General features: G+C 57.0%; 106 protein-coding genes, 1 tRNA gene and 9 pseudogenes (2 of these 116 cut by a window edge). 42 read left to right on the forward strand and 74 right to left on the reverse strand.

What is annotated here, in order from left to right:
• From GS605_RS09485 to GS605_RS09515, 7 genes are all read right to left on the reverse strand, one after another.
• Positions 1-582, reverse strand: partial view of a S41 family peptidase gene (locus GS605_RS09485; protein ID WP_171119151.1) — the beginning only. Its footprint begins 759 nt before the window's first position; the window shows 582 of its 1,341 coding nt (coding positions 1-582); it begins with the start codon at positions 580-582; its stop codon lies beyond the left edge, outside the window.
• A gap of 6 nt (positions 583-588) precedes the next feature.
• Positions 589-1,719 carry a murein hydrolase activator EnvC gene (locus tag GS605_RS09490; protein ID WP_171636221.1) on the reverse strand — a complete coding sequence of 377 codons (1,131 nt, stop codon included), beginning with the start codon at positions 1,717-1,719 and terminating at the stop codon, positions 589-591.
• Positions 1,716-3,233 (reverse strand): 2,3-bisphosphoglycerate-independent phosphoglycerate mutase, encoded by a 1,518-nt coding sequence (gpmI, locus tag GS605_RS09495; protein WP_171723825.1) that lies wholly within the window; start codon positions 3,231-3,233, stop codon positions 1,716-1,718. Before gpmI ends, GS605_RS09490 begins: the two co-directional genes overlap by 4 nt.
• 193 nt (positions 3,234-3,426) lie before the next feature.
• Entirely contained in the window at positions 3,427-5,097 is a 1,671-nt protein-coding gene (locus GS605_RS09500; protein WP_171723826.1) for a sulfatase-like hydrolase/transferase, read from the reverse strand.
• A 71-nt stretch (positions 5,098-5,168) separates the two neighbouring features.
• Entirely contained in the window at positions 5,169-5,405 is a 237-nt protein-coding gene (gene nqrM / locus GS605_RS09505) for a (Na+)-NQR maturation NqrM (RefSeq protein WP_152460192.1), read from the reverse strand.
• 15 nt (positions 5,406-5,420) lie between these two features.
• Positions 5,421-6,446 carry an FAD:protein FMN transferase gene (locus GS605_RS09510; RefSeq protein ID WP_171723827.1) on the reverse strand — a complete coding sequence of 342 codons (1,026 nt, stop codon included), beginning with the start codon at positions 6,444-6,446 and terminating at the stop codon, positions 5,421-5,423.
• Between the two features lie 65 nt (positions 6,447-6,511).
• Complete coding sequence (locus GS605_RS09515) at positions 6,512-6,697, reverse strand: hypothetical protein (RefSeq protein ID WP_170345279.1); 186 nt, start codon at positions 6,695-6,697, stop codon at positions 6,512-6,514.
• A 122-nt stretch (positions 6,698-6,819) separates the two neighbouring features.
• On the opposite strand from GS605_RS09515, the gene GS605_RS09520 reads away from it, so the two are divergent.
• Complete coding sequence (locus GS605_RS09520) at positions 6,820-7,344, forward strand: CBS domain-containing protein (RefSeq protein ID WP_171723828.1); 525 nt, start codon at positions 6,820-6,822, stop codon at positions 7,342-7,344.
• An 11-nt stretch (positions 7,345-7,355) separates the two neighbouring features.
• On the opposite strand, the gene GS605_RS09525 is transcribed toward GS605_RS09520, so the two are convergent.
• Positions 7,356-8,120: a metallophosphoesterase family protein gene (locus GS605_RS09525; protein WP_171723829.1), complete on the reverse strand. Its 765-nt coding sequence runs from the start codon at positions 8,118-8,120 to the stop codon at positions 7,356-7,358.
• A gap of 184 nt (positions 8,121-8,304) precedes the next feature.
• On the opposite strand from GS605_RS09525, the gene GS605_RS09530 reads away from it, so the two are divergent.
• Positions 8,305-9,318, forward strand: a complete 1,014-nt coding sequence (locus GS605_RS09530; RefSeq protein WP_171723830.1) for an NAD-dependent epimerase/dehydratase family protein — start codon at positions 8,305-8,307, stop codon at positions 9,316-9,318.
• A 59-nt stretch (positions 9,319-9,377) separates the two neighbouring features.
• Here GS605_RS09530 and nqrF read toward each other — a convergent pair whose 3' ends face one another.
• From nqrF to GS605_RS09560, 6 genes are read right to left on the reverse strand one after another with little or no spacing between them, the layout of a single operon-like run.
• Complete coding sequence (gene nqrF / locus GS605_RS09535) at positions 9,378-10,601, reverse strand: NADH:ubiquinone reductase (Na(+)-transporting) subunit F (RefSeq protein WP_171636236.1); 1,224 nt, start codon at positions 10,599-10,601, stop codon at positions 9,378-9,380.
• Positions 10,602-10,611: 10 nt separating this feature from the next.
• Positions 10,612-11,220, reverse strand: coding sequence for an NADH:ubiquinone reductase (Na(+)-transporting) subunit E (nqrE, locus tag GS605_RS09540; protein WP_050603817.1), 609 nt, complete (start codon positions 11,218-11,220; stop codon positions 10,612-10,614).
• Positions 11,220-11,873, reverse strand: a complete 654-nt coding sequence (locus tag GS605_RS09545; RefSeq protein WP_152460184.1) for an NADH:ubiquinone reductase (Na(+)-transporting) subunit D — start codon at positions 11,871-11,873, stop codon at positions 11,220-11,222. Before GS605_RS09545 ends, nqrE begins: the two co-directional genes overlap by 1 nt.
• Positions 11,873-12,700, reverse strand: a complete 828-nt coding sequence (locus tag GS605_RS09550) for a Na(+)-translocating NADH-quinone reductase subunit C (RefSeq protein ID WP_171636238.1) — start codon at positions 12,698-12,700, stop codon at positions 11,873-11,875. Before GS605_RS09550 ends, GS605_RS09545 begins: the two co-directional genes overlap by 1 nt.
• Positions 12,693-13,901, reverse strand: a complete 1,209-nt coding sequence (locus GS605_RS09555) for an NADH:ubiquinone reductase (Na(+)-transporting) subunit B (RefSeq protein ID WP_171636240.1) — start codon at positions 13,899-13,901, stop codon at positions 12,693-12,695. The genes GS605_RS09550 and GS605_RS09555 overlap by 8 nt, the downstream gene beginning before the upstream one ends.
• Before the next feature lie 5 nt (positions 13,902-13,906).
• Entirely contained in the window at positions 13,907-15,250 is a 1,344-nt protein-coding gene (locus GS605_RS09560; RefSeq protein WP_171636242.1) for a Na(+)-translocating NADH-quinone reductase subunit A, read from the reverse strand.
• A gap of 297 nt (positions 15,251-15,547) precedes the next feature.
• Between GS605_RS09560 and GS605_RS09565 the strand changes: the two genes are divergently transcribed.
• Both GS605_RS09565 and GS605_RS09570 read left to right on the forward strand, forming a co-directional pair.
• A complete protein-coding gene (locus tag GS605_RS09565; RefSeq protein ID WP_171723831.1) occupies positions 15,548-16,663 on the forward strand; it encodes a class I SAM-dependent RNA methyltransferase in 1,116 nt (371 codons plus the stop codon).
• Between the two features lie 404 nt (positions 16,664-17,067).
• Positions 17,068-17,144 (forward strand) — tRNA-Pro (locus tag GS605_RS09570).
• 750 nt (positions 17,145-17,894) lie between these two features.
• On the opposite strand, the pseudogene GS605_RS09575 reads toward GS605_RS09570, so the two are convergent.
• Positions 17,895-18,692 (reverse strand): annotated as a pseudogene (locus tag GS605_RS09575) (IS5 family transposase).
• A 63-nt stretch (positions 18,693-18,755) separates the two neighbouring features.
• The gene (locus GS605_RS09580) at positions 18,756-20,009 is read right to left on the reverse strand and encodes a cytochrome-c peroxidase (protein ID WP_371807743.1); all 1,254 of its coding nucleotides are present in this window, start codon (positions 20,007-20,009) and stop codon (positions 18,756-18,758) included.
• Between the two features lie 33 nt (positions 20,010-20,042).
• Between GS605_RS09580 and GS605_RS09585 the strand changes: the two genes are divergently transcribed.
• On the forward strand, positions 20,043-20,513 hold the full coding sequence (locus GS605_RS09585; protein ID WP_171723832.1) for a tetratricopeptide repeat protein: 471 nt from the start codon (positions 20,043-20,045) through the stop codon (positions 20,511-20,513).
• A 30-nt stretch (positions 20,514-20,543) separates the two neighbouring features.
• Here GS605_RS09585 and dctP read toward each other — a convergent pair whose 3' ends face one another.
• Genes dctP through GS605_RS09615 form a run of 6 tightly spaced genes read right to left on the reverse strand, consistent with a single transcriptional unit; the run spans position 20,544 to position 26,120 of the window.
• Positions 20,544-21,605 (reverse strand): TRAP transporter substrate-binding protein DctP, encoded by a 1,062-nt coding sequence (dctP, locus tag GS605_RS09590; protein WP_171638396.1) that lies wholly within the window; start codon positions 21,603-21,605, stop codon positions 20,544-20,546.
• Between the two features lie 24 nt (positions 21,606-21,629).
• Positions 21,630-22,919, reverse strand: a complete 1,290-nt coding sequence (locus GS605_RS09595; RefSeq protein WP_171723833.1) for a TRAP transporter large permease subunit — start codon at positions 22,917-22,919, stop codon at positions 21,630-21,632.
• Positions 22,920-23,507: a TRAP transporter small permease gene (locus GS605_RS09600; protein WP_171723834.1), complete on the reverse strand. Its 588-nt coding sequence runs from the start codon at positions 23,505-23,507 to the stop codon at positions 22,920-22,922.
• A gap of 53 nt (positions 23,508-23,560) precedes the next feature.
• Entirely contained in the window at positions 23,561-24,079 is a 519-nt protein-coding gene (locus tag GS605_RS09605) for a flavin reductase family protein (RefSeq protein ID WP_171723835.1), read from the reverse strand.
• Positions 24,076-24,966 carry an aldo/keto reductase family oxidoreductase gene (locus tag GS605_RS09610; RefSeq protein ID WP_171638390.1) on the reverse strand — a complete coding sequence of 297 codons (891 nt, stop codon included), beginning with the start codon at positions 24,964-24,966 and terminating at the stop codon, positions 24,076-24,078. The genes GS605_RS09605 and GS605_RS09610 overlap by 4 nt, the downstream gene beginning before the upstream one ends.
• The gene (locus GS605_RS09615; RefSeq protein WP_171723836.1) at positions 24,966-26,120 is read right to left on the reverse strand and encodes an LLM class flavin-dependent oxidoreductase; all 1,155 of its coding nucleotides are present in this window, start codon (positions 26,118-26,120) and stop codon (positions 24,966-24,968) included. The genes GS605_RS09610 and GS605_RS09615 overlap by 1 nt, the downstream gene beginning before the upstream one ends.
• Positions 26,121-26,225: 105 nt before the next feature.
• On the opposite strand from GS605_RS09615, the gene GS605_RS09620 reads away from it, so the two are divergent.
• Both GS605_RS09620 and GS605_RS09625 read left to right on the forward strand, forming a co-directional pair.
• Positions 26,226-26,936: a GntR family transcriptional regulator gene (locus GS605_RS09620; protein WP_171723837.1), complete on the forward strand. Its 711-nt coding sequence runs from the start codon at positions 26,226-26,228 to the stop codon at positions 26,934-26,936.
• A gap of 12 nt (positions 26,937-26,948) precedes the next feature.
• Positions 26,949-28,043: a Gfo/Idh/MocA family protein gene (locus tag GS605_RS09625; RefSeq protein ID WP_171723838.1), complete on the forward strand. Its 1,095-nt coding sequence runs from the start codon at positions 26,949-26,951 to the stop codon at positions 28,041-28,043.
• 76 nt (positions 28,044-28,119) lie between these two features.
• On the opposite strand, the gene GS605_RS09630 is transcribed toward GS605_RS09625, so the two are convergent.
• Positions 28,120-28,761, reverse strand: a complete 642-nt coding sequence (locus tag GS605_RS09630) for an NAD(P)-dependent oxidoreductase (RefSeq protein WP_171723839.1) — start codon at positions 28,759-28,761, stop codon at positions 28,120-28,122.
• 12 nt (positions 28,762-28,773) lie between these two features.
• Positions 28,774-29,661, reverse strand: coding sequence for an EamA family transporter (locus tag GS605_RS09635; RefSeq protein WP_171723840.1), 888 nt, complete (start codon positions 29,659-29,661; stop codon positions 28,774-28,776).
• A gap of 77 nt (positions 29,662-29,738) precedes the next feature.
• On the opposite strand from GS605_RS09635, the gene GS605_RS09640 reads away from it, so the two are divergent.
• On the forward strand, positions 29,739-30,248 hold the full coding sequence (locus tag GS605_RS09640; RefSeq protein ID WP_171723841.1) for a MarR family winged helix-turn-helix transcriptional regulator: 510 nt from the start codon (positions 29,739-29,741) through the stop codon (positions 30,246-30,248).
• Positions 30,249-30,430: 182 nt separating this feature from the next.
• On the opposite strand, the gene GS605_RS09645 is transcribed toward GS605_RS09640, so the two are convergent.
• The 3 genes from GS605_RS09645 to GS605_RS09655 all read right to left on the reverse strand — a co-directional run bounded on the left by GS605_RS09645 (position 30,431) and on the right by GS605_RS09655 (position 32,519).
• Positions 30,431-30,775, reverse strand: a complete 345-nt coding sequence (locus GS605_RS09645; protein WP_171723842.1) for a TetR/AcrR family transcriptional regulator C-terminal domain-containing protein — start codon at positions 30,773-30,775, stop codon at positions 30,431-30,433.
• A 478-nt stretch (positions 30,776-31,253) separates the two neighbouring features.
• Positions 31,254-31,430: a hypothetical protein gene (locus GS605_RS09650; protein ID WP_171638374.1), complete on the reverse strand. Its 177-nt coding sequence runs from the start codon at positions 31,428-31,430 to the stop codon at positions 31,254-31,256.
• 177 nt (positions 31,431-31,607) lie between these two features.
• Positions 31,608-32,519, reverse strand: a complete 912-nt coding sequence (locus GS605_RS09655; protein WP_171723843.1) for a LysR family transcriptional regulator — start codon at positions 32,517-32,519, stop codon at positions 31,608-31,610.
• A gap of 225 nt (positions 32,520-32,744) precedes the next feature.
• On the opposite strand from GS605_RS09655, the gene GS605_RS09660 reads away from it, so the two are divergent.
• From GS605_RS09660 to GS605_RS09675, 4 genes are all read left to right on the forward strand, one after another.
• A complete protein-coding gene (locus GS605_RS09660; protein WP_171723844.1) occupies positions 32,745-34,412 on the forward strand; it encodes a GMC family oxidoreductase in 1,668 nt (555 codons plus the stop codon).
• Positions 34,413-34,762: 350 nt separating this feature from the next.
• Complete coding sequence (locus GS605_RS09665) at positions 34,763-35,152, forward strand: hypothetical protein (RefSeq protein ID WP_171638368.1); 390 nt, start codon at positions 34,763-34,765, stop codon at positions 35,150-35,152.
• Positions 35,153-35,199: 47 nt separating this feature from the next.
• A complete protein-coding gene (locus GS605_RS09670; protein WP_171638366.1) occupies positions 35,200-35,709 on the forward strand; it encodes an RNA polymerase sigma factor in 510 nt (169 codons plus the stop codon).
• Positions 35,706-36,458 (forward strand): anti-sigma factor, encoded by a 753-nt coding sequence (locus tag GS605_RS09675; RefSeq protein WP_171723845.1) that lies wholly within the window; start codon positions 35,706-35,708, stop codon positions 36,456-36,458. Before GS605_RS09670 ends, GS605_RS09675 begins: the two co-directional genes overlap by 4 nt.
• A 5-nt stretch (positions 36,459-36,463) precedes the next feature.
• Here the strand turns inward: GS605_RS09675 and GS605_RS09680 are convergent, their stop codons facing one another.
• The 6 genes from GS605_RS09680 to GS605_RS09705 all read right to left on the reverse strand — a co-directional run bounded on the left by GS605_RS09680 (position 36,464) and on the right by GS605_RS09705 (position 42,648).
• A complete protein-coding gene (locus tag GS605_RS09680) occupies positions 36,464-38,197 on the reverse strand; it encodes a SulP family inorganic anion transporter (protein WP_171723846.1) in 1,734 nt (577 codons plus the stop codon).
• A gap of 114 nt (positions 38,198-38,311) precedes the next feature.
• Positions 38,312-39,994, reverse strand: a complete 1,683-nt coding sequence (locus GS605_RS09685; RefSeq protein ID WP_171723847.1) for a bifunctional protein tyrosine phosphatase family protein/NAD(P)/FAD-dependent oxidoreductase — start codon at positions 39,992-39,994, stop codon at positions 38,312-38,314.
• Between the two features lie 14 nt (positions 39,995-40,008).
• Positions 40,009-40,893: an MBL fold metallo-hydrolase gene (locus GS605_RS09690; RefSeq protein ID WP_171723945.1), complete on the reverse strand. Its 885-nt coding sequence runs from the start codon at positions 40,891-40,893 to the stop codon at positions 40,009-40,011.
• 99 nt (positions 40,894-40,992) lie between these two features.
• Complete coding sequence (locus GS605_RS09695) at positions 40,993-41,364, reverse strand: hypothetical protein (protein ID WP_171723848.1); 372 nt, start codon at positions 41,362-41,364, stop codon at positions 40,993-40,995.
• A gap of 151 nt (positions 41,365-41,515) precedes the next feature.
• Positions 41,516-42,181, reverse strand: a complete 666-nt coding sequence (locus GS605_RS09700) for a Crp/Fnr family transcriptional regulator (RefSeq protein ID WP_171723849.1) — start codon at positions 42,179-42,181, stop codon at positions 41,516-41,518.
• Complete coding sequence (locus tag GS605_RS09705; RefSeq protein ID WP_171638354.1) at positions 42,178-42,648, reverse strand: Rrf2 family transcriptional regulator; 471 nt, start codon at positions 42,646-42,648, stop codon at positions 42,178-42,180. The genes GS605_RS09700 and GS605_RS09705 overlap by 4 nt, the downstream gene beginning before the upstream one ends.
• Positions 42,649-42,781: 133 nt before the next feature.
• Between GS605_RS09705 and GS605_RS09710 the strand changes: the two are divergent.
• Positions 42,782-43,413: pseudogene (locus GS605_RS09710) on the forward strand (peroxiredoxin).
• A gap of 75 nt (positions 43,414-43,488) precedes the next feature.
• On the opposite strand, the pseudogene GS605_RS09715 reads toward GS605_RS09710, so the two are convergent.
• Positions 43,489-43,821 (reverse strand): annotated as a pseudogene (locus GS605_RS09715) (DDE-type integrase/transposase/recombinase); the annotation flags it as partial.
• A 12-nt stretch (positions 43,822-43,833) separates the two neighbouring features.
• Between GS605_RS09715 and GS605_RS09720 the strand changes: the two are divergent.
• A pseudogene (locus tag GS605_RS09720) lies at positions 43,834-44,194 on the forward strand (hypothetical protein); the annotation flags it as partial.
• A gap of 67 nt (positions 44,195-44,261) precedes the next feature.
• Here the strand turns inward: GS605_RS09720 and GS605_RS09725 are convergent.
• Together GS605_RS09725 and GS605_RS09730 are read right to left on the reverse strand one after the other, a co-directional pair.
• A pseudogene (locus GS605_RS09725) lies at positions 44,262-44,594 on the reverse strand (transposase); the annotation flags it as partial.
• 137 nt (positions 44,595-44,731) lie between these two features.
• Positions 44,732-45,139, reverse strand: a pseudogene (locus GS605_RS09730) (transposase); the annotation flags it as partial.
• Between the two features lie 10 nt (positions 45,140-45,149).
• Here GS605_RS09730 and GS605_RS09735 point away from each other — a divergent pair.
• Positions 45,150-45,260 (forward strand): annotated as a pseudogene (locus GS605_RS09735) (IS5/IS1182 family transposase); the annotation flags it as partial.
• A 9-nt stretch (positions 45,261-45,269) separates the two neighbouring features.
• Here the strand turns inward: GS605_RS09735 and GS605_RS09740 are convergent.
• The 10 genes and pseudogenes from GS605_RS09740 to GS605_RS09785 all read right to left on the reverse strand — a co-directional run bounded on the left by GS605_RS09740 (position 45,270) and on the right by GS605_RS09785 (position 54,196).
• On the reverse strand, positions 45,270-45,776 hold the full coding sequence (locus GS605_RS09740) for a DUF2141 domain-containing protein (protein ID WP_171723850.1): 507 nt from the start codon (positions 45,774-45,776) through the stop codon (positions 45,270-45,272).
• Between the two features lie 15 nt (positions 45,777-45,791).
• Positions 45,792-46,691 (reverse strand): sterol desaturase family protein, encoded by a 900-nt coding sequence (locus GS605_RS09745; RefSeq protein ID WP_171638351.1) that lies wholly within the window; start codon positions 46,689-46,691, stop codon positions 45,792-45,794.
• Positions 46,692-47,130: 439 nt separating this feature from the next.
• Positions 47,131-47,634 (reverse strand): annotated as a pseudogene (locus GS605_RS09750) (DUF1501 domain-containing protein); the annotation flags it as partial.
• Positions 47,635-48,123: 489 nt separating this feature from the next.
• Complete coding sequence (locus GS605_RS09755) at positions 48,124-48,714, reverse strand: TetR/AcrR family transcriptional regulator (RefSeq protein WP_171723851.1); 591 nt, start codon at positions 48,712-48,714, stop codon at positions 48,124-48,126.
• 4 nt (positions 48,715-48,718) lie between these two features.
• Positions 48,719-49,132 carry a DUF2141 domain-containing protein gene (locus GS605_RS09760; protein WP_171723852.1) on the reverse strand — a complete coding sequence of 138 codons (414 nt, stop codon included), beginning with the start codon at positions 49,130-49,132 and terminating at the stop codon, positions 48,719-48,721.
• Positions 49,133-49,297: 165 nt separating this feature from the next.
• Positions 49,298-49,414: pseudogene (locus GS605_RS09765) on the reverse strand (IS5/IS1182 family transposase); the annotation flags it as partial.
• A gap of 1,113 nt (positions 49,415-50,527) precedes the next feature.
• On the reverse strand, positions 50,528-51,325 hold the full coding sequence (locus GS605_RS21050) for a transporter (protein WP_171723853.1): 798 nt from the start codon (positions 51,323-51,325) through the stop codon (positions 50,528-50,530).
• Positions 51,326-51,490: 165 nt separating this feature from the next.
• On the reverse strand, positions 51,491-52,471 hold the full coding sequence (locus GS605_RS09775) for a GTP-binding protein (RefSeq protein WP_171723854.1): 981 nt from the start codon (positions 52,469-52,471) through the stop codon (positions 51,491-51,493).
• A 14-nt stretch (positions 52,472-52,485) separates the two neighbouring features.
• A complete protein-coding gene (gene gntH / locus GS605_RS09780; RefSeq protein WP_216600148.1) occupies positions 52,486-53,952 on the reverse strand; it encodes a guanitoxin biosynthesis MBL fold metallo-hydrolase GntH in 1,467 nt (488 codons plus the stop codon).
• A 25-nt stretch (positions 53,953-53,977) separates the two neighbouring features.
• Positions 53,978-54,196, reverse strand: a complete 219-nt coding sequence (locus GS605_RS09785) for a hypothetical protein (RefSeq protein WP_171638341.1) — start codon at positions 54,194-54,196, stop codon at positions 53,978-53,980.
• A gap of 99 nt (positions 54,197-54,295) precedes the next feature.
• Here GS605_RS09785 and GS605_RS09790 point away from each other — a divergent pair, with 99 nt between their 5' ends.
• Positions 54,296-55,630 carry a tetratricopeptide repeat protein gene (locus GS605_RS09790; RefSeq protein WP_171723855.1) on the forward strand — a complete coding sequence of 445 codons (1,335 nt, stop codon included), beginning with the start codon at positions 54,296-54,298 and terminating at the stop codon, positions 55,628-55,630.
• A 765-nt stretch (positions 55,631-56,395) separates the two neighbouring features.
• Here GS605_RS09790 and GS605_RS09795 read toward each other — a convergent pair.
• The 5 genes from GS605_RS09795 to GS605_RS09815 form a co-directional block, all read right to left on the reverse strand.
• The gene (locus tag GS605_RS09795) at positions 56,396-57,502 is read right to left on the reverse strand and encodes an alkene reductase (RefSeq protein WP_171638337.1); all 1,107 of its coding nucleotides are present in this window, start codon (positions 57,500-57,502) and stop codon (positions 56,396-56,398) included.
• 122 nt (positions 57,503-57,624) lie between these two features.
• Complete coding sequence (locus GS605_RS09800) at positions 57,625-58,359, reverse strand: TetR/AcrR family transcriptional regulator (RefSeq protein WP_371807744.1); 735 nt, start codon at positions 58,357-58,359, stop codon at positions 57,625-57,627.
• Between the two features lie 264 nt (positions 58,360-58,623).
• Positions 58,624-59,160, reverse strand: coding sequence for a hypothetical protein (locus tag GS605_RS09805; protein WP_171723856.1), 537 nt, complete (start codon positions 59,158-59,160; stop codon positions 58,624-58,626).
• Positions 59,144-59,914, reverse strand: coding sequence for a hypothetical protein (locus GS605_RS09810; RefSeq protein ID WP_171723857.1), 771 nt, complete (start codon positions 59,912-59,914; stop codon positions 59,144-59,146). The genes GS605_RS09805 and GS605_RS09810 overlap by 17 nt, the downstream gene beginning before the upstream one ends.
• Before the next feature lie 72 nt (positions 59,915-59,986).
• Positions 59,987-60,502 (reverse strand): DUF805 domain-containing protein, encoded by a 516-nt coding sequence (locus tag GS605_RS09815; RefSeq protein WP_171638331.1) that lies wholly within the window; start codon positions 60,500-60,502, stop codon positions 59,987-59,989.
• Positions 60,503-61,070: 568 nt separating this feature from the next.
• Here GS605_RS09815 and GS605_RS09820 point away from each other — a divergent pair.
• From GS605_RS09820 to GS605_RS09855, 8 genes are all read left to right on the forward strand, one after another.
• On the forward strand, positions 61,071-61,370 hold the full coding sequence (locus tag GS605_RS09820) for a hypothetical protein (RefSeq protein WP_171638330.1): 300 nt from the start codon (positions 61,071-61,073) through the stop codon (positions 61,368-61,370).
• Positions 61,371-61,392: 22 nt separating this feature from the next.
• The gene (locus GS605_RS09825) at positions 61,393-61,698 is read left to right on the forward strand and encodes a hypothetical protein (RefSeq protein WP_171638328.1); all 306 of its coding nucleotides are present in this window, start codon (positions 61,393-61,395) and stop codon (positions 61,696-61,698) included.
• Complete coding sequence (locus GS605_RS09830) at positions 61,671-62,033, forward strand: hypothetical protein (RefSeq protein ID WP_171638327.1); 363 nt, start codon at positions 61,671-61,673, stop codon at positions 62,031-62,033. Before GS605_RS09825 ends, GS605_RS09830 begins: the two co-directional genes overlap by 28 nt.
• Positions 62,034-62,088: 55 nt before the next feature.
• Positions 62,089-62,703 carry a hypothetical protein gene (locus tag GS605_RS09835; RefSeq protein ID WP_171723858.1) on the forward strand — a complete coding sequence of 205 codons (615 nt, stop codon included), beginning with the start codon at positions 62,089-62,091 and terminating at the stop codon, positions 62,701-62,703.
• Between the two features lie 348 nt (positions 62,704-63,051).
• A complete protein-coding gene (locus tag GS605_RS09840; protein WP_171638323.1) occupies positions 63,052-63,279 on the forward strand; it encodes a hypothetical protein in 228 nt (75 codons plus the stop codon).
• Between the two features lie 120 nt (positions 63,280-63,399).
• Complete coding sequence (locus GS605_RS09845; RefSeq protein WP_171638321.1) at positions 63,400-64,044, forward strand: hypothetical protein; 645 nt, start codon at positions 63,400-63,402, stop codon at positions 64,042-64,044.
• 19 nt (positions 64,045-64,063) lie between these two features.
• Positions 64,064-65,497 (forward strand): hypothetical protein, encoded by a 1,434-nt coding sequence (locus tag GS605_RS09850; protein ID WP_171723859.1) that lies wholly within the window; start codon positions 64,064-64,066, stop codon positions 65,495-65,497.
• Positions 65,487-66,428 (forward strand): metallophosphoesterase, encoded by a 942-nt coding sequence (locus GS605_RS09855; RefSeq protein ID WP_171723860.1) that lies wholly within the window; start codon positions 65,487-65,489, stop codon positions 66,426-66,428. The genes GS605_RS09850 and GS605_RS09855 overlap by 11 nt, the downstream gene beginning before the upstream one ends.
• Here GS605_RS09855 and GS605_RS09860 read toward each other — a convergent pair whose 3' ends face one another.
• A complete protein-coding gene (locus tag GS605_RS09860; protein ID WP_170428316.1) occupies positions 66,429-67,187 on the reverse strand; it encodes a hypothetical protein in 759 nt (252 codons plus the stop codon).
• A 182-nt stretch (positions 67,188-67,369) separates the two neighbouring features.
• Between GS605_RS09860 and GS605_RS09865 the strand changes: the two genes are divergently transcribed.
• Entirely contained in the window at positions 67,370-68,299 is a 930-nt protein-coding gene (locus GS605_RS09865) for an SdiA-regulated domain-containing protein (protein ID WP_171638315.1), read from the forward strand.
• Positions 68,300-68,387: 88 nt separating this feature from the next.
• Here the strand turns inward: GS605_RS09865 and GS605_RS09870 are convergent, their stop codons facing one another.
• On the reverse strand, positions 68,388-70,760 hold the full coding sequence (locus GS605_RS09870) for an autotransporter domain-containing protein (RefSeq protein WP_371807745.1): 2,373 nt from the start codon (positions 70,758-70,760) through the stop codon (positions 68,388-68,390).
• Positions 70,761-71,134: 374 nt separating this feature from the next.
• On the opposite strand from GS605_RS09870, the gene GS605_RS09875 reads away from it, so the two are divergent.
• Positions 71,135-71,892, forward strand: a protein-coding gene (locus GS605_RS09875) for an IS5 family transposase (protein WP_171723861.1) whose coding sequence is annotated in 2 segments (ribosomal slippage) — positions 71,135-71,456 and positions 71,456-71,892 — 759 coding nt in all. Because the reading frame shifts where the segments join, the coding sequence is not laid out codon by codon here.
• A 57-nt stretch (positions 71,893-71,949) separates the two neighbouring features.
• Here the strand turns inward: GS605_RS09875 and GS605_RS09880 are convergent.
• Complete coding sequence (locus GS605_RS09880; protein WP_171723862.1) at positions 71,950-74,232, reverse strand: adenosylcobalamin-dependent ribonucleoside-diphosphate reductase; 2,283 nt, start codon at positions 74,230-74,232, stop codon at positions 71,950-71,952.
• Positions 74,233-74,361: 129 nt separating this feature from the next.
• On the opposite strand from GS605_RS09880, the gene GS605_RS09885 reads away from it, so the two are divergent.
• Both GS605_RS09885 and GS605_RS09890 read left to right on the forward strand, forming a co-directional pair.
• Positions 74,362-74,793, forward strand: coding sequence for a DUF1489 domain-containing protein (locus GS605_RS09885; protein ID WP_171119093.1), 432 nt, complete (start codon positions 74,362-74,364; stop codon positions 74,791-74,793).
• Between the two features lie 98 nt (positions 74,794-74,891).
• The gene (locus GS605_RS09890; protein ID WP_171723863.1) at positions 74,892-75,275 is read left to right on the forward strand and encodes a hypothetical protein; all 384 of its coding nucleotides are present in this window, start codon (positions 74,892-74,894) and stop codon (positions 75,273-75,275) included.
• On the opposite strand, the gene hisG is transcribed toward GS605_RS09890, so the two are convergent.
• Genes hisG through hisS form a run of 3 tightly spaced genes read right to left on the reverse strand, consistent with a single transcriptional unit; the run spans position 75,272 to position 78,543 of the window.
• Positions 75,272-75,967: an ATP phosphoribosyltransferase gene (hisG, locus tag GS605_RS09895; RefSeq protein WP_171637052.1), complete on the reverse strand. Its 696-nt coding sequence runs from the start codon at positions 75,965-75,967 to the stop codon at positions 75,272-75,274. The two genes, GS605_RS09890 and hisG, sit on opposite strands and share 4 nt — an antisense overlap.
• On the reverse strand, positions 75,964-77,052 hold the full coding sequence (locus GS605_RS09900; RefSeq protein ID WP_171637053.1) for an ATP phosphoribosyltransferase regulatory subunit: 1,089 nt from the start codon (positions 77,050-77,052) through the stop codon (positions 75,964-75,966). Before GS605_RS09900 ends, hisG begins: the two co-directional genes overlap by 4 nt.
• Positions 77,053-77,055: 3 nt before the next feature.
• Complete coding sequence (gene hisS, locus GS605_RS09905) at positions 77,056-78,543, reverse strand: histidine--tRNA ligase (RefSeq protein ID WP_171723864.1); 1,488 nt, start codon at positions 78,541-78,543, stop codon at positions 77,056-77,058.
• A gap of 129 nt (positions 78,544-78,672) precedes the next feature.
• Here hisS and GS605_RS09910 point away from each other — a divergent pair, with 129 nt between their 5' ends.
• Positions 78,673-78,867 (forward strand): SlyX family protein, encoded by a 195-nt coding sequence (locus tag GS605_RS09910; RefSeq protein ID WP_171723865.1) that lies wholly within the window; start codon positions 78,673-78,675, stop codon positions 78,865-78,867.
• 294 nt (positions 78,868-79,161) lie between these two features.
• On the opposite strand, the gene GS605_RS09915 is transcribed toward GS605_RS09910, so the two are convergent.
• Together GS605_RS09915 and GS605_RS09920 are read right to left on the reverse strand one after the other, a co-directional pair.
• Complete coding sequence (locus GS605_RS09915) at positions 79,162-79,530, reverse strand: DoxX family protein (RefSeq protein WP_171723866.1); 369 nt, start codon at positions 79,528-79,530, stop codon at positions 79,162-79,164.
• On the reverse strand, positions 79,527-80,558 hold the full coding sequence (locus tag GS605_RS09920) for an AraC family transcriptional regulator (protein ID WP_171723867.1): 1,032 nt from the start codon (positions 80,556-80,558) through the stop codon (positions 79,527-79,529). Before GS605_RS09920 ends, GS605_RS09915 begins: the two co-directional genes overlap by 4 nt.
• A gap of 191 nt (positions 80,559-80,749) precedes the next feature.
• Here GS605_RS09920 and GS605_RS09925 point away from each other — a divergent pair, with 191 nt between their 5' ends.
• The 4 genes from GS605_RS09925 to GS605_RS09940 all read left to right on the forward strand — a co-directional run bounded on the left by GS605_RS09925 (position 80,750) and on the right by GS605_RS09940 (position 85,934).
• On the forward strand, positions 80,750-82,261 hold the full coding sequence (locus tag GS605_RS09925) for an amidohydrolase family protein (RefSeq protein WP_171723868.1): 1,512 nt from the start codon (positions 80,750-80,752) through the stop codon (positions 82,259-82,261).
• Between the two features lie 71 nt (positions 82,262-82,332).
• Positions 82,333-83,691, forward strand: a complete 1,359-nt coding sequence (locus tag GS605_RS09930; RefSeq protein WP_171637059.1) for an amidohydrolase family protein — start codon at positions 82,333-82,335, stop codon at positions 83,689-83,691.
• 90 nt (positions 83,692-83,781) lie between these two features.
• On the forward strand, positions 83,782-84,612 hold the full coding sequence (locus tag GS605_RS09935) for an efflux RND transporter periplasmic adaptor subunit (RefSeq protein ID WP_171723869.1): 831 nt from the start codon (positions 83,782-83,784) through the stop codon (positions 84,610-84,612).
• 20 nt (positions 84,613-84,632) lie between these two features.
• On the forward strand, positions 84,633-85,934 hold the full coding sequence (locus GS605_RS09940) for an alpha/beta hydrolase (RefSeq protein WP_171723870.1): 1,302 nt from the start codon (positions 84,633-84,635) through the stop codon (positions 85,932-85,934).
• Between the two features lie 307 nt (positions 85,935-86,241).
• On the opposite strand, the gene GS605_RS09945 is transcribed toward GS605_RS09940, so the two are convergent.
• Positions 86,242-88,080, reverse strand: coding sequence for an amidohydrolase (locus tag GS605_RS09945; protein ID WP_171723871.1), 1,839 nt, complete (start codon positions 88,078-88,080; stop codon positions 86,242-86,244).
• A gap of 185 nt (positions 88,081-88,265) precedes the next feature.
• Entirely contained in the window at positions 88,266-91,766 is a 3,501-nt protein-coding gene (gene dnaE, locus GS605_RS09950) for a DNA polymerase III subunit alpha (protein WP_171723872.1), read from the reverse strand.
• 344 nt (positions 91,767-92,110) lie between these two features.
• Between dnaE and xdhA the strand changes: the two genes are divergently transcribed.
• From xdhA to GS605_RS09985, 7 genes are all read left to right on the forward strand, one after another.
• Entirely contained in the window at positions 92,111-93,472 is a 1,362-nt protein-coding gene (xdhA, locus tag GS605_RS09955; RefSeq protein WP_171723873.1) for a xanthine dehydrogenase small subunit, read from the forward strand.
• Positions 93,469-95,871: a xanthine dehydrogenase molybdopterin binding subunit gene (gene xdhB, locus GS605_RS09960; RefSeq protein ID WP_171723874.1), complete on the forward strand. Its 2,403-nt coding sequence runs from the start codon at positions 93,469-93,471 to the stop codon at positions 95,869-95,871. The genes xdhA and xdhB overlap by 4 nt, the downstream gene beginning before the upstream one ends.
• Positions 95,871-96,806: a xanthine dehydrogenase accessory protein XdhC gene (gene xdhC, locus GS605_RS09965; protein ID WP_171723875.1), complete on the forward strand. Its 936-nt coding sequence runs from the start codon at positions 95,871-95,873 to the stop codon at positions 96,804-96,806. Before xdhB ends, xdhC begins: the two co-directional genes overlap by 1 nt.
• Positions 96,803-98,320, forward strand: a complete 1,518-nt coding sequence (locus tag GS605_RS09970; protein ID WP_171723876.1) for an ABC transporter ATP-binding protein — start codon at positions 96,803-96,805, stop codon at positions 98,318-98,320. Before xdhC ends, GS605_RS09970 begins: the two co-directional genes overlap by 4 nt.
• Positions 98,321-98,383: 63 nt before the next feature.
• A complete protein-coding gene (locus tag GS605_RS09975; RefSeq protein ID WP_171637078.1) occupies positions 98,384-99,466 on the forward strand; it encodes an ABC transporter permease in 1,083 nt (360 codons plus the stop codon).
• A gap of 3 nt (positions 99,467-99,469) precedes the next feature.
• Positions 99,470-100,390, forward strand: coding sequence for an ABC transporter permease (locus GS605_RS09980; protein ID WP_171232333.1), 921 nt, complete (start codon positions 99,470-99,472; stop codon positions 100,388-100,390).
• Positions 100,391-100,421: 31 nt separating this feature from the next.
• Positions 100,422-101,495: a BMP family ABC transporter substrate-binding protein gene (locus GS605_RS09985; RefSeq protein WP_171637080.1), complete on the forward strand. Its 1,074-nt coding sequence runs from the start codon at positions 100,422-100,424 to the stop codon at positions 101,493-101,495.
• A gap of 124 nt (positions 101,496-101,619) precedes the next feature.
• Here GS605_RS09985 and GS605_RS09990 read toward each other — a convergent pair whose 3' ends face one another.
• The 3 genes from GS605_RS09990 to GS605_RS10000 are packed head-to-tail and all read right to left on the reverse strand — an operon-like array spanning position 101,620 to position 103,672.
• The gene (locus GS605_RS09990) at positions 101,620-102,417 is read right to left on the reverse strand and encodes a metal ABC transporter permease (RefSeq protein ID WP_171637225.1); all 798 of its coding nucleotides are present in this window, start codon (positions 102,415-102,417) and stop codon (positions 101,620-101,622) included.
• On the reverse strand, positions 102,417-103,157 hold the full coding sequence (locus tag GS605_RS09995) for a metal ABC transporter ATP-binding protein (RefSeq protein WP_171723877.1): 741 nt from the start codon (positions 103,155-103,157) through the stop codon (positions 102,417-102,419). The genes GS605_RS09990 and GS605_RS09995 overlap by 1 nt, the downstream gene beginning before the upstream one ends.
• A 2-nt stretch (positions 103,158-103,159) precedes the next feature.
• Entirely contained in the window at positions 103,160-103,672 is a 513-nt protein-coding gene (locus tag GS605_RS10000; RefSeq protein WP_171119062.1) for a Fur family transcriptional regulator, read from the reverse strand.
• A gap of 57 nt (positions 103,673-103,729) precedes the next feature.
• Between GS605_RS10000 and GS605_RS10005 the strand changes: the two genes are divergently transcribed.
• Positions 103,730-104,821 carry a zinc ABC transporter substrate-binding protein gene (locus GS605_RS10005; protein WP_171723878.1) on the forward strand — a complete coding sequence of 364 codons (1,092 nt, stop codon included), beginning with the start codon at positions 103,730-103,732 and terminating at the stop codon, positions 104,819-104,821.
• Positions 104,822-105,075: 254 nt separating this feature from the next.
• Here GS605_RS10005 and GS605_RS10010 read toward each other — a convergent pair whose 3' ends face one another.
• The 10 genes from GS605_RS10010 to GS605_RS10055 form a co-directional block, all read right to left on the reverse strand.
• Positions 105,076-105,837: a Phenylacetic acid catabolic protein gene (locus GS605_RS10010; RefSeq protein ID WP_171723879.1), complete on the reverse strand. Its 762-nt coding sequence runs from the start codon at positions 105,835-105,837 to the stop codon at positions 105,076-105,078.
• Positions 105,838-105,850: 13 nt separating this feature from the next.
• Entirely contained in the window at positions 105,851-106,924 is a 1,074-nt protein-coding gene (gene paaE, locus GS605_RS10015) for a 1,2-phenylacetyl-CoA epoxidase subunit PaaE (protein ID WP_171723880.1), read from the reverse strand.
• 13 nt (positions 106,925-106,937) lie between these two features.
• The gene (paaD, locus tag GS605_RS10020) at positions 106,938-107,396 is read right to left on the reverse strand and encodes a 1,2-phenylacetyl-CoA epoxidase subunit PaaD (protein ID WP_171118426.1); all 459 of its coding nucleotides are present in this window, start codon (positions 107,394-107,396) and stop codon (positions 106,938-106,940) included.
• A gap of 6 nt (positions 107,397-107,402) precedes the next feature.
• Positions 107,403-108,161 (reverse strand): 1,2-phenylacetyl-CoA epoxidase subunit PaaC, encoded by a 759-nt coding sequence (paaC, locus tag GS605_RS10025; protein ID WP_171723881.1) that lies wholly within the window; start codon positions 108,159-108,161, stop codon positions 107,403-107,405.
• Entirely contained in the window at positions 108,161-108,445 is a 285-nt protein-coding gene (paaB, locus tag GS605_RS10030) for a 1,2-phenylacetyl-CoA epoxidase subunit PaaB (RefSeq protein ID WP_171118424.1), read from the reverse strand. Before paaB ends, paaC begins: the two co-directional genes overlap by 1 nt.
• Positions 108,446-108,468: 23 nt before the next feature.
• Entirely contained in the window at positions 108,469-109,446 is a 978-nt protein-coding gene (gene paaA / locus GS605_RS10035; RefSeq protein WP_171118422.1) for a 1,2-phenylacetyl-CoA epoxidase subunit PaaA, read from the reverse strand.
• Positions 109,447-109,461: 15 nt separating this feature from the next.
• Entirely contained in the window at positions 109,462-110,664 is a 1,203-nt protein-coding gene (gene pcaF, locus GS605_RS10040) for a 3-oxoadipyl-CoA thiolase (RefSeq protein WP_171637091.1), read from the reverse strand.
• A 234-nt stretch (positions 110,665-110,898) separates the two neighbouring features.
• Positions 110,899-111,714, reverse strand: a complete 816-nt coding sequence (locus GS605_RS10045; RefSeq protein ID WP_171723882.1) for a PaaX family transcriptional regulator C-terminal domain-containing protein — start codon at positions 111,712-111,714, stop codon at positions 110,899-110,901.
• A gap of 168 nt (positions 111,715-111,882) precedes the next feature.
• Complete coding sequence (locus GS605_RS21250; RefSeq protein WP_171723883.1) at positions 111,883-112,914, reverse strand: sterol desaturase family protein; 1,032 nt, start codon at positions 112,912-112,914, stop codon at positions 111,883-111,885.
• Between the two features lie 304 nt (positions 112,915-113,218).
• Positions 113,219-114,184, reverse strand: a complete 966-nt coding sequence (locus tag GS605_RS10055; RefSeq protein WP_171637095.1) for an NAD(P)-dependent oxidoreductase — start codon at positions 114,182-114,184, stop codon at positions 113,219-113,221.
• Between the two features lie 132 nt (positions 114,185-114,316).
• Here GS605_RS10055 and GS605_RS10060 point away from each other — a divergent pair, with 132 nt between their 5' ends.
• Positions 114,317-114,533 carry the 5' portion of a LysR family transcriptional regulator gene (locus GS605_RS10060; RefSeq protein WP_171723884.1) on the forward strand. 659 nt of this gene lie beyond the right edge of the window, so the window shows 217 of its 876 coding nt (coding positions 1-217); it begins with the start codon at positions 114,317-114,319; its stop codon lies off the right edge, out of view.

The following is a 114,533-nucleotide window of genomic DNA, read 5'->3' on the forward strand; positions in this document are numbered from 1 at the left end:
GGTGCGGGCGCGAACGGCGGTCAGCTTGATCGTGTCACGGATAATGGTGACATCGAAGGGATCAGGTTCGCCTTCGCGCACGACGGTAATAACAATCTCGGAGCCGACCGGCCCCCGCATCAGATCCACCGCCTTGTCCAGCGTCAGGCCCAGAATGCTTTCGCCATCCACATGTGTGATGAAATCTCCGGCTTCGATCCCGGCCTCGTCAGCGGGTGTGTCGTCGATGGGAGACACGACTTTGACAAAACCGTCTTCCTGCGTGACCTCAATACCCAGTCCACCGAACTCGCCCCGGGTCTGCACGCGCATCTGTTCGGCATCATCGGGCGAAAGATAACTGGAATGCGGATCAAGAGAGGTCAGCATACCATCGATTGCTGCCTCGATAAGTTCTTCAGGCTCGACCTCTTCGACATATTGCGCACGGATGCGTTCGAAAATGTCACCGAACAGGTCAAGCTGTTCATAGACGCTGGCCTTGTTCACAGCCTCTTGCGCCAGCAGTGGGCCTGCGATCTGCGTAGTCGCAAGAATACCTGCCACAGTTCCGGCCAAACCGGCCATCACAAATTTCTTCATACTCGTTTATCCATCCTTGTCGGTCCGAAACCAAGTTTCCGGGTCCACCGGGGTGTTGTCTTCTCTTACCTCTATATAGAGCGTTTCTGGACGATCAGTTCCAGTGCCATCACCGCTTGTTGACAATATTGCGCCGATTTCCGGCGTTTCACCCGGCATCAGGCCGACCGGAGTGCCTTTGGGGATCACCTGCCCGGGTTGACCATAGACCTCTTGCAAGCCCGAAAACACGAACAACAGGCCCGGTTGCGGCTCCAGAATGACAAGGTTTCCCAAATCCAGCAGTGGCCCGCGATAACGGATCGTGGCCGCAGTGGGGGATGTTACAAGCGCACGGGAACGGGTGCCGATGACTAGACCAGCGCGGGCGACCCCTGCGGCGTCCGGTTCACCGGCCTTGTGCAGCAGAATGCCCTGCACCGGCAAGGGAATCTGTCCTTTCTGATCCAGGATGCTTGCGTCGGTTTCAATGATCTCGCCTTCTGAAATCTCTGACAGACCGCTTGCAAAACCATCCAGAGTCTCGGTCGAAGAAATCAGAATGGCCGTGCGCACCGGGTCTTCGACAAACCGACGCGGCAAATCAGTGCGGTCGGCAATCGCTTCGCTCAACCGCGTGCGGGCGTCCTGCACACCGCGCAGCCCTTCGGTCAAAGTTTCCGAGGCGCTTTGTTGCAGCAGACGCAGGGTCTGAACCTCTTGCAGGTCCTGTGCCAGCGCTTGCGCTTTTGCATTAAGACCAGGCGTGACCTCGGACAGCATCATTCCGGCCCGCGCCGCGCCCAACGGGCCTGACGGGTGCAGCATCAGCACTGGCGGCGCGGTCGTTTCGATGGTCTGCAAGATGCCAAGCAACTGCCTGACGTCCTTTTCACGCGCGCTCAATTGCGCGCTCAGTTGCGCTTCGCGTGTTGCAGCCTTGCGCAGACCGGTCCGCATCGCGCTCAGCCCGGCCTCATAGGCTTGTATCGTTTTGGTCAGCGCCCGCACCCGATCCCTTGCGCCGTCTGCTTCGCTCAGCGAGATCGACGCTTGTTCCAGCATCCTTGCCGCATCCAGTGCTGCCCGAGAAGCGTCGGTCTGGGCAAAGGCCTGACAAGCTGAAAGCAGCACAATCGCTAGGGCGGCCAGCCTCATGACAGCAGGCTTTCTCCGGTCATTTCCGGCGGTTTGGGCAGGTTCATCAAATCAAGCAGGGTCGGCGCCAGATCAGATAACCGCCCCTGACGCACCTGCGCGCCCTCTGGCCCTCCGACCAAAGCTATGGGCACCGGGTTCAGCGTGTGTGCCGTATGCGGACCGCCGGTTTCCGGATCAACCATCACTTCACAGTTACCGTGATCGGCGGTGACGATCATTGCTCCACCTGCTTTTTCCAAGGCAGCAACGACCTGAGTCAACCCCGCATCAACGGCCTCGCATGCCTTGATCGCAGCTTGAAGGTCGCCGGTATGCCCGACCATATCTGGGTTGGCGTAATTGGTTACGATCAGGTCGTAACCTTGTTCGATCGCCTCGACAAACTTGGCTGTGACCTCAGCCGAGGACATCTCGGGTTGCAAATCATAGGTCGCAACCTTGGGTGATTTGGGCATATAGCGATCTTCACCTTTTTCAGGGGTCTCCTTGCCCCCGTTCAGGAAAAAAGTGACATGGGGGTATTTTTCGGTTTCAGCTAGCCGGAACTGACGCAACCCCTGTTTGGCGACCCATTCCCCGAGCGTGTTCACAATCGCCCGTTTCGGAAAAACCGCGGTCATATATGCGTTGTGAGCGTCGGAATACTCTACCATGCCCAGCAGCGCCGACAGTTTCGGCCGCGGCCCGGTTTCGAACTCGGCAAAGCCCGGTTCACCAATCGCGCGCAGGATTTCACGAGCACGATCTGCGCGGAAATTTAGACAGAAAAAACCATCGCCGTCGGTGACGCCCTTGTAACCTTGCAACACGGTCGGCGTAATGAATTCGTCAGATTCATACTGGTTGTAGGCATGGTCCACGGCGCCATGTGCGGTGTCGGCCGCCCTGCCCTTGCCGTTGATCATCGCGTCATAAGCTTCTGCGATCCGTTCCCAGCGATTGTCGCGATCCATGGCGAAATAGCGACCGCTTACCGTGACGACACGTGCCCCCTCGGGCAGCCGTTCTTCCAACTGGGAAAAATAGGTCAGCGCAGATTTGGGGGCCACGTCGCGCCCATCCGTGACCGCATGCAGGGCGACCGGAACACCGGCATCCGTAATGGCCTTGGTTGCAGCGATGATGTGGTTCAGGTGCCCGTGAACACCACCATCCGAGACCAACCCCATGAGATGAGCCGTCCCCCCTGAGGATTTGACCTTGGAAATGAATGCCTGCAATGCCTCATTTCCAAAGAACGAACCGTCTTCGATGGCCAGGTCGATCTGCCCCAAATCCATGGCCACAACACGGCCCGCACCTATATTAGTATGACCGACTTCGGAGTTACCCATCTGCCCACTGGGCAGACCTACGTCCGGGCCATGCGTTGTCAGCGTGGCGTGCGGGCATTTGGCCATGATCGCGTCAAAGGTCGGCGTGTTCGCCAGATAGGGCGCATTCGCCTGTGTGTCGTCTGACACGCCCCACCCATCAAGAATGCACAGAACAACGGGTTTGGGGGTTGGCATTGAAATTCTCCGATTACTGCTCTTGGGTCTTCTTCTAGCGTCTGGTCGGCAAGGGGTGAACCATCTTTGCGGCAAATTACGCAGAATTAATCAAACGGCCTGGCGGCTTCGGCCCATCGCTGGAGGACATTGAGCCGCTGCATTTTTTCGACCTAAAGCCATCATGGTTTTATCGGTGACAACCCGGACGAGACTAATCTTTGAGGTAACGCGTGTATGGCTTCGCCTTGCGGTTGCGATACTTGACCGTCAGTTCCAGCGGCGTGTCGTTTTCGTCGTAGATGCCGATCATGATGCCTGTGCCCCCGCTTCGGGTTCGCATATCGATCAACTGCTGTTCGGACCGGGTGGTGCGCTGTGACGGGCGCCGCGCCCAGGCAAACAGGTGATCGTACATTTGCGCGATGACGTCCGAATGGTCCGCGCTGTCACCCAGATCCACCAGTTCATCGGGGTCGTTTTCCAGATCGAACAGGATCGGCCTGTACCCGCCTTCGCAATGGATGAGCTTCCACTTTTCATTCGCGACCATGAACATCACCGCGTCACGAACAGATGCGTTCAGCCGCTGCGCAATGGGAGAGGCGGAATAGTCATACTCGCAGATCGCGACCTGTCGGGGCGTTTTGTCGGACTGACCATGCAGGATCGGCAGCAGAGAATGCCCTTCGAGAATATGCCCGGCCTTTTCGCCGCCTGCCAGTTCCAGAAACGTTGGCACCAGATCGATCGACTCGACCAGCGCGTCGCAGGTGGTGCCGCGCGTGACGTCCGCTTCGGGTGATGGGTCATAAATGATCAGCGGCATTTTGGTTGAGGCATCGTGGAAAAAGGTCTTTTCACCCATCCAGTGGTCGCCCAGAAAATCACCGTGATCTGAGGTCAGCACGATCATCGTGTCGTCCATCCGCCCGGTTTTCTCCATCCAGTCAAACAGGCGACCCATCTGGTCATCCGCTTGTTTGATCAGCCCCATGTAAGCTGGGATCACCGCCTCGCGGACATCCTTTCGTGAAAATGCCTGCCCGACCTTGGTGTCCATGAAGGCCTTCAGGACGGGGTGGGCATTCTTTCGCTCAGTTTCCGAGCGGACCACGGGCACGACATGTTCAGGCCCGTACATCGAAGCGTAAGGTTCCGGCACGATGTAAGGCCAGTGAGGCTTGATGTAGCTGAGATGACAGCACCATGGTCCGTCATGGCTGTTCATGAACTCGATTCCACGGGTGGTCAGATATGGTGTTTCACTGTCCTCTTCCGCGATATTTGCAGATTCGGATGAATTCTTCAGGAACCACCCTGACAGCACGTTGCCATCGGCATCCAGACCGGAATTGGCAAAATCATGCCACGGATTGTCGCTCTCGTACCCCTTGTCTGCTAGGTAATGGTTGTATTTCTTTGCCCCGTCCGGGTCATAGAACCCGTCCGGACCCTCTGCGCGCAACCCGTCATCGCGTTCGAACACGTCAAACCCGCATTCCGCGACGCGGGCCCCGATGATGCTGTCGGGCTCCAACCCAAGACGGGCCATCCCCTCGGCATCGGCGGCCATATGTGTCTTGCCGACCAGCCAGCAGTCCATTCCCGCCTTGCGCAGGTGGTCGCCCAACGTGATCTCACCCACTTTGAGGGGAATGTTGTTCCATGAAGCCCCATGGGAATGCACATAGCGCCCGGTATAGGTCGACATACGGGAACTGCCGCAAATCGGCGATTGGATATAGGCCCGGTCAAAGCGGACACCGCGCGCGGCCAGACGATCGATATTCGGAGTATGCAGATGTGGGTGCCCGTAACAGCTCAGATAATCCCAGCGCAGCTGGTCGAACATGATGAACAGGATATTCTTTGCCTTGGCCAACGCGGCGCCTCCCCGAAAGTCATGGGAACCTAGTTAGCCACTTCCGTTCGCAGAGCGAAGCAAAACTTGCTTCAGGCCTGATGTTCCATCTGTTCCAGCATCTTCCTGGCCCGTTTGCACTGCAACTGATCGCGCAGCGGGCTGTCCGGGTCGACATCCTTTTGGCACACAACGCATTTATCGGCGCCCGAGATCGCATTCAGGCCGCCGCAGCTGCCTTTGATGGTCTTCCCCATCAGCATGACACCCAATGACATACCGACCATGACAAGCGCCAAAAGAATAAAGGCCAGAATAAAAGTGCTCATCTCGGTTCCTGCCTGTCAGTTGGTTCCCAAAGCGTCTTTGAACGCGGTGCTGTGCGACGTAATATAGGCATCTTCGCCGCCTGTCACATCCCGCGAAATGAAGTACACGGCAAGTTTATACCTTTCCGCAATGTCCATTCCCTTCTCGTGACCCAAAGCCAGCATGGCCGTTGCCCAGGCATCCGCCAACATTGCGTTTTCCGCAAGAACCGTGACAGAAGTCGTGCGATGTGTAATCGGGCGTCCCGTTGTCGGATCGATGATATGCGAATACCGCACACCGTCCTGTTCGAAAAAATTCTTGTAGTCGCCCGAGCTGGCCATGCCGCGATCATCCAGGGAAACGATCAGTTGAATGCTCTGAGCGCCCGTTTCAGGCTTTTCGATGCCAATGCGCCAGGCTTCGCCCTGCTCATTCTTGCCTTTGGCAACAAGATCACCGCCGATCTCGACAAGGTAATCGGCGATACCAGCATCCTGCAAAGCGCCGGCAACCGCATCGATGCCATAGCCCTTTGCGATCGCCGACAGGTTGATGCCCACCTGCGGATCAGCCTTCGACAGCGTGCCGGCTTCGGTGTCGAGCGTCAGCAAACGGGCCTGCCCGACGCCGCTTAACGCGGCCTCGATTTCGGGATCCGATGGCACTGGATCCTCGGGCTTGCGTGGGCCAAAGCCCCAAAGTTCGATCAGCGGGCCCAGAGTTACATCAAAAGTCCCACCGGTTTTTTCGTGCACGTCATTGGCGGCCGAAAGGACCAGTGCGAGTTCGTCCGAGACCGGAACGGGGGCTGTGCTAGTTGAAGCGGAAAAGACGGACACCTCGGATTCTGGATCCCAATTGGACATTTTGGCGTTCACCTCGGCCAGCGTCTCTTCGACAGCCGCGGCCAATGCGGCCTCATCAAGATCTTCGCCGATCGCGGTTATGTTGAAGGTCGTGCCCATTGTTTCGCCCGACAGACGAACCACCTCGGGTTCTTTGTCGAACAAACAGCCGGAAAGAAGAGTGGCAACGGCCAGTAAAGGCAAAAGACGCATCGGCGATCTCCGGGAAATTCTGTGCCCGGCATATGCCAGTGGCCCCCGCCAGAGTCAAACTGCGATCACATCTTCAGCGGCAGGAAACCCAGCACCAAAAGGCCGACCCCCGCCGGCACGCCGAACAACCACGCACGTTTTTGCCAACCCGGCGGCTGTTGCTTCCACGCCATGCGGAAATTGTGGCCACAAACAACAACGGCAAAGAAGATCAATGCCGCTATGGGTGGCGTAAGATAGAGTTCACTCAATGGCTTGAACGTCCTTTCCGGCCTGCGTTTTTGCCGATCGGCGCAATTGCACCCTATACAGGTCGTTTAGCTGCGCTAAGGTGAAAGGGAAAGACTTTGCAAGAACCACAAGGAGATTGCCCATGGCTCCAACCTCTTACCAGTCGCCTTCGCGTGGCGACAAGGCTGACAAGACGACGTACAGCCAGTCTGCGGAATCGAACCTGTCGCATTCGCAGACAACCGTGGCCAGGCTGCTTGAAGGTAAAGGGGACGCGGTGTTTTCGGTGCGGCCAAATGACACGATCCATTCTGTGGTCAACACGCTGAAGGAAAAGCGGATCGGTGCTGTTCTCGTGACGGATCAGAACGGGGCATTGCAGGGGATTTTGTCAGAACGCGACATCGTTCGGCGCATGGCAGATACACCCGGCCAGACCCTTCCGCAATCGGTCGAAGACCTCATGACCAAGGATGTTAAGACCTGCACACCGGATGATCTGCTGAATGAAGTTCTAAAAACAATGACCGAGGGTCGTTTTCGCCATATGCCGGTGCTGCGCGACGGTCATTTGTGCGGCGTCATCACGATCGGAGACGTTGTCCACTTCCGTCTCAAAGAGTTGGAATATGAAGCGCTTCGCATGAAGCAAATGATCGTCGGTTAAAGGCCCACTGTTCATCCGGTCGAGGTGAACCGAACACTTCCGGCGTTGATCTCGGCGGCTGTCAAACGACCCGAAGCGAAAGCGCCCGTGTCGATCGATACCACCCGGTTCCTGATCCGGGGCAGGTCCACGATTGTGTGGCCATGCACCACCCATTGGCCATCGCTGCGGGCCAGCCTGGGAAACATGGGATGTCCCCAGAGACAAATCTGGCGATCCTGGGCCTCAGTCGGATGTCGGGGGTCCAGCGCCGCATGAACGAATGTGACGTTGCCGGTAGTCCAGGTCAAAGGCCGGTCAGCTAGCCAGTTGATCAGGCTTTCCCCCATCTTCAGGCGAAGATCATCCGCCAGTTTTCGAACCTGCTGGTAGTTGTCGATATCCGCGGGCGGTTTCAGCCCGAAAGACGCCAACGTGTGCACACCCCCATTTTGAAACCAGAGCCGGGCGTTGCCTTCCGGCACCTCCAGGAATTGCAACAGAAACTCTTCGTGGTTTCCAAGAAGACACTGAACGCGTCCTCCTGACGTCTCGCTCAGGTGAAACAGGTGGCGCAGCACCTGCGCGCTGTATGGCCCTCGGTCGATGTAATCTCCGACAAAGACCAGCAAGCTCTGATCGTCCAGTCTGGGCAACAACGCCTGCAACAAGTCCAGACGACCGTGGATATCGCCCACGGCCGTCACTTTCTCGGCCGGAGCGATGTCGCAAGACACTGCATTCGTTGTCCGCCCCGCCGTGCGGTCGAACCTCCGTCTGATCCAGTTCGTAATCATACACGTTGATCCCTATCCTTCTCGCCCATTGGCGGCAATGAGCATCTGATTGAATCAGCAAAGAGTTGACCAATGACGTCTGGATGTTCGATATGACCTTCGGCGCAGTTCAAAATGTTTGACCCGGCATCACGGGAAGAACCTTTTGTTCAGCGATGATCGTGCAGGGCGTTTTGAGGGTTCTATGAAACGGGTTTTGATTACGGGCTCTGCGGGGTTCATCGGGTTCCATCTGGCAAAGCGGCTGTTAGAGGAAGGGTTCCGCGTGCATGGATACGACGGGATGACGGATTACTATGATGTGGTCCTGAAACAGCGTCGGCATCAAATTCTGCTTCAGACACCCGGGTTCACGGCAACCGAGGATCGGTTGGAAAATTTTGATCGGTTGATGCAGGTCGCCGAAGAATTTCAGCCGGAAGTCATCGTTCATCTGGCGGCTCAGGCCGGTGTGAGACACAGTTTGGAACATCCCCGCAGCTATGTTGAATCGAATGTCGTTGGAACATTCAACGTGATGGAAATTGCACGGCAACATAAGGTGGATCATCTTTTGATGGCATCGACCTCCTCCATCTACGGTGCCAACGAGGACATGCCCTTCACCGAGACGGAAAAAGCCGACACCCAGCTTACCATCTATTCCGCGACAAAAAAGGCGAATGAGGCGATGGGGCATTCCTATGCCCATTTGTGGGATTTGCCGACGACCATGTTCCGCTTCTTTACCGTCTACGGCACCTGGGGACGACCGGATCTGGCGTATTTCAAATTTGTCGCCGCCATCCTGGATGGTCGCTCGATCGACATTTACAATCATGGCGACATGTACCGGGATTTCACCCATGTCCAGGACCTTGTACGCGGCATCAGATTGCTGATCGATGTGCCTCCGGTGCGGCCAGCCAGCCGTGAGGATATCGAGGACGGAGACAGCCTGTCGCCCGTCGCGCCCTATCGCATCGTGAATATCGGCAACGGCGAAAAAGTGCGCCTGATGGATTTCATCGAAGCCATCGAACAGGCCGTGGGGCAGAAGGCGATCAAGAATTTCATGCCGATGCAGATGGGTGATGTTCATGCCACTTGGGCGGACAATCGGCTGCTACAAAGACTGACGAACTATCGCCCCCAGACAGATCTGAAAGACGGTATCACACAATTCGTCGCGTGGTATCGAGAGTATTACGCAAAATAACGCAGGCTTACCGCCAAATGAAAGAACCGGCGTCTTCAACGCCGGTTCTTTTTTGTTCCTTAGCCGCCGAAATCGTCGAGCATGATGTCTTCGCGGTCCACGCCCAGATCCAGCAGCATGTTGATGACCGACTGGTTCATGATTGGCGGACCACACATGTAGTATTCGCAATCCTCAGGCGCGGGATGATTCTTGAGGTACTCTTCGAACAATACGTTGTGGATGAAGCCGGTATAGCCTTTCCAATTGTCCTCGGGCTGCGCGTCCGACAAGGCCACATGCCACTCGAAATTGTCGAATTCTTCAGCCAGACTGTCGAAGTCTTCGACAAAGAACATCTCTTTCTTAGACCGCGCACCGTACCAGAAGCTGATCTTGCGGTTGCGGTTCTGAAGACGCTTGAGCTGATCAAAGATATGGCTGCGCATTGGTGCCATACCGGCGCCGCCGCCAATAAAGACCATCTCTTTGTCAGTTTCGCGGGCAAAGAACTCGCCGAATGGGCCTGAAATGGTGACCTTGTCACCCGGCTTCAGGTTGAAGATGTAAGACGACATCTGACCCGCCGGAATGCCTTCGGACCCCGGCGGCGGCGAGGCCACGCGGACGTTCAGCATGATCATGCCCTTTTCGTCCGGGTAGTTGGCCATCGAATAGGCGCGCTCGATGGGTTCGGTCACCACCGATTCATATTGCCACAGATTGAAGCGATCCCAATCCTCGCGATATTCCTCTTCAATGTCGAAATCCGTGTATTTCAACTGGTGTGCAGGTGCTTCGATCTGGATGTAGCCACCGGCGCGGAAGTTCACATCCTCACCCTCGGGCAGGTCCAGGATCAACGCCTTGATGAAGGTCGCTACGTTTTCGTTCGACCGAACGGTACATTCCCATTTCTTGACGCCGAAGACTTCTTCCGGAACTTCGATATCCATGTCCTGCTTGACCGCCACCTGGCAAGACAGGCGATCACCACATGACGCTTCACGTTTCGTGATATGGCTTTCTTCGGTCGGCAGGATCGATCCGCCCCCCGAATGCACCCGCACCCGACACTGCGCACAGGTGCCGCCGCCACCGCAGGCCGAAGGAACGAACAGCTTCTCGGCAGCCAGCGTCTGTAGCAGCTTGCCACCTGCCGGAACGGAAATGGTCTTTTCGCCGTTGATCGTAATGTTGACGTTTCCGGTCGATACCAGCTTGGATCGGGCGGCCATGATGATGGCCACCAATGCCAGAACGATTACGGTGAAAAGAGCTACGCCTAAGGTAAAGGTTTCCATCAACGCCCCCTTACAGTTTCACGCCCGAGAAGGACATGAAGGCCATAGCCATCAGACCTGCGGTAATGAAAGTGATGCCCAGACCTTGCAGACCATCGGGGATGTCTGAATATTTCAGCTTTTCCCGGACTCCGGCCATTGCGGTGATTGCCAGTGCCCAGCCAAAACCGGAAGACAAGCCATAAGTCGCCGCCTCGGCAAAGTTATAGTCACGCTCCACCATGAACAGCGACCCGCCAAGGATGGCGCAGTTCACCGTGATCAGTGGCAGAAAGATCCCCAACGCGTTGTAAAGCGGTGGGAAATACTTGTCCAAAACCATCTCGAGTATCTGAACCATCGCCGCGATCACGCCGATATAGGAAATCAGGCCAAGGAAGGTCAGGTCTACATCCGGGAACCCGGCCCAGGCCAGCGCGCCCGGTTTCAACAAGTAGTTCAGCAGTAGGTTGTTGGCAGGCACGGTGATGGCCTGCACGACCATGACCGAAATCCCCAGACCCAGCGCTGTCGAAATCTTCTTGGACACGGCGATGAAGGTACACATCCCCAGGAAGAAGCTAAGCGCAAGGTTTTCGACAAAGATGGCCTTTACGGCCAGTGAGATCAGACCTTCCATCAGTGGGCCTCTACCTGCTGAATTTTGTATTCACGCTCTTCCACCTGGTTCGGCTTCCAGGTGCGGAAGGCCCAGATGATCAGACCGATGATGAAGAACGCCGAGGGCGGCAGCAACAGCATGCCGTTGGGCACGTACCAGCCGCCATTGTTGACGGTTTCCAGAATGGTAACGCCGAACAGCGACCCCGCGCCAAACAGCTCGCGAATGAAGCCGACCAGCAGCAGAATAAGACCATAGCCCATGCCGTTGCCCATTCCGTCGATAAAGGACGCAACCGGCGGATTCTTCATCGCAAACGCCTCGGCGCGGCCCATCACGATGCAGTTGGTGATGATCAGGCCGACGAAAACCGACAGGGTTTTCGAAATCTCGAAAGCATAGGCTTTCAGGATCTGGTCCACCAAGATCACCAACGACGCGATGATCACCATCTGAACGATGATCCGGATCGAACCGGGGATCTGGTTGCGCAGGCACGAAATGAAGAACGACGAAAACGAGGTCACGAAGATCACCGCCAGCGCCATCACCATCGACACTTGCAACGATGATGTCACCGCAAGTGCTGAACAGATGCCCAGCACCTGCAATGTGATCGGATTGTTGTCGACAAGCGGGTCGACCAGCATCTCTTTCTTGGTCTGGGACATCAAATCTCTCCTGCTTGAAGTTTGGCCAGGAAGGGACCATAGCCCGCATCGCCCATCCAGAATTTCACAAGGTTATCGACGCCGACCGACGTCAGCGTGGCCCCCGCCAACGCATCCACATAGAAATCTGGCCCGGCTGCGGGCTGCGATTTGGCAACGGTGATTTGCAGATCACCTGCTTCGTCGCGCAGCTTTTTCCCGTTCCACAGGGCTTTCCAGCGTGGGTTGTCCACCTCGGCCCCAAGACCCGGAGTTTCACCATGCTGATAGAATTGCAGGCCGTAGATATCGTTGCCGTTGTTTTCAAGCGCGATAAATCCATAGAGCGTCGACCACAGGCCGTATCCGTGCAGAGGCAGGATCACCTTGTCCAGATCACCTGCATCATCGCGCAGCAGATAGATAACACGGTATTTGGATTTGCGGCCGATACCGGCGGGGTCATTGTCCAACGCGACGCTCAGCTCAGGATCGCTAGCGGCGGCGATGTCGTCAAATGTGGTCGGATCAAACTGATCATCGACGAAGGTGCCTGTGGACAGCTCCAGCACATGTGGTTCGAAGGCGGCAAAAGCCTCTGTCACGTCGATGCCCGGCTCGAACACGCCTGCAACTTGCAGAACGTTTACCTGTTTGTCCTTCAGGCGGTTGGCCTCTTGCACCGGGCGCAGGCTGACTGCGGCCGCGGACACAACCATCGAGGCGACCAGACAGACGGCAACGGCGATGAAGATCGTCTTGCCAACAGAATCCGGCGACGCCGCCAGGAATTTGGCTAATGCGCCCTTGGGTGCCTCGTTTTGATCTGGGGATTGCGTATCAGACATGGCGACGCGCCCTCCGTTTGATGTTGGCTTGCACGACGAAATAGTCGATCAGCGGTGCAAAGACGTTGCCGAACAGGATTGCCAGCATCATGCCTTCGGGGAAAGCCGGGTTGATCACGCGGATCATCACGACCATGACACCGATCAGAGCGCCATAAATATAACGCCCTACATTGGTGTGGCTGGCGGAAACCGGTTCCGTCACCATAAAGGCCAGCCCGAAAGCGTAACCGCCCAACACGATATGCCAGTACCATGGCATCGCGAACATCGGGTTGGTATCCGATCCGATCAGGTTCAGCAGCAGGGTAAAGCCGATGGTGCCCGCCAGACAGCCCACAATCAGGCGATAGTTGGCGATCCTGGTCATCAGAAGGAAAGCCAGACCGATCATGCAGGCCAGCGTCGATGTTTCGCCAAAGCTGCCCTGAATGGTGCCGAAAAACGCGCTCGACCAGGTGATGCCTTCAGCGGCCAGCGCCTGCACGCCTTCGGCCGCAGACACGCCCAATGCAGTTGCGCCCGAGAACCCGTCAACGGGTGTCCAGACCGCATCCCCCGACATCTGCGCCGGATAGGCGAAATACAAAAACGCCCGCCCCACAAGCGCGGGGTTGAGAAAGTTCTTGCCGGTGCCCCCGAACACTTCCTTACCGATCACAACGCCGAAGATGATGCCCAATGCCACCTGCCACAGGGGCGTCGTAGCAGGCATGATCAGCGTGTAAAGCATTGATGTAACTAGGAAGCCTTCGTTCACCTCATGGCCGCGCACGGTGGCAAAGATGACCTCGAAGATACCGCCCGCGACCAGCGTGACGATGTAGATCGGAAGGAAATACATCAGACCATGCATGACATTGGCAAAGATGCTGGACGGGTCCAGCGAAATCCCGAACATCTGCAACAAAGCAATCCGCCAGCCGGTGGCCGATTCCGGACCCAGCAAAGCAATCGCAGAGTTTGCCTGATAGCCGGTGTTCCACATCCCCCACAGGATGCAGGGGATCGTCGCGATCACGACATAGGTCATGATCCGCTTCATATCCACATAGGACCGCGCGTGCGGCGCCACCGTGGTCACGGTTTTTGGAGTGTAGATGAAGCTTTCCACCATCTCGTAGATGGGGAAGTACTTTTCGTACTTGCCGCCCTTGGTAAAGTTCGGCTCGATCCTGTCAAAGAAGCTGCGCAAACCCATTCGGCTCAGCCCTCCTTTTCAATTTTGCTCAGGCAGTCGCGCAGCGCCAGCCCGTATTCATATTTTGCCGGACAGGCAAAGCCCACAAGGCCAAGATCCTCTTCGTCCAGCTCCAGCGCACCCAGGGCTTGGGCAGTGTCCGTATCCATTACCAGCAGCGCCCGCAGCAACTGAGTGGGCAGATAGTCCTGCGGCATCAGGTCTTCGAAAACACCTGTGGGCACCATGGCCCGACGCCCGCCGTTCAGGTTGGAGGTGAACGCATACAGCTTCTTAGCGAATGCCGAACCCAATACAGGCTGGACCGCGTATTTCGACGGCATTGGACGAATCCAGCCCAACGGGATTTGATCGGGATCTTCACGGATGATGCTGATCTGGCGCGCGAACCGGCCCAGATAGGCGGTCGGGCCCTCAGCGTGCCGGCCCGACAGGATCGAACCCGAAATGATGCGGGGCGTGCCGTCCACATCGACTTCGTCGCGGGTCAGATCGTCAGTTGATGCGCCCATCACGGTACGGATCAAACGTGGTTGACGCGCACCCGGCCCCGTCAGGGCAATCACGACATTCGGATCCAGATGGCCGGTCAGCATCAGGCGACCAATAGCGATGACATCCTGATACCCGATGGTCCAGACCTGCTTGTCGCCTGCAAGGGGTTCGAGGAAGTGAATATGCGTTCCGGCCAGCCCCGATGGGTGCGGGCCTGCGAAAGATGCAGCTTCGACACCGGCGACATCTGCGCCGGGTATCGTGTCACCCTCTTTTTGGCAAAGATAGGTTTTGCCCTCGGTCAATGTGCTGACTGCCGCCAAACCGGCGGTAAATTCTTCGGGCGCCTCGGCAATGATCGTGGCAGCGTCAGCGGCCAGCGGGTCACTGTCCATGGCGGTGACAAAGATCGCATCCGGTTTGACGCCGGGGTTCGGCATTTTTGAATAGGGGCGCGTGCGGAACGACGTCCACAGGCCGGCGGCGCACAGCTTGGCCGTCACGCCTTCGGCGCTGTCGGCATCCCCTATGCCCGAGAAATCAACACCGGTGTCATTGACATCTGTCACTTCGATCACGACGCTTTGCAGCACCCGACGGGCACCACGGTTGATCGCGACGACCCTGCCACTTACCGGTGCGACCATCATCGCGTCAGGCGCGTCCTTGTGACAGAACAGCGGCGCGCCACGTACGACGCTGTCGCCTTCCTGCACCAGCATCTTGGGTTTCAGGCCGATGTAGTCGCCGCCCAGGACGCCAACGGTCGCGTATTCCGGGCCCGGGTGAATGGTCTGGTCAGGAGCGCCTTCCACCGGCAGATCCAGCCCCTTTTTCAGTTTGAAAGTTTGCATGTTGCTACGTTCTTCCAAGCCTCTTTTCTGCGCCAGCTCTGCTAACGCCCTTTCGGGGTCATGCAATAGCGCGGTTTTTTCGAGCCTCCGTCGCAAAAGCGTCGAAAACGGTCCAAAATCCGCAGGCGTATTTCCGATCAAGGACCCTTTACGCGGGGAAGGTCATAAACGCAAACCTGTTACCGCCAAAACTTGAGGATGAACCACACAATCCTGCGATTGATCGGTCATTTCTTCTGAATCCATGGCGTATAATTGCATATCGCGCCCACCAAGGTTCCAGTGTAAGCAACCAGAATGGAAAAAGACACAGATTTGGAAATCTTTCTGGTTGCCACGCCGGGCCTCGAGGCGCCTCTTGGTGACGAGGCGCAATTCAACGGATTCGCGCAGGTCAGAACTGTACCCGGCGGGGTAACATGCCGGGGTTCATGGCCCGAGGTCTGGCGTGCCAACCTGACATTGCGCGGCGCCAACAAGGTTCTGGTGCGACTGGGCAGCTTCCCCGCCGTGCACCTTGCCCAATTGGACAAACGTGCTCGGAAATTTCCTTGGGGCACCGTTTTGCGTCCTGACGTGCCGGTCAAGGTGGAAGCCATCAGCCGCAAATCCAGAATTTATCACGCCGGTGCAGCTCGTCAGAGGATCGAGCGGGCAATATCCGAGACATTGGGCACCACGATTTCATCCGAGGCAAACCTTCGGGTGTTGCTTCGAATCGAAAAAGACATCTGCACGATCTCGGTCGACAGTTCCGGCGAGCTGTTGCACAAACGCGGTCACAAGGAAGCCATTGCCAAGGCCCCAATGCGCGAAACAATGGCCGCCATGTTCCTGAAAGAATGTGGCTACTCGGGCGATGAACCCGTACTGGACCCGATGTGCGGATCGGGTACCTTCGTGATCGAGGCCGCCGAGATCGCTCTGGGTCTGCGCCCTGGCCGCTCCCGCGGTTTTGCATTCGAGGACCTGGCGGGCTTTGACCCTGATCAGTGGCAGGAAATGCGACGGGAAACGAAGGCGGCGGAATGCGCGCTTACCTTCTACGGCTCGGATCGCAACTCGGGCGCGGTTGACGCGGCGACTGCCAATGCCGAAAGGGCCCAAGTCGGTGCCGTGACACGGTTTCAACAGCGTTCCGTCAGCGACATAAAACCCCCCGAAGGTCCTGCGGGGCTGGTCATTGTGAACCCGCCCTACGGGGCGCGAATTGGTGACGAAAGACGCTTGCGCTCGGTCTATGGCGCGATGGGCAAAACCCTGATGAACCGGTTCCAGGGATGGCGGGTCGGCGTGATCACCAGCGCTCCGGGGCTTGCCCGGGCCACACGCCTGCCTTTGCTGGCGCCAGGACCGGTCGTCGACCATGGTGGAACCAAAATTCGTCTGTACAAAACAGATCCCTTGCCGTGATTGCCTGGGACGCTTCACAACCAATTGATGACGATGGCTGCGCGGGCGAAAGCGGACAAAGAAACCAAAGGGTTTCCACCGCAAAAGGTTGCGATTCCCTTGCCTTTCAACAAGCCTGTCATCCAGCCAACGTTTTAACACCGGTGCCATCGCGACCTGCCCGGCGGGGGGGGGAGGTGAACAAGTTGGCGGACACTGTGCGCGCCGGTCAACAGCAGAACGCAAACATGTAAACGCTCGTTTTTGCGAACCATAAACATGGCGACCTGCTTAGATCACCGGGTTCCGTGCCCATTGGTCCGCTGCCATATATTTTTGGGTGTTGAGATCGAAAGATTCGGGTAGTCGCATTACAGAATCCTCTTGCGCATCAGACCCGCCGCGTATAGATCACCCGCCACGGTCGGAGTGTAGCTCAGCCTGGTAGAGCACTGTCTTCGGGAGGCAGGGGTCGGAGGTTCGAATCCTCTCACTCCGACCAATGAAATCAACTTGTCAAATGCAGAGATATTTTGCCTTTTGACCAGTTAACTTACCTTTCCGCCAACAAAAGTTACTTCTCGCAGTCTGAATTACTGCTACTTCAAACGCTCTTTTTGAAGTAATCGATCCTTACCGGATGAGGTGGATAGTTCCTCCTTCGTCGGCATCGAACGCGCCAAAGTGCAGTTGTTATCGACTGCAAAGAGAGGAGCCATCCAATTACGGAGAAGAAATGTAGGTCTGGATCTGGCTAAGGACGTTTTTCAGGTACACTGCGTTTTAGCCACCGAGCGGCGGATCCTTAATAAGGAAATCAAGCGCACCAAGTCACTCCCATTTATGATAGACGGTCCTACGCTGAGTGGCTGGCATTGGAGGTTTGCGGCTCAGCCCATCATTGGGGTCGTAAATTGCGAACGCTTGGCCACGGTCTTCAGCTTAATTTATCCGACGGCGCGCAGATACGCGCACTGTGCAAAGCCCGGCTTCCGGCGCGGATCACATTTCTGTCGTTGCTGTCAAATACACAACCCAAGTCAAGCTTACATCCAGAAAAACGAAAACCCACGCTTATGCGTGGGCCTCGGAAGGAGGGCAATACAAGTTTGCGTCTCAAAATCCTTGTGGAGTGAGGCAGATTAAGAGTCGAGTGTGAGGACACCCCAAGCGATACCAATCTGGCGAGGTCGACATACCGGGACGGATAATGCCGTTGAGGATCGGTTCGAAACGGACCTAGGGTCAGGATTCAAAACCAATAGATGACGGTTGCTGTGAGTGCGATTGCGGAGAGGAAGACTTTGGGACAGCGATCATAACGTGTCGCTACGCGCCTCCAGTCCTTGAGCCTACCAAACATGATCTCAATACGGTTGCGCCGTTTGTATCGGCGCTTGTCATACTTCACGGTTGTCTTGCGTTGCTTTCGACCTGGGATGCAGGCGCGTATCCCTTTGTCTTTTAACGCATCTCGGAACCAGTCTGCATCATAGCCACGATCCCCGAGCAGCCAGTCGACATCTGGAATACTGCTCAGTAGCGCTCGCGCACCGATGTAGTCACTGACTTGGCCAGCGGTGACAAAAAGGCTGATCGGTCGCCCTTGGCTGTCACAGATAGCATGCAGTTTGGTATTCATGCCGCCCTTGGTTCGGCCAATCAGGCGACCACGCCCCCCTTTTTCGCGGCCATGCTGGTCGCGGTACGATGTGCTTTCAGATAGGTCGCGTCCACTGCCTGACAGTTGATTGCAACGCAATCAAAGAAAGGGGATCATCACGGTCTTTTCCTCGCCGTGTTCGGCTGCCAAGCCGACCATCATCCGAGCGAAGATACCTTTCTCACTCCAACGCTTCCACCGGCTATAAAGCGTCTTGTGCGGTCCGTATTCTTTGGGAGCGTCACGCCACCGCAACCCATTGCGATTGATGAAGATAATCCCGCTCAGCACCCTCTTGTCATCGACCCGTGGCTTGCCATGCGACCGCGGAAAGAAAGGGGAAAGTTTGGCCATCTGCTCGTCAGTCAGCCAGAAAAGGTCGCTCATATCACCGCTCCGTTTTTCGAACCGTGAATCATGCAGCGCTTTGAAAATCAATGCATCCTGACCCTAAGGAGTAAATCCTTTCGGCACACCGAATATCGGAGAGTCTACGCTGCGACCTGTCAACGAATGCAGAAAAGCAATCAGGTTTTCGATTTCCAATTCCGCAAGCTGGATCGGATCAATATCAATTTTCTTGCGTTGACGTGCCATTTCATATTGGTCCTGCCAAACCAGAAAATCCGTTTTTTGCAACCATGGCACCTTGGGTAAGGCAGCCATTTGAGGGGTCCATTTGTCCAGGCTGGCCTGCGGATCCAAATGATGGCGAATGACGCTTTCAAGATCGGGGAAAGCGCCATTGTGACCGTAAGGCGCGGTCAGGGCAACATTGCGTAGCATCGGGGTACGGAACCTGTAGGCATCCTCAAGGCGGTTGCTTTCACCCATGCGGCCGACATCCCGGACGAAGGGATCCCACTGCCGGGTGCGACCCGGCCCAAAGGGTGGCAAGCCCAGTGCATGGAACTTCTGATCTGACATGAGCGGTCCGCGATGGCAGGCGGAGCAGCGGGCTTTTCCGTAGAACAGCCTCATCCCCTCGATTTGCGCAGGTGAAAGGGCATTCATGTCGCCCGCAAGATAGTGGTCAAACGGGCTGTCGGTGCTACGCCACTCGATCGCCATGAAAGCGGCCAGAGCGTTGGCGACTTGCGTGATCGTGATGTCCTCGGTCGTCTCGACCTCATCAAAGGCGGCGACCATGGCCGGACCATAGCGCAGATCGGTGCGGACGCGTTTCGCCAGAATGGGCCAGCCCTTGTCGATACGATCATGCACCGCGCCTGTGACTTCATTTTCGGCCACATTGCCCGCCATCTCGAATTGTGAGGTCAGGGGGAACAAAGCCTGTGCCGCCAGCAGGGAGTTCAGACCCTCGGGCAGCCACTCCTGCGCCGGGGAATTGAAGCCGTTGCCGTAGACGTCGGAAATGCTCAGCCTGCCGTCGTGAAAGACGGTGTGTATGTCCTTGGCCCCAAGATTCCACAGGCCCGGAGAGTTGCGAGGGATGCGTTTGCGTATTCTGTCGGCTCCGGTGCCGGGTGTGCGGTCCGGCCCCAACCCCTGCCCGCCTTCTCCTATGCCCAGCGACAACCCGTCCGAAGTGCCGAAATCCGGGTGGTGACAATGGGCGCAGGCGATGTTGCGGTTGCCTGACAGGATCGGGTCGTAAAACAGTTGATGACCGATGGCGGCCTGTTTCATATCAAAGGGGATAAAGTCATCATCGGTCAGCGGGCGCGGCAAATCCTGTGCCACAGCGGCCCCGACCCAGAAGAAGGCAACGATCCCATGCGCCAGCTTGTTTTTGCCCTTTGCGTATTTGCGTCTCCGGCTCTGTCTGAACTGGAACAAGCCCGCGATATGATGGAAGCCGGACAGTTTGCAGCCGCGCGCGAGGAACTTCTTCCAGCCGCGCGCTCGGGCAACGCCGAGGCTGAAGAGTTGATCGGCGTGATGTACGGGCTGGGTTTGGGGGTCGAGCAGGATTACGAACGGGCCTTTGAATGGTATCTGCGCGCCTCGATGAAGGGGCATCCGGGGGCGCAGTCGGGCGTTGGCTGGTATTATGAATTGGGTCTGGGCATGCCCGCGCCCGATCTGGTGCGTGCGTATATGTGGTACACGCTCAGCGCCATTGGCGGCGACCCCGACGCGGCGATCAGCCTTGAGGAAGTGGTCAAGAAAATGTCGCCGCAGCAGATTGAAAAGGCGCATGTTCTGGTCAACGACTACAAAGGGTGGATGTACCCGTTTCGGTGAGGGCCAGGCCGCAAAGCCCGGCCCAACCGTTCACTTCAGATCCGCATCACGAGCGGCGTTGACGTCCGCCTCAGCCGCCGCGACCGCCTCGGTCAGTGCAGCAAAGATCTCGTCGCCACGCGCAACGTTGGACTGGAACCAATCATAAACTGGCGTTGCGGCCTCTTTGAACGCAGCCTTCTGATCGGGTGTCAGCACATAGAGGTCTCCGCCACCGGCGACGAAATCTTCATAGGCTTGGATCGACTTGCGCTTGGGGGAGGCGAAAGTGGCCTGTTGCAGGGCATAGAACCCGTCGACCACGACGCGGCGCAGATCCTCGGGCATCTCCTGGAACTTGGCGTTGTTCATCCACCACAATGCGCCCATATAGGCGTGGCCGTCCAGCGTTACGTATTGCAGGCCCGCATCCGGGAATTTCATACCCATGATGTCGGTGATGCCGTTCTTGGATCCTTCAACGACACCGGTCTGGAAGCTGGTGAACAGTTCCGGCCACGGGATCGGGGTGGGCGACGCACCCAGCGCCTTGACCAGTTCCTGCGGCAGGTCGGCGACGACGGTGCGGATTTTCAGACCTTCCATATCCGCGGGCTCGGCAATGCGGCGCTGTGTGTTGGCAAAGTTGCGCCAGCCGCCTGTGTTGCCGATGGTCATCAGACGGATTGCGCCGCCAGAGTCCTCAAGCGCCATGTCGCGCATTGTGCGGGTGAAATCGCCCGACAGGACATGCTCGGCAACGCGGTCATCGGCCATCAGATAAGGCAGGTCCAGAACCTGCACGTAAGGAAAGATGCCTGAGGCACCGCCCGAGGTCGAGATGTAGATGTCGATGGTGCCGTCTGCCACGCCCTGCAAGCATTCGGCCCCGTTCGAGCAGAGCTGTGTGCCGATGAACAGTTCGACCTCGATCGCGCCGTTCGAGGCAGATTCGACATAGTTCTTGAAGACGATCAGACCGTCATAATCCTCATCGTTTTCGTTCGAATTTGCGGTTGCGCGCAGCGTATAATCGGCGGCTGTCGCAGCCATGGCGGACGCCGCCACCAGCGATGTGGCCACCGCTGCGGTTTTGATGAATTCTCTGAGCATGCGTTTCCTCCCTGTGGAACTCAGTTAGTTGGCAAATCCCGTTATCCTCGGGATCGTCATGGATAGTGCGGGTATGTAGGTGATCAGGAAAATCACGATGATTTCGACCGCCAGGAACGGCAGGATCGCCTTGGCGATGGTTTCAACCCGTTCGCGCGATACGGCGGCGGCCACGAACAGCACAAGGCCCATTGGCGGGGTGGCGAGGCCGACGGTCAGGTTGACGCTCATGATGATGGCGAAATGGATCGGGTCGACGCCGAGACTGGTGAAGATCGGTCCAAGGATTGGTCCAAGGATGATGATCGCGGGGCCTGCGTCCAGGAACATGCCGACGATGAACAGCAGCAGGTTGATCAGGAACAAAAGGATCAGCGGGTTTTCTGACAGGCTGAGGATCAGCGAGGCCAGTTGTTCCGGCGCATGGCTGAGGCTGACGACCGTCTTGAACGCCATCGCAGCACCAACCAGCAGCAGAACAACGGCTGAAGTCATGCCTGCATTGCTGAGCACCTCGGGGACCTCTTTCCATGTCAATGTCCGCAGGATGAAGAACCCGATGATGAAGGCATAGCCCACGGCGACTGCCGCAGCCTCGGTCGGTGTGAAGATACCACCCAGAATACCGCCCAGAATGATGACCGGTGTCATCAATGGGAAAAAGGCCTTCAAACTGGCCTGACGCCGCTCGGTCCATGTGTATTTGCGGCTGGCGACGGGGAAGTCATAGCGGTCGGCCATCAGTTTGATCATCAGCATCAGACCGACACCGACCATCACGCCCGGCACGATCCCCGCAAGGAACAACGCGGCCACGCTTTCGCCCATCACATAGGCGTAGATGATCATGATGCCCGAGGGCGGAATGATCGGCCCGATCACGGAACTTGCCGCCGTGATCGCGGCGGCGAATTTCCGGGTATAGCCCTGTTTCTCCATCGCCGGGATCAGCATCGACCCTAGCGCCGAGGTGTCCGCCACGGCGGACCCCGAGAGGCCCGCAAACAGGATCGAACTCAGCACGTTCACATGCGCCAGACCACCGCGCAGATGACCCATCAGAGCCTGCGAAAACTCGACAAGGCGGATGGTGATGCCGCCTCGGTTCATGAGCTCTCCGGCCAGCATGAAGAAGGGGATCGCCATCAGAGGGAAGCTGTCCATGCCGTTATAGACATTGCGATACAGCAACGTGATGTCGTTCGTCTGGCCGTTCAGCCACAGCAGGATACCGGGCGCCGCCAGCAAAGCGAAAAAGACCGGCAGGCCGATCAGCAGGAAAATCAGAAAGGTGGGCAGGAACCAGATCAGCACTTATTCGGCCCCCACTGCCGCATCAGGAATTTCAGGCAACAGGTGGCCGCCGCCCAGCAAGGTGATGAAGGATCGCAGGATCAGCTCGATATTCACCGAGATCAGTAGGATGATCCCCACCAGCAGCGATGCCATCATCCAACTGCGCGGAATGCGATACCATTCATCGAACCCTAAAGAGGTGGGCAAATACAGCGCGGCAGTGGCGAATTTTCCGCCAAAGCCGGTAACCTCGGACCAGCCGATATTGACCGCGACCAGCAGGACGGCGAACGAGAGCAAAAGAAGGAACAGATTCAGCGTTTGACCGATGATACGGGGAAGGAAGCGTTCCAGCATGTCTATGGCCACAAAGCCGCCACGCCGAAAGGCGGTGGGCGCCATTAGACCGGTCATCCACAACATGCAGAACCGCGCGGCCTCATCCGGCCACGGCAGCGCATTGCCCAGAACGTATCGGAAAAACACCTGGATCAAGATTGCGATCACCATGAGCGCAATCGCAACAACACCAAACGCCCGGCCCAGACGCAGCACGGTTTCGTTCACGAATGCAATCGGTGCAAGCACCGATGCCAGTCCGCCCATGCGGATCCTCCCTTGGTCAGCCGTGGGTGTCCCCCACGGTCATCAAATCGCGCTTAGACTTTCGCGAATTGGCCGAGTTTCCCGGCATAAAATGTCAGCGCGTCTCCATCCGACATGCTGGCCTTGAGAACCTTTCCAACCACAATAACGTGATCGCCTGCATCGTGATACGCGTGCTGTTCGCATTCGAACCGCGCAAGGCAATCCGCCAACACCGGCGTCCCATTCTCACAGCGCTCGTGGCTGATGTCCCGCAGTGCAAATGCGTCTTTCGAGCAGCCGAAGCACAGCTCGGCCTGGTCCGACGACAGCACATGCACGCTGAAATGGCGGGCCTTGTGGAAATAGGGGAAGCGACGCGAGTTGCGGTCTCCGGCCCACATGATCAGCGGTGGGTCAAGCGACAAGGACGAAAAGCTGTTGGCGGTGATGCAGACCGGACCGTCCGCGCTGTTGCAGGTCACGATGGTGACACCGGTTGCAAAGCGGCCGAAGGCGTCGCGCAGAGTACGTGTGTCGTCCTTATGTGGAATGAAGGTGCGAGTCATGTCCTTTGAGATTGCGTTCATCATGGTACCTCGTGCCCCAGTGCCGCCTCGTACAGGCGGAACCAGCTTTCGCGATCCAGTTTGACTTTCAATGCGTCCGAGGCGCGTTTGATCCGGTCCAGATTGTTGGTGCCCAGAACCGGCAGGATGTTGGCCGGGTGGGCCAGCAGGAACGCCACAGCGACGGCGGCGCGATCTACGCCGAACCCGGCTGCGATTTCATCGGCAACGACCCCAACCGGCGGGTTTCCGGCCATCAACAAGCCTCCACCCAGCGGCGACCATGCCATCAACGGATGGCCATGCTGTTGGTGAAAGGCCAAATCACCGTTGGTGAATGGGCTGATCTGACCCAGAGAAATTTCGATCTGGTTGGTGACCAACGGCGTATTCATCGCCGATTGCAGCAACGACCAATCCCAAGGGCGGAAGTTGGACACACCAACCGCGCCGACCTTGCCACTGGCAACCACCTCATCCAGCGCTGCACCGGTTTCATGGTGATCCATCATTGGATCCGGGCGGTGGATTAACAGCAGATCGATGTGGTCAATCGCCATTTCCGACAGCGACGTGTCGACCGATTTCAGAATGTGGGCGCGCGAGGTGTCGTAGTATTTTACCTTCGCATCCGCGTAACGGCCAACCGGCGCGACGATGTCGCATTTGGTGACGATCTCCATCTTCTGACGCAGGTTTGGATTGGCGCGCAGGGCGGCACCCAGCACGGCCTCGGCCTGGTAGCCGCCATAGATGTCGGCCTGATCGAAGGTGGTGATACCCTGATCCAGACAGGTCTGAATCTTGGCCTCGACATGGCCCGCGGACGTGTCACTGTCATCGCCCAACCGCCACATGCCATAGACAAGGCGGCTCATCTCCAGCGAGTCAGAAAGTTTCACACGTTGCATCAGCGGCGTTCTCCGTTGCCCAGCGGTGTGGCCGGGGTCGTTTTGGGAACCCTTCCGTAAGCTTCGGGAAGAGAACAGGTTTTCAAATTCGGCAACACGCGAGCGCCGAAATGGCGGGCTTCGTCCTGATGCGGGTAGCCCGAGAAGATGAAGGCGCGGATGCCCATCTTCTTGTATTCCTCGACCTTCGACATAACCTGATCCGTCGATCCGACCAGAGCGGCACCGCAACCAGACCGTGCCCGGCCAACACCGGTCCAGAGACCGGGTTCGACATAGCCGTATTCATCCGCCAGATCGCGGTTTCTGGCCTGATGCGCCACCCCCAGCGAGGTCGAATCCAGCGCCCGTTCGCGGATGGCGCGACCATATTCGTCGTCCAGCTTCGAGACGATGTAATCCGCGTATTCCTGTGCTTCAGCCTCGGTATCGCGAACGATCATATGGACACGCAACCCGTAATCCAGCGTGCGGTCGTAGTTTTCAGCGACGGCGTGAACGGCCTTCATCCGTTCAGCCAGTTGATCCTTGGTTTCAGGCCACATCAGGTAGACGTCACAATGCTCGCCGCACAGATCCAAAGCAGAGGGAGAATAGCCGCCGAAATAAAGCAGCGGCCCGCCGGTCTGATATGGCTTGGCCGGGTCGGTGGTCAGGCCCGAGAAGTTGTAGACCTCGCCTGCATGATTGATCTCATCCTGCGTCCAGGCCTGTTTCAGAATCTCCACCACTTCGCGCGAGCGCTGATAGCGGAACGCGCTGTCGGCCTTCTCACCGGGAAAGTCGGATGAGATGATGTTGACCGTCAAACGCCCCTTCAGCATGTGGTCCAGCGTTGCGATGGTGCGGGCCAGCATGATCGGTTGCATCTCGCCACAGCGTACGGCGGCCAGCAGGTTGATCCGGTCGGTGATCGGAGCGCAGCCGGCGACAAAGCTCAGCGTGTCTTGACCGACCTGATAGGAGGACGGGCAGAGGATGTTGCGAAAACCCTGCGCTTCGGCCTCTTTCACAATGTTCGAGCAATGCTCCCAACTCGACCGCAGGTCACCGTCGGGAACGCCAAGGAACTGGTAATCATCGGAACACAGGGCAGCGAACCACGAAACTTCGGCCGCATCCAGATCGGGGGATGTGATGGGGACGATGCTCATTTGATTCACGCTCCGTACATCTTTGACTTTCCTCTTGCGTAGCAATCGCTTTGATGTAGATCAATAGTGTATCAATTTTTCCTGCGACCGAGTGAAGCGTCTGCCGTGCCTGCATCCAACCGAAACCCCAATGCCCTGCCGGTATATATTCAGATCGCGGAACTTCTGATCCGTGACATCGCGGCTGGTCGCCTTATTGACGGTGAACGATTGCCGCCCGAGCGCGAGATGGCCGCAGAGCTGAATGTCTCGGTTGGGACGCTGCGAAAATCGCTCTCAGAGCTAGAAAAAAAGGGGATGTTGGAGCGAATCCAAGGCTCGGGGAACTACATACGCGAGACCGGTACGCAAAGCAGCGTCTATGCAATGTTTAGGCTGGAACTGCCCGAAGGGGGTGGCCTGCCTCGTGCGGATATCCTGTCGGTTGACCATCTGAAAAAGCCGGTTGGTCTGCCAAAATTCGGTGCTTCTGACGCCGGTTCGCGTGTCCGGAGGATGCGCTACCTGAATGATACAATCATCGCTGTCGAAGAAATCTGGCTGGACGAATCAGCGGGCCTGATCGACCAGAGCCTGCTGTCCGACTCGCTCTATCGCTATTATCAGCGCCAGTTGGGCTTTTGGATCGCAAGAGCCGAAGACAGGGTTTCGGTCCGGCCTCTACCGGACTGGACACCTTCTGACTTCACCAAGCCAGCCGGCCAAGCAGTCGGTTACATCGAGCGGTTCAGCTGGTCGGAAAGCGCCGAACCCGTCGAATTCTCAAAAACCTGGTTCGACCCGGATCGGGCCAACTACGTTCAACGTCTGAAGTAGAAGGAAACGCACATGACCCGGACCATCAATTACGGGCTGATTGGATGCGGAATGATGGGGCAAGAGCACCTGCACAATATCGGATTGCTGGAAGGTACCAGTGTGGCTGCGATCTTTGAACCCGATCAGGAGATGGCAAAAGCCGCCAAGGCAATTGCGCCGACTGCAACCATGGCAGGTTCCGTGCAACAGCTTCTGGCGGTAGAGGAACTGGACTGCGTCGTCATTGTCAGCCCGAACCATCTTCATGTGGACCAGATCTGCGAAATCGCTGAAACACGTCCTCTGCCGCTTCTGGTAGAAAAACCATTGTTCACCGACCCGCAGGACGCGCCCCGGCTCGAGCAGTTGCAGCGCGACTACCCCTGCCCGATTTGGGTTGCGATGGAATACCGGTATATGCCCCCTATCGCTGCTTTGATCGACAAGGCCGAGGCGACAGGTGGGGTGAAAATGCTGTCGATCCGCGAGCATCGTTTTCCCTTCCTCGACAAGGTCGGCAACTGGAACCGGTTCAACCGAAATACTGGCGGTACTTTCGTCGAGAAATGCTGCCACTTCTTCGACTTGATGCGTCTGATATTGCGATCCGATCCGGTGCGCATCACGGCAAGCGGCGGGCAGGCGGTGAACCATCTGGACGAAAGTTACGACGGTCAAACCCCGGATATTCTGGATCACGGCTATGTTCTGGTCGACTTTGCTTCGGGCGCGCGCGCGATGTTGGAACTTTGCATGTTTGCCGAAGGCGCACGCTACCAAGAAGAAATATCGGCCGTCGGACCGGACGCCAAGATCGAGGCGTTTGTTCCCGGACCCGGACGATTCTGGCCCGACCATTTGGGTGCCCCGCCGCTGCCGCAGGTGATCCTGAGCCCGCGCAACCCCAAAGGTCCGGTATCAATGGACGTTCCGGTCGACCCCACCCTTTTGGCGGCAGGGGATCACAATGGGTCGACCTATTATCAGCACAAAGGGTTCCTGGCCGTGCTTCGTGGCGAAACAGCAAAACCGGATGTAAGTTTGAAGGACGGCCTCTGGGCTGTCAGGATGGGGCAAGCGGCACAACAGGCAATTGAAACCGGTGAAACGGTTTATCTGGTCTGACCTGCCCCCGCTAGTCCCTGCCCGGCCTGCTGGTCGGCTGGCCGGTCTGCCTTTCCCTGGCGCTCTTGAACAAGTGCTAGTAACCGACCGTGAACGCAGCACACTGGAAATTGGCTGATTGTGCCTCGTCTACCAGCGCAACGGCAAAGTCTTCCATCGATATCTCCGAATTGCCCAGTTCATCGACCAGCAGCGTGTCGGTGCCGGTTCTGAACGCGCCCAGGCGTGGGCCGGGCTGCAAAAGGGCTGGAGGGCTGGCATAAGTCCAATTTGCCGATGTTTCAGAGGCGCAGAGCTCCCATTGCGCCATCGATGCGCGGGCTGTTGGAACGATGTTGTCAGGCAAGAAATCCGGATCTGACAGAACCGTATGCGGACTGCCGTTTGGCAGATGCAGGCGCGCGGCGCCGCCAACGATGATCACCCGAAGACCCGTGCGTGAAGCAGCATTTAGGATCGAACGTGTCAGAGCCACGATCTCGCCTTCGCGCCCGGGCGGAGAGCGCAACGCGCTGATCGCAAGGTCCTGAGACTCCATGGCTTTGACGAGGGTTGCGGGATCTGTCGCATCCGCGATGACCGGTCTGACACCCTCGGGCAGCTTGGCAATCGCTGCCTCGTTTCGAATAGCTGCGGTTACGAGATGCCCGCGAGCAAGCGCTTCCGTTACGACGCGAGAACCGACATTGCCGGTGGCACCAAATACTATGAGTTTCATCGGAGTTCACCTTTACAATGGGTGGCGGATGGGGTTTTTCGAAAGCTCAGATGGGCGGGTACGCGCCGCTCTTTGACCAAGCCAGATTGCTGCAAAGACAAGCGCGGCCCCGGCGATTTGCATCTGTGTCAGCGCCTGACCCAGCAATGCCCAACCAATCAGAACGGCGGAGAGCGGGCTGAGAAAACCAAGCGCCGAGACGGCCCCTGGCTCTATCCGTGAGATACCGCGAAACCACAGGATATAGGTGAGCGCAGCCCCGATGAGCGCTAGGTAGAGGATGCCTGAGAGGTTCCGTGCATCCAGTGTTGGAAGCGGCGGCTCGATGAAGACGGCCAGAAGCACCAGCAACAGACCGCCGGCGGTCAGTTGCCAGGCGGTGAAGGTAAGCAGCGGCACCGGAGGTTGCCATTTCCGAGTCAAGACCGTGCCTGCCGCCATCGACGCCGCCCCGCAAACTCCGGCAATCAAACCGATGGGATCAAGCCTTATACCTGACCCGAGGACAAGCAGCCCGACACCAAAGATGCCGATCAAGGCAGCCATCACGGCCGACGCTCTGATCGCTGTCCCAAGCAGCAGCGCGGCCAGGAACACGACGATCAGAGGCTGTATCGCACCGACTGTCGCCGCGACCCCTCCCGGCAGCCTATAGGCTGCGATAAACAGAAAGGCCCAGAAAAGCGTGAAGTTGAGCGCGCCGAGAACGAAAATGCGCAGCCACCAAATTCCTTTCGGCAAGCGCGGCGCCATTACCAGCAGCAGAAGGCCGGCAGGCAGAGCGCGCAGGGCGGCCATCGTCACCGGATACCCTGAAGGAAGGAATTCCGTCGTCACAAAGTAGGTGCTGCCCCAAACCAGCGGCGCAATGGCTGTTAGTGCAATGTCGAGATGTCTCATCGCGGATCTCCATTATCTTGAGGTCAAGATATATCCATTTATCTTGACGTCAAGAGATAACTTCGCAATATAGTTTCATGGACCACGTAGACCGCATCATTGCCCAATGGAACAAGGCCCGGCCCGACCTTGATGTCGGACCGATGGAAATCATCGGTCGGCTGTCACGTTTGACTTCCAAGCTTCGGGGCGAAATGGAAAGAACCTGGAAGGCTCATGGGTTGAACGCCGCCAGCTTTGATGTCCTGGCGACCCTGCGCAGATCCGGAAAACCCGATGGCTTATCCCCTGGAGCATTGCTGGATCTGACCATGGTGACCTCGGGAACAATGACCAATCGCATCGATCAACTCGTCAAACACGGCCTCGTCGAGAGGGTGCCAAACCCTGAAGACAAACGCGGGTTTCTGATCCGTTTGACAGAAGCCGGATTTGCGACGATCGAGAAAGCCGTCGTCGATCATGTCGACACACAGCATCGCCTTTTGCGCGGACTAACCTCGGGAGAAGCCAAAGACTTGAACAGGCTTCTGAAAACGCTGGATGAAAGGATGAACTCCGAAAGCGGGGCGAATTCAAGCGATTAATCGTCGTTCAAGATGCAACGCATGACCACGACCTTTTGGTTCTATGACGCATCGATATGGGCGGCCCAGACCGGTCATCGCTTCTGCGGCGCCCGCCAGACCGGACTTTGGCCGCAGGTGCAAAGTCCTGAACCTTTCGAAGGTGCATTTCGCGGTACGAAGCGGGCGTTCGCGATCACGCGTCAAACGTCTGCTTTGTAGTGCGCCAGGAACATCGCGACGCAATCGTCCAAAACATCTTTGGGCGTCGGGTTTTTACCGAGGAAGAACTCTGGCCAGAAAAAGAAGTTCTTTACCAGCGCCAATAGCTGGTTGGTTGCAAAAACCGGTTCAGCCTTTCGGATAACGCCCACATCCACGGCTTCGCTGAACAGCCTGGTTATTGGGTAATCAAGTGTCGCGGTTTCAGTGAAGAATTGCCGGGGCCGGTCAAGGTCACGGATCAATTCTGAGATGACCATCCGATTCAGTCCGATGGCCGTCTCTTCCGTAATCACCCCAATGCAGCGCCGCAAGGCTTCCTTCAATTGCTCGACGAAGTCACGATCCGGGTCAAAGGGCCGAAGGCGGTTCCGACCTATACCAACATGCTCATCGGCGGTCGGGGCATGCAGTCTCTGTTTTCCATCGGAGAAGTCTAAGCCGACAAGATCGTGCAGCCATCCCTGACCATCTACAGCAGTACGGCCTTCACCGCCCCTAGCTCAACGCAATTTGTCGGAAAGCTAACGAATAAGCACGAGGAACTGGCATTTGATCAGTTCTCGCACGTGGACTTCTACTACAAACCCGAGGCGGTAAAAGCATCGTCGGATGCGGTGGTTGAGTTCTTTGGCAGATAAGCTGACAAGGCAGAGTCAGTCCGCGACCTCTGCCATTTTGGTTGGTCAATTACAGGATCGCTTGACCGTTCCCGTATGAGCTTTGCCGTCATCTTATGTGCGGGTTGCAGAACTCGGCCTTCGTTTCGGGGTGCTCGCCAAAGAGGTTACAGCCGATGAAGCGTCACGTATCGCCGTCCTCGACCCAGTGTCGTTTCTTGTCGTCGCCCGGGATCAGATCATAGGTTGTCTGAACGTCTTTCCCAATGTTTTTGGCGTGGAACGCGACAAGAAACGAAGGCGGCACGGTTGCACCATGCATGGTCTTTGCAGCAGCCGGGCCGATATCGTCACCACCCATTGTTTGAAACCCACCCCACTATGCAATAAGTTGTCCTGTGCTCACTTGCTGTCTGTGCAGAACATGGCACTTGGGGCCGACCAGGTTTATAGCGCCGCCCGCCGTACCACGCGTAGAACGCGCCGGATGGCAATTTGCAACACGCCTCAGAAGTATTTTGCAACCTCCCAGACGCGATCACCAGGACCGGAGCAACAGGTCAAATGTCTCGGCTATCATCGGGTTGTCTTTGCGACGTTCCAATGCCGCGAAACTCAGACACGCAGGAACAGACACGGAATTGCAGACGGCAAGCCCGAAGGATTGCTTTTGATGCAGCGCGATGGACTCGCGGCAGAGGCTCAGGCCAATGCCGGACCTGACCATTTCAAGCATCGAAGCTTCTTGATCCACCAGCGCAACCACATTCGGGCGGCAGGCGTGACGTTCGAAAACTTTGGCCAGAAGGCGATGGTGAACAGAGGCTTCGGGCGTGCCGATCCAAGGAAGGGCTGCAAGCGAAGACCAGTCGGACTCTTCCACCTGCTTCTGCCAGCCAGCCGGTCCGATCACGCGATACGTGAATTCGGCCAACTTGATGGCATGCACCGGATCGTCTCCGTCCGACCCGATGCTGGATAGGTCATCGGGCCCACACAAGTAAAACCCGGCATCAACCCGACCCCGCTTGAGCCATGTCAAAATATCTCCGCTGACCCCGTGCTTCAGTTCGGTTTCAACATCAGGATGCTCTGCGCGCAAATTCGCCAACAGACGCCCCAACCGGATGAACTCCGGATCGACGATCGTACCGATCGTCAGTTTTCCACTCAAGCGCCCAACGCGCAGGCAGGCGCTGCGTTGGAAATCACTGACTGCATCGAGGACGTGTTGAGCCTTCGCCAATACCGCAGTGCCGTCATGAGTGATCTGCAACCCGGTAGCGGTTCGGTTGAACAAGGTAAGCCCCGTGTCTTCGGAAAGACGCTTGATTTGATGGCTGATGGCCGGCTGTGTTAGGTTCAGCACCTCGGCTGCGCGTGAAACACTGCCTTCCCGGGCCACCGTCACGAAGGCCAGGATGGTGTTAATGCTCGAAAACCGGTCCATATAAAATTTACTAATATGGTATTGTGCAAATTGTCATTAGCTTTTTGCCTGCCGCTCCCGCAGAGATCGGTAAAACCAGCGTTCCGGGAGGGGGCGTGAACCACATCGTTGGCTTGTGGCGGAGAAAACGTGCCGCACAATCGTGCAGCCTGCAAGAGAACAGCATACCTTGTTCCCTCTGGCGCACAACTGGCAACGAAAAGACAGAACAGGTGGAAGACAAAGATGTCTGATGGCGCAAACAGGTACGACTATATTGTGATTGGCGGCGGTTCGGCCGGGTGCCTGATGGCCAACAGGCTGAGCACCGATCCAGGGAACCGGGTTTTGCTGCTTGAGGCGGGCAAGCCCGATACCTATCCTTGGATACACATTCCGGTTGGCTATCTCTATTGCATCGGCAACCCGCGCGCAGACTGGATGTACAAAACCGAACCCGCTAAGGGGCTGAACGGGCGCAGCCTGCTTTACCCGCGCGGGAAAGCGCTGGGCGGGTGTTCCTCAATCAACGGGATGATCTATATGCGGGGCCAGGCCCGTGACTATGACAACTGGGCCAAGCTCACCGGTGAAGAGGCATGGAACTGGGAAAACGCGCTGGCCGACTTCAAGGCTCATGAGAACCACTACCGGTTGGATGACGGCGCCGATCCGCGCACCGGCGACAACAGTCGGTTTTCCGATCTGCACGGGCATGGCGGCGAATGGCGGGTGGAAAAACAGCGACTGCGCTGGGATGTTCTGGACAGTTTTGCCGAAGCCGCGGTCGAATACGGCATCCCCAAGACCGATGATTTCAACACCGGCGACAATGCCGGGGTTGGCTATTTCGACGTCAACCAGCGTTCTGGCTGGCGTTGGAATACCTCCAAGGCATTTCTGCGTCCCGCCAAGTCGCGCCCGAACCTGACGATCTGGACCGAGGCGCAGGTTGAGAAACTGACTTTCGAAACAGGCGAGACCGGTCGGTTGCATTGTTCCGGGGCAGTTGTCTGCCACAAAGGACAGCCCGTTGCGGTCGAGGTCTCAAAGGAGGTGGTTTTGTCTGCGGGCGCCGTGAACTCGCCGCAAATCCTGCAACTGTCGGGGATCGGCCCGGCGGCGCTTCTGAAAAAGCACGGAATTGATGTCGTTATGGATGCGCCCTATGTGGGCGAGAACCTACAGGATCACCTGCAAATTCGCGCGGTCTACAAGGTCAAGGGCACCAAGACGCTGAACACCCTGGCCAATTCGCTGATAGGCAAGGCCAAGATCGGACTGGAATATGTGCTGAAGCGCTCTGGCCCGATGAGCATGTCGCCCAGCCAGTTGGGGGCTTTCACCCGGTCTGATCCGGCAAGACCACACGCCAACCTCGAATACCACGTCCAGCCGCTGAGCCTTGAGGCGTTTGGCGAAGACCTGCATGATTTCCCCGCCATCACCGTCAGCGTCTGCAATCTGAATCCGACCAGCCGCGGGCATGTCCGCATCGCGTCTTCGGATTTCCGTCAGCCGCCCCAGATTACCCCCAATTATCTCGACACAGACGAAGATCGCAGGGTTGCCGCTCAAAGTTTGCGGCAGGTACGCGAAATCATGTCTCAGCCCGCGATGGAAGCTTACGAGCCGGAAGAGTTCAAGCCGGGCATTCAGTATCAAACCGACGAGGAACTGGCCCGTTTGGCAGGCGACATCGCCAGCACGATCTTTCACCCGGTTGGTACGATCAAGATGGGCCGACAGGATGATGAAACCGCCGTTCTCGATTCGCATTTGCGCATGAAGGGGGTGATTGGGCTGCGCGTCGTTGATGCCTCGATCATGCCAGAGATCACCAGTGGAAACACCAATTCGCCCACGATCATGATTGCAGAAAAGGCCGCAGGCTGGATGCTGGCCGGTCAATAAATCCTGTAGGCATCCGGGTGCAACAACTTCACGGAGGAACCACGCGCAAGCCGTTCTCCGATCTTCCGGTGACCGGCGTGAGAGTCGCCAACTTTGGCCGGTATATCACCGGTCCTGCTGTCGCAATGTTGCTGGGCGATCCGGGCGCGGCATCAACGATGTTCCGATCGCTCCGCAGCGACGCGACATCCGCTTCCCGATGTCTTTGTCCAATCAACCGGCATTTGGCGCGGCACGCATGACCCTGCCGGGCGCGAATAAAATTCAAGCCCGGGGGAATAAACCCGATCGCCTGCGTGTAAGTGTCATGTCTGCGATGATGCAGACGCCCGACACGGAGGAACACCCGAATGACCCGCACTTCTTTTGCGCTGACCGCATCCACCCTGATGGCATGCGCCCTTGCAACCGCCGCCGCAGCTGGCGACGCCCCGGTCCTGACCGGGAAACTGGGCGATCAGACTATTTTGATGGATGCCAACAAGATGACGCTTTATACGTTCGACAAAGACGAAACGGGCAAGTCCTACTGCTATGATCAATGCGCAGTGAACTGGCCGCCGCTGACCGCAGCCGCGGGAACCGAACTGCCCAAGAACTATTCGTTGATCCAGCGCGACGATGGAACAATGCAGGTCGCCTACAAGGGCCAACCGCTGTATCTGTGGATCAAGGACAAGCAACCCGGAGAAATGACCGGCGACGGCGTTAAGGGCGTGTGGCATACCGCGCGGCCCTGATTGCGGCGCCAGGGGGCGGTCCGACCGGGCCGCCTTTGGCTTAGACGATGACACGGACCTTCGACCAGCAACTCGAAGACGCCTTGCCCGATCTGTGGCGATTTGCGTTTTCACTGACCCGGAATCGCGACCTGGCCGACGATCTGGTGCAGGATGCGGTCTTGCGCGCGATCCGAAAAAAGGGGCTCAGATGGCCGGGCCACCCGGTCAAGCCCTGGGCGATGAAAATCCTGCTTAATTGTTTTCGCAATGACCGGCGGCGCGCTGCGATCCGTCCCGAAACCGATCCTCGGGCGTTGGATCAACTGGTCTCGCCCGAGGCGACCGCCGAAGAGCGATTGGAACTGCGCTGGCTGTGGCGTCGGATCGACGCCTTGCCGGAGGATCAGAAACTTGTTCTGCTGGCGGTCACCATCGCGGGGTTGACCTATGCCGAGACCGCCCGATTGCTGGGCGTCCCGCAGGGCACCGTCATGTCTCGGTTGTCCCGGGCCCGGACACGGCTGCAAGCCCCGGAAGAACAGGCGGGCAAATCACGATTGCGGAGCATGACATGACGACCGAACCGAACATGGACACTCTGATTCAGGCCGCAGTCGACGGCCAGTTGACGCCATCTCAGCAGGACCGTCTGGACCGGCACCTTGCCGCACATCCCGCCGACCGTGCGCGGCTGGCGGCAATGATCCGGCAGGCGGGAATAATGCGCATCTCGGTGCCGCAGCCCGATCCCGCGCAACTGGACCGGCTGATGCACAGGGCGCGCGAGGGCACCAGTCACGGTGTATTAGGGCGGCTGGCCGCAGCGGTGGCGATCTTTGCCTTGGGTCTGGGCAGTGGTCTGCTTCTGTCGCGGGATTCTGTCAAGCCCGAGAAATTGATGGCGCAGGCACCAATTCAGGCGGCAGCGGCACACGCCCTTTATTCACCCGAGGTTCTGCACCCGGTCGAGGTGTTCGCCGATGAGCGCGAGCATCTGCAAACCTGGCTCAGCAACCGGCTGGGCGCGCCGGTGATCGCGCCGGAACTGGGAGAGACCGGCTACCGGCTGATCGGAGGTCGGCTGCTGCCACTGGGCCAAGGCCCGGCGGCCTTCTTCCTGTACGAAAACGAATCCGGCGACCGCCTCAGCCTGTTTGCCAATCTGACCACGGACCCAGCTCGAACCTCGTTTCAATACCGGCGCGACGGGGATTTGGGCATCGTGTTCTGGCAGGATGGGCGGTGGGAATATTCCATGGTGGGCCGCTCCGGTCGCCAGGTCATCGAAACCATCGCGCGCAAGGCCCATGAAGAACTGATCTGACAGGGCTATTCCGCCGCGCGCACCGGTTCGCGGTCGGTCAGGGATTTCCACGCGTCATACTGTGACAGAAAGACCTTGCCGTTCAGGTCGTCGAGGAAGTGGGACTGTTTCAGCCTGTCCATGACCGGGCCTTTGACCTCGCTCAGATGCAGACCGACGCCCATGTCGCGCAAGCGGTCATTGATCGCCTCGAGGCTTTCCAGCGCCGAAAAGTCGACCTCGTTCACCGCCGAGAACATCAGAACCACGTTGCAGATCTCGCAGCCTTCGGTCACGCGCGACTGGATCAGATCCTCGAGGAAGCGGGCGTTCACAAAGTACAGGCTTTCATCCACCCTCAGCGTGACCAGCGTGGGGTCGGTCTCGACCTTGTGGCGCAGGATGTTGCGGAAGTGCTGGGTGCCCGGCACCAGCCCCAGCTCGGCCACATGCGGGCGCGAGGTCTTGTACAGATGCAGCAGGATCGAGATCGCCACACCGCTGGCCACGCCGGTCTCGACCCCGGCCAGCAGGGTCAGCAGGATGGTGGCGGCCACGGCGGCAAAATCGGCCCGCGAATAGCCCCAGGTCTTTTTCAGGATCGAGAAATCCACCAGGCTGAGCACCGCCACGATGATCGTAGCGGCCAGCGTTGCCTTGGGCAGGAAGTAGACCAGCGGGGTCAGGAACAGCGCGGCTATCGCCAACCCGATGGCGGTGAAGGCACCGGCCGCAGGGGTTTCGGCGCCCGCATCGAAATTGACCACCGATCGTGCGAATCCCCCCGTAACGGGGTATCCCCCGGAGAACGCGGCGCCCAGATTGGCCGCCCCAAGGCCGATCAGTTCCTGATCCGGGTCAATACGCTGGCGTTTCTTGGCGGCCAGCGTCTGCGCAACCGAAATACTTTCGACGAAGCCGATGATCGAGATCAGTATGGCGGGCACCAGCAGCGCGCCGATCAGGTCCGAAGACAGTCCCGGCAGGGTCAGCGGCGGCAGGCTCTGAGGCACCTCGCCGACGATCTTGACACCCCGCGCGTCCAGCCCGAAGGCCCAAACCGCAACGGTGGTTGCCACAACGGCCGCCACTGGCCCGGCCTTGGTCAGCACATCCGCCAGCAGCGGTGGCACCCCGATGCGTCGCAGCGCGGGTTTGAGGTTCTTGCGCACCCAGAACAGGAAGGCCGTTGCCAGCACGCCGATCACCAGGGCGATCCCGTTGGTCTGGCCGAGATTCTCAACGATCGATCCCAGCATCTCGGGCAGAGTATGCCCATGCGCGCTGACCCCCAGGATGTGCTTGAGCTGGCTGGTGGCGATCAGGATGCCCGATGCGGTGATGAAGCCCGCAATTACCGGATGCGACAGGAAGTTGGCCAGAAAGCCCAGCCGGAACACGCCCAGCAACACCAGGAACCCGCCTGACAGAAAGGCCAGTGTCAGCGCCGCCACCGCATATCCGGCGGTGCCCTGCTCGGCCACCTGCCCCACGGCGCTTGCCGTCAGCAGCGACACCACCGCCACCGGCCCCACCGCCAGCGCCCGACTGGTTCCAAAAACCGCATAGAGGATGATCGGCACAATAGAGGCATAGATCCCCGCCTCGGGCGGCAGCCCCGCCAGCAGCGCATAGGCCAGCGATTGCGGGATCAGCATGATCGTGACGATCACTGCGGCGATCAGGTCGTTCGACAGCGCCGCCCGATCATACCGGCGGCCCCAGTCGAGAATGGGAAGGTAACGATAAAGGCTCTGCATGGGGTTTCGTCCTGAAAAGGCGGCGGTCAGCACGAGATGGCTCTGACCGCCAGATCAAGGCCTGACTTGCGCGAAGACAGGACAGAACTTGCGTCGGTTTCGGGGGTGGGCGGCTTATTCAGCCGCGACTTTCAACGGTTCGGGCTTGGCCATCCATTCCTTGCCCTTCAGCATTGCCGACCAATAGACCGGTGGCAGCAGCTTTTCCTTGAGGAACCAGGCCGCGCGGCTGGGTCTGGTGCCGTCGATCAGGAATTTTGGGAAACTGGGTTTCAGAACACCGCCATACCCGAACTCGGCCAGCACGATCTTGCCGCGCTCCACCGTCAGCGGGCACGAGCCATAGCCGTCATAGGCCGCCACCGGCGAGCGCCCTTCGATATCGGCCAGGATGTTGTCGGCCAAGGTCGGCGCCTGCTTGCGCGCGGCGGCCGCGGTTTTGGCGTTTGGGGCGTTCATCACGTCGCCCAGAGACCAGATGTTGTCAAAGCTCTTGTGCCGCAGCGTCGCCTGATCGACATCGACCCAACCCGCCGCATCGGCCAGCGGCGAGACCCGGATGAAGTCCGGCGCCACCTGCGGCGGGCAGACATGCATCATGTCGAACTCGACCGTCACCTGCTCGGGCTGCTCATCGGGTTTGGCCACCGTGAACGTGGCCGTTTTCGCGGGACCGTCCACTGAAACCAGATTGTGAAAGAAATTTAGCGTGGCGTCGTATTTCCTGACGTACTCCATCAGCGCCGGGACATAGTCCTTTACCCCGAACAGCACCCCGCCCGCGTTCATGAACTGGATGTCGATATCCTTCAGAACCCCGCGCCGGACCCACGCATCGCCCGACAGATACATCGCCTTCTGCGGCGCGCCGGCACATTTGATCGGCATCGGCGGTTGGGTGAACAGCGCGCGGCCCGCCTTCAGCCCTTCGACCAACTGCCAGGTATAAGGCGCCAGGTCATAGCGATAGTTCGAGGTCACCCCGTTACGGCCCAGCGTTTCCTCCAGCCCCTCAACCGCGCCCCAGTCCAGCTTGAGCCCCGGAGACACCACCAGACGGTCGTATTTGACGACCCGGCAACCATCCAGAATCACGGCGTTGTTCTGCGGCTCGAACGCGGCCACAGCGGCCTTGATCCATTTGACTCCCCTCGGGATCAGCGAACCCATCGTCTTGGCCGTCTGTTCGGGCGTGAATACGCCGCCGCCCACCAGGGTCCAACCGGGTTGATAATAATGCACGTCGGACGGGTCGATGATGGCGATCGACAAGTCGGATTTGCGCGCATGCAGGCTGGCGGCGGTGGCGATGCCCCCGGCGCCGCCGCCTACGATCACCACGTCAAAGGACGCATCCCCCGTGTCGGTCGGGGTCTTGCCGCCATTGGCGATTCGGCGGGCGACGCCGCTCATGTCGTAACCGGCGACCTTGGTGGCCGTCAGAATCTCGGAGACGGGCCGCTTGTGCGCTGCCTCGTGCAGCGACCACAACGTGGCCGAGCGCGTGCCCGTCCGGCAATAGGCCAGAACCGGGCCCGGCAACTCGGTCAGGGTACGGCCAAATGCCTGCGAGTCATCATCCTTGACCATCCCGCTCTGTACCGGGACATAGCGCGCCTCAAGGCCATGTTTCCGGGCCGCAGCCTCGATCTCGTCAAAGCTGGGCTGATCGGCACCTTCGCCATCGGGCCGGTTGCAGATGATCGCCCGAAACCCCGCCGCCTTGACGGTTTCCATGTCGCCCGGCGTGATCTGCGGCGAGACCGACAGTGCGTCTGATATTTTCCTAATATCCATGTTGCCTCCGCAGATCAGAGTTTGTTGACGGGAACTTTGAGCATCTGATTCCCATCCTGATCGGTCGGGACGTCGCCCGCGCGGATGTTGACCTGGATCGACGGGATGATCAGTGTCGGCATGGCCAGCGTCGCGTCACGCTCGGTGCGCATCTTGATGAACTCGTCCCGACTCTTGCCGCCGCCCACATGGATGTTGTGCGCCTTCTCCTCGACCACGGTGGTTTCCCAGCGGATGTCCCGCCCGTTGGGGCCATAGTCGTGACACATGAACAGGCGCGTCTCGTCAGGCAGGCTCAGCACCTTCTGGATCGAGTCATACAGCGTGCCGGCATCCCCGCCCGGGAAATCGGCCCGGGCCGAGCCGCCATCGGGCATGAACAGCGTATCACCCACAAAAGCCACATCGCCCATGACATGCACCATGCAGGCCGGCGTGTGGCCCGGCGTGTGCATGGCAAAGGCGGTCATGTTGCCGATCTTGTAGGTCATGCCATCGGTGAACAGCGCATCGAACTGGCTGCCGTCGCGCTGGAACTCGGTGCCTTCGTTGAAGATCTTGCCGAACACCTCCTGCACGATTTTGATGTTCTCGCCGATGCCGATCATGCCGCCCAGCTTCTGCTGGATGTAGGGCGCCGCCGACAAATGATCCGCATGCGCATGCGTTTCGATGATCCATTCCAGCTTCAGACCCTGCTTTTCGATCTCGACGATCAGCAGGTCGGCATGGTCGAACGTGATCCTGCCGGCCGCATAGTCGATGTCCATCACGCTGTCGATGATCGCGCAGGCGTTCGACGTCGGGTCCTTGACGATATAGCTGATCGTCGCCGTCGCCTCGTCATAGAACCCCTGAACCTCGGGCCTGACGCTTTGGTCAACAGGATAGGCGCCAATCGGCGTCGCGATCGCGTCTGTCATCCTTTGGTTGTGCGTGTCAATGGACTTCTGATCGTTCATATTCGTGCCTCCTCTTGGGCGCGAGTCGAGCCTTTGTCAGCCGCGCTTCAACATCATTTCGTGAACGGCCGCCATGACCCGGGTATCCGGTGACCGGGTGACGGTACGGATGCCGTCCGGCAGGTTTTCGACATTTCCCGTGATGGGATCGAAGTTGCGGAACATCGCTGCCAGTTTGGCTATTTCCTCGGGCGTCGCATTTCGGCCGCGCAATCCCGGCGTGTTCACGTCGTCATGGCCTTGCCCTTCCGCTGTGTGGCGATGCCGCATCGGGCTGCCGGCCCTTCCAGCCTTGCGGCCGGGTGCATCGTGCCGCAGAAAACAGGTGCCGAGCGCACCGACCGCCGCAGCGGCAAGCGCCGCAAGGGCAATGCCGCCGAGCTTCGGGATGTTTTTGCGGTCATCCATTTCCGTCTCCTGGGTTTTGGTCCGCCGGCAACCGAAATTCTGTTCAGGGCCTCGATACCTTGGGCGCGAATCTAAAGTTGAAATGCAAATATAACTTTCAAAGCACCAGTTCAGTGACAAAGTCACGAAACCCGCAACCCTTTGGCAATTTTCAGACGCCCTGAGCCTGTCTTTCCAATGCAGGCTTGTCGGTCAAAGTGATCCGTCCGCGCGATTGGCTGATCATCTCGCGCTTTTGGAAATCCTGCAAAATCCGCGTGATGACTTCGCGCGCAGTGCCCAGCTCGCTGGCAAGCTGTTGATGGGTGGCCCGGATTTCATCGCCCCCCTCGGCCAAGACAAGAAGACGCTCGGCCAAGCGCACGTCCAGATGCCCGAAGGCCACATCATCCACCACCCGCAACAGATCGATCAATCGGCGCGAATAGGCCTCGAAGACAAACTGGCGAAAGGCATCCTCTTCCGAGGCCAGACGATCAAACGAGAGCTTCGGCAGAACCACGGCAACGACATCGGTCTCGGCAATACCTTCTGAATTATAAGCTTCTTCGGCCAACATGCAGGCTGTGGTCAGTACACAGCTTTCACCGGCCTCGACTCGATACAACACAATCTCGCGCCCGGAATCCGACCTTTGAGAGACCCGGACCCGGCCGTGATACAGAAAGAGCAGGCTGTCGGGCACATTGTCTGGCCCGAATACCTGGGCACCCTTCGGGAAACTCAGGATTCGGGCGGCTGTCCGCAACCTTTCCCGTACCGGTTTGGGAAGGCGGCTGGTGCCGTGGAAACGCTCGGTCCAGTCGGTGATCGTCATCTTGCCTTGCGCATGGGTGCCACGATGCCCTCCTCGATCGGCGCGATGCGGTTCAGCAACTCACCCCGGTTTGCGGCGATGTCGGCGAGAGTCAGATCATCGAGCACCGCCATGAACGCCCGGGTCGCTTTTTGAATCGCCTGTGACAGCTTGCATATTCCGATCAGCGGACAGGTATTTTTTTCAGGATTGAAACATTCGACCACGTCCAGTGGCCCTTCGGTCAGGCGAATGACATCGCCGATGACGATGTCCTCGGCCGGTTTGGCCAGCCGGAACCCACCACCCCGACCCCGCGTGGTTTCCAGATAACCGGCGCGGCCCAATTCGTGCACGATCTTCACGATATGCGGTCGGGCCAGCCCGTGCACGCGCACGACATCGTCTACGCGGATGCGGTTCGGCGCCTTGAGCGCCGCCAACTGCAACGAACGCAGAGCGAAATTGGAATAGGATGTGAGTTTCATGTACGTCTCTTTTCTAAACCTCTATTTTAAATATAATTTATTAGCAAGCTCGGCGATCTTGTCACTGACCGGGATGCGGCACGGAACTACCTGAACCGATGAAACAAAGCCCAAAAGACCGAAAGGAAGACCAATGACCTTGCTTCTTGGGGACGTTGTTCGCGATTTCCAGGCCGGCACCACGACCGGCCCGATTTCCTTCCAACACTGGATCGGCGACGACTGGGCGTTTTTTTTATCCATCCCGCCGACTTTACTCCGGTCTGCACCACTGAAATGGGCCGCACTGCGCAGCTGGCCGACGAATTTTCCGAGCGTGGCGTGAAAACCATCGGTCTGCGCACCGACACCGTCGCCGAACACCTGCGCTGGATCGAAGTCGTCAACGACACCCAGCATACGAACCTGACCTTTCTCATCGTGGCCGACCCTGATCTGAAGATCGCCAAACTGTATCAGATGATCCACCCGGCGCAGTCCGAAACCGCCGCGGTACGGTCGGTGTTCATCATCGACCCCGACGAGGTGCTACGCCTGACCATGACCTATCCCATCAACGTTGGGCGCTACTTCGAAGAAGTCCTGCGTGTGATCTATGCGCTGCAAACCAGCGACGCGAAATGCGTGGCCCTGCCCGCCGATTGGGTGCCTGGTGGTGCGGCGATCATTCCATCATCAATTCCGAATGAAAACGCCAGGGAACTGTTCCCGCAAGGTTGGGAAGAGATCCGGCCTTATTTGCGGAAGGTGAAACTGGCCGGCTGAAAGGTCGCCGGACTTGCGCGGGTTCTGTCGCAAATTTCTTTGAGAGTTGTATAGACGAAACTTGAGAGGCGAATACCCCACCAGCTGGATAAATTGCTGAAACGGACGACGCCCGGACGCAAATTGACCTTTGCGGATCATGTTTGCCAATTCTATGCCTGCCAGGACAGATGCGGCTGAAACGAGTGATTTGAACCCCAGCATGAGTCTGATTCTTCGCTTGATGAAGCGGTGATCTTGTTCAATGATGTTGTTGAGGTATTTCAGCCTGACCGTCTCAATCAGGATCGGGCAACCAAAGCTTTTGAGCATCTTGTAGATTGCCGTGATGCCAACTGTATTGGCACCACTTTTGTCGATGACGATCTTGCGCGGCAAACCGTTAACCTCACGTGCGCGGGCGAAGAACGAGCGGTGAACATGTCTGATCTGTTTTGGCTGACCGACGCCCAGGTAGCGGGTGTTGAGCGGAATAGTCTTCATTAATCGCAATGGTTTGCGCTGGCGCGATGCGCCGAAGGAATACGGCCCGCACAGTTGAAGGGGACTGTGGCCCCAGTGGGGCCGCGTAAGCCCGGGAAACGCGCTACAACCACTGGAAACGGTGGAGCGGCAAGGGCATCTTCGCCCGGATGATGGCCGGGTTGGCCGCTAAGCATGGCGAAGATAAGGCCGTGATGATCTCCTCTCATCGAAACTGCGTTTCGACTGCCGGGCAGTGGACGCGACCTACCTGAAGGCGCACCGCACAACGACCAGTTTGGGCGTCAAAAAGGGGGGCGTGGACGCCTGATTCACTGCCCAGCAAGCGCATCCGAAGGATGCTGCCGAGAGGGCGCGATCATGCTTTTTTTGAGCAGGCGCAGTTCCAAGTCCTGTTCTGCCACAACTTCTTTCAGATCGCGGACCTCACAGCGCAGGCCTTTGACCTCGGTCGATGTCGCAGCACGTGCCGTGTCGCTTGCCAGACGTTTCTTGCCGGCTTCCAGGAACTCCTTGGACCAACTGTAGTAGAGGCTCTGCACTATGCCCTCGCGGCGACACAGCTCTGCAATGCTGTCCTCGCCCTTCAGGCCGTCCAGTGCGACCTTGATCTTCTCTTCCGCTGAATACTGCTTGCGGGTGGCGCGGAGGATGTCTTTGACGACCTTCTCGCCGTGGCTCTTACACGTTCCGGTCATGCGCTACATTTGATCCACTGGATCAAATGCTAAACGCTTTGACCTATATCATCTCCGCTCCTTGGTGGTTACGATGTGCCAGAAACCCTCTCTTATCAAATCGACCTAAACTGTCCCATTGGCGCTGACGTCCGACACGTGGCAGTCCGCAGCGCCACCAGCCAGGAACGAACCCGGTGCATTGCGTGCAGGTCCAACTGGTCCTGGCTCTTCTCAGTGACCGTGTGCAGGTTTGGACGCATCACTGCTTCTGCAATTGCCTCCGCATCATTGTAGTCGTTCTTTTGTCCCTTGTTGAATGGCTTCACATAGATCGCTGGGATGATCCGAGGCTCAAAACCGAGCTCTCGCAGCAGTCGGCTGACAAAATGCGCGCTCATGCAGGCTTCCATCCCAACGATGCAACGCGAAAGTTTCTCAAAGATCGGCGTTAGTTCTAACCGCTTAATCTTCTTGCGCAAAACGCGCCGGCCTGCATGACCAAAGTCGACGAGGTGGCTTGTGTCTTTACCGATGTCGATGCCCATGACTGCGATCTTTTCCATGTCTTCTGGGATTTTTGGCAAGCTCAAGGATTGGAGACGCGTGACGACACGCTATGACCGATCACCAAAGGTGTTCCTCTCGGCCATCGCACTCGCCGCACTCGTCATCTATTGGTTATGAATCCTGACCCTAGGATTGCGCTGGCCAATAGAAGAAAACCAAATCCACCGGCATGCCCGGGCTGATCAGTGAATATTCAAACACAGGATCATCATAGAGGTCATTCATTCCCGAAACAGCATGACCTTCCGTTGGCATCCAGTTTTCGTCAAAACCCATCTCATAGTCGCCATTTTCGTCATGGTAGGCCACAACGCTATAGTAATCGGCATTCAGATCAGGGAAGTCCACGCGTTGCGGTTCCATGCTGGCCGGAAGCGCGATAAAGCCAGCGGCTGCGTTGTAATCCAGTATGTCGAAGGCGGCAGCATTATCAAAAGCCATGACAACAAGTTGACCTTTGTCACTGCGTGCGCCGCGCAGGTTGATCACCAGCCCATAGTCGGAAGGCGTTCCTGTCGAAGAGGCCGAGGTCACGGCGATGTCGGTGCGAAGACCTGAGGCGACCCAGGCTCCGCCAACAAACAGGGCGGCTGTGGCCAGAACCCCGAAGATGCGTTTTGAGTTGGACGGCATGGCTTGGTCCTCGCCTTAAGAGTGGTTCGAAGTTTTGGCGTCTTGTTTCTTGGGCTGCCAGCCGGGCGGACGGAACAGAACCCCCAGCTTGTTCCGGAAACCCGGCATACGCCACGCATCGCGAAAGACACGGGTAAAGCCGTGGAAAAACGCCACAAACGGATTCACCGAATTGATGGGCGTAACCAGACCATAGGTGACTTCCTCGTTCTCCTCTTCGAATGTGCCAAACATACGGTCCCAGATGATGAAGATCCCGCCATAATTCTTGTCCAGGTACTTGCGGTTTGACCCATGGTGCACACGGTGATGCGACGGCGTGTTCATGATGTACTCAATGGGCTTCCAAAGCTTGCGAACCACCTCGGTGTGCAGCGCCGTCTGGTAGAGCTGCACCAGAAGTTCCGCAATCAAAACAACGAAGGGATTGAAGCCGAGAAGAACCAACGGCAGGTGGAAGAAGACGGGCCAGAAGCCATCCAGCGGACCATGCCTGTAAGCCACCGAGATGTTGAAGAAAGGTGAACTGTGATGCACCGAATGGGTGGCCCACAGAATATTGATCCGGTGCAGGATTCGGTGTTCCCAGTAATAGGCAAGGTCCGCAAGAACCAGCACAATCAGGAACGACGCCCATGTCGTGGGAATGTCGAACACAGCATATTGCGACGCCCAGACATACGCTCCGACATAAAAGCCGGCCATCAGCACAAAGGTAATCGCAATGAAAAAGCCAAGAGTGATGAAGTTGGTGACCGTGTCCCCAACCATCTCGAAGCTAAGCTTTTTCCCTATGGCGTAGCGTACAAGCTCAAAGATCAGGAAACCTATTGCAAAGACGAAAAACCACTCGTCGATCATTGTCTCCCAATAGTTGAGCTGAAAGTCGCTAATGTACGTGTTGAGGAGTTCCATTCTCATCGCCTCCTAATAAGTTGTCTTTTGTGACAAGTAATGGATTTCAGACCCATGTCAAGTAGACCGCTCGACAAATGAAGCTCTGGTTTAAAAACGCATTCACCGCAGGAAAACGCTGCTTAATAAAGAAAAGGGTTTGGCCGCTCTCGAGCTCAGATCTTCTTCCCGAGCACAGCATCGTCGTTTCGCAATATATAATACAGCCCGGGCCGGAAACTTCGGACGGGGGTTCACCAGAACGAACCATCCCCGGTCGGATGGCAATCTCGATGACGAATGGCATCTGGACGAAGTTGTTGTCTCGATCGTGGGAGCCGACGCCTTCAGAACCAATAGCGAGCAAGCATTCAAGTGTTTACACTTGGCCGCCTGCGGTCAAACGAATGCCACGATCATTGCGGGGCATTTCATGCGATCACCGCTTGAAAGTATGGTGTTACCCAATCAACCCAAGTCGTTCGCCCGGAGCCGCAAAACGCCGTAGATTGGGGAGTATCTCAGTTAGGGCCGCATCCTGAACACCAAACCAACGAGAAAGGTCTGCATAGAGCTGATCGGTAGAAGTCGTTGGGATCAGCACGCCGTCACCCACATCCAGCGGGTTGTCATCGCCCAACCCCAGGACAGGGTAGTCACCGAAAATTCGGCCACCGACAATGGGATCCCCCATCACCAAGGTATTGCCGCCCCAACCGTGGTCCGATCCGTTGCCATTCGATGTGAGCGTGCGGCCAAAATCGGAACCGGTAAAGGTGACAACCCTGTCCGCCAGCCCCATGTCTTCGAGCGCGGACTGGAAGGCGCCCAGAGCTTGGGACAACACGGCAAGCATGCTGGCATGGGTTTCAAGCAACTCATCATGATGGTCCCAGCCGATGTAGCGCACAAAAAAAGTCTGCTGCTCCAGCCCGAGACGATCAGAGGCGGCGATGGTGCGGCCACCATCTTGAGTTGCTGTGCGAGGTCAGTTTCAGGGAACCTGCCCGGGGCCTCAATGCCCTTGGTGGCGGCAGCGAAAGTCTCGTGCTGGGCCTGGGCGTTTCGCGTCAGGCGCAGGTAGGTTTCCCTGAAGGGATCTCCGGACTGATCGGCTGACATCATACGATTGAAACTGTCATTCAGCAGATCATTGAGTGGGGTAAAGCATGTTTGACATTGGGTGCATTCCTCTTCTGGAAAAGTTAAGCCACCGATGGAAAGAAGTCGCCCGGCAGCATGAAAAAACCCAGCACAACCCTGGCGATCTGGATACACCAGAACAGGACCGGCTCAGTTGCCATGCAGACATCGGTCCACAAGAAAGCTTGTCCAGACGATATGCCAAGGACGCTCCAATATAGAAACAACAGACCCCAAAGAAATTGATAGCCCAGGAGAATCGAGGTCATCAGCAGGGCGAACACAATGTAGTTTGCGGAATGGCTGCGTTTTATGCGGGGTCTGCCAGATTTTCACATAGCGAAATTGCCATCGCCTTCGACTGGTTCACCCACTCTGCCGGCATCTCCAAGGCAGCAAGCGATGCCGTGTTGAAGTAAAGCGCCACTATGCCATGCGCTGCGCGCTGGGTGTTGACCTCTGAAGCCCCGGGATAGTTCCGCTGCAAAACCTCAGTAACCTGCGCTTCAAATCCAAGGATCGAAGCCCGGCAGTTTATTCTGAGTTCACCATCCTCTTTGGCCCGAGCCGTAAGAGCCGCAAATGCCAGAACCAGATCGGGTGACGAATCTGACTGATCAGAGAATAGGTAGTTCACCAAGGCATGCGCGGGCTCTGAATCCGGCAATGCGGCAACCAATTCGTTCGCAGCACTGTTGAACTGGTCCAACACGTAATCCTGCAAGGCCACGATCATCTCATCCCGGTTGCCAAGGTGGTGACGGATCAGTGGGCGGGTCAACCCCGCCTCTTTTGCAATCGCACTCAAGGTGGCACTATCCAGGCCCATCCGTGCGACACAGCGCACAAACGCCTCCATGACCTGACCATAGCGCTCATCGCGATTTGAAGGGCGTCCCATTGTTCTAATCCCAATATTTCAGCCGCAATGACGACTGAGCGGTTCCACCGGCTAAGACAGCAACATCCTTGAATTCTGGAGGCAGGCCCTCGGTCGGGACCTGGACCTTCATGTCCAGGTCACCATCCATGTCCTCATCGTAAAGAGCGGCAAAAGCGTAGTCTCCCAGGGGTAAATAATGAAACGTGAAGGCGGTCTTTGAGCCGGACGCCGGTATCTGTGCCATCGCTGCCGCATTGGTTACGTCCATTGCCTCAAATGCGTCAGCTTTATTTAAGCCGGCTACGATGATTACTCCATTTCCGTTTCGAAGGCCTTCAACAGTAGTCAGAAATGGTGCGTTATTGGAGGGTTGAGCAAAAGAGCTGTTTGCAATGGCTAAAAAGGCTGTCATCGCCGTGTATCTCAAAAATCGCATCAGATCACCGAAAGCTGCCAAGTGTAAGCGAACATAGGTGAAGCACGATTAATTCTCAAATGCGACAGCAAACTGCAATCCCAAACCCCTGAACATTCAAATCGATCATAAGAACGTTGGTTTCCACACTCTCCCACACACGAACTAGGCTCCAGACTCATTGAATTACAGCCAGAACAGCACGGTAGCTGCTAGAGCGATGGCCAAAAGGAATACCTTTGGGCATCTGTCATATCGGGTTGCCACACGCCGCCAATCCTTCAGGCGTCCGAACATGATCTCGTATCACTGCCCGGCAGTGCATTGCACAGCAATGTCACGAGAGGGGCGGTTGCGTCGTTTGTAGCGGCGCTTGTGGCGACCGCTAAATTTCTGTTCATCATCTACAACCGGCTCAAGAATCCCTGCTTTCAACTATTGCTGCGCCTGCGCCCTCTTGCACTCGATGTAATCCGGAATTTTAGCTACAGGCACAGCTCGGACCAATTTTTTGATCAATTTCTCAGCTTGCTAGACGCGAGCGGTTTGACGCATTGAAAAGTGGTCGTTTGGGCCGCGAAGCAGTCCGGACTTTGTCAAAGCACTCCTAACCGTTTTCGGATGCAGAGCATACTTTCTGGCAAGCGACGCTACTGAGTGAACCCTCGCTTGATCTACCACTGAGCCAAATAGCAACGTACCTAGCTCTACTCGGACGTTGTCCAAAATGAACTCCCGAAAAACCTCTTTGAAAGGTCCGATGTGCTTAACACCGCGTTCGGCCTAGACCCAGTGAAAAAGCCCTCCGAATGTTCCCTGCGGCCCGGACTGCGATTGGTTCTTTTCAGAGCTATTCAATAGGTATCTCAGGCCGTTTCGAATTCCCTTCTCGCCCCTCGATGTGAACTCGTAACCTACCTTAGCGGCGTGATCCCAGTTGTCTTCGTTTAGCTTCGAAAACGCGGTATGAGCCCCAAACTCAACGCATGCCCGAAGCATCTCGGTAGAACGGTTCGCCAGATCAATCGGCTGGCTATCCATCCAGCTCGATACCATATGACCTTCCAACCGTTTCTCCACATAACCTTGAAGTTCAGAAGGTCTTCGAGTTTTTGAGTGCGCCAAGATGTCCTCAAGATCCCCAATGTTAGGTTTCAAGTGCGAAGTGTCGATCTTCGCACCATTGCTTGTTGCCTTGCGCGCTCGAACCAAAGGCACGCTATGATATCGACAGGTTCGAACCGGGCTAAATGTCCAATTGATGCTTGCTGCGCCAATTCCCAATCCGTCTCGGTTGGTCTCAATGTCCGAAAGTAAGCAAGCCGGGCAGAAAGTTTGCCTGTTTCTTAAGAGAAATTCCTGAAAGAAGTTCTCGCTGCGATAACCGTAAGCGGTATTCTCTCAGGAAGGGCTCAACTATTTGGGAAATAGCAAGGTAGCTACAAGTCTTACGCCCCAACCGTCAGGTCCACTATCTGGGCCGTCGGCCCAGTAGCGTACTCCCCCGCCTACGCTGATAAGTTGATCCCCGAATTGGGTAACTTTGGTGACAACACCGTTGATTGGCACAGACCATTGATCGGTTTCCCAGTTGTAGGTGGACTCAGTGTTTAATGTGAACGTCCATGCGTTCGAATTTGTGTAGGAAATAAATGGCTGTAAGAACGTCTGGTTGATGTCGGTATCACCATCAATGTCCCAGATGTGATTTGTCAGGCCACCATATGTCCACTGACCCTGCTGTTTGAGTGCCACGCCGGTAACTCCAGCACCCCACTCTCCGAGACCTAAGCTGTTATCTGTCGACGTTGGCAGCAGAAAAACGGGGCCAGCCCCCCAGATCCAACCGCCCGCACTTGGTTTTTTGGGCGAAAGGAATAAGCTTTGAACAGTATCTCCTAGCCCAGTCTCGGATCCAGAACCCGGCAGGCCACCATCTATGGACGCAATTGGAAGAATTGTTCGGGATATGAGGTTCCAATCATCCGAAAGATCAAAGGGAACAACCGGTTGTACGTTTAATATCCAATGCGAACCATTTCTGTCGGCACCCAAATTCTGATCATAGTTCAGCTGGAATGGTACACTAATGAGAGCGGCCACGGGGTTAGCAAGTTGCTTTGCTAGTTCTTCTTCCTGGGACTCTGCCCACGCAGTACCAGAAAGGGCACCAATCCCGGCAAGTATGGAGCAGCGTAGCAACCTGAGGTTCATAGGCGGTCTCCTCTTAGCTGGCCGTTTTCTCATGGGTGGCTTGCACTTGAGATCGCCAGGTTGGCAATGACGTCAATGGCCCACTCACAGTCCGCCGCCGCCGAACTGGATGAAATTATCCAGCACGGTTGACTTATAGCCAAAATACTTGATCGAACATGGCTTTCAGACTGTCTCCATAAGCGTATCCGAAAGCACATCCTCGGAGAGGGCCCCCGGTGCGCCTATCGCGACAAGCCTTGTTTCGGGTTTGCGGTCACCCCATGTTCCATCCCGTGCGATGTCCATACGTTTTCCAACGACCTGAACAAGAATGCGATGATCCGGATCCTCCTCACTGAAGACAAAACCCTTGAGACGATAGACATCACCGGGAAGCTTCCGAATAGCGCTGCGGAGAGAGGATAGGCTTATGGGGTGTTCAGCTTTCATCATAGTTGTTGAAAAGCTGTCTGAATGATCAGCGTGGCGGCAACCGCAGTCGGGGCCATGTTCATGATGATCGGGTATTTCTGTTTGTAGCTGTTCGGCGGCAAAGCGACCGACTGAAAGAAGTATATCCAGTGGGACGTCCGCATTGACAGCTTCGACCAAACGATAGCGACGGAAGCGAGACCCGAGCCAATCGTGCACCCTTTGAACAGCGGCCCTGTCGACAAGATCGACTTTGTTCAAAATAACCATATCTGAGAACGCGATTTGACGGAGCTTCAGTTCCATTTGTTCCGGCGCAGCAAAAAGCTGTTCCGCATCAACCAGACACATAAGGCTGTCCAAGCGGATCATGTCCCGAAACTTCTGATCGGTAAATGTCATCGCAATTGATGACGGATCCGACACTCCGCTTGCTTCAAGGACGATGTATTCCGGTTTCTCAGGCCGGGCGAGAACGGCTTCCACCGTTTCGATCAGGTCATCTCGGATCGAGCAGCAAACGCACCCATTCGCGAGGCTCATGACGTCATCTTCGAGGCCGACCACCAAGTCTGCATCGACGTTTATGGATCCAAAGTCATTTACAAGAACCGCAACCCGCAACCCGTGATTGCCTGTTAGGATCCGGTTCAAAAGTGTAGTCTTACCGGCTCCAAGAAAGCCGGTAAGGATCGTTACGGGGATCGCAGAAGTCGAACCAAATTCAATCATTGTTCGACCTCCTCTCAGTCTTCATCACGCGAGCCGATTACATCCGAAACTTTGATGGTAAAGTCCTGCGGCCAGTCCCCGCCGGGTGCTCGGAAAACGTCAGTTGGGTAGTATTCGCGTGGATCGATCTCCATATCTCGATACTTCTGATCTTGCTGATCCGCTCGGGTAAGCCTTGGGTTCGGCAAAGTAACTTCCTCTGGAAGCTCGATGCGCCCGGCCTCTGCTGCCGCAGCCAGTTCGCGGAATGGCGGAACTGTGCCAGATTTTCCGGGCAATGCGGCTTTCCGATACCAGATCGCATCCTTAGTCACGTTAACAACGGCAACATCGAGACCCCATTGGAAAAGGCCGTCGTAATGGGCGCGAATACCTGCCAGCATTTCAGCGTCGATGTCTTCGTCTTGCGTATAGTGCGTCACCATCCCCAAACGCGGCTTTGTGTCAGCAAAGAGCTTACCCACAGCATAGTGGGAGGTATGATGCGTATCGATTGTGTAATTAAACAATTCCTGTGGGATACCGTATTTGTAAGTCATCAACTGACCAATATCCTGTCCCGACATTTCGGTTACAAAGACATCAACGCCTTCGCCGTATTTCCGTGAAAGCTCATCCGGGCGTCCATCGCCGGTCCATACAAAGCTCAGACCGTTCCAATCGAGCCGATAACCAACTGCGCCGTCCTTGGCATGACTGCGCGGCCAGGACCGAACAGTCACACCGTCTTGGTCATAAACGATGCCACCTTCTTGGCGGAAATCGAACTCGTTGACCTCGATCTCATAGCCGTCCCCAATCGGGAACACATCAAAGGCCTCCAGATGCCATTTGAGCATCTGTTGCATGCCTTTGACCATTCCAGCTGTGCCAAGTTCGGGTGTCCGACCAGAGGGACCATGGATGCGCAATGGTGTATACCCTCCAGACCAAGCCCGGAACGGATAGATATAAGGAATGTCGGCGTAGTGATCGACATGCAAATGAGAGATGAAGATATCGTTGATCAACTGCCCAGGCACTTGCATCGCAATGATGTTGCGGACACAACCGGACCCAAAGTCGAAGAAGAACCGTTTTCCATTCCCCAACTCCACCATGATACAAGTACCCGCCTGATCTTCGCGCGGCGGATATGGTGTTGAGCCGCAGAATGAGATGCGCATCTCATCTGGCCCCAACTCCTCACTAAGCGGAAAATAGTTCGCATTTGAACCAGTCATGTACTTCGTAGGACGGAAGTACTCTGGCAAAGAGATGCCGCCTGCGGGTCGACCACCATATGGGTTCTTGAGTGTTTCTCCCAGTGGACCGCCTCCTTCGTGGGCCTCGGCACTTCCTGCCGCAAACCCAGCTGCCCCTGTCGTAGCCGCTCCAGTTGCCAAGCCCTTAAGAACACTCCGCCGCGACGGGTCTTCAATTTGATCTGATGCCCGAACCTGTTTGTCGTCCTGGTCTTTTATATTGTCTTCCTTGGTCATGGATTGGTCCTCAGTTGGAAGTATCTCAAAGGTTGCGCTTCAACATCCGGCGAAGCTCGTTGATGAGTTCAGATTTGATGTGGGCCCATTCGGCGCGCTCTAAGGCCGAGATCGATGCGTCTTTCGAAAACGCAGATGCTTTCTTCAGGTCTTCGATGACCTCGCCGAGTAGCGCATCCGTTCCGATACGCCCCGACAGCACATCAGAAAGTTCTGGAATTTCTTCAATCAGGTCGACCGTCACTGGAAAAGTCCCGACACCCACTATCTATTCTCAAATCAAGATGAGTGCGGTTGACCGCAAAGGCCAAGTGAGTCACCGTGAGTTGGGGGTGAGTTGACATTGAACAAATCCAACGATTTAACAATAAATCAACATGTTGGGCAGCCTTCTCCGGAACTCATTCGGGAAGCTCTGAGCCGAATCGTATCAAGCGACGGGTTTCGAGCTTCACCACGACTCACGCAATTTCTCACCTATATAGTCGAGGAATCTCTATCTGGTCGAAGCAATCAGATTAGAGGCAAAGCTATCGCTGTTGAGGTCTATGGGCGGCGCATAGATGGTACTGGTGGTCAAAACCTGGTTCGCGTTGAGGCAAGGCGGCTGCGTCGTCTTTTGCATCAGTTCTACGAAGATCACTGGGACGGCAATGGAGTTCGCATTTTTGTTGACCCCGGCGGATACAAGCCGCGGTTTTCATTCGAACCTACAATCGAAGACCGCACATCAAGTGAGCTGAAGAGCGACAATCCAGTAGGCCGTTGGCGTTCGCGGCAACTGCTGCATGCAGGACTGGGTGTTCTTGCATTGGTCGCTGTGCTTGGCATCTGGATGAGCCAGGATAGCAGGGAGGTTGTGCCAACAACTCGATCCATCGAACAAGCAGAACGTGTGGCGCTTGGTGAACAATCATTGACACGACTCCAGGCGGTCAACCTTGCGGATCAAGCCCGCGGCATGTTTTTCCCCGTTTTTGATGTCAAGCGTCAGCAAATAGCGCTGGGAATGTTCCAGTACGCTAGGGAACTCGACCCGGGTCTGTCCGACGGCTATGCCGGATCAGCCCAGGTCTTGGCGATCCTGGCGGTGTTGTCGCCGGATGAAGCACAAAGGGATGATCTCTTCAATCAAGCCTCGGAAATGTCTGGAAAAGCGCTTGAATTGTCCCCCTCTGATGCGTGGGCAAACGGCGCAAATGGTTGGGTGCTGGCTGTCAAAAACCAGCCAAACGAGGCATTGAAATACGCTAGAATGTCCGTCGAACTGGCGCCGAAGGATGGCCATATTCTCGACGTTGCAGGTATGACCGCCATCTTGGCTAACGCCCCGGAACTTGCTGCCGAGGTTAGCAACCCAGAGAGACCCAAATCAGGATCTGGTAGGTTTGGTGCGAGAAACATCTGGGGCGTTTCACAACTAATGCTCGGGAACTACGAAAGTGTTGTTGAAGCCTTTCAGGGAGCGCCAGCTGCCGGAGCGCCAGTCAGTGCGCCTTCGCTCTTATTCCAAGCCGTTGCGTATGATCAGTTGGGAAATTCAGAAGAAGCACGACGGCTCGTCACTGAAATGCGCAGGACATGGCCTGAGTTTCCGTCCGAGTTTCTCGCCGGCAGGATTTTCCACAACGACGTCAATACGCGGAACATAATACTGGAGACGCTGAGTAGATACTGACGAAACGTATCGCGCCTATTGCCTAGAAACGAGCGTCAAATTCTATTCATATAATTCCGCTTTTAAATCACACGGCGTTGATAAAATCGGTGATAGAGCCAGACCACGCCGTCTGTCGATTGAGGATGGGCTTTGCAGATTTGCAAAGCCCGCATTCTGCGCGTCGCAGACGTTCGCGAGAATCCAAGCAAAAAGGCCGCATGGAACCCAAGGTTCCTTAGGAAGGCCCTTTGCGTGATCGAGCAACGCAAAGGACCATAACCGCAACGACTGAGCCAAAAACTGATTGAATTCATCGTTAAGGCAGACAATCGTGCCGCGCAATACTATGGGCAAACTACGCAAACTTATGGGGTGCGCGAAGTGTTATTCGCAAACCTACACATGATGTAGGTGTTCTCATAACGATGCATTACTATCGTTGATTTCATTCAGGAAATTCGGCTGTGTTCGCCCATAATTTTGCGCGGCATTTGCGCATAAGTTTGCACGATTTGCCCATAAGTTTGCGCGGTTCAAGAAACGCGCTAAATTGAAAGTAGTCACCGCACATCTTCTTCAACTAAAACCGGGCGCCTTTCAATCAAGAGTGCATTTTGATTGGAAATATTCAACCCTGATCATAGGGAAGCAGTTAATTCGCAGGCTAGTGATAGATCCTCGCTTCAAGAATGGGCATTTCCGTAACTGCTAGGTGAGCGCGTTCAAACCGACGCGCTCACTTTGCTTGGTTTTGTTTGTCACTACGGAGTTAAGAGCGATGTATCACTCTGCGGCAACCGCTTCCTCTTCCAGTGCCGGGTAATCGGTGTACCCTTTTTCAGTGCCGCCGTAGAGAGTGGTTGGATCGAGCTCATTCAGCGCGGCGTCTTTCTCCAGCCGGTTGACAAGATCCGGGTTGGAAATAAACGGCCGACCAAAGGCCACCAGATCGACGGCTCCGGTTTCAACCGCTTCAACCGCCATTTCGCGGTCATAAGCGTTGTTGCCGATTTTCGCACCGTCAAACAATTCATAGAGCGCCTTCAGATCGCCACCTTCCGGAATATCGCGCGGGCCGCCGGTCTGTCCCTCCACGAGATGGAGATAGGCCAGCCCATAGCCATTCAGCAATTTGACCGCATGGGTGAATGTCGCCTGTGGGTCGCTGTCGGAGATGTTGTTGGCGTCCGAGAATGGGCTGAGGCGGACACCAACGCGGTTGGCGCCCCAGACATCGACAACCACGTCCATGACCTCTTTCAGGAACCGCGCTCTATTCTCGACAGGACCGCCGTATTCGTCTTCACGCTTGTTGGATTCGTCCCGCAGGAATTGATCGATAAGGTATCCGTTGGCTGCGTGGACCTCGACACCGTCGAAACCGGCCTCTTTGGCGTTTTCCGCAGCCCTCCGGTAGTCCGCAACGATGCCAGCAATTTCTTCGATGGCCAGAGCCCGCGGTTCAGATGTTTCAACAAACTGCTCACCATCAAACGTCTTGGCCTTGGCTCCAATTGCGGATGGTGCCACAGGGGCGCCACCATCCTGCTGCAAACTGTAATGGGAAATCCGGCCCACATGCCAAAGCTGGATTACAATCTTCCCGTCCTTGGCATGTACGGCCTCAGTCACTTTTTTCCAGCCGTCGATCTGCGCTTCGGAATAAATGCCGGGCGTCCAGGCATAGCCCTTGCCTTGGGGCGAGATTTGCGAAGCCTCCGTTATGATCAGACCTGCACCCGCCCGCTGGGCGTAGTACTTGGCCTGCAATTCATGGACACTGTCATCCTCGGCTCTTGCCCGGTTGCGGGTCAATGGCGCCATGACAATGCGGTTTTTCAGCTCGATTGCACCAGCTTTGATGCCGGAGAACAGTTTTTCATCAGCCATTGCTGCTTCCTTCTTTGGTAAACTTCGTTCAGATATTATTGGACCGATTAGTCCAATAATAGGATCACTGTCTCTTGTTTGAGTTTGTGTTAGGTTTCATTTCCTTATGGTGGCGGGGGGCCTTATGGCGAAATCACCAACCGGGCTTGTTTCAGGGTTTGCGATATCTGCTCATCGGGAACGCCCGCCTTGCGCAAGGCTAGCGTGCCAATTGCAAGGGAGGCATAGGCGCGCGCCTTGCCGAGAGCCACACCCGGATCTGAAGGCTCAAGCGCTCTCGCAATAATCTCGTCAATACTCTCCAAATGCTGTCGCCCGAGAGCCGCCACTTCATCATCATGAGGAGCAAGCTCCGTAAGGCAATTGATCAGCATGCAGCCGTCACGACCACCTTGTGGGTTCGCCAAAGCTTCCATTATCGCACCAACGGGGTCATTTCCGCTCGCATCTGCAACGTCACGCAGATTTTTCAAACCACGCCTTGAATAGTGCCTGAGAGCTTTGTGAAATAAAGTCTGCTTGTTGACGAACGTTCCATAGAAGCTGGACCGGCTCAAACCCATGGCCTTGGTCAAATCGTCCACGGACGCGGTCTCGTAGCCCTTGTGCCAAAATACGCACAAGGCTTTTTCCAAAGCCTCAGCTTCGTCAAAGGCACGAGGTCTGCCTGGACCTGCGGATGATTTGATGTCGCCATTGGGCAGAGTTTTTTTGCTCATGCGCATGATTTGGAATGATTGATCCAGAAAATCAAGGTGGCGGTAGGAAATTTTTGGAATGGTCAGTCCGTATTGTGACCAGAGAAAGGAATTTAGGTCGGTAGAAATACAGAACCTTCCCATCCCGCTTGGTGTCACGCTAATCTTGGGATCAGGACTGTTTGTCTTTTTGCGGGAGTGTCAGACGAAGAGGATCGTGATCGTCGAAAAGAGAGCCCACGCTCGGTACTAGTTTCCAACACTGGACAGAGTGACTGGTGGCTTTGTCCAATGCGTTGATGTTGATCACTCACAAACCAGAGATTGGTTCGGTAGATCCATGGCCAATGACCTCATTGCGTGCCACAGAGAACTCATCGAATAAACAGGCCGTCAGGCTTATCTGCGGTGCCCAAATGCAGCTTACTCCCAATCGCCAGCAGATGAGCGCCAAGTGTCGGCTTCGCCATCCCAAACACTAGCGCTGACGCATGGCGTTGGGTTTATTCCGTCGCAATTGGATCCATGAATATCCGCTACGACAACGCGTCGACGCCCAAAATCAACGACCGTCCAGCCTTGGTTGAGCAAGGAGTGCACCTCTTCGCTAACCCAAAAGTGCGACATGCATCCGCCAGTTCCGCAGTAAAGAGATGCGGCGCTCGAACACGCAAAACCAGACTCATTCAAAACCCAGTCGCGTTGTAGATCTCCGTTGAGATCGACCCTTTCGACCGCGCCCCAATCTAAGTCAAACTGACCGTTGTTGAACTCCGCGCAGGCTCGTGCCGCCAGATCAACCTTTGCTCGCAAACCGGTTGGAAGTTGCGAAACGTCAGCCGCGACAACTGGTGAGGTCCAAACCAGGCCCGAACCAAGCAGGATCGCAGATACCAAACGTTTCAAGTAGTTTGCCAATTGGGAAGCCGGTTGGAAGGTGGCTTCAGTTGCATTGATCATACCTGTAGTCCCCGTATTCCAGCCAGTTTGACGAGCCTTCGCTAAAAATCAGAAACTCGGACATGTCTTCCCCAAGCAGGGCGACGACAAATCCGGCCGGCGGCTCATAGTTTCCGAAGTAACTATAGGCCGTCATGGCTCTGATCGACGCGCCGTTGACCGTTACTCGCGCGTCCCATTCTCCGTCCGGGTTGTCCAAAATTACCGGTTCGATGACACGCTCTACCGCTCCGCCACCACAATAGACGATGCCTTCTGGGGGTTCGTAGGAGGCCCCTTGGCTAGCTCCTGAATCGCAAGCGGAACGAAGGGACCGAATTGCCGCGCTGGAACCTTTCAAGTCAAAGATTCCGTAGCTGACATCTTGATCAATCATGGACAGGTTAACGGATGCATTGGCCGCGAGCTGGTCCAGTACAAAACCATAATCCTGCTGACTATTGAAACTGACCTCGACAGGATAATTGTCGACGATCTGCAAAGCCGCGTTTTCTGCGCCAACCTGAAATGCCCCAACTTCGGTGGTGCCATTCTTCAAAAACCGAATGGAAAGCCCTTGCTTCTGTACAATGTCCTGGCTGTCCTCATATCCAGCCGGAGCAAAGCGGATACGGTCACACTGAAGCTCCAGCGTCATGTTTCCGGTCTGAATAAATGCATTGGGATTAGGCCCGGAGTTGAACGACCACTCCGCTGATGCTGTGGTCGCCATAGCCATCAGTAGCATTCCAATGGAAATCGTTTTGAACCTCATTTTCTCTCTCCAGGGGTGTGGTTCGTACTGTCATTCAGCCAAAGTTTCCGGTCCGTTACCCGGGCAACAAGGTTAGGAAACAGGTGCGCCGTATTCGTTTGCGCCTTCTTGGGAAGGTCGCGTCAGCCACCAGATCATCAGGATGGACAGAATGAATTGAAGAATTGAGACAACAACAATACCGGTCACGCCCAGGACTGCCGCGGGTCCTCGTAATGCATCGGGGTTTTCCGTCCCTTGCTCCAATACCGAGAAGAACGCCACGCCGCCCAGCATAACAAAAAGCGTTGTAATGCTGAGCGCCATCGGCAGCAGCAAATACCAGCCAGGTCGTCCTGTATCATGCAGCCTCCGCCAACCGGCGGCCAGCATGGGTATGAGAACAGCCAGTTGGAAAACAGAGGACAGAACCCGAGATCCCTGCCCTGTTTCGGGGTTGGTCCCGAATATGATCGTATCCAGCACAGCTAAAGCAGCGCTCGCGAGAACCACGAACAAGAAGAACCACCAGTATTCTGAGCGTAAAGCCCGACCGGAGAACTGAAAGTATTTCGAGAAACACGTTTTAACGGCTTCGCTAAATCCCATATTTCACTCCATTCTTAACTTCTGTGCGGCCTTAAACGCTGCGCCGCTTAGGAGAGCGAACTCGCCCCTACGGATGCTCCCTCTTACCTTTGTTTGAAAGCAGAAGCCTATCGCACGAGAGCGTAATGAATTTTACGCGCGGAAAAAATATTGATTTTTTAGAAATTAGATTCAAACATGCGAATTCGACACAGCTTTCATTTTACCTCCGTTGTTGTCGCTGTCGCCCGAATTGTCGGGCCCTTCCGACTGCTGGTGTGAGTGCTGGCGGTCGGAAGGCATTTTACACGGATCAGTCGTTGGGAGGGCGCGATGCTTAGACTTAACGTACTCGCCCTCTTTCCAGAGTTTGCTCTAGCATTTGCTAGTGACGTCATTCGGCCATCCCACGTTGTTGGAGGTCTTGGCAGTCAACGTAATAGTGATCTGCCCGCCAAGCTCCCCCGCAGCAAGTTTTGGAAAAGGTCGTCACAGGATCGAGGTATGTTCTGTCGGCTGCCCAAACGCGAGATCCTCAAACAAGCGTATCCAACTTCGTTAATTTCAACAGACTCAGAGGGAGAAGAAAATGACCAACAAGATAGTGATGATTGCGGGCGCAACTTGTTTCACACTGCTTGCGGCCTGTGAGGACACGGGTACATCCAGTGCGCCCGCCGAACTCACACCCGCTCAGCAGGCGTGTTTGCGAGATGTGGCCAAAACAACGAACAATTCGCAAGTCGTGGTGCTCTCATCCGCGTTTAGTGAGGCGGGAACACAAGTCACGGTCGGCGTTGGCGAGGATCGTGCTCCTTGGAATTGCATTGCTTACAGTGATGGCGCGACAGCTGGTATCGAGTTCCTGGGCGACGAAGGCGCATTGTGAGCAGTCTGATGCGTGGCCAATAATGGCTGCGCAGCACTGGCTTGATCTGCTGAGGCTCGACTTGGTTTGTAGAACCACCATCATCGTATTCTCGATCCTGTACCTGTTGGCGTTGATTGCATTCTTGACCGGCACATTTGGCTGGTTGGGACAGGAACGAGATCCCTTGTCCGGGGTGTTCCTTTTGCCGTTGGGATTGCCTTGGATAATTCTAGTGGATTTGGTCTCAGAGTCAGCCAAACCGTGGTTTGCGGCGATTGTACCGGTGCTCAACCTGTTAGCGCTGGTCTTGATTTGCAGATGGGTACGCAGTTTGCGCCAGAAGTGAAGGCGGAACTCTGTCTCACCCAAAAGGAGGAAAACATGGGAAAAGTAATCTTGGGAATTGTGATCGGGCTCGTCCTCGGCGTGGTTGGAGCGATGACCTTGGGTGGCGGGGCCGCAATGGGGGTCGGCGTTGCGACAGGCTTGTCCGCCGGTGTTTGCACCACATTGAAAGGAGCACAAGCCGAGAACCTGATCACCGCCGAGCAAGCGGATCAAATCCTCAATCGCGTAAATTCCGAGATGGCATCTCTGCAAGGAATTGAAACGACAGATGAGATCGTCGGCAGCGCACAGGCATGCGATGAATTTCTGTCAAAGTTACGAGAAGCAAAGTGAGGTTCCGCTTTGTACGGAACAAAACTTCAAGGACAAGCCAACAGGGAACCATCTGATGAAACTCGTTTTACTCAAACTCCTCACACCCATGTTCGCAATCGCGAGCACAGCTGCTTTTGCAATGTCAGAAGCCGACGACGCGTGTATCGACCATTTGCGGCTGGTTGGTGGACCAGACGGTCAATCCGGAACGATCGAAAGCTCTCAGTTCTCGGAAGCTGGTACGCTCGTTATGCTGCGTGATGCAGGTGGAACACTTTGGCGCTGCATCGCTTACAAGGATGGAAGCATCGGCGAGATGTCGGTTGTCGAAGCGATGGATGATGGCGGTGGAGCAATGGCAGGCGCCGCCGGTTCTACCGGTAGCCAACGTGTCAAATTCGATGCTGATTCCACCGGCGCCGAACTAGTTGGTGAACTCGCGCCCGGAGCGTCGCAGCAATATGTTCTCGGTGCAAAGAACGAACAGTTTCTTTACGTCCGAGTTGCGCCGCGAAATGGCTCCTTGGACTATGTTATTCGTAACCCTGATGGATCTGAATTGTTAGGATTGATGTCGGCGGACAAAGAGTATCGAGGACAGCTTTGGCAATCCGGTGATCATGTTGTGGAGGTTATCAATCGCAGCAACTCTTCTGTCGACTACAACGTCATTTTCGGAATTGAATAGGTGGTCAATCAGAAACCCTGGAACGCAAGTCCAAACAAGCGAGGGAAAAACAGATGAAACCCAAGGTCCTATTGGTGATCGGCACGGCGTGTATTACTGCGCTTGCAGCATGCGACGACAGTGTTGGATCAGTGGATGCAAGTGCACCAACTGTGGGCAGCTCTAGCGATCTTTCGTCATTTGAAGGGGCAAGAGCGGGCCAAGCTGAAATGGGCATCCAAAGTCTCGGATTTGAACTCATCCGCAGCGAAGGGCTGACCTCGTACTGGTTTAACAGAGATACTGGTGCATGTGCTCGGATCACGACATCTGAGGGAAGGTACTCAGATGTAACTATGCTGCCATCAAGTGACTGCTGACACATTTTTCATCAATCAAACATCTGCAAAAGGGAGCTTCAGTTTGCATTTCGACTTGGCACATGCGGCGGTTACCATCGTCGCTCTAATTGTAACAAACCTGGCCTTGAAATTGGCCGGCGTGATAAACGAAGAAAACAAAGACCAATTGAACTGGAAAGTATTTCTGGCCTACTTCGTGGTCGTCTTTATCATCAATCTGGTGTGGCCAATCTAAAGCTTCAGTTCGGAAAGTCTATCGCGCACTTGATACGGCTGCTGAGAATGAGCCGCTCCAATAGATTTCCAAGTGGGAAGAGTTTGAGCATATAGCGCTTAAGAATAGAAAGGAACTGGCATGCGGTTTTTGACGTCCCTCATATTCATCGGTGTTCTGGCAACTGCGGCGAATTCTGACGTCACCAGTCGAAACGGTGGCCCAAGCAACAGCCAGATGCTCTCAAAGGGCAGCGACGGAGGCGTCGATGGCGTCGCTTTCTTTCGCCCAGTCCTAAGCGGAGTTTTGTATCGCTCTGGCTTCAAGGGCGGCGACAAGGGTCGAACGGGCTTGAGCAACGCTCAGCGCGAAACACTGTGCGATGAAGGGTTTTCGGCCGGGTTTTATGCGGACTTCGGCAAGAACACCGAATACGGCCGCACCAGTTGCGGAAACGGATCCTTTGACTATCAGAGCGCCAGATCGTCCCGACCCGGCACTGTCATGGCCGCCATACACGAGGTGATTGAGGACCCTGGAAAGGGTCCTGTCCTGGTGCACTGCATGTGGGGCGTTCATTCCTCTGGTGCATTGTCGGCAATGGCGCTTGTTCAGTTTTGCGGATGGACGGAAGAAAGGGCCAAGGAATATTGGAATGATGCCCGAAACGGGGCCCCATGTTCAGGCGGGTGTGACCAGTGGATTGACTCGAAGTTCTCTAACTTCAGTGTCGACCCCAGTTTGAAGATCTCCGGCGAACAACAGGCCGCGATTTGCCCCAAATGACATCGGGAGGACTATCCAAATGAGGTTCAATCTTCTGGGGTCACTGGCTTTCATTGCGCCCACTGCCTTGTGGGCGAGCGACGATGTTCGCGGAGAAGCCACGACATTTGATAGTCCCAATGGTGTTACGGAACACTGCATTCGGATCGAAAAAGTCCCAACGGGCGAGTACAAGAACAGCGATCTTGAGGAAGAAACTGCCTATTGCGAAATCGATTTCTATGCGCCCGAAATCGCCATTTGCCCAAAAACCTGGAGCACCAGCCCAGGGATGGCCGTCTACGATATTTCGGAAGGACCCTACACGAGGAACCGTTCTGAATTCGAGAGAAACGCTTGCAAAGAGGGAAAGGCGGCGAAAGATCTGGCCAAGGACAGGGTCGCTAAATTCAAGTCCACCATGAACCAAAAGGGCACCAGTGGAACGTTTTCCACTTCGTCGCTGCTTTACTATCATTTCTCCAGATATTTCGACGCAACTGTCAAAGTTCCAGTCGCCGTTTGGCGTAGCATGGACGCCCAGGCGCATTTCTCCGAGGTTGCAGAGCCTGGCCTTGCGATTTCTGGCGGCTCTCGCGGCGGGCGCATGAACCATGAAGGCTGGCGGGTCTTTGCAGCTGCGGACGCCGACCCGAACTCATACCAACCGACCGATGATCTGTTCACCGCAGACCGAACGCAAATATACGGTGTCCTGCTTGATAGCCCTGGGCATCGATACGGTTCGGAAATCAACGGCACGCGCAAGTCTGGATGGGGAAAAGGTCAAAACCGCGATTTTCAGGAAACGCCTGCTTTTATGGCTTTGCGGTCTTCAAAACCAATCTCAGAGGCCATTGCAGAGGGCGTTAGTGAAGGCCGAAAAGACAGGATGATCAACAAGGATCTCGGCCCCGATGTCAGCGACCAACAGATGGCATTTTGGATGCAAGAACTTACCGAGATTGTTCTACTCGACTTCATCTTCAGCCAGCAGGACCGTGTAGGAAACATAGACTTCACACCCTATTGGTATTGGGTCGAAGACGGAAAGTTGAAGCATAAGAAAGCCAAGCACCATCAGCCGAACGATGGAGATATTCCCGCCGAGGCATTATTGATCCGTCGCAGCAATCTAAACGACAACGATGCTGGTGGGCGTGTCGAGTATGCCAACTTCGCGAAATCTACTCAAATGCTGGAGAAAATTCGCCACTTCTCTCCAAGCACGTATCGGCGCTTGGTTGCTTTGAATAGTGATCTTCAATCTCAAGGTCTCGTCTACGGCTGGTTGTCGCGGAGCCTTGGGTTGTCAGATAGGCAGATTGCCCAAGTTGTGAATAACACCGAGCTGGCAACGTCCATTCTCTGGGACAATTGTTCTAATGGTGATTTGATGTTCGACTTGGATCCTGTCGCATTCTTTTTGAACAATAATACCGAGGCGGAGGGCCTGGACTGCAATGATCCGTAAGCGTTCGATCACTGTCGCGGCGTTCGTTTGGACGGTCGTGCTCGCCTGCAAAGCGGCCGCTTTGGATGTGATCGTCATATCGGATCTGAACGGCAGCTATGGCTCGGTCAGATACGATGCGCGCATCGAAAAGGCGATCAAGCGGATAGTCGAGATTGATCCCGATTTGGTTATTTCGACTGGAGATATGGTTGCGGGACAGCGCATCCCCAACTTATCCGACAAACAGGTCAGGGAGATGTGGGAGGCGTTTCACGAGGCCGTATCAGACCCTTTAGAGACTGCCGGCATTCCATTTGCGGTCACGCCAGGAAACCATGATGCCTCTGCGTACCGTGGGTTCGAGCGTGAACGAAAAATATACGCAGAGGAATGGGCGCCGAGAAAACCAGGCGTCGACTTCCTGATTTCAAATGACTACCCGTTCTTCTACGCATTCAAGATGCAGGGAATTACGTTTGCGTCTCTGGATGCAACGACCTTAGGGCCGCTATCCGGTGATCAACAGGACCGACTTGTGGAACTGGGCGCAAATGGGAATCCGGTTGTCACTTTCAGTCACCTCCCACTTTGGCCCTTCGCGATCCAGCGCGAACGCGAAATCATCGGTGACCCAACACTTGAAAAAATTTACCTAGAAAGCGGTGTCGTTCTGCATCTGTCAGGCCACCATCATGCCTTCTACCCAGGCTGGAAAGACGGTGTGGCTTATGTTTCCCAAGCTTGTTTGGGAGGTGGCCCGCGACGGCTTATTGGTGACAATGCCAAATCACCTCACAGCTTCACTCATGTTACGTTCCAACCAAACGGAGAGTTTGGTATAGCAGTATATCGAGGGCCTGATTTCGAAAGGTCAGTAAACTTCAAGTCGCTCCCGAAAGAGATCAGATCCCCGAATGCGGTGTTGAAACGCTTAGACCTTGTGAAATGATTAGAGGTTGAGTTTCAGCTCAACTTTTTCAGGGACCAGATCGTTTATCATCTCTTCGATCCGAGCTTCCGACAATCCACCCGAAGTGATGAAAAGCAACGAAACGCGAGATTTTCCGGGTACGTGGTGTTTTCGGACCAACTTCCAGCCAGCGTCTGCGGCCATGGCTTCAATGTCCCCGCTGACTTTCAATGAGTGCTCTTCGTTTGAAGCCTTGAGCGAAATTTCCACGCCCTTGTTTCGCCCACCGAGCCAAATGAAACACCAACATACAACCGCCACCAGTGTGGCCATCAAGGGTAAGCCCAGCCCTACCGCCAGCCCAAGCACGGTGACTATAATCATTTCCACCGTGTCGACCGGGTCATCCATATTTGATCGGAACCTTAACAGAGCTCCTATTCCAAAAATCACGAACCCGATCATCGATCCGTGCTGTACGACCAGAAACCCAACCGCCATGCCGACAAGCGCATAAAGGAAGAACAGTCGCGGCATGACGATATCGCTGACACTTCTACGGGCTTTACGTCTCACCGGATGATAGACGATCAAGCCAGCCAGAATGATCGTTACGATCACATCGAGAGTAAAGAAATACAGTTCCTGTTTGCCACGAAACTGCGTCCACCGGCGTTCGATAACGATTTCCGACCCCGAAGCCCCGGCCAGCATCGTCGCAGGGTCGACTTGTGACACCGCAGCACCTGGCAACAGCAGCATCAACAACACGGTCACAAATGTGAGGGTCGTATTCAACTTGTCTTCCTTCCTGCTCACGCCAAAGGCTTACGCTTCACCAAAGGCACATCGTGCCCTATTCAATTCAATCGCAACAGGCGGGATCAGGTAAAGAGATTACCGTGCATTCTTCGGACATCGCGTCCGGACTGTGATACGAACGCTGATACAAGGATATGGTCCAAGCGCGAGAAAATCCAATGTCAGAACACAAGCTGCTTCGGTCGAAACTTGGGTTTTCACGGTGCTTACCCAAGCTTGGAGAACTCGCTTCTTTTGCAAGCGCTACTGTTGCATTTCTGGCATGGATCGAGCTCGCCCACGCCGAGAGTCCCGGTTTGACTCTCATCGACTCCTTCAAGGTGGCGGATAAATCGGAAGGCTTCTCGGAGCCTTCCGGATTGTCTCTGTCCAACGCGGAAGGCTTCTTATGGTCAGTAAGCGACGCTGAACCTAAACTGCACCTACTTGGAATCGATGGGGCATTAGGAAACTCATTCAAGCTGCCTTCATTGGCGGGATCAGATCTGGAGGGCGTCGCATCACGAAAAGATGGGTCTGTTTTAGTACTTCAGGAAACTGATCGATCAATTCTAGTCGTTCACCCGACTGACCCCATTCAACTAACTACAATCCCTCTAACATCTCTCAAAGGCTACTCGGACGCCGCTGAATTGCTCGTCGGTAACCCTTTGAACAAGGGACCTGAGGGCATCGCCGTCGACCCGGAATCCGGGCGGGTCTTCATTGGCATTGAGGGACAACCAAGGTTGTTAATGGTCGTATCACCCGAGCTAGATGAAATTATTGAGATGATTCCTTTAGCCCGCGATGCAGGTTTTATCTCCGAGGTTGTAGATAATGATGAACTGGATTTGAGCGGCCTGGCATGGTCCCCGTCTTCACGTTCTCTTTGGATTGTAAGTGACAAAGGCCGTCAAATTTTCGTCTATAATCCAGAGTCCAAGTCCATAAAATCCATCAGTTTGACGTTCACAGAAGATGGCAAACAAAAGGAAGTTAAACATCCCGAAGGTATCGCTCTCGATGAGACCAAAGGGCTTCTCTACATCCTGACAGACGACGCCAAGAAATCGCGGCTTTATGTTTTTAATATCCCCAAATTTTAGTCGCTAGAGAATGACGCTCACATTGCCACGATAGCTTCCGCAAGTTGTTGCAGCTAGCTTACCACTCCTCTTCGTTGGTCCGCCCTAATCAGAACCGAACACTTAAGTTTGCACCGAGGCCATGCTCTTGGCCGTTGGAGCGAACTGAATAGCCATATCCTGCCGTTAGTCTGGCCAGATCAGATATCTGATACCCTAGCCCCAGACCAAGCACGAAGCCATTTGCCCCTCGGTTTTGTCCGACTTGTGTGAAAGTGCCAAATATCGGGCTCGTTACAGTGATATCGTGCTCACTATCCTTGTTGGCAAAGAAGTCATACTCATAACGAGCAAAGGCAATTGGGGTTAGCACACCATTCTCTGTCAAGAAGTCCCGTTGGTAGTCAACTCCAATGGACGCGACCAGAGACTCTGCATCCGCTTTTTTAATTGAGTAGTTGAAGTCACCACCGCCAGTCTCTGTGCCTGAACCTTGTTGAATACGCCCGTAGTTCAATCCAAAAACCGTAGAAACCCTTGCACCGCTGTCCAGGTTAAACAACTTCCGTGCCTGGATACCGGCGTGGATTCCCTCTTGGTCCAAATCCGATTTAGCCTCGCCTCCCGTAAAGCCATCAACAGAAGGGTTGTTTCGCTTGGCGTCGGTTTCACCGAACATGTAACCGATCAGTCCGGAGAACTCCCAAGTTCCGGTTGTTGTTCGCCCATAGACGCCCACGTGATAGTTGTCGGTCGAAAAGTCTTGATCGACTTGATCGTGCTCATCCATGGAGGACGTTCCGAAACCTGCATACACGCCGACCACACCTCTATTGGTACTTGCGACATCCGCTCCAACCAAAATGGTGCCCAGCGAATAGTCGAATGTGCCAAGGCCGTTACTTCCATCAACGTCCCCGCTCACATAGGCCGTGTCGATCCACCAGCGCCGATCAGAGCAGTCGATTGCGCCACTAGGGCTGCGGTCCGTGTCGATGCCACCTGATGCAACGGGTCTGTTTTGATTGTTGAAACCAACTGCTTGATATTTGCGGCAGTCAGCATGGCTCAGAACAGTGTTTGTTATCAGGTCTAGTTGCTCAAGCCCAATAGTCAGGTTGGAGGAATAGGGTTCTGCATGCACGCGATTAAACCCAGCCAGACCTGAATTGGTGAGCGTATTGACAGCGGCACCAATTGTTGAACCGCTACTGAGCCCCGTCCCCGGTGATGTGTTTGTGGTATTAGCAACCGCTCCAGCGAGGTTGCTGGCGTTTGGCGAACTGGTAACCGCCGGGTTCTGCGGTAAGCTTGAGACCGGTTGTGCAGTGAATGCAATGTCGACCTGACCATCTGCGGTGGGCGTATTGGCTATCGTCAGATTAGACAAAGCCGGCAGAGATCCACCTGCAACAAGTGTTGGCGAATCTCCATCAATACTCGAGGCTTGAAGGACCGTGTAATTGTTGCCGGCCGCATAGTCTTGCGCAGTCAGACCGGGACGAGCGGCTTCGACTTGGATTGTGGCGTTGTTAATCCCTGTCACCCGCCCGCTGGATGACACCAAGTCAGCTTTCTGCCCGGCAGTTGGATCGACTTCACTTAAGAGCCTTGACCCAGTTTCAAAGGCGATTCCGCCACTGTTATTAAGTGTACCAATTGAAAAGCCCGGCGAAAGCACCCCCCCGTTCTTAACTGTGAAGTTGAATGCGTTCACGGTTCCCGTGCCGGCCAACGTGCCAAAATTCTCAAAGTTCACGGTGTTCAAACTACTTGCTGCATCAAGCCGAACAGTCGTGCCTGCCGCTATCGCCAGGTCACTGGTTGAAGAAATTGAACTATTCGTCAGTGTGAAATCAGAAGCCTCAGCAACCCGAGTCTGAATATAGTAGGCCCCAAAAACTACTTCGGTCGCTCCCATAACGGTAAGGTTGTCATAGGTTAGCGGGCGGTCAGACTGGAAGTAGACTTCAGTGGGGTCGATATTCGCGCCGTTGAAGGGAGCGAACGTCATTGATCTGCCGGAACCAATCGAAGTTCCAATGAGGTTCACTCTGAGCTTTCCATTGATGTTTGTTGCCAACGCTTCCCGAGATACGAAGTCTCCGCTGCCTGCGGCGACATCAACATTCAGAAGAGTTAAAACTGAAGCATTGCTTGAAACGGTATTTTGGCCAGGAACATACAACTCAATTTCACCTGAGGACGTGATCGAGGAGTTTCCAATTGTAAGTCCTGTAATGGGTCCGTTTGGGATCGGGAGACACGTGCGTTCCGTCGTTGAGATTGTTTGATTAACGCGAATGCTTTCAGATCCAGAAGAGTACTCAATTCGAGGAGCACCTAATTCCACGCAGGCCTGTGAGCTTTGGGCTTGCACTTTGGTTGGCGACATCAAATAAGCCAAGATTAAGAATGCGATATTCGCCAGAGTGATGCGCTGAGCAATTCGACTTAGTGGGAACGGCCTATTATTTATCACCAACTTTCTCCTCTCGCGGTACAAGCGAAGCTACCTCAACTTAGGACTAGAAAAACAAAGTTTATCTTTTTAGATTTTTTGTTGTGGCATATGAGCAAGCTCACAACACGGGAAGGTCTGCGCAACGCAGACCTGCTCGTGCATTTACTGCGAGGCAGGACAAGCCGGGTTTTACATTCCGACCATTCCCACCTATGCGCAGAAGCAATCGCAAAAGGTCAAGCCTTGAAACGATTTTGCCGAGCTTGATGGGCGCTGAACAGCGCCATTGAGTGTAGGCATGGATCATTGGATTTCGGAGGCGATAGCTAGGGTCAGGACCCATTGATTTTCAGCGAGCGGCATGATTCACGGCTGAAAACCGAGCGGTGAACATGTCTGATCTTTTCTGGTTGACCGACGCGCAGATGGCGCGTCTTGAGCCCTTCTTTCCCAAGTCTCACGGTAAGCCGCGTGTCGATGACCGGCGTGTGTTGAGCGGGATAATCTTTATCAACCGCAATGGTTTGCGATGGCGCGATGCTCCCGCTGTCTATGGTCCTCACAAGACGCTCTACAATCGCTGGAAGCGATGGAGCGACAAGGGCGTTTTTGCCCGGATAATGGCCGGTCTCGCCGCCGAACACGGCGAGAAGAAGACCGTAATGATCGACGCGACTTATCTCAAAGCCCACCGGACAGCGACCAGCATGGGCGTCAAAAAGGGGGGCGTGCACGCCTGATTGGTCGGACGAAAGGCGGCATGAATACCAAGCTGCACGCTATTTGCGATAGCCAGGGCCGGCCGCTCAACCTGTTCGTCACCGCCGGTCAGGTCAGCGACTACATCGGCGCACGGGCATTGCTGAGCAGTCTGCCGAATGTCGACTGGCTGCTCGGAGACCGTGGCTACGACGCCGACTGGTTCAGAGAAGCCTTGAAAGACAAAGGGATACGCGCCTGCATCCCTGGCAGGAAACAGCGGAAGAAGCCGGTGAAGTACGACAAGCGCCGCTACAAACGCCGCAACCGCATCGAGATCATGTTCGGCAGGCTCAAGGATTGGAGGCGTGTGGCGACCAGATACGACAGATGCCCGAAGGTCTTCCTCTCCGCCATCGCCCTCGCCGCAACCGTCATTTATTGGTTATGAGTCCTGACCCTAAGTCATGTCACGTGAAACGCCACATCAAAGCACCCACCCCCAGCGTCAACCACATTTCGAATGCCCGCAGCTGCGGCAGGTCATGCAGCCCTCAATCATCACCATGTCATACTGGCCGCAGGACGGGCAGGCCCTGCCGCGGGGGGCGTCCATGTTGACCACCTGCGCCTGCGGGTCGGATTTCAGCCCCATCCCTTCGCCTTCGAGGAACCCGATCGCGATCATGTGCTGCTCGATCACGCCGCCGATTGCCGCCAGGATCGAGGGGATGTATTTGCCCTGCACCCAAGCCCCACCGCGCGGGTCGAAGACGGCCTTCAGTTCCTCGACCACGAAAGACACGTCACCACCGCGCCGGAACACGGCCGAGATCATCCTGGTCAGGGCCAGCGTCCAGGCGTAATGCTCCATGTTCTTCGAGTTGATGAAAACCTCGAACGGACGGCGGCGGCCACCGATGACGATGTCGTTGATGGTCAAATAGATCGCGTGCTCGCTGTCGGGCCATTTCAGCTTGTAGGTCGAACCCTCAAGCGATTGCGGCCGATCCAGCGGTTCGGACATGTAGATGACATCGCCGCCATCCACCTCGTGCGGGGCATCCGCGCTTTCACCCGGCACCTTGTCGTCGCTTTCCGAGACGGTCAGAACCGAGCCGGTCACGTCGTTCGGGCGATAGGTGGTGCAGCCCTTGCAGCCCTGATCCCAGGCCTGCATATACACGTCCTTGAAGGCGTCGAACGAGATGTCCTCGGGGCAGTTGATCGTCTTCGAGATCGAGCTGTCGATCCATTTCTGTGCCGCGGCCTGCATCTTAACGTGCTCGGCCGGGGTCAAGGTCTGGGCGTTCACGAAAAAGTCGGGCAGCTCGACATCGCCGAACTTGTCGCGCCACATCTGAACGGCATAGTCCACCACCTCTTCCTCGGTCCGCGAGCCATCCTTCTGCAAAACCTTGCGGGTGTAGGCATAGGCAAAAACAGGCTCGATCCCCGACGACACGTTCCCCGCGTACAGAGAGATCGTCCCAGTGGGCGCGATCGAGGTCAGCAGCGCGTTGCGGATACCGTGTTCACGGATGGCTTCGCGGACATCGTCATCCATCTGCTGCATCGTGCCGCTGGCCAGGTATTTCTCGGCATCGAACAGGGGGAACGCCCCTTTTTCCTTGGCCAAGTCGACCGACGCCAGATACGCGGCGCGGGCGATCGCGTGCAACCAGCGCTCGGTCTGACGCGCCGCCTCGTCGGACCCATAACGCAGGCCCAGCATCAACAGCGCATCCGCCAGTCCGGTCACGCCCAGCCCGATGCGGCGTTTGTCTTGCGCTTCAGCCTCTTGTTCGGCCAGTGGGAATTTTGACACATCAACGACATTGTCCATCATCCGGACAGCCGTGGCGACAAGTTCTTGCAGGGCCTTTTCATTCAAACGGGCTTTTGCCTCAAACGGTTCAACCACCAAACGCGCCAGATTGATCGAACCCAACAGGCAGGCGCCATAGGGCGGCAATGGCTGTTCGCCGCACGGGTTCGTGGCCGCGATGGTTTCAACATAGCTCAGGTTGTTGGCCTGGTTGATCCGGTCGATGAAGATCACGCCCGGTTCGGCATAGTCATAGGTGGCCTGCATGATCTTGTTCCACAGATCACGCGCCTGAACCGTGTGATAGACCTTGCCGTCAAAGATCAGATCCCATGAGGCATCGGCCTTGACCGCTTCCATGAACGGATCGGTCACCAGAACCGACATGTTGAACATGCGCAGGCGGGCCGGGTCGGATTTGGCGGTGATGAACTGTTCTATGTCCGGGTGGTCACAGCGCATGGTCGCCATCATAGCGCCCCGGCGCGAGCCCGCCGACATGATCGTGCGGCACATGGCGTCCCAGACGTCCATAAAGCTCAACGGCCCCGACGCATCCGCCGCGACGCCTTTCACGTCAGCGCCACGCGGGCGGATGGTCGAGAAATCATAGCCGATCCCCCCGCCCTGCTGCATGGTCAGCGCGGCCTCTTTCAGCATGTCGAAAATGCCGCCCATGCTGTCGGGCACCGTACCCATGACAAAACAGTTGAACAGGGTCACCTGACGCGCGGTGCCGGCACCTGCTGTGATCCGCCCGGCAGGCAGGTATTTGAAATCTTCCAGCGCCTCATAGAATTTCTCTTCCCAGTGCCCCGGGTCGTTTTCCACCCGCGCCAGATCACGGGCGATGCGCCGCCAACTGTCTTCAACCGTTTGATCGATGGGGGTGCCATCCGCCTGTTTAAAGCGGTACTTCATATCCCAGATCTGCTCGGCGATGGGGGCGGCAAAGCGGCTCATTGGTGATTCCCTGTGCTGAAAGAGGTATCCAGACTACCTCAAATCACATGCGCACCACAACACCTTGATGACATCTGGAACCAAGCTACAATATAAAGATGATCCTAGGGACGACTCTGTGGGAAAGCTGTGGATAATTACGTAAACCTCATAAAACTGTCCGTTGGTTCGGAAAGCGTCGACACGCTGATGGCCTGGCAGGACAGCTATCGCCAGCGGTTCGCAGATGGCCTGCCACGCCACGTCACCCGCATGTGGCCCAAGCGCGAAGCCGAAATTCTGAACGGCGGATCGATCTATTGGGTCATCAAGGGCGTAATCCAGTGTCGCCAACGGATCCTGCGGCTGGATGAAGTGATCGGAGACGATGGTATCCGCCGCTGTGCCATTGTGCTGGACCCCAAGCTGCACCGCACACAGAACGCCCTGAAACGCCCGTTTCAGGGATGGCGTTATCTCAAGCCTGAAGATACCCCTGCCGATTTGCCGAAAAACCGCGAGCAGGACGATGCCCTACCCGATGATCTGAACCGCGCCCTGGCGGAAATCGGGGTTCTATAAAGGCCGGCACTAGACCATCCGCAATGTGATGCTTTGAGGATGCCAACAAAATCGCATAGAATGTTTACTTGATTTTATTAAGTTAACGAGGGCAATCTATGATGATTGGACAATTTCGAACAATCGTATTGGCGGCTGTATTTGTAGCAGGTGGAACAAGCGTTCTCGCCGCCCCAAAGGATGGAACCTATAGCCTGACCGTGCCGTCCAAAAATCCGTTCCCGGTGTCGGTTACAATTACCGGCGGCAACATTGCAGGCATCACATCCTCAACGCTGCACAATATCAACGGCGCCAGCGTTTCGGGGAACAGCAAAAAGCAATCCATCAGTTTCAACTTCGACAGCGCGAACTGCGGAGGCGGCAACACCGGCACCATGACATTCGACCTGAGAAAGAATGTCGTGTTCAAAAAATGGAAAGGGACGTGCAGGTCAAAACGTTTTGACATCAGCAAATCAGTGCCCGCTGCCCCTGATTAAGTTTTGCTCACCCGGTCCATTACTTCCGCAAGCACCCGCTTGTCATCAGGCAAATAACTGGCCACCCGACTACGCCACAGCGTGGCCTGCGATTGCAGGATCAGACCGTCCGAGAGGATCTTCAGGTGGTTCGCGCGCAGGGTCTCTCCGGTCGAGGTGATGTCGGCAATTGCTTCAGCGGTTTCATTCATCACCGTGCCTTCAGTCGCGCCCTGACTGTCGACCAGCGTGTAATCGGCCACGCCCGCTTCTGTCAGGAATTCCCGAACCAGACGGTGGTACTTGGTGGCAATCCGCAGCCGGTGGCCATGGGTTTTGCGAAACGCGGCTGCTGCCGCGTCCAGATCATCAAGCGTATCGACATCGACCCAACATGCCGGGATTGCGACGATCAGATCAGCCTTGCCGAATCCAAGCTGCGAAACCTCTTCAACCTGCTGTTCCCAGCGCGGCAGTTTCTCGTGCACCAGATCGATCCCGGTGACGCCCAGATGAATCCGCCCCGCCGCCAGTTCACGCGGGATTTCCCCCGCCGACAGCAGGATCAGAGAGACACCGTCGATCCCTTCGACCTTGCCCGCATATTCCCGGTCCGATCCGCTGCGTGACAAGGTGATGCCGCGTTTTTCGAACCACGAGAAGGTCTTTTCCATCAACCGGCCCTTCGAGGGCACACCCAGTTTCAGGCTCATACAGCACCCTCCTCGATCTCCAGCATCAGGTCGGGGCGCAACACGCCGCCGACAGCCGGGATTTCGTCTCCACGGCCCAATTGCCGTGTCAGCGCGTCATAGCGCCCGCCCGTGGCGATCGGAGGCAGATCAGGCCGACCTTCCGCGTAAAACCCAAAAACGAAACCATCGTAATATTCCATTGATGTCCGACCATAGGCGGCCTCGAAATCCAACCGCTCGACATCGACTCCACGTGCTTGCAGTGCAGCCACACGCGCCTCCAGCCGGTCCAGGGCGGGCGTGACCTGCGGCAGATCCACCGCCACGTCGCGCAGCTGTTCCAGCGCAAATGGCATGGTCTCGCGCACATTCAGCAACGTTTCCAGCCCGGCCAGCTCATTGTCGGAAATCGGCGGCGTATCACGGTCTTCGCGCAGGGCTTCAATGCGCGCTGCGATTTCGGCCTTGCGGCGCTTGCCGATCATAGGGGCATCAAAGGCCATCGGATTGGCAGCGTCCAGCAGCGCGGTGCGCCCTTCCGAGGGCGCCTTGCGACCTGCAAACCGATCCAGCAAGATACGGAATCGGCGCGGTCTCCACAGGTGCCGCATAAGAGCGGCCTTGCGGCGCTCGGTCGTACGCAGCCCTTCGACCGCGGCGGTGAGGATACCGATATCCCCGGTTGCCGCACGCAAGGGCAGCCCGCGCAGTTGCAGCGCCATCAGCGAAAACACTTCGGCATCGGCACCAGCGGGATCTTCGCGGTCAAACACCTCATACCCCACCTGAATATACTCGTTCGAGCGGTCCGGGTCGTGTTCCTGACGGCGGAACACCTCACCGGAATAGGTATAGCGTGCAGGCTCGGCCCCGTCTCGCATGTGCATCTGAACAACAGGCAGGGTGAAGTCCGGGCGCAGCATCTGCTCGCCCCGCAGCGCATCCGAGGTGACGTAGGCACGGGCGCGGATATCCTCGCCATAAAGGTCCAGCAACATTTCAGCGGGTTGCAACAGAGGCGTATCCACCACCTGCGCGCCCGCAGCCTCGAACCGAACACGCATCATCGCGGCACGGGCCTGTATTTGGGAACGGTTGGGCATGGGTCAGTCCTGACTGTCCAGAATTTCACGCACTTTCGCGACCAGATCAGCGCGCGATACTTCGAACTGGCTGGGGCGTTCTTTCCATTCCTCCAGCGTGGCGCTTTCGGCGATTTTGGTTCCAAGGATCAGGTCCTTGATCTGCACGATGCCTTTTGCCTTTTCGTCACCGCCTTCGATCACCGCAACCGGAGAGTTGCGCTTGTCCGCGTATTTCAACTGATTGCCGAAATTCTTGGGATTGCCCAGATAGACCTCGGCCCGGATGCCCGCGTTGCGCAGCTCGGCCACCATCGCCTGATAATCGGCCATCCTGTCGCGATCCATGACGGTGACGACCACAGGGCCTTTGGCCTGGGCGCTGATCCGACCCTTTTCGCGCAGGGCCGCCAGCAGGCGGTCAACACCGATGGAAACGCCGGTCGCGGGCACTTCCTGTCCGGTGAAACGCTTCACCAGATCGTCATAGCGCCCGCCGCCCGATACGGACCCGAACTGCCGCTTGCGGCCTTTCTCGTCAAAGATCTCAAAGGTCAGTTCGGCCTCATAGACCGGCCCGGTATAATAACCCAGACCGCGCACGACCGAGGGATCGATCTGGATGCGATCAGCGCCATAGCCGCCCGCGGCCAGCAACTCGCCGATCTGTTCCAATTCCGAAATGCCTTCGGCGCCGATTTTGCTGTCACCCACGGCCGCTCGCAGGTTGGCCAGCGTTCCAGCGGCATCATCGGCTTTGGAGGTCAGGAAGGCGATCACCGGCTCGGCCTGATCGTCGGACAGGCCCACACCGTCGATGAACGCGCCCGAGGCATCCAGCCGGCCCTTGGTCAGCAACTCGCGCACGCCCTGCCCGCCAACTTTGTCGAATTTGTCGATGGTGCGCAGAACGTCGTCGCGCGCTGCCGCGTCTTCACCCAAACCCATCGCTTCGAGCACGCCGTTCAAAACCTTGCGGTTGTTGACCCGGACCAGATAATCGCCGCGTGGAATGCCCACGGTTTCCAGCGTATCCGACAGCATGGCGCAGATTTCGGCGTCCGCAGCCATGCTGGCCGTCCCCACCGTATCCGCATCACACTGATAGAATTGGCGATACCGCCCTGGCCCCGGCTTTTCGTTGCGCCAGACCGGACCCATCGCATAGCGGCGATAGGGCGTGGGCAAATCGTTGCGGTGCTGGGCATAGACCCGGGCCAAAGGTGCTGTCAGATCATAGCGCAGCGCCATCCAATCGCCGTTGCCGCCCTCGTCAAACTCCTGCCACGCAAAGACGCCCTCGTTCGGGCGGTCCACGTCGGGCAGGAACTTGCCCAGCGCCTCGACGGTCTCGACCGCACTGCTTTCAAGTGCGTCGAACCCGTAACGATGATACACGCCCGCAATCGTCCGCAGCATCTCGGTGCGCTGCGTGACTTCCTCGCCGAAATAGTCACGGAACCCTTTCGGCGTGACGGCCTTGGGGCGGGGCTGTTTCTTGGGCTTGGCCATGTGGGGCGTCCTTGGGAGTGTCCTTGTTCCGCGCGCGGTCTATCCCATGGTCCGCATCGGGGCAAGGCGCGCTTTCTCTGGCCTTGGGCCGACTGTGTCGCTATGACCAGCGCAAGACAGGAGTTCCCCATGCAGCATCTGGAAGAAGAGATCGCCCATCTGACCCATACCGTGGACGAGCTGAACACGGTCGTCACCAGACAACAGTCGGAAATCGACCGGCTGACCCAACGGGTTGAAATGCTGTTGCAGCGCGAAGCAGAACGGGCGCAGGAAGGATCAGGCGGCGTTGTCTTTGGTGACGAACGCCCGCCGCATTATTGAGTGGCCGGGAGGCCGTTTCTTCCGTTTTGTACAGGCGCTTGGGGCGTGGTAGTCCGTTTTGTACGAAACGTCTCAGGGCCGAACCGTCACACTCGGACAGAAACCGCGTTGGGTAACGGCGCCGAGTATGGGTCATTTGTCAGTAGTGCGGGACAAACCCGCCGCCCGGCCCAATGGCGTCAATTGGCGCTTCCGGCGCTTAATTGCTATTTCCATGGACATCCATGAACGGCAGCTTTCTGCATTAAAACCTTCCGAACAGTCTGCTTGGGACAACCAAATAGACCCTGCGGTTTACGTGAAGACCGAACTTATGCTGCTCCAACCGTGCCAAAGCACAGATGCAGAAAGAGCCGCGGTTATCATTGCGGGGATTCCGTCTTTCCAGGAGTCAAATATCAGGTGACAGAAGATGGCTCCGACGGATGTTGCCAAAAGTGCTGCTGCTCCGAGAGGACCCAGCCAGGACTGTTGGAACCAGATTGTGACGGCTCCGAACAATTCAATGAGACCCACCAAGAACATGGCCTGCCGATTGAGGCCATAGCTTTCGAACATTGCGAGCTGTGTTTCGAAGATCTTCCTTTGCCAACCCGCAAGTTTGATTGAGCTCGCGAGCAGGAAGAACGCTGACAGGAGCGCAATGACTATCGTTAAGGTCATTCTTCTGGTTCCGTGTAAGAGCGCTTGAAAGCCTGTGGGGACTGACCAGTCCACCTCCGGAACGCCCGTGAGAATGCAGTCGGGTCGGAAAACCCGAGTTGCTGAGCGGTGTCAGTGACCGAGCAGGATTTCACACCCAACAGTTCAATCGCTTTCTCTCGTTTCATGCGTGCAATGACCTTGGATGTTGTCTCGCCACGTTCCGACAGACGCGCATTCAGGGTATTTGGATGCAAACCGACCGCGCGCGCGGCCTCTACCGCTGTAAACGCCGGATCAGCCAGTCGAGACCGGACGATGTCTTCGAACCCGGCCAAAAAATCGAGCGGGGCCGCAAGTTCCATGACTGATGGGTGATACTCGGGGTTGTTCTCCATCATGTCCTCTGAGAGGCGATGGTTCAGCCAGATGGATGGGAAGCGTATCGAAAACCCTCGATCGTCGCAGGGAATGCCAGTGACCCCGTAAAACTGTTTGGGCAAAACGTTAGGGTTGGCCAGTTGCAGTACGATCTCACGCGGATCCCAACGGAAATCGATCACTCGGTGCAGCAAAGAAATCCAGATCCCGATCATGAAGCCATCGGCTTGGGCAGGTGACACTGACGAGCGAAAATGCCGCCGGGCCGCAAAGTAGGCATATTCGTCTTCTACGACCAAGGACTGAGTGACTGCATTTGACTCCTTCGAAACAATCTGGGTGAAGCGTGTGAACAAACCACCCAGAGTAAAGGCTTCTGTAAGTTCCTGCCCTTTTGGTAGGAAGCGCCTGAGATCAACAGACTGGCCGACCCGAGTGCAAAAATCTGTTCCTTCAGCTTCAGATGCGGCATTGAAGGCTGCATATACAGTTTCATGTGAGAGAAATTGCTCAGGTGCGATCATCGTTGCCGCGTCAAAACTCAGATGTGCGAAGACATCATCAGCATCCTGCCCCCGCGCGCGTAACGCCGCGACGACCGGCGCCAGTACTGTTGCCCGCACCAATGGCAGATCAGAGTCTTTTGGTGTTTTGCGATTCCCGAACATATTTGCTCCCTCTACTGGGACTCGTGCCTGCGCCACGGCGTGCTTTCCAGAAAAAAGTTCAATAACCTGACCAAATTCTAACCGAAAAATCTCTAACCTTAGGATACGGTCAAGCATTTTCCAAATGAAGGTGTCATATTCATAAAATGAAATGAACTAGTCGACATCGATCACGCAACTAGGGATTTGACATGGCAAGATATTGCAAAAGAGTTTTCGCTGCCTTGACATTTGTAACGCTGACGCTGTCCACCTCGACTGCATTTGCTCAGCAGGAAGCGCCATCAGTCACCTTGTTCAAAAACGTGAAAGTTTTTGATGGGAACACCGATGGTCTTCTGGACCTGGATGTTCTTGTTGTCGGCAACAAGATCCACAAGGTCGCCGAAGACATTCCAGAGACCGGTACATGGGAAGTGCAAGCTGGTCCGAGTGGGCCATTGTATTCAGAAATTCATAGCGGCAGCAGTGGCTACACTTTCATCATCGAGGGCGAAGAAGGGACGCAGACAGTCGAACTGTCGCCCAATGTCATTGACGGCGGGGGACGCACCTTGATGCCGGGCATGATTGATAGCCATACGCATTTTAACCTTTCTATGGACGGCGGGCGTCCGGGCATGGAAATGGCCAGGTGGGACTATATGGCGGGACATGCCTCGTCTGCCGCATTGGAGTGGTTCTACGATGGCTTCACGACAGTGCGTGATATGGGGGGCATGGCCGACGGATTGCGACGTGTCATCGACAACGGCCTAATGGAAGGACCTCGCATCTACAGCGCTGCCGGGATGATCAGCCAAAGCGCTGGTCACGGTGATCTCTTGTTTGAAAGCCAGACAAGTCCCCAACAGAGTAGCACCTGGCGCAATGGCATATACCACATTGCAAACAGCCCTGATGAAGTTCGAGCAGCCGTTCGCAGGAACTTTAATGCGGGCGCCACCCATATGAAAATCATGATGGCCGGTGGTGTTGCCAGCAACAAAGGTCCCTTTGAGGCCTCTCAATACACCGACGCTGAAATTATCGCCGCAGTAGAAGAAGCTGCAACGCGTGGAACCTATGTTGCAGCGCACCTTTATCTTGATGAAGCCATTCGCCGTGCGCTCGATTTGGGTGTCATGTCGATTGAACATGGACAGTTCCTACAGGAAGACACGGCCATGTTGATGAAGGAAAAAGGTGCTTTCATTTCTCCTTACATTGCAGCCGTCATGAGCGAAGACATCCTGACCCATCCGGTCTATGGCAATCCTTCAACATTTGAGTACGCCAGAACACTTATGATGAAAGAGGGAACAAAAAACTTCGCTGAAGTCATCAAAAAGGTGAAGCCGAACATTGTGTTCTCAATCGACATCGTGAGTACCAATGGCATGGCCGCAAGACACCACCGGGACCATGAGAAATGGATATTCGCAGATACATTTGGCAACTATGAAACACTGAAAGCAATGACGTCCACTGGCGGCAAGCTTGCCGCCTTGACCGGTGGCAGTAACCCTTACCCCGCACCTCTTGGTGTCATCGAGGAAGGCGCATACGCCGACATTCTGCTTGTCGATGGAAATCCGCTTGAGGACATCACTGTTCTGGGCGGAAACCCTTCATGGTTTAACGCAGAACCGCGTCCGCGTGGCATCAAGACCATCAACCTCATCATGAAGGATGGCGTGATCTACAAGAACACTCTGCAATAATCCCTCGGGAGGCGGGGCTTCGGCCCTGCCTTCCATTGTTAAGAGAAAGAGTTGTGATGAAGATCAAAACCATGACTTCCCTGAGAGCAGTACTGGCCTTGTCGCTGACCTGCTCTGCCGCTCTTGCGCAGGACGACGCGCCGCCACGGACCCTGTTCACCAATGTTCATGTCTTTGACGGCATGAACGAGGCGCGGATCGAGAATGCCAGCGTTCTGGTCGAGGCCAACCTTATCAAGCAGGTCTCGGCAGAGACCATCGACGCGCCGGATGCTACGGTTATTGACGGTGGCGGGCGCACACTGATGCCAGGTATGTTGGATATGCACGTTCATATCTCGACCTTCGGGCCCGTGCAAACGCAATCGCGCGACGGGCTGCATCCCTACGCTCATGGTGCGTTGGCCGCAGATCGTGCCGAAGGGATGCTGATGAACGGATTTACCACAGTACGGGATCTGGGTGGTCCGTCAAATTTCATGCGTCTAATCATCGACGAGGGCGTCATGGTGGGGCCTCGCATCTATCCCACGGAAAACTGGATCACCACAACATCCGGTCATGGCGATTTCCGTGAATTGAATGACTCCCACCCGAATATCGCTGGCGGACGGCAACATTTCTACGAAGATTATGTTACGATTATCGCTGACGGGCGGGCGGAAACCCTGCGCGCGGCGCGTGAAGCATTCCGTCGCGGTGCGGTACAGCTCAAACTGTTCACCGGAGGCGGTGTAACAAGTTTGTTTGATCCACTTCATTCGGGCCCTCTTGATGAAGAGGTCCAAGCAGTCGTTGAGGTGGCGGAGCGCTGGGATACCTATGTCGCGTCTCATGCACACACCGCTGCTGCGCTTCAGCAGGCTATCGACAATGGCGTGATGTCGATTGAGCACGCACCCTATCTGACCGATGAGCAGGCCAAGACGATGATTGAAAACGGCATGTTTCTGTCCACTGCGTTTTCGCCAGTGTTTTCAATCTCAGTGGAACAAGCTGAAAAGGCTTATCCACCAGAAAGCTTTGCAAAGTGGAGCGTTATTCGGGACGCATCGGCAAACTTGCTGGAAGTCATGAAAAACAACCCTGACCTGAAAGTGGTTCTTGCATCAGATCATATTCCCCAATGGAATACTGGTCGCGAATATGATGATCGCGCGCTAGATGAGTTCGAGTTTTTCTCAGAAGCTATTGGCAACTTCCGGACACTAAAGTCGTTTACCTCGACAGCCGGAGAACTGAATGCTCTGACCGGCCAGATGAATCCATACCCAGAAGGCCCGTTGGGCGTCATTCAAGAAGGCGCCTATGCAGACCTATTGCTGGTCGATGGCAATCCTCTGGAAAACATCGAGATCATGAAGGATCCGGACACAAATCTAAAAATCATCATGAAGGACGGCGTGATCTACAAGAACACGCTGAACTGAGCGATGGGCGGGATGGTTCACCTCGTCCATCCCGCCCGTTTGTAAAAACCATTAGAGGAACCAAAAAACGGACATAGGAGAAAGAGACCCGTGGCAAGAAAGCTTTTGCAAGCCACACTGATCACAACCTTGCTTTGCGCGGCCGTAGTGAACGCACAGAGCAGTGGTCCGGGGGTTTTCAGTGCGGAAGGAGAAGGAGTGGTTGTGCCAGCCAAAAGCTGGGATGTGTCGGCAGCCGCCGAAAACCAGATCGACACTGTCCACTTTATTGAAGGTCAATTCGTCAAAGAAGGTGATCTACTGGTGACTTTCGACCAGGTCTTCAAGCAATGGGATGCCAAAATCGGTGAGTTGGCTCACCAGCAGGCCGTGGCTGAACTGGAGTTGGCCCAGGCTGACCTGTCCAGAAAGAAGCGGTTGGGCACCAATTCTGTGTCTGAAGTTGAGATTGCGCAAGCTGAAGCGCGTGTCAAAATCGCCGAAGCGACCGTTGAGACAAAGAGGCTCAATGCGGAAAAGGCCAAGGCTATCTCAGATCTCCAGCTCATCCACGCACCGTTCGACGGCCAGATGAGTGCGCCGCGGTTTCGCGATAATGCAAACGTCGTCGCCGACTCGCCCGAAATCGGAACCCTGTATCAACTGGATCCGATCCACGTTCGCGTGGAGGGAACGTACGAGAAGCATCAGGAACGCATCCTCGCGGGCGAAAGCCACGACAGTGTAATGGGCAGCCTGACTCTGGTGCTGGAACTGCCGGGAGGGAGTGAATTTCCACATCACGGACGCCTTATCTCAACGCCGTTTGAATTCGATCCGGAGACAGGGATTGGCTACAGCATCGCCGAATTCCCCAATCCTGAATTCCTATTGCGCCCCGGCATGAAGGTATTGGTCACGTCTTATGAAAACTCGAAATGATCCAAAGAAAGGGATATCAAATGAAAACTTGGACATCTCCGTTTCTGGCTTCAGCTGCATTGGCGGGACTTGCTACGGTTGCCGCTTCTGAAGCAGCAGACCACGGATCGCACTGGAATTTGATGTCTGACGCTTATGCTCGCGTCGGCGAGATTCTGAAATCTGAGGGAGGCACCACTGCCGTCGAGCGCTTGAACGAAGAATTGTCCGCGCTGAAAGAGGCGTGCGATAAGTTGGAAGTGAAAAGTCAGAACGCGCCATGTCACGAAGATGTACGGCGTCTTCTTTCCATTGCGACCTTCAACGCTGACCCCAATGATCCAAATCGAAACAAGACATTTCCAACGCATATTCCCGATTTTGTTAGTCCGGAGATGCGTGAGGTGATGGTTAACTGGACGCCCAATTGGCTCACCAGCAGTTGGGAAGGCTACCCAGACCCAACGGACTACGGTGCATGGCAGTCGTTGCACGATGAATTGATCGATCCGATGGAGGCCGCCGGCAAACAACTTTTAAAGACTTACAACTTGTCGACCGAGGAACGTGAGATAGGTGGTGTTAGAACGGTTATTATCAGTCCGAGCGAAAACCGCCATCCGGGAAAAATACTCATTCATGCACATGGTGGTGCCTTTTACGGAAACACTCCGGAAACAACGTTTGACCGGACAGCACCACTTGCCAATCATATGGGCATCGACATTGCCTCCGTCGATTACAAATTGATGCCAGCCCCCGACTGGGACATTTTGGACCAGCGGGATCAGGTGATCGCCGTTTTTGATGCACTGACCGGAGAGGGCGGTGGCTATAAACCAGAGAACGTCGGAATTTACGGTTGTTCCGCGGGCGGCGGATTGGTGGCGATGGCGACAAATGCCATGTCGCATCGCGGAGGAGCGCTGCCTGGTGCGGCCGTAATGCAAAGCCCGCAGACTGATTTCTCGTTCAACAGCGATTCGACATGGACGCTGCGGTACGACGATCCACGCACTAACGTAGATCACTTGATCGACTCAGTCTGGCCGATGCTGGGAATTACTGAAGAGAAAGCACAAGATCCGCGCTACTCAACTGTGTACGACAATTTCGAGGGGCGAGATTTCCCTCCGACGATGGTACAGACTGGGTCTAAGGAAATTCAGATGAGCGACGGCATACGCATGTACGGAGTCCTGCGTAGTGCGGGCCACGAGGCAATTCTGGATGTTCACGACGCCATGCAACACTGCTTCCACGGTCATTCCGAGACACCGGAATCCGCTGAAGCCGTTCGCCGCGTCGCTGTGTTCCTAGAAGAGCATCTTGGTTCGGAATGAGAAAAATGGATCGCTGAAAGGAGGGGGCGAGTGGCTTGGAGAGACGCTTTGAAGCCGCTCGCCCATATTGAAAAACGTAAGAAAATGGACGTTGTCAAGTCTCAGCGGATCGAGGCCGTTTTCCGCATTCGGGACCTATGATCCGAGCGCCGTGAACGGCCGATGTCCGCCCTTCGCGCTGATGCTGCACAAAATACGCATGCGCACAATGGGCTCATAGCTGCCATCCCGACGATTGAAGGCAAAGCCCCCGCTTCTCGCTACGGATCCTCGACCGACTACACCCGGTCCAGCTCGATTCCCGAATTCATTCCAACCGGAACATCAGCTGCTGAAGCCACGGCCTCTCCACACCGGTTGCCTGATACATCGCGTGAAGAAAGTTGTGCGCTGACACCGGGTCGCTCATGAACGGCGAAGAGCGGATTTCGCCCTTCTTCACCTCGTCGCGCGCCTCGTAGATCACCGTGTCTTCCTTGATCGTCGCCATGATCCTGACGGCGTCCAGCGTCTCGGGGTCGATGGCGGTGGGATCTTCGGAGAGCAGCACGAAATCGGCAAGCTTGCCCGCTTCGATCGACCCCTTGTCGTTCTCCTCGAAATGCTGCCAGGCGGGCCAGATCGTCAGCGCCTTGAGCGCGGTCGCGACGTCGACCCGGTGACGGGGGCCAAGAATGTCACCCGATCTCGTGCGCCGGGTCACGGTTGCATCCAGTATGCGCATGCTGTCAGGCAAGGCGACCGGCGCGTCGTGATGCGAGCCGAACATCATGCCCCGTTCAAGCAACCAGCCGGTGGGCGAAATGTTCTCGGCATTGACCGGGCCCACGGTGTGGTCGCGGTGCCAGTCGCCCCAATAGAAGGTGTGCATCGGGAAAAGGGACATGAACACGCCCAGCCGCTTGTAGGCGTCGACCTGGTCCTCGCGCAGGAACTGGCCGTGAATCAGTGCGGGTCGGTTGCCCGGATCGCCATACTTGTCCTGCGCAGCCTGAAGCGCAGCAATGAGCATGTCCGACGCGCCTTCGCCATTGGAATGGGTGATGATCTGGATGCCATTCTCGTAACACCAGTTCACGGCATCCTGCACCTGCTCGATGGTCACCGCCGAGTACCCCTTGTAGCCTGCGGGATAGTCGCCAACCGGGTCATAGTAGGGACGGTCGCGGAGCGCGGTAAAGCCTTGCGGCGAGCCGTCGATCGTCAACTTGCAACCGCCCACGCGAATACCGTTTTCATATTCTTTCGAAACATTGTCGCCGATATAATCCCTGGCTTCCAGCACATCGGGATAGGCCACGACGTCAATCGGTATCCTGCCGTCGGCCGCCATGGCCTTCAGCGACTCGACGGCAAACCCCGAGGACCGGCCGTCCTGCCCCGTGGTGTAGCCAAAACGCGCCCAGAGTTTGGACCCGGCAACCGCGAATTCCGCGAAGGCGTCCGGACCGAGTTGCTTCAGGACGGGGACGAGCGTCCCGAAAAACGCGTATTCCTCGAGAACCCCGTTCGGCGCGCCATCGGCTTCCCGCCGAATCTTGCCACCGGCCGGGTCCTGCGTCGATGCATCGTAGCCGACAATCTCAAGCGTCTTCGAGTTCGCCACGCCGAGATGGCCGGACTGGTGGACAATCACGATGGGAAGCTCCTGCGAGATCGCGTCAAGGTCTTCGCGGGTCGGGTGGCGCTTCTCGGCTAGCTGGGCGTTGTCATAGCCGAAGCCGATGATCACTCCGGCCTTCTCGACCGCATCCCTGTTTGCATCGATCCAGTCGCGCAGCGCCTGTTGCAGGCTGGCAATGTCCGTGACCCCGCCGTCCGGCGGCGAAAGAAGGTTCGCCGACAAGGCTTGCAGGCCACCGAAAACCACGTGCCCGTGACTGTCGACAAAGCCCGGCAGCATCGCCCGGCCGTCAAGATCGAACAATTCCGTCGCGTCGCCCCGGTGCGCCATGATATCCGCAAGCGCGCCGACGGCGAGGATACGCCCGTTCTTGACCGCGACGGCCTCGGCGGTCGGCTGCGCATCGTTGATCGTGAGGATCGGTCCGCCAGTATAGATCGTGTCGGCAGCCTCCTGCGCGGTCGCGCCGCTGGTTGACATGGCAAAACCCGCCAGCCAGACAAGATTCAGCAAACGTGACATCAGGAATACCCTCTCAAATACATCGGAAGACAAACGACTGAATAATGGTCGTGTCTATATAATGGTCGTGTCTATCGTGGCTAAAGCGTATTGCCCGACAGACACGCATTGCAAGATTTTTCGGCCAGCCAGAGGTGTCCGCAAGCCGCCATCCCGGCGACTGAAAGCGAAGCCCCGTCTTCCTGCTACAGTTCCTCGACCGACAGCACCCCGTCCAGCGACTTGATCGCGCCCTTGATCTGCGGGTTGATCGGAAAGTCCTGGCCCAGATCCATCTCGACATCGCCCGGCAGCCCCGGCGCCATCAGGCAGAGCTGGATCGGCCCCTTCGAGGCCCCGCGCGCCGCCCCGGCGGCGTCCTCGAGCACCTTGGCGACCGTTGGTACGACCTGCGCTTCGTCAACAAAGATGCGCAACCCGGTTGCTCCGGCTTCGGCCACAAGGGAATCCGCAGGACCAACCGAGCGGCCCAGCAGCTTGAGCTGATCGGCTTCCATCGTCGCCTCGGCGGTCAGAACCACCTGCGCGCCGGTTTCCAGAAACTCGCGGCACTTCTCCAACGTGTCCGAAAACAGCGTGACCTCATAGGCACCAGTGGGATCAGACATTTGAACGAAAGCAAAGCGGTTGCCCTTGGCCGATTTCCGCTCCTGCCGCCCGGCGACAACCCCGGCCATCTTGGCGATGAACGGACCAGACCGGGCCTTTTCCGTCACCTCGTCCAGCGTCATCACCTGTTTGCGCTTCAGCGCGGGCATGTAATCGTCCAGCGGATGCCCCGAGAGATAGAAGCCGATGGCCTTGAATTCTTCGCTGAGGCGTTCGGCCGGCAGCCAGTCCGGCGTCGGCGACAGGCGCGGTTCGGGCAGGTCGTCGCCTGCCTCGCCGAACAGAGACACCTGATTGGAGTTTTTCTGTTCATGGATCGCCGCCGAATACTGCACCAGACGGTCAAGGCTTTCGAACACGCGGCGACGGTTCTTGTCGAGCTCATCAAAAGCGCCGGCACGCGCCAGCATTTCCAGCGGACGTTTGCCGACCTTCTTCAGGTCGACCCGGCGGGCGAAGTCAAAGAGGTTGACGAACGGTTTGTCTCCCCTGCCCTGCACCACCAGATTCATCGCCTCGACGCCCACGTTTTTCAGCGCGCCCAGCGCATAGACCAGTTGGCCATCCACCACGTCGAAGGTCGCCAGCGAGCGGTTCACGCAGGGCGGCACGTAGGGCAGGCCCAGCCCCTTGCGGACCTCTTCGAAATACACCGCCAGCTTGTCGGTCAGATGGATATCGCAGTTCATGACCCCGGCCATGAACTCGACCGGGTGGTTCGCCTTGAGCCAGCCGGTCTGATAGCTGACCACCGCATAGGCCGCCGCGTGGGACTTGTTGAAGCCGTAGTTGGCGAATTTCTCCAAGAGGTCGAACACCTCGGAGGCCTTCTTGGCGTCCACGCCGTTCTTGGCCGCGCCGGCCTCGAATTTCGGACGTTCGGCGTCCATCGCCTCTTTGATCTTCTTGCCCATCGCGCGGCGCAGCAGGTCGGCGCCGCCAAGGCTGTATCCCGCCATGACCTGCGCGATCTGCATCACCTGCTCCTGATAGACGATGATGCCCTGCGTTTCTTCCAGGATATGATCGATCAGCGGGTGGACCGAGGTGATCTCGCGCTGGCCGTTCTTGACCTCGCAATAGGTGGGGATGTTTTCCATCGGGCCGGGGCGGTAGAGCGCCACAAGCGCCACGATATCCTCGATGCAGGTGGGCTTCATGCGCTTGAGCGCGTCCATCATGCCCGAGCTTTCCACTTGGAACACCGCCACGGTTTTGGCCGCGGAATAAAGCTTGTACGTCGCCTCATCACCCAGCGGGATGGCGTTGATCTGGTTTTCAGCCCCCTCGGCGGGCTCATAAAGTTCAGTGCCATCGGCGGCGATGTGCAATGGGCGCCCGGATTTGAAAATCAGGTCCATCGCGTTCTGGATAACGGTCAGGGTCTTCAGACCCAGAAAGTCGAACTTTACCAGCCCGGCCTGTTCCACCCATTTCATGTTGAACTGGGTCGCGGGCATGTCCGAACGCGGGTCCTGATAGATCGGCACCAGCGCATCCAGAGGACGGTCGCCGATCACCACGCCTGCCGCGTGGGTCGAAGCATTCCGCAACAGCCCCTCGACCTGCTGGCCATAGGTCAGCAGGCGGTCGACTACCTCTTCCTCGCGCGCGGCCTCGCGCAGGCGGGGTTCGTCTTTCAGCGCCTTTTCGATGGAAACAGGTTTCACCCCCTCAACCGGGATCATCTTGGACAGGCGGTCCACCTGCCCATATGGCATTTGAAGCACCCGCCCGATGTCGCGCACTGCGGCCTTGGACAAGAGCGCGCCGAAGGTGATGATCTGACCCACTTTGTCGCGGCCGTATTTCTGCTGCACGTAACGGATCACCTCTTCGCGGCGATCCATGCAGAAGTCGATGTCGAAGTCGGGCATCGAGACCCGTTCGGGGTTCAGGAAGCGTTCGAACAGCAGGCTGTAGCGCAGCGGGTCAAGGTCGGTGATCGTCAGCGCATAGGCCACCAGCGAGCCCGCGCCCGAGCCCCGCCCCGGCCCGACCGGAATGTCGTGATCCTTGGCCCATTGGATGAAATCCGCGACGATCAGAAAGTAGCCGGGGAAACCCATGCTTTCGATGATGCCCAGTTCGAAATCCAGACGTTCCTGGTATTCCTCGGGCGTCACCGCATGCGGGATCACGGCCAGACGTTTCTGCAAGCCCTCATTGGCGATGCGCCGCAGCTCGGCCACCTCGTCATCCGCGAATTTCGGCAGGATCGGGTCGCGTCGATAGGCCATGAACGCGCAGCGTCTGGCGATCTCGACGGTGTTTTCGATGGCCTCGGGCAAGTCGGCGAACAGGGTCGCCATCTCTTGTTGTGACTTGAAGTAGTGCTGCGCCGTCAGACGACGGCGGCCTTCCTGCTGGTCGACATAGGCCCCTTCCGATATGCAGATCAGCGCGTCATGCGCTTCGTACATGTCCGGCGTCGGGAAATAGACGTCATTCGTGGCGACCAGCGGCAGGTTCTTGGCATAGGCCATCTCGACATGGCCGCGTTCTGTCAGGCGCTCGGCCTCGGGTTGGCCATCTTCACCCGGATGGCGCTGAAGCTCGATATAAAACCGGTTGGGGAACATTGCCGCCAGCCGATCGACCAACGCTTCGGCCGCCGGGCGCTGACCCTGTTGCAGCAGCATTCCCACCGGGCCGTCAGGTCCACCGGACAGGCAGATCAACCCTTCAGATCGGTCGGCCAGTTCTTCCAAAGTGACCTGAGGCAGTTGCCCGCCCTTGTCCACGTAGAGACACGTGCTGAGTTTCATCAGGTTTTCGTACCCGGTCTCGGACTGCGCCAGCAGCACCAGAGGCGCGGGCATCTTCGGCTTCTCGCCCGGCTGGGCCTGGACATAGGTCAGATCGACCTGGCACCCCATGATCGGCTGTACCCCGGCGCCGCTTGCGGTGACCGCGAATTCCAGCGCCGAAAACATCGAATTGGTATCCGTCACGGCGACCGCCGGCATTTCCATCTTCTCGCACAGGCCCGGCAGCTTTTTCAGCCGCACGGCGCCTTCCAGAAGGGAATATTCAGTGTGAACGCGGAGGTGGATGAATCGTGGAGAACTGCTCATGACGCCCAAGCTACCCCAGCCGGCTGCGCGGCAAAAGACTGAACCGCGTTGCGTTTGCCGCAAAAAAAATCGCCATTGATTATTCGGCTTTTTCAGAAGGTGCTTCGGGATTGACTGGGCGTCGCAATCAAAAACCGCTTTATTTACAAGTGGCTGCCCATTAATCAGAAAAGGCGGTCTCAGGCCGTATACGTCTAATGGTGTATAACAGAGGCGGTTTTTCTTGCCAGACAAGCCGCGCTGTTTCTAACATCTCATGGCAAGCAATTCGCCCGCCACTCTTTCTACGTCGCATCGAAGGAGGGCCACAAGGGCGCAACCGGGTAAGGCGACGGGTTTCTCGAATGAACATCACGTTTCTTCTGAACGGAGAGACAGTGGAGTTGGCTGATATCGATCCGACAGCCACCCTGCTGGATTGGCTGCGCGAAGATCGCGGCCTGACCGGCACAAAGGAAGGCTGCAACGAAGGCGATTGCGGGGCTTGCACCGTGATGGTGACGGATGACGAAGGCGCCAAGGCCCTGAACTCGTGCATTCTGTTTCTGCCGCAGCTGCACGGCAAAGCGGTGCGCACGGTTGAAGGCGCCAGCGGCCCGAATGGCGAAGCGCACCCGGTTCAGCAGGCAATGGTTGATCTGCACGGTTCGCAATGCGGCTTCTGCACACCCGGTTTCGTCATGTCGATGTTGGCCGGGCACACGAACGGTGCAACGGACCATGACACTTTGCTAGCAGGCAACCTGTGCCGCTGCACCGGCTATGCGCCGATCATTCGCGCGGCGAAAGCGGCCGAGGAACAGCCCGTTCCGGTTTGGGTCAAAGATAAACCACCTGCAACGATTGCCGCTGCGCGCATACTGCCAACCTCATCCGACGAATTGGCCGCCGTATATGCCGAGAACCCGAATGCGACACTGGTCGCTGGTGCGACCGATGTGGGCCTTTGGGTTACCAAGCAACTGCGCGAACTGGACCCGGTGATCTTCCTTAACCGCTGTGATGATTTGAAGAAGATCACGCTCAGCGGTGAAGAAGTCCGCTTTGGCGCAATGGTCGACATGAATCGCATGGGCGCGGCGATGGCCGATCTGCATCCGTCCTATGCCGAGATGATCCGCCGCTATGCCAGCGTGCAAGTGCGCCATGCGGCCACCGTGGGCGGCAATATCGCAAACGGTTCGCCCATCGGGGACAACCCGCCCGCGCTGATCGCGCTGGGGGCGACGCTGCATCTGCGCAAGGGCGACGAGCGGCGGTCGATCCCGCTGGAAGAGTTCTTCATCGACTACGGCAAACAGGATCGGGTTCCGGGCGAGTTTGTGGAAGCCGTCAGCTTCCCGCGCCAGCCAGATCGCCTGAAGGCTTACAAGCTCAGCAAACGGTTCGATCAGGATATTTCGGCCGTCTGCGGCTGTTTCAACATAACCGTTTCGGAGGGCAGCGTCACACAGGCGCGCATCGCCTATGGTGGCATGGCTGCTATCCCGAAACGGGCAACCCATGTCGAGACCGCTTTGGTCGGCAAACCGTGGACGCGCAAGACCGTTGACGCCGCGCTGCCATCCTTTGCCGACGACTTTTCGCCACTCACGGATATGCGCGCCTCGGCCCTGTATCGACTGGAAACCGCCAAGGCGATGCTGCAACGGTATTTCCTGGAAGATCAGGGCGAGATCACCAATGTGCTGGAGGTGTCAGCATGAGTGTGACGCAAGCCCTGCCCCACGACGCCGCCCCTTTGCACGTTTCGGGCGCGGCGCGGTACGTGGATGACATCCCGACACCCAAGGGCACGCTGCACCTGGCCTTTGGCCTGAGCCCGATCGCCAAGGGCAAGATCACCGCAATGGATCTGTCGGCTGTCAAAAACGCCGAGGGTGTCGTGATGGTTATGACGGCAGAGGACCTGCCTTTCGCCAACGATGTCTCGCCCTCGATCCACGATGAGCCGCTGCTGTCGGACGGCACGGTGCACTATATAGGCCAGCCCGTGTTCCTGGTTGTCGCCACCAGCCATCTGGCCGCCCGCAAAGCGGCGCGATTGGGCAAGGTCGACTATGCCGAGGAAACGCCGATCCTGACGATCGCGGACGCCTTGGCCGCCGACAGCCGGTTTGAAGACGGTCCACGCATCTATGCCAAGGGTGATGCGGATGCGGCCATTGCCAGTGCGCCGCATGTGATCGAAGGTTCGTTCGAATTGGGCGGGCAGGAGCATTTCTATCTGGAAGGTCAGGCCGCGCTGGCCGTTCCGAATGAAGGTGCGGATATGCTGGTGCATTCCTCGACCCAGCACCCGACCGAGATTCAGCACAAGGTGGCCGACGCACTGGGTGTTCCGATGCACGCCGTCCGGGTCGAGACCCGCCGCATGGGCGGAGGGTTTGGCGGCAAGGAAAGTCAGGGCAACGCTTTGGCAGTGGCCTGCGCCGTGGCCGCCCGCGCAATCGGCAAGGCCTGCAAGATGCGCTATGACCGTGACGATGACATGATCATCACCGGCAAGCGCCACGCTTTCCGCATTTCGTACAAGGCCGGGTTCGATGAGCATGGCCATATTCAGGGCGTCTCATTCCACCACTATGCGATCTGCGGCTGGGCGCAGGACCTGTCGTTGCCCGTGGCCGACCGGGCGATGCTGCACTCGGACAACGCCTACCTTTTGCCGAACGCCCGGATCGAAAGCCACCGCTTGAAGACCAACACCCAATCTGCCACCGCCTATCGCGGGTTCGGCGGCCCGCAAGGCATGGTCGGCATCGAACGGGTCATGGACCATGCCGCGCATACGCTGGGTTTGGATCCCGTCGAACTGCGCCGCCGGAATTACTATGCACCCGCGCACGCCGTGGCCGAGAGCACACCGACAGAAAAACCACTGGGGCATCCCGATCCGCACGAAGACCTGACCAGCCGCGGCGCCGTTGAAATGGGTGACGCACCGGTGCGTCCTCTGCCTGCCGGCGGCAACACCACACCCTATGGGATGGAGGTCAGCGATTTCGAACTGCACGGCATGACCGAGGCGTTGCTGAAATCCAGCGACTATGCCGCGCGCAAGGCCGCTGTCGCGAAATGGAATGCCGAGAACAGTGTAATCAAAAAGGGCATCGCCTTTTCCCCGGTCAAGTTTGGTATCTCGTTCACGCTGACCCACCTCAATCAGGCGGGTGCGCTGGTGCATGTCTATCAGGACGGATCAGTCCACCTGAATCACGGTGGCACCGAGATGGGCCAGGGCCTGTTCCAGAAGGTCGCACAGGTCGCAGCGTCGCGCTTTGGCATACCGTTGGAGATGGTGAAAATCACCGCAACCGACACGGCGAAAGTACCGAACACGTCTGCGACGGCGGCATCTTCGGGAAGTGACCTGAACGGTATGGCGGTGAAGGCCGCATGCGACACGATCCGTGATCGGATGGCCGCCTATCTTGCGGAACGTCATCAGGCCGATCCATCAACCGTCACGTTCTCGGATGGGCATGTCTCGGTCTCAGAAGAGCGCTACACCTTCGCCGAAGCCGCCGCACTGGCCTATCAGGGGCGCGTCAGCCTGTCGGCGACCGGGTTCTACAAGACGCCCAAGATCGAGTGGGACCGGATCGCCGGGCGCGGTCGCCCTTTCTTTTACTTTGCCTACGGCGCTTCCGTTACCGAGGTGGCGGTGGACACTCTGACCGGTGAAAACCGAATTCTGCGAACGGATATCCTGCATGACGCGGGCGCGTCGCTGAATCCGGCTTTGGACATAGGTCAGGTTGAGGGCGGCTATGTACAGGGTGCAGGGTGGCTGACGACCGAAGAGCTGGTCTGGGATGACACGGGCAACCTGCGCACGCACGCCCCTTCGACCTACAAGATTCCGGCCTGCTCGGACCGGCCGGACATCTTCAACGTCACGCTTTGGGATGGCGAAAACCGCGAGGACACCATCTATCGTTCGAAAGCTGTGGGCGAGCCGCCTTTCATGCTGGGAATCTCGGCCTGGCTGGCGCTGTCGAACGCGGTTGCCGCCTGCGGAGACAGATACCCGGCCCTGAACGCTCCGGCCACGGCCGAAGAGGTTTGGCGCGGGGTCCAGAGGATGAAGGGAGGCACCTGATGGGATTTGACCTTGAGGCTTTGAGGGAGGCGGTCAAAACCCACGGGAAAGTGGTTCGGGTGGTCATCGCCGGGATCAAAGGGTCGTCCCCGCGCGAGGTGGGTGCTGCGATTCTGGTCTGGAAGGACGGGCAAAGCGGAACCATCGGTGGTGGTACGCTGGAATACCAGGCCGCAGAGGCCGCACGATCGCAAACAGTCGCCACGCGCCTGACGCATCACACGCTGGGACCGGACATGGGCCAATGTTGCGGCGGAGCGGTCTCGTTGTTCAGCGAAGTCTATGATCTCAAGAAGGTTGAAACGCTGGATGATACGATCATTGCACGATCAGCATCCGGTGGTGCCGTGCCTCTTTCGGTCAAGCGAGTGCTGGCGGCAGCACGCAGTCAGGGTATTGCACCCGAAACACGCCTGATCGACGGCTGGATGATCGAACCGGTGCATAAACCGGCACGAAACCTGTGGATCTGGGGCGCAGGTCACGTCGGACGGGCGCTGGTGGATGTTCTGTCCCCCCTGCCCGATCTTGCGATCACTTGGGTCGATACCGGCCCCGAGCGCTTTCCGGACGTGATTCCTGCAGGCGTGACCGATCTGCCAGCGACAAAACCGGCCGAACTTGTGCGACATGCACCGCCCAATGCCGAGCACCTTGTGCTGACTTATTCACACAATCTGGATTTAGAACTGTGCAACAGGCTGCTTTTGCACGATTTCCGCTTTGCGGGACTGATCGGCTCGGCTACCAAATGGGCGCGGTTCAGATCGCGGCTGGCGGCTCTTGGGCATCCGCCCGACCGGATAAGCCGGATTACCTGCCCGATTGGTGACCCGTCGCTGGGCAAACACCCGCAGATGATCGCCGTGGGCGTCGCAGCGCAACTGCTGCGCCCGGCCCGGCAGAATGAGTTGAAGAAGGACCTGAGCGCGTGACCACTCCATTGCTGAGCCTGCAAGGGTTGACCAAAGCCTATCCCGGTGTCGTGGCCAATGACCAGGTGTCCTTTGATATCGGTGAGGGCGAAGTTCACGCCTTGTTGGGGGAAAACGGGGCCGGGAAATCCACGTTGGTCAAGATGATCTATGGGCTGGTGAAACCTGACAGTGGCACCATGCTGTTACGCGGTCAGCCCTTTGCGCCGCCTGAACCCCGCGCCGCGCGGGCTGACGGAATTGCGATGGTGTTCCAGCATTTTTCGCTGTTTGACGCGCTGAACGTGGCCGAGAACATCGCCTTGGGGATGGAAAATCCGCCGGCCATGGGTGATCTGGCCTCGCGCATCCGCGAAGTGTCCGAAACCTATGGCCTGCCGCTGGATCCGTTCCGCACTGTCGGCGATCTGTCCGCCGGGGAACGCCAGCGTGTTGAAATTATCCGTTGCCTCCTGCAAGACCCGAAACTGCTGATCATGGACGAACCGACCTCGGTGTTGACCCCGCAGGAGGTCGAGATCCTGTTCGAGACGCTGAACAAGTTGCGGTCCGAAGGCACGTCGATCCTGTATATCTCGCACAAGCTGGAAGAGATACGGACCCTGTGTGATCACGCCACGATCCTGCGTCTGGGCAAGAATGTGGGCGAGTGTGTCCCCTCTGAGACCTCGGCCCGCGACATGGCCGAGCTGATGGTGGGAACGGCCCTGCAAACCCCGGAACGTTCGGAGCGTGAATTTGGCGCAGTGACGCTGGATGTCAGCGGGCTGTCGGTGCCTTCTCCGTCAGAATTCGGCACCGCATTGCGCAACGTGCATTTGACCGTCCGCAAGGGCGAGGTTCTGGGCATTGGCGGCGTTGCGGGCAACGGGCAGGATGAATTGCTCGGCGTTCTGTCCGGTGAAATCCTGACATCTGCCGACGCGATCAAGTTCAACGGTCAGGCGATCGGCAAGCTGGGTCCGACCGCGCGACGCAAACTTGGCGTGTTGACCGCGCCCGAAGAGCGGCTGGGCCATGCCGCCGCCCCGAACATGAGCCTGACCGAAAACGCCCTGTTGACCGGGTCGGTTCGAGAGGGTCTGGAAAGCAACGGCTTTCTGAAATGGGCCGAGACCAAGAGCTTTGCGGAGAAGATCATCGAGATTTTTGACGTCCGGACACCCGGCCCGGACAACGCGGCGCGGTCCTTGTCCGGGGGGAACCTGCAGAAATTCGTGATCGGACGCGAAGTGCTGCAAAACCCGGATGTGCTGGTGGTGAACCAGCCAACCTGGGGCGTGGATGCCGCAGCGGCGGCGGCCATTCGGCAAGCCATTCTCGACCTAGCGGCAAAGGGAACGGCGGTTGTCTGCATCTCTCAGGATCTGGATGAGTTGATGGAAATCTCGGACAGCTTTGCTGCGCTGAACGAGGGCCGCCTGAGTGCACCACGTCCGACAACCGGACTGACAGTGGACGAAATCGGGCTGATGATGGGCGGTGCCCACGGAATGGAGGTGGCGCATGTGTGATCTGTTGGGCCGCCTTCGGCGAGAGTATTTGAGAAAAGATGAAGAAGTCAGGGGAACGAGCTGATGATTGTGCTGGAGAAACGTCCTCAGCCTTCCAGGGTCTGGTCTTATGCGACGCCGTTGATTGCAGTTTTGGCGACGATGTTTTTTGGCGGAGTACTGTTCGCCATACTGGGCAAGAATCCGGTTGAGGCCATCGGCACCATCTTCTGGGAACCTCTTTTTGGTGAATTCGCCTTTTATTACCGCCCGCAGCTGCTGGTGAAAGGCGCTCCGCTGGTGCTTATCGCCATCGGTCTGTCGCTGGGCTTTCGTGCAGGCATCTGGAACATCGGGGCCGAGGGACAGTATATCATGGGCGCCATCTTCGGGGCGGGTGCCGGGCTGGCCTTTTACCCTTTGGACGCCTTCTATATCTTTCCGATCATGGTGATTGCCGGCGCCTTCGGCGGCTGGTTGTGGGCGATGATCCCCGCCTTCCTGAAGGTGCGTTTCGGCACCAACGAAATTCTCGTCTCGTTGATGCTGGTCTATGTGGCCGAGCAGATGCTGGCCTCGGTTTCTCTGGGTTTGCTGAAGAACCCCGAAGGGTTCGGCTTTCCGGGGTCCCGCAATCTGCAATCCTATGACAGTGCGCACAATGCAGAACTGATCGCTGGATCCGGCATGCACTGGGGTGTTGTGACCGCGTTGATCGCAGTGATCTTTGCCTATGTCCTGCTGAACCGGCACATGCTGGGCTTTCACATCCGCCTGACCGGCGAAGCACCGCGCGCCGCGAAATTTGCGGGTGTGAACCCGGCCCGGTTGATCCTGTTCTGTCTGGGTTTGTCCGGCGCGCTTGCAGGACTTGCAGGCATGTTCGAGGTTTCCGGCCCTTCAGGCGTGGTCAGCATCGATTTCAACGTGGGCTACGGTTTCACTGCTATCATCGTGGCCTTTTTGGGCCGTCTGCACCCTGTGGGCATTCTGCTGGCCGGTGGACTGATGGCGCTGACCTATATCGGTGGTGAAATCGCGCAGTCTCAGCTGGGCCTGCCTGCCGCTGCCATTCAGGTGTTCCAGGGCATGCTGCTGTTCTTCCTGCTGGCCTTCGACCTATTGACCAACTACCGCATCCGTGCGGCCCGTAACGAGGTGGCGTGACCCATGGACCTTGGTGAAATCAATCCCGTACTTCTGGTCGCTTCACTGATGGTGGCCGCGACCCCCTTGCTGCTTGCCGCGATCGGAGAGCTGGTCGTTGAGAAAGCAGGCGTTCTGAACCTCGGCGTCGAAGGCATGATGATTGTCGGTGCGATCAGTGGCTTCGCGATTTCGGTCGAGACCGGCTCGCCCTGGCTGGGCTTTGTTGCTGCTGCGATCGGCGGCGCTGTTCTATCGCTGCTGTTCGTCTTGCTCACGCAGTTTGCGCTGGCCAATCAGGTGGCCAGTGGTCTGGCACTGACCCTGTTTGGTCTGGGGTTCAGCGCGTTGATGGGGCAAAGCTATGTGGGGATCAAACCCCCCAGTATGGGCGACATCCATATTCCGCTGATCAGCGATATTCCGGTTGTCGGTCCGATCCTGTTTCAACATGACCCGATCCTGTACGTGGGCATCGCAATCACGGCGGCCGTCTGGGCGGTGCTGAAATACACCCGTCTTGGCCTGATCCTGCGGGCAGTCGGTGAAAACCACGATGCCGCGCATGCGCTGGGCTACAAGGTGATCAAGATCCGCATTCTGGCCATCATGTTTGGCGGCGCCTGCGCTGGTCTGGGCGGGGCCTATATCAGCCTGATCCGCGTGCCGCAGTGGACCGAGGGCATGACCGCCGGTGTCGGCTGGATCGCATTGGCCCTTGTTGTCTTTGCAAGCTGGAAGCCGTGGCGTGTCCTGCTGGGTGCCTATTTGTTCGGCGGCATTACCGTGTTGCAGCTTAATTTGCAGGCGGCAGGCGTTGCCATTCCCGTCGAGTATCTGGCAATGTCGCCCTATATCATCACGATCCTTGTGCTTGTGATCCTTTCGGCCGACAAGAGCAGCGCACCTGCCTCGCTGGGCCGGACCTTCCATGCCTCACACTAGGGGCCAACAGTACCAACTTGGGGAGTAACACATGAAATTCACTGCACTTCTGACGAGCGCCGCCATGGCGCTGGGTCTGGCCTCGGGGGCCATGGCCGAAGACAAGACCAAGGTCGGTTTCGTCTATGTCGGCCCGGTCGGCGATGGCGGCTGGACCTATGAACATGACAAGGGCCGGCAGGCCGTTGAAAAAGAGTTCGGCGACAAGGTTGAAACCGTATTCGTTGAATCCGTTCCCGAAGGCCCGGATGCCGAGCGTGTGATGACCCAGATGGCGCTGGAAGGCGCGGATCTGATCTTTACCACCTCGTTTGGCTACATGGACCCGACCATCAACGTGGCCAAGAAATTCCCGGACGTGAAGTTCGAGCACGCAACCGGCTATAAAACCGCCGACAACGTCTCGGTCTACTCGGCCCGTTTCTACGAAGGTCGCGCGGTTCAGGGCCACATCGCCGGTAAAATGACCAAGTCGAACATCATCGGCTATATCGGCTCCTACCCGATCCCCGAGGTGATCCGCGGCATCAACTCGGCCTATATCCACGCCAAGAAGGTGAACCCGGATGTCGAGTTCAAGATCGTCTGGGCCTACACATGGTTCGACCCGGCGAAAGAAGCTGACGCCGCCACTGTTTTGATCGAACAGGGCGCGGACGTAATCCTGCAACACACCGATTCGACAGCGCCGCAGGCAGCAGCGCAAGAAGCCGGCAATGTGATCACCTTCGGTCAGGCGTCGGACATGAGCGAGTACGCACCGCTTCCGCGTGTGTCATCGATCATCGACAACTGGGCCCCCTATTACATCGCGCGGACAAAAGCGGTAATGGACGGGACCTGGACGTCTTCCAACACCTGGGACGGTATCGGAGCAGGAATGGTTGAAATCGGTGAGATTTCGGACGCGGTTCCCGCAGATGTCAAGGAAGAGGCGCTGGCCCTGAAGGCGGCGCTTGCAGATGGCAGCTATCACGCGTTCACCGGTCCGCTGAAGAAGCAGGACGGCAGCGACTGGCTGGCTGAAGGCGAAACCGCTGACGACGGCACGCTGGCAGGCATGAACTTCTATGTCGAAGGGCTGGAAGGCGAAATTCCGCAGTAAGCTGTATCGTTAAGGAACGGAAAGGGCCCGCAATCCGTGTGCGGGCCCTTTTTTGTGCTGTGCGCACCTGAAGTGCCGAACAACGAATGAGTTTACCTCGTCAGCGCAATCGAGCTCAGATCCATCACGCCCTGCCCTGCCTTCGCCACCCCACCACGCTGAGACAGGCAAACAAGACTGCGGCGACGCAGACAATCGATGGCCCCGCCGGAGTATCGAACACATAAGCTGCCCGTAACCCCGCAACCGAGGAAATCGCGCCTATTGCTGCCGCTATCAACGCCATTGATTCGGGCGATCGGGCCAGATTTCGTGCCGCTCCCGCGGGAATGATCAGCATCGCCGCAATCAGCAATACCCCCACGACCTTGATCGCAACAGCCACGGTTACCGCCAGAGACAGAGTCAGAATCAACTGTTCCCGCCTCGGGTCGAACCCACTGGCATAGGCCAGTTCCTCATTCAATGTGGCCGTCAAAAGCTGAGCCCATCGCCAGGCAATCAGCGCCACGACAAGCGCCGCGCCGCCCCAGATCACAAGCAGATCCGAACGGGATACCGCAAGAATATCGCCGAACAGATATGCCATCAAATCAATGCGGACGCCGGACAAAAACGAAACGGCGACCAGACCGAAAGCCAAGGCGGAATGCGCCATAACCCCCAGCAGCGTGTCCATCGCATAGCCACGACCCGCCAACAAAGTGACCGTCAGCGCCATAATCAACGCAACAGCCAGCGCACCGGTGAAGATCGACATCTGAAAGGTCAGTGACAGGGCCACGCCCAGAATCGCGGCATGTGCGGTTGCATCACCGAAATACGCCATGCGGCGCCACACTACGAAACATCCAAGAGGTGCCGCCGCAAACGCAACGCCAATACCTGCAAGCGTTGCACGCATCATGAAATCGTCAAGCATCATTCCGCCGCTTCCTGAGGATCTGCATCATGGTCGTGGTGGTGATCATGCTCGTGCCGGTACAGGGCAAGCGCACCGCCTGTTCCCGTTCCGAACAAAGCCCGGTATTCGGGTGCCGAAGCGACCACCGCCGGCGATCCTTCACAGCACACATGGCCGTTCAGACAAATCACCCGGTCCGAGGCGCTCATGACCACGTGCAATTCGTGACTGATCATCAGGATTGCACATCCGGTTTCGCGGCGCACGGCCTCAATCTGCTGATAGAAACTCGCCGATCCGCGCTGGTCCAGCCCCTGGGTTGCCTCATCCAGCAGCAGGAGGTCAGGCTGGTTGATCAACGCCCGCGCCAGCAACACACGCTGAAACTGCCCGCCGGACAGTTGCGACATCTGACGTTTCAACAGATCCGGGACGCCCGCTTTTTCCAATGCCTCGACGCACTGACGGCCGGAGACACGGTCGGTCAGTCGCATGAATCTCTCGACCGAGATTGGCAACGTGGGATCCACGTGCAGTTTCTGCGGCACGTACCCGATCTTCAATCCGGGTTTCAGCGATACATGCCCGGCACTTGGCCTGGTCGCACCGATGATGGCGCGCAACAGGCTGGTTTTGCCCGACCCGTTCGGCCCGACGATGGTGACGATCTCGCCGGGTTCGACAGCCATGTCCACATGGCTGAGAACAGTGTTTGAACCATAGCGAACACTGAGATTCTCGACTGAGACGAGCGTCATTTTCAGGCCTTTTCGGTGCAGTCGGGGCAAAGTCCCTCGGCTTCTACAACCGTTCGCTCGATCTCGAAACCCGCTGCGCGCGCAGCGGCACCCAGAACACCTTTGGCCGGCGTAGACTGCGCCTCGGCAACAGCATCGCATTTTCTGCAAATCATGAATGCCGGCGAATGCGACGCGCCGGGATGAGAGCAGGCAACAAATGCATTCAGCCGCTCGATCTTGTGAACGAACCCGTTTTGAACAAGGAAATCAAGCGCCCGATAGGCGACCGGAGGTTGAGACCCGAACCCTTCCTCTCGCAGGCGGTCAAGAATTGCATAGGCACCAAGGGCCCGATGCTCTTGCAGCAGCATTTCCAAGACCTTGCGGCGAACCGGCGTCAGGCGCAGCCCCTCGCCCTTGCAGCGCGCCTCGGCGGATACCAACGCAGTTTTGACGCAACTCTGATGGTCATGTTCCTGAAACCCGACCGGGGCCGCCTCATCGACAGAGACAGGGTTCGTATCGCTTGTCATGTTATTTCATATCATGTATTGCCACTCGTAACGTTATAAAATCACACAGAGGGTCTGATGTCCAGAAAGCTTCTTCCAGTTTCGATCACGGTTGCATTGATGGGAGGAACGGCCATCGCGGACGTTCCGAACGTCGCGGTCGATATCGCACCGATCCACTCGCTCGTTTCCCGGGTTATGGACGGCGTCGGAACACCGGCCCTGATCGTCGCACCCGGTGCCTCGCCCCATGAATACAACCTGCGCCCGTCCGAGGCGGCCGCATTGCAGGATGCCGATCTGGTGTTCTGGTTAGGAGAAGACCTAACACCTTGGATGGAAAGTGCCATCGAAACCCTTGCCGACAGTGCGACGGTCACGTCCCTTCTTGACGCGGATGGTACGGTTCTTCTGGAGTTCCGCGAAAGCGCTGTTTTCGAGGCACACGATCATGGCAGCGAAGACGAACATGATCATGATGATGAGCACATCGAAGACGACGGGCACGATCACGATGATCATGAACATGGTCACGACGACCATGCAAAGGATGATGACCACGAGCATGATCACGACGACCACGCCAAGGATGATGATCACGGTCACGAAGAACATGCAGATCACGAAAAGCACGATGAGCATCATGATCACGCGCATGGCGCGCACGACCCACATGCGTGGCTTTCACCGACGAATGCAGAAACCTGGCTGAACCTGATCGCCGCGCAGCTGTCGTCTGCCGACCCGGACAATGCTGGTGCATATTTTTCCAATGCCACAGCCGCGCGCGCTGAAATGGCCGCGCTGTCTGAACAAGTGGCCGAGACGCTTGGACCGGTTCGCGGAGGAAGCTTCGTCGTATTCCACGACGCCTACCAGTATTTCGAGGATGCATTTGACTTTCCGGCCGCAGGTGCGATTTCCATCGCCGACGCCGCGGACCCGAGCCCGGCTCGTATCGCCGAGATTCAAAGCCGTATCCGCGAAGAAGGTATCAAATGCGTTCTCGCCGAGCCGCAGTTCAACCCCGGCATCGTCAAAACCGTGCTGGACGGGACCGAGGCCAAAACGGGCGTAATCGATCCGCTGGGCTCTGATCTGGAACCCGGAGCCGATCTCTACCCGCAAGTCATTCTTAACATGGCGAGAACCTTGGCCGAGTGTCTCTAGCCCTGTTGCAAACCCGGCTCAGGTTGAGAAAATGGCCGGGTTCAACCTTTCAGGAGACGGGGCGGATCAACTCGGCGACCGAAAAAAACGGCAACCTCTTCATGCTCAACGGCGGTGCCAAGGAAACCGGGCACTGCCGCCTCTCCGACCAAGCGTGTTGCAACCAAACAAACCTTCAGGAACACGTCGCAATCACCAACGTGCTTGTCGGATCGCCTCGGAAACTGATTGGTCTCGCGCCTTGAGAAGTTCTTTCAGGAAGGTGATTTCAAACCCAACCTTTTCAGGGCTGCCTCCGCGGCCCGCGTCCACCGTTCCCGTAGGGCAGCGTTGGTGCTGTGGCGCAGGCCAAGTGATCTCAGATGCTCAAATCGTTTCGGGTCATCCTTCCCGAAAGACACCGCTACGCGTGGCCACCAATAGTCCGCTGCGTCTTGCATGTCTTGCGACTCTCCGTTTTCAACCAGCTTCACGGCGCCTTCCAACGCCAGTTCGCCGTGATGTGCCTCGATCGGTGCGATATGCCGGAAAGCCTCGGCCAGTGGCTGGTAAGAGACCGTCGAGAACTCGGCCAGTTGCTCTGCCACGGCACGGCTCATCAGCAGGTTCATGACGACGGCATCAGTCCAACCGGAAATCGGATAATTGAACACCGCAAGCCGCATGTCATGTTCGCTGCGGGTTGCGCCGATATCCGCTTTTCGATCCAACCGGGCAGTCCACGGGTGATGCGTGGCATAACGATCCGTGTCGGCGCCGAACTCACCCATGATTTTCAGAACCCGGTCCGCATGGTCCGTCTTTTCCAGCACGATCTTCGCCGCCGCGATGCGTTCCTTTATGCCGGGGCCCTGGTTGATGACATCAGCAAAGCCTGCGGCACCTGCGAGTTCGCTGTCCACAAACGTAGCCATCAGTTTCATCAGCTCGGCGCGGTAACGCGGGGGTACGTTGGTCGGATTGGTCAGCACTCCGCCTGCGGCCAGATAGCTGTCAAGTGTCATGGCGTCGGTCATTGATCCTCTCCTTTTACTGGTCGTAGTCCACGACCACGCGGTCGGTCACCGGGTAAGCCTGACAACTCAGCACGTAACCTTTTTCGACCTCGTAATCTTCCAGCGCGTGGTTGGCGAGCATCTCGACTTCGCCCTCAAGAACACGGCAGCGGCAGGTTGAACAGACCCCGGCCTTGCAGGCGTAAGGTGCGTCCATGGCATTTTCCAGGGCGGCATCCAGAATGGACTGATCCTTCGGCAAGGTGACGGTCTGCGTCGCGCCGTCCAGTGTGATCGAAGCACTGGTCTGGTTTGCCTGCGTGCCTGCGTCGGCCGCGTCTGCCCTGCGTCTGGCCCGACCCGGCTGGGCGCTGGCGAAGAGTTCGAACTTGATCTGGCTGTCATCAAGACCGTGTTCCCGCAGAGCGGCGGCAATACCCAGCATCATCGGCTCTGGTCCGCAGATGAATGCGGTGTCTGCATTCTTGACATCGATCCAGTGCTTGAACAGCTCGCGGCATTTTTCCTGCGTCACCAGACCGGTGAACAGATCAATCTCCTGCGCGTCGGTTTCCAGAATGTGGATGACGTTCAGCCGGCCCATATAGAGGTTTTTCAGATCCTCCAGTTCCTCGCGGAACATGATCGTGTTGATGCCCTTGTTGGCATAGATCAGCGTAAATCGGGATTTGGGTTCGCGTGCCAACGTGGTTTTGAGGATCGACAAAACAGGCGTGATCCCCGATCCGCCGGCGAAGCCAACGTATTGTTTTTCCGCATCCGCATCGATGGGCACGTGAAAATTGCCCATGGGCGGCATTGCCTGCACGACGTCACCTATGTTGAGCTCTTCATTTGCCCAGCTTGAGAACGCGCCACCCTCGACGCGTTTTATGCCAACCTGAAGAACACCGTCATCCTTGCCGGCACAGATGGAGTAGGAGCGGCGCAGTTCTTCACCGTCGAATTCGCGCCGGAACGTCAGGTACTGGCCGGCGGCGAAGTCGAACTGTTCCGCTGCGCCGTTAACAGGTTCAAGCGTAACGACAACCGCATCGCGGATGGTTTTGTGGATGTCGGTGACTTTCAAGTCGTGAAAACGTGCCATCCGGTGCTCCTCCTCAGATGCACTTGAAATAGTCAAAGGGTTCCAGACAGTCCGCGCAGCGCCAATGGGCCTTGCACGGGGTCGAGCCGAACTGGCTGACCTTTTCGACTGCTTTACTGCCGCAATGGGGGCAGCGATCCGGGCCGCCCGCGGGTTGCGGCGGCGCAATTCCATAATCTTCTAGCTTGGCGCGGCCTTTTTCGCTGAGCCAATCGGTGGTCCAGGCGGGTGAAATGCTGGTTTCTATGCGCAGATCCCCGATGCCGTGATCGCGCAGGGCGGTTTCGATATCCATACTGATGATGGATGTCGCCGGGCAACCGGAATACGTTGGCGTGACGGTTACGACCAGCGTATCAGCGTCCCAGCGCACATCGCGCACAATGCCCAAATCCACGACGGAAATCACCGGGATTTCGGGATCGGGCACGGCATCCAGCCAGCTCCATATCTGGTCAGTCGAGACCCGCATCCGCTTTTACCACTTTGCTCCGGGATAGGCGCGTTGCAGCCATTGCATCTGCGTCAGCAGATGGCCCAGATGTTCGGTATGCATGCGCCCGTTGCGGCCGCCTTTATGGGCAAAACGGCTTTCCGGAATGGTCAGCGTCGCCTGATTGAGGACCCGCTCAACCAGAGCGTCGTATTCCTCTCGCAAATCCGCCGGGTTCGGCGCGATCCCTGCGGCGACCATCTGGGCGTCCACCTCGTCGCTGGCAAACATCTCGCCCACATAGGGCCACAGGTAATCCAGTGCGTCCTGCATCCGTGCATGACTTTCCTCGGTTCCGTCGCCAAGCCCGACAACCGTGTCGCCCGAACGTTCCAGATGGTAGGTCACTTCCTTGCTGGCCTTGGCGGCGATTGCCGCGACCCGCTTGTCCGAGGAAGCCATCAGCCGCCCCAGCATGATCGAGTGCCACGCATCGAACAGGAATTGACGCATCAGCGTACGGCCGAAATCGCCGTTCGGAACCTCGACCAGCAACACGTTGCGGAAATCCCAGGCGTCGCGCAGGAAGGCCAGATCGTCGGCGCTTTTGCCACCATCGGCCTCTCCGGCAAGGCCCAGCCACATCTGGGTCTGACCAATCAGGTCCAGCGCGGTGTTGGCCAGCGCTATGTCTTCTTCCAGAACCGGCGCATGGCCGCACCACTCACTGACACGATGGCCGAGGATCAGGGTGTTGTCCCCCATCCGCAGCAGGAATTGCAGAAATGCCTCGTCCCGGGTCATCACATTGCCCCCACTTCATCGGGAATGTCGAAGAAAGTCGGGTGGCGGTACACTTTGCTTTGGCTTGGTTCATACAGCGGGCCTTTGTCGCTGGGCGACGAAGCCGAGATGTTGTTGGCTTCGACCACCCAGATCGAGACGCCTTCGTTGCGGCGGGTGTAAACATCGCGCGCGTTCTTGATTGCCATTTCCGCGTCAGGGGCATGTAGCGAACCGACATGTCGGTGGCTCATCCCATGCTGACCGCGGATGAAGATTTCCCACAGGGGCCATTCGGTATTCATCGGGTATCCTCCTCAGGGTAAGCTTATTCAGCAGCCAGATTGCCGGCCTGTTTCTTGCGGGCGTGGGCCAACAGCCCGTCACGGACCCACTTGCCGTCGTCCCATGCCTTGTTGCGCGCGGCCAGCCGATCCACGTTGCACGGGCCGTTGCCCTTGATCACGTCAAAGAATTCCGACCAGTCGGGTTCCGTAAAGTCGTAATGCCCCCGCTCTTCGTTCCACTTCAGATCCGGATCAGGGATTGTTAGACCCAGATATTCAGCCTGCGGCACGGTCTGGTCGACGAATTTCTGGCGCAGCTCGTCATTGGTGTTGATCTTGATCTTCCACGCCATCGACTGGGCCGAATGCACCGAGTCCTTGTCGGACGGACCGAACATCATCAGTGACGGGTACCAGAAGCGGTTCATCGCATCCTGCGCCATCTTGCGTTGCTCGGGCGTACCTTCGGCCATCTTGCGAATGGCATCGTAACCCTGACGCTGGTGAAAGCTCTCTTCCTTGCAGATGCGGATCATAGCTCGCGAATACGGCCCGTAGGACGTTCTTTGCAGCGGCACCTGGTTCATGATCGCCGCCCCGTCAACCAGCCACCCGACGGCACCGATATCGGCCCAGTTCAAGGTCGGGTAATTGAAAATCGACGAATATTTCATGCGGCCATCCAGCAGCATCTCGGTCAGTTCATCGCGGCTGACACCCAACGTTTCGGCGGCACAATACAGGTAAAGACCGTGCCCGGCCTCGTCCTGCACCTTGGCGAGAAGGATCGCCTTCCGCTCCAGCGTCGGCGCGCGCGTGATCCAGTTGCCTTCCGGCAATTGGCCCACAATCTCGGAATGAGCGTGCTGTCCAATCTGACGGATCAGCGTCTTGCGATACCCGTGCGGCATCCAGTCCTTTGGCTCGATCTTGATGTCCGCGTCGATCCGCGCCTGGAATTCAGCAAGCTTGTCCGGATCTTCATTCGACGCTTCGGATTCTACCATCTGAGCATACATGTCCCGTCTCCTCCGTTACACGCGTTCAAGTATAAGGGCCGCACCCTGCCCGACACCCACACACATGGTGCACAGGGCATAGCGCCCGCCGGTACGTTTCAATTGATAAGCCGCGGTCAGCACAAGACGCGCACCGCTCATGCCAAGGGGATGGCCCAGCGCTATTGCGCCACCGTTGGGGTTCACGTGGGGCGCGTCGTCGGGAAGACCCAGCTCGCGCAAGGTGGCAAGGCCCTGAGACGCAAACGCCTCGTTCAGTTCGATCACGTCCATCTGATCCACGCTCAGCCCTGCGCGGGCCAACACCTTGCGGCTGGCCGGCACCGGGCCGATGCCCATCACACGAGGTGCAACACCCGCAACCGACATGCCAACCACACGGGCCATCGGGGTCAGGCCGTTCTTGGCTGCTGCGGCCTCATTCGCCATCAGGATCGCCGCCGCGCCATCATTCACACCGGACGCATTTCCCGCCGTCACGGTTTTGTCGGGCCCGTTCACACCTTTCAGACCCGCGAGTTTTTCTGCCGTAGTTCCCGGGCGCGGGTGCTCGTCCGTATCAACGACAATCGGATCGCCCTTGCGCTGGGGAACCGAAACCGGGGTGATTTCGTCCTTGAACACCCCAGCGGCATGCGCGGCGGCCCAGCGGGACTGGCTGCGCGCGGCAAAGGCATCCTGGTCTTCCCGGCTGATACCATAATCTTCGGCGACATTGTCGGCCGTTTGCGGCATGGAGTCGACGCCGTATGCCTGCTTCATCTTCGGGTTCACGAAACGCCATCCGATCGTGGTATCGTACACCGCGTTGCTGCGGGTGAACGCCGAACTCGCCTTGGGCATCACGAACGGCGCACGGGACATGCTTTCCACGCCACCCGCAATGGCCAAATCATAGTCGCCCGCCTTGATGCCGCGCGCCGCCATTCCCACGGCATCCATGCCACTGGCACACAGACGGTTCACCGTCGTTCCCGGCACATCAATCGGCAAACCCGCCAACAGCGCCGCCATACGCGCAACGTTTCGGTTGCTCTCGCCCGCCTGATTGGCATCGCCATAGATCACGTCGTCAACACTGGCCCAGTCGACCTGAGGGTTGCGCGCCTTCAATGCCGCCAACGGCAAAGCAGCCAGATCATCTGTGCGGACCGTCGAAAGCGCTCCTCCGTAGCGTCCGATCGGAGTGCGCGTCGCGTCACAAATGAAAGCGTCCATCTTAGAGTACTCCTGTTCCCATGGAACAATATCTACCGTCTGGTCGGTTAATAAATCTTCCCCTGATTCGATGCAAGTCTTATGTTACTCAATCTTCTTATGTGCCGTACATCTTGTAACATTAAATGTGACTACTGACCAAAGAGGTTTTCTTGACTGCAAAAAAGACGACGCAGCCCTTCTTAACAATGGCAGGACATCCAGCAGCTCACCCGAACTTTGCCCCGCTGTGGGTCAGTCCATCAGCTCGGCTTCCAAGCTCGATAGCGAGGGGCGCGGCAGCCTGTCCAACAAGTGCGAGACAGCTTCTCTGCATGCGGCGCCTTTCCAGTCGTCCGGCAGGAAAACCGGTGGCAGGCTTGGGTGGCGCAGAACGATACGTCGCCAGGCATGCACCACCAGTACGCGCAGAACCGCCGACCGCATTGGATCGCCCGCCCCCTCTGCGGGCAAAAGCCGCTCGACAACCTGAATGGCATCCCAGAACTGATCATAGGCAGTTTTCAGCGGCTCCGGCCCGCACAGGTCGCGAAGCCAGTTCGGGACGGACATCGTGTCGCTCTCGAAACCCAGAAGCTCCTCAAGATCATCCGGCATCGGCCCGGGCGCCATGGCCGTGGACGCATTCAGCGAGAAGTAATCCCCTGTCAGCATCAGGTCCGACAATTCCTTTCGGGAACTTTCCGAGTTGCTAGCGATGAGGACATGCCAGATATCCGGCATGTTCGGGTCGCGGGAATAGATACGCGGTGCGGCTGCAACGCTTTGACGGCGGCCAAAGCTGGTCAGCCTGTGCACACTGTTCCGACCGACCCGCGTGCTTTCAATCCAGCCTTCCTTGCGCAACCGATGCAGGGCAACACGCGTGGCCTCGGCCCTGATCCCCGCCAGACGCGTAAGCGCCGTGATGAGTGATCCACTGATCTGATCTGATCCATCCTGCGCCAGATCGCCGAAAATCGTGACCAGAACAGACCACACACGCTGGGTGCTTGTCGTGGTCAGCCGGCTGACACAGGTTTCAAACCAATCTGGAGCGATATCTTTCATTTGGACAGTATAATCAGGCCCGAGGGAATTGCCATCCGGCCCCGCGCGCCCGGTTTCGTACAGGGCCAGGATTTCGGCAACGGGATCGGTTCAGTCAAGCGTTATCGGGCAAGACAAATGATCGGCCGAGGCAGCGCCAGCTGCGCGCGGCCCGCGTTGCGTGCCGCTCTATTTGGAATGCATGTCACGTTTGCGGTTGCGAGTCCGTTTCGTGGCCTCGTCCGAGCCATCATGATAGGTTCCGAACCACTTGTCCCAGGGCATTTCTGCGTTGCCGTAATTGCATTCGTAATACCGGTGATGCAACTGGTGGAAAAACGCCCCGATCAACAACGCCTGACGGTCTCGCGCCCAGATCGCCTCGTACCCGGAATGAGACGAGGCGGCGCCCAACATCAGCCAATACCCCAGAAAGATCATGTGCACCGGGTTGCTGGGCAGTACCAGCACGATCAGGATGGCACTGAGATACCCCAAGGCCTCGACCGGATGCATCGACATGCCCGACCATGGGCCGGTGTTGACGTTGCGGTGATGTACGGCGTGAACATGTCTGTAGATGAATGGCTGGTGCAGAAACAGATGCACGACGTAGAAATGAAAGCTCTGCCAGATCGCCAGGATCGGAAACAGCAGCACGAACCAGACCGGATGCGCCGTGAAGCTGAGCGTGGCGATATAATTGTTGGCGTACATCCAGCGCAGAAAACACTCCAGCATCGACAGGAACGTCGCGCCAAAGACCATCGAATGGTAGATGTTGTCCCAGGTCTGATAGCCGAACTTATACAAAGCATTCTTGCGCTTCATGTAAGGCCGTGGGTCGTATTTCAGCAGCTTTCCCTGCCCGTCGACCCCGTAGAACCACATGTGCAGACCACCGGCGACGATCAACAGCAGCACCCAGTTCCGAATGAACACCCATGACATCCAGCCCGGGGCAAACGAAGCCTGCCCGGCATCGACGGGCTGTACCCAGAAGGCCACAAGGAAGGCCAAGGCCAGAAAGATCGAGCGGTCCGAGAACTGAAGCCAGTTCTGCCAAACCCATTTCGCCAGGACGCCGATTTTCGGCGGCCAGTTCCAGTACGGGGCGTATTTCACCGGCAAGTCCGGGTGCCAATGCCATTCGCGGCTCATGGGGCCGGGCTCGGGCTGTGCGTTGGTGGTGTCCTGAGGGTTCGCGTCTTGAATCGTCACGTGATTGTCCTTTCCTGAATAAAGTCACCTTTTTCAGGACCAAGCCGGAGGCGGCTCGTAAGGATATTTGCGGGACGGCCGACGATACATGATGTGACCTATTCGTGGAACGGGCGGTGGTTACCGAGCGCCTTGCGCGACCTGCCCCGCCGATCTGGTTTCTTGGGGGCACGAAAAACGGCCAGACGTTTCAGCCGATTTGCTTCAGGCATGATGCAGGATCCGCCCTTGTCGGCGAATGCAACCGCGCAGGAATGATGATCCGCCATGCTGTAGATCCGTTTCCTGCCCGCCGCGCACCGCCCTATTCGGCGGCCTTCAGGTCAGATCCTTGCGGGATCACTTCGTAACCGGGCTCTTCGGGTTCATCGTCCAGCATTTCCGATGGGAACCCCGGCGCGCGGATATCCAGCCCGGTTTTGTCTTCGAGCCGGCGGATGATGTTGGGGGAAAACTCACGAGGGCCGTATTTCTCGATCCCGTCCTTGAAAATCTCGATCATCAGCGGATTGATCTCCAGCGGCACCCCGGCGCGATCCGCCACCTCCTGAAACAGGCCGATATCCTTCAACACCAGGTCCATCGTGAACGAGATATCACGAGATCCGTTTAGGATGACCTGACTTTCGGTTTCATGCACGAAGGATGTTCCCGAACTGATCTTCATTGCCTCATACGCCGTATTCAAATCCATTCCGGCGGCCTTGGCGACCACAAGCGCCTCTGAACAGGTGATCAGGTTTGCAGTGGCCAGATAGTTGGTCAGTACTTTCAGTACCGAAGCAGATCCCAGTTCACCGGTATGAAGGATGCGACGCCCCATCGTGGTCAGAAAGGGCAGAATACGTTCGAACGTGGCGCGATCACATCCGGCAAAAATCGAAATGTTGCCGGTATCCGCCCGATGACACCCGCCCGAGACCGGACAATCGACGGCAGCGCCACCGCGTTCCTTCACCATCGCACCTAGACGCTTGACCTCAGCTTCATCCGTGGTGGACATCTCCATCCAGATTTTGCCCTCGGTCACTTCGGGCAGCATGTCCTGCATCACAGCGTCCGAAGCCGCCGGAGAAGGCAGGCAGGTGATCACCGCATCACAATCCCGCATCAGTTGTGCCGGATTCTCGGCGGCCTTTGCCCCGCGGTCGACGAAACCTGACACCAGGTCAGAGTTCAGATCATGTACGGTCAGATCAACGCCATTGCGCAGCAAACTGCCGCTGAGTTTCCCGCCGACATTTCCAAGGCCGATAAATCCAACTTTCATACCTGCGTTCCCTTTCCGGTGGCCAATCAGAGGACCAGCGCTGTTTTTCCCTGATGAAATCTACGGGCGTTGAATGCAGCGTGTAAAACGAATAAATATCGCCGGTATCCATAAAATTTTTTGGTGCTGGAAATGTCAAAAACGCCCAATCTGGTCTGGCTGCGGTCTTTTGACTGTGCCGCACGGCATATGAGCTTTACTGCTGCGGCAGAAGAGCTTGGCATCACCCAGACGGCCTTGAGCCTGCACGTCCGCTCATTGGAAGCACAGCTGGGCTGCCCTTTGTTCTTTCGTGCCGCGCGCAACCTCAGCCTGACAGAGGTCGGGCAGGCGTATGCGTTTTCAGTTC

It is taken from the genome of Ruegeria sp. HKCCD7559 (assembly GCF_013110575.1).
Taxonomy (GTDB): Bacteria; Pseudomonadota; Alphaproteobacteria; order Rhodobacterales; family Rhodobacteraceae; genus Ruegeria.

What these genes read in the sequence shown, in the direction of transcription:
- GS605_RS09490 (WP_171636221.1), bottom strand. Translation starts at nt 1,719, where the DNA reads ATGAGGCTGGCCGCCCTAGCGATTGTGCTGCTTTCAGCTTGTCAGGCC.
- gpmI (WP_171723825.1), bottom strand. Translation starts at nt 3,233, where the DNA reads ATGCCAACCCCCAAACCCGTTGTTCTGTGCATTCTTGATGGGTGGGGC.
- nqrM (WP_152460192.1), bottom strand. Translation starts at nt 5,405, where the DNA reads ATGAGCACTTTTATTCTGGCCTTTATTCTTTTGGCGCTTGTCATGGTC.
- GS605_RS09510 (WP_171723827.1), bottom strand. Translation starts at nt 6,446, where the DNA reads ATGCGTCTTTTGCCTTTACTGGCCGTTGCCACTCTTCTTTCCGGCTGT.
- GS605_RS09520 (WP_171723828.1), top strand. Translation starts at nt 6,820, where the DNA reads ATGGCTCCAACCTCTTACCAGTCGCCTTCGCGTGGCGACAAGGCTGAC.
- GS605_RS09525 (WP_171723829.1), bottom strand. Translation starts at nt 8,120, where the DNA reads ATGATTACGAACTGGATCAGACGGAGGTTCGACCGCACGGCGGGGCGG.
- GS605_RS09530 (WP_171723830.1), top strand. Translation starts at nt 8,305, where the DNA reads ATGAAACGGGTTTTGATTACGGGCTCTGCGGGGTTCATCGGGTTCCAT.
- nqrF (WP_171636236.1), bottom strand. Translation starts at nt 10,601, where the DNA reads ATGGAAACCTTTACCTTAGGCGTAGCTCTTTTCACCGTAATCGTTCTG.
- nqrE (WP_050603817.1), bottom strand. Translation starts at nt 11,220, where the DNA reads ATGGAAGGTCTGATCTCACTGGCCGTAAAGGCCATCTTTGTCGAAAAC.
- GS605_RS09545 (WP_152460184.1), bottom strand. Translation starts at nt 11,873, where the DNA reads ATGTCCCAGACCAAGAAAGAGATGCTGGTCGACCCGCTTGTCGACAAC.
- GS605_RS09550 (WP_171636238.1), bottom strand. Translation starts at nt 12,700, where the DNA reads ATGTCTGATACGCAATCCCCAGATCAAAACGAGGCACCCAAGGGCGCA.
- GS605_RS09555 (WP_171636240.1), bottom strand. Translation starts at nt 13,901, where the DNA reads ATGGGTTTGCGCAGCTTCTTTGACAGGATCGAGCCGAACTTTACCAAG.
- GS605_RS09560 (WP_171636242.1), bottom strand. Translation starts at nt 15,250, where the DNA reads ATGCAAACTTTCAAACTGAAAAAGGGGCTGGATCTGCCGGTGGAAGGC.
- GS605_RS09565 (WP_171723831.1), top strand. Translation starts at nt 15,548, where the DNA reads ATGGAAAAAGACACAGATTTGGAAATCTTTCTGGTTGCCACGCCGGGC.
- GS605_RS09585 (WP_171723832.1), top strand. Translation starts at nt 20,043, where the DNA reads ATGCGCCAGCTTGTTTTTGCCCTTTGCGTATTTGCGTCTCCGGCTCTG.
- dctP (WP_171638396.1), bottom strand. Translation starts at nt 21,605, where the DNA reads ATGCTCAGAGAATTCATCAAAACCGCAGCGGTGGCCACATCGCTGGTG.
- GS605_RS09600 (WP_171723834.1), bottom strand. Translation starts at nt 23,507, where the DNA reads ATGGGCGGACTGGCATCGGTGCTTGCACCGATTGCATTCGTGAACGAA.
- GS605_RS09605 (WP_171723835.1), bottom strand. Translation starts at nt 24,079, where the DNA reads ATGATGAACGCAATCTCAAAGGACATGACTCGCACCTTCATTCCACAT.
- GS605_RS09610 (WP_171638390.1), bottom strand. Translation starts at nt 24,966, where the DNA reads ATGCAACGTGTGAAACTTTCTGACTCGCTGGAGATGAGCCGCCTTGTC.
- GS605_RS09615 (WP_171723836.1), bottom strand. Translation starts at nt 26,120, where the DNA reads ATGAGCATCGTCCCCATCACATCCCCCGATCTGGATGCGGCCGAAGTT.
- GS605_RS09625 (WP_171723838.1), top strand. Translation starts at nt 26,949, where the DNA reads ATGACCCGGACCATCAATTACGGGCTGATTGGATGCGGAATGATGGGG.
- GS605_RS09630 (WP_171723839.1), bottom strand. Translation starts at nt 28,761, where the DNA reads ATGAAACTCATAGTATTTGGTGCCACCGGCAATGTCGGTTCTCGCGTC.
- GS605_RS09635 (WP_171723840.1), bottom strand. Translation starts at nt 29,661, where the DNA reads ATGAGACATCTCGACATTGCACTAACAGCCATTGCGCCGCTGGTTTGG.
- GS605_RS09640 (WP_171723841.1), top strand. Translation starts at nt 29,739, where the DNA reads ATGGACCACGTAGACCGCATCATTGCCCAATGGAACAAGGCCCGGCCC.
- GS605_RS09650 (WP_171638374.1), bottom strand. Translation starts at nt 31,430, where the DNA reads ATGGGTGGTGACGATATCGGCCCGGCTGCTGCAAAGACCATGCATGGT.
- GS605_RS09655 (WP_171723843.1), bottom strand. Translation starts at nt 32,519, where the DNA reads ATGGACCGGTTTTCGAGCATTAACACCATCCTGGCCTTCGTGACGGTG.
- GS605_RS09660 (WP_171723844.1), top strand. Translation starts at nt 32,745, where the DNA reads ATGTCTGATGGCGCAAACAGGTACGACTATATTGTGATTGGCGGCGGT.
- GS605_RS09665 (WP_171638368.1), top strand. Translation starts at nt 34,763, where the DNA reads ATGACCCGCACTTCTTTTGCGCTGACCGCATCCACCCTGATGGCATGC.
- GS605_RS09670 (WP_171638366.1), top strand. Translation starts at nt 35,200, where the DNA reads ATGACACGGACCTTCGACCAGCAACTCGAAGACGCCTTGCCCGATCTG.
- GS605_RS09675 (WP_171723845.1), top strand. Translation starts at nt 35,706, where the DNA reads ATGACGACCGAACCGAACATGGACACTCTGATTCAGGCCGCAGTCGAC.
- GS605_RS09680 (WP_171723846.1), bottom strand. Translation starts at nt 38,197, where the DNA reads ATGCAGAGCCTTTATCGTTACCTTCCCATTCTCGACTGGGGCCGCCGG.
- GS605_RS09685 (WP_171723847.1), bottom strand. Translation starts at nt 39,994, where the DNA reads ATGGATATTAGGAAAATATCAGACGCACTGTCGGTCTCGCCGCAGATC.
- GS605_RS09695 (WP_171723848.1), bottom strand. Translation starts at nt 41,364, where the DNA reads ATGGATGACCGCAAAAACATCCCGAAGCTCGGCGGCATTGCCCTTGCG.
- GS605_RS09700 (WP_171723849.1), bottom strand. Translation starts at nt 42,181, where the DNA reads ATGACGATCACCGACTGGACCGAGCGTTTCCACGGCACCAGCCGCCTT.
- GS605_RS09705 (WP_171638354.1), bottom strand. Translation starts at nt 42,648, where the DNA reads ATGAAACTCACATCCTATTCCAATTTCGCTCTGCGTTCGTTGCAGTTG.
- GS605_RS09740 (WP_171723850.1), bottom strand. Translation starts at nt 45,776, where the DNA reads ATGCCGTCCAACTCAAAACGCATCTTCGGGGTTCTGGCCACAGCCGCC.
- GS605_RS09745 (WP_171638351.1), bottom strand. Translation starts at nt 46,691, where the DNA reads ATGGAACTCCTCAACACGTACATTAGCGACTTTCAGCTCAACTATTGG.
- GS605_RS09755 (WP_171723851.1), bottom strand. Translation starts at nt 48,714, where the DNA reads ATGGGACGCCCTTCAAATCGCGATGAGCGCTATGGTCAGGTCATGGAG.
- GS605_RS09760 (WP_171723852.1), bottom strand. Translation starts at nt 49,132, where the DNA reads ATGCGATTTTTGAGATACACGGCGATGACAGCCTTTTTAGCCATTGCA.
- GS605_RS21050 (WP_171723853.1), bottom strand. Translation starts at nt 51,325, where the DNA reads ATGAACCTCAGGTTGCTACGCTGCTCCATACTTGCCGGGATTGGTGCC.
- GS605_RS09775 (WP_171723854.1), bottom strand. Translation starts at nt 52,471, where the DNA reads ATGATTGAATTTGGTTCGACTTCTGCGATCCCCGTAACGATCCTTACC.
- gntH (WP_216600148.1), bottom strand. Translation starts at nt 53,952, where the DNA reads ATGACCAAGGAAGACAATATAAAAGACCAGGACGACAAACAGGTTCGG.
- GS605_RS09795 (WP_171638337.1), bottom strand. Translation starts at nt 57,502, where the DNA reads ATGGCTGATGAAAAACTGTTCTCCGGCATCAAAGCTGGTGCAATCGAG.
- GS605_RS09805 (WP_171723856.1), bottom strand. Translation starts at nt 59,160, where the DNA reads ATGATCAATGCAACTGAAGCCACCTTCCAACCGGCTTCCCAATTGGCA.
- GS605_RS09810 (WP_171723857.1), bottom strand. Translation starts at nt 59,914, where the DNA reads ATGAGGTTCAAAACGATTTCCATTGGAATGCTACTGATGGCTATGGCG.
- GS605_RS09815 (WP_171638331.1), bottom strand. Translation starts at nt 60,502, where the DNA reads ATGGGATTTAGCGAAGCCGTTAAAACGTGTTTCTCGAAATACTTTCAG.
- GS605_RS09820 (WP_171638330.1), top strand. Translation starts at nt 61,071, where the DNA reads ATGACCAACAAGATAGTGATGATTGCGGGCGCAACTTGTTTCACACTG.
- GS605_RS09825 (WP_171638328.1), top strand. Translation starts at nt 61,393, where the DNA reads ATGGCTGCGCAGCACTGGCTTGATCTGCTGAGGCTCGACTTGGTTTGT.
- GS605_RS09830 (WP_171638327.1), top strand. Translation starts at nt 61,671, where the DNA reads ATGGGTACGCAGTTTGCGCCAGAAGTGAAGGCGGAACTCTGTCTCACC.
- GS605_RS09835 (WP_171723858.1), top strand. Translation starts at nt 62,089, where the DNA reads ATGAAACTCGTTTTACTCAAACTCCTCACACCCATGTTCGCAATCGCG.
- GS605_RS09845 (WP_171638321.1), top strand. Translation starts at nt 63,400, where the DNA reads ATGCGGTTTTTGACGTCCCTCATATTCATCGGTGTTCTGGCAACTGCG.
- GS605_RS09850 (WP_171723859.1), top strand. Translation starts at nt 64,064, where the DNA reads ATGAGGTTCAATCTTCTGGGGTCACTGGCTTTCATTGCGCCCACTGCC.
- GS605_RS09855 (WP_171723860.1), top strand. Translation starts at nt 65,487, where the DNA reads ATGATCCGTAAGCGTTCGATCACTGTCGCGGCGTTCGTTTGGACGGTC.
- GS605_RS09865 (WP_171638315.1), top strand. Translation starts at nt 67,370, where the DNA reads ATGTCAGAACACAAGCTGCTTCGGTCGAAACTTGGGTTTTCACGGTGC.
- GS605_RS09880 (WP_171723862.1), bottom strand. Translation starts at nt 74,232, where the DNA reads ATGAGCCGCTTTGCCGCCCCCATCGCCGAGCAGATCTGGGATATGAAG.
- GS605_RS09890 (WP_171723863.1), top strand. Translation starts at nt 74,892, where the DNA reads ATGATGATTGGACAATTTCGAACAATCGTATTGGCGGCTGTATTTGTA.
- hisG (WP_171637052.1), bottom strand. Translation starts at nt 75,967, where the DNA reads ATGAGCCTGAAACTGGGTGTGCCCTCGAAGGGCCGGTTGATGGAAAAG.
- GS605_RS09900 (WP_171637053.1), bottom strand. Translation starts at nt 77,052, where the DNA reads ATGCCCAACCGTTCCCAAATACAGGCCCGTGCCGCGATGATGCGTGTT.
- hisS (WP_171723864.1), bottom strand. Translation starts at nt 78,543, where the DNA reads ATGGCCAAGCCCAAGAAACAGCCCCGCCCCAAGGCCGTCACGCCGAAA.
- GS605_RS09910 (WP_171723865.1), top strand. Translation starts at nt 78,673, where the DNA reads ATGCAGCATCTGGAAGAAGAGATCGCCCATCTGACCCATACCGTGGAC.
- GS605_RS09915 (WP_171723866.1), bottom strand. Translation starts at nt 79,530, where the DNA reads ATGACCTTAACGATAGTCATTGCGCTCCTGTCAGCGTTCTTCCTGCTC.
- GS605_RS09920 (WP_171723867.1), bottom strand. Translation starts at nt 80,558, where the DNA reads ATGTTCGGGAATCGCAAAACACCAAAAGACTCTGATCTGCCATTGGTG.
- GS605_RS09925 (WP_171723868.1), top strand. Translation starts at nt 80,750, where the DNA reads ATGGCAAGATATTGCAAAAGAGTTTTCGCTGCCTTGACATTTGTAACG.
- GS605_RS09930 (WP_171637059.1), top strand. Translation starts at nt 82,333, where the DNA reads ATGACTTCCCTGAGAGCAGTACTGGCCTTGTCGCTGACCTGCTCTGCC.
- GS605_RS09940 (WP_171723870.1), top strand. Translation starts at nt 84,633, where the DNA reads ATGAAAACTTGGACATCTCCGTTTCTGGCTTCAGCTGCATTGGCGGGA.
- GS605_RS09945 (WP_171723871.1), bottom strand. Translation starts at nt 88,080, where the DNA reads ATGTCACGTTTGCTGAATCTTGTCTGGCTGGCGGGTTTTGCCATGTCA.
- dnaE (WP_171723872.1), bottom strand. Translation starts at nt 91,766, where the DNA reads ATGAGCAGTTCTCCACGATTCATCCACCTCCGCGTTCACACTGAATAT.
- xdhA (WP_171723873.1), top strand. Translation starts at nt 92,111, where the DNA reads ATGAACATCACGTTTCTTCTGAACGGAGAGACAGTGGAGTTGGCTGAT.
- xdhB (WP_171723874.1), top strand. Translation starts at nt 93,469, where the DNA reads ATGAGTGTGACGCAAGCCCTGCCCCACGACGCCGCCCCTTTGCACGTT.
- xdhC (WP_171723875.1), top strand. Translation starts at nt 95,871, where the DNA reads ATGGGATTTGACCTTGAGGCTTTGAGGGAGGCGGTCAAAACCCACGGG.
- GS605_RS09975 (WP_171637078.1), top strand. Translation starts at nt 98,384, where the DNA reads ATGATTGTGCTGGAGAAACGTCCTCAGCCTTCCAGGGTCTGGTCTTAT.
- GS605_RS09980 (WP_171232333.1), top strand. Translation starts at nt 99,470, where the DNA reads ATGGACCTTGGTGAAATCAATCCCGTACTTCTGGTCGCTTCACTGATG.
- GS605_RS09985 (WP_171637080.1), top strand. Translation starts at nt 100,422, where the DNA reads ATGAAATTCACTGCACTTCTGACGAGCGCCGCCATGGCGCTGGGTCTG.
- GS605_RS09990 (WP_171637225.1), bottom strand. Translation starts at nt 102,417, where the DNA reads ATGCTTGACGATTTCATGATGCGTGCAACGCTTGCAGGTATTGGCGTT.
- GS605_RS09995 (WP_171723877.1), bottom strand. Translation starts at nt 103,157, where the DNA reads ATGACGCTCGTCTCAGTCGAGAATCTCAGTGTTCGCTATGGTTCAAAC.
- GS605_RS10000 (WP_171119062.1), bottom strand. Translation starts at nt 103,672, where the DNA reads ATGACAAGCGATACGAACCCTGTCTCTGTCGATGAGGCGGCCCCGGTC.
- GS605_RS10005 (WP_171723878.1), top strand. Translation starts at nt 103,730, where the DNA reads ATGTCCAGAAAGCTTCTTCCAGTTTCGATCACGGTTGCATTGATGGGA.
- GS605_RS10010 (WP_171723879.1), bottom strand. Translation starts at nt 105,837, where the DNA reads ATGACCGACGCCATGACACTTGACAGCTATCTGGCCGCAGGCGGAGTG.
- paaE (WP_171723880.1), bottom strand. Translation starts at nt 106,924, where the DNA reads ATGGCACGTTTTCACGACTTGAAAGTCACCGACATCCACAAAACCATC.
- paaD (WP_171118426.1), bottom strand. Translation starts at nt 107,396, where the DNA reads ATGCGGGTCTCGACTGACCAGATATGGAGCTGGCTGGATGCCGTGCCC.
- paaC (WP_171723881.1), bottom strand. Translation starts at nt 108,161, where the DNA reads ATGACCCGGGACGAGGCATTTCTGCAATTCCTGCTGCGGATGGGGGAC.
- paaB (WP_171118424.1), bottom strand. Translation starts at nt 108,445, where the DNA reads ATGAATACCGAATGGCCCCTGTGGGAAATCTTCATCCGCGGTCAGCAT.
- paaA (WP_171118422.1), bottom strand. Translation starts at nt 109,446, where the DNA reads ATGTATGCTCAGATGGTAGAATCCGAAGCGTCGAATGAAGATCCGGAC.
- pcaF (WP_171637091.1), bottom strand. Translation starts at nt 110,664, where the DNA reads ATGGACGCTTTCATTTGTGACGCGACGCGCACTCCGATCGGACGCTAC.
- GS605_RS10045 (WP_171723882.1), bottom strand. Translation starts at nt 111,714, where the DNA reads ATGAAAGATATCGCTCCAGATTGGTTTGAAACCTGTGTCAGCCGGCTG.
- GS605_RS10055 (WP_171637095.1), bottom strand. Translation starts at nt 114,184, where the DNA reads ATGAAAGTTGGATTTATCGGCCTTGGAAATGTCGGCGGGAAACTCAGC.